A 115,343-nucleotide genomic window follows, 5' to 3' on the forward strand; every position below is an offset into this window, starting at 1 on the left:
AAAACTCAGCAGCCTCAAATATGGATATTCAATCAATCAGCTCCTTGCAGTTTGAGGATTTCGATCACCTGCATTTAACAGGCATTCCTCCCGCTTTATCTCCAAGCTGCCGGGAGTTGGTTTATGAATTGGCACAAAATGCTAAGCGATCAGGAGTACCGATATCGTTTGATCCTAATATTAGACCAGCTCTCTGGCCGGATAAACAAGAGATGGTTAAAGTGATTAATAACGTTGCAGTACTAGCAGATATTGTCTTCCCGGGAATGGAAGAGGGAAGGATTTTGACAGGCAGAGAAACGCCAGAGGGAATAGCCCAATTCTATCATGATGCTGGAGTAAAGACAGTAGTCATTAAACTCGGACCTCAAGGTGCTTTTACAAGCTCATTAGATAAGAGTTTCTATACAAAAGGCTTTAAGGTCAGCAAGGTGATTGATACGGTAGGGGCAGGCGATGGATTTGCGGTTGGGGTTACAAGTGCATTGCTGGAAAATCTGCCTTTGGAAGAAGCCATTATAAGAGGTACAGCCATCGGCGCACTTGCCGTGATGTCCCCTGGAGATAATGATGGACTGCCGGACAGGGAAAATCTGAATGCCTTTATGGAACTTAAATTAAACAGATAAACATAAAAAAAGAGCAATGGAATGCCTTGATAGGCAATCCTTGCTCTTTTTTTATGTTTATGAGCTGATCCAGCCGAAGTGCCGGGAAATTTCTGTACTGTATTGCTTTACTTTATCAACCAAGATGTCATTAACAGCATCCATTGTAACCCTTGTACTAGGGCCTGAGATGCTAAAGCTTGCGATAATGTTGCCTTCATGATTGTAAATAGGAGCGGCAATACAGCGTAAGTCTTTTTCATTTTCGATATTATCCAGTGCAAAACCTTGCAATTTCACCTTTTTAATTTCTTCTCGAAGACTTTCCTTTGAAGTAATAGTGGCAGGTGTCTTGCTGATGAATTCGATTTTGGACAGCAGTTCTTCCTGGATATCAGAATCAAGCCCTGATAACAGTACCTTGCCGACCGCTGTACAGTACATTGGCGCCCTGCTGCCGATACGGGAAAACATACGGATTGTTTGAGTGCTTTCAATCTTGTCCACATAAAGGACTTCTTCGCGATCTTTAATACATAGATGGATTGTTTCGTTTACTTCATTTGACAATTTAGAAAGAAAAGGCCTTGCTGTTTGGACGAGGGTATTGCTGTTTAAGAAGTTCCTAGCGAGAAACAGTGTCTGCAAACCTAATTTATATTTGTCCGTATCTGCATTCTTTTCCACATAGTTCATGTTTGTCAATGTTGCTAAGAGCCGGTGCACAGTGCTTTTGGAGAGTCCAACCTGTTCAGACAGCCGGGCGATTTGAAGTCCGTCTGGATATTCAGCCAGTTTGTTTAAGATGGTTAATGCTCTTTCAAGTGATTGAACGTTTGACATAGTTTTTACCTCTTCATCTAAGTCGGAATAGGACCATTTAAATCTATATTACGCCACATCCAATCTTTTGTAAATTAACGGATTAGCAGTAAAAATGACGGAAACAGGGATATATTTTAGGTTTTTCCTACTATAAAAATAGGTCTATAACCACTTTTTCGACAAATATGCACAAAAAACCCGCCTTTACAAAACCTTTACAAATGATTCAAACAGCATTAATAGTTTTCCCTTATTCTAATTCTTGTAGGACAAATCCAACATATCCTTAGGGGGAATTAAAGAAATGAAAAGTTTGAAAAAGCTAAGCCTGCTTCTGCTAGTTGCAGCACTAATGGCGTTCATTGCTGCATGCGGAGGAAATAACGACACAAGTGGATCTAACAATGATGATAATGGTTCAGAAGAAGAAGCACTGTCAGGCACTTTGACAATTTCAGGTTCATCTGCAATGCAACCATTGGTAGCAGCTGCTGCTGAAGAGTTTATGGCTGAGAATCCAGAAGTTGATATCCAAGTTAATGCTGGTGGTTCTGGTACAGGCTTATCACAAGTTTCTGAAGGTTCCGTTGATATTGGAAACTCTGACGTTTTCGCTGAAGAAAAAGAAGGAATTCCTGCTGATGAGCTAGTTGACCACAAAGTTGCTGTAGTTGGTATGACAGCTGCTGTTAACCCATCTGCTGGAGTTAAAGATATAACTAAAGAAGATTTAATTAAAGTATTTACAGGTGAAATCACTAACTGGAAAGATCTTGGCGGAGCTGATCAAAAAATCACTCTAGTAAACCGTCCTGATTCTTCTGGTACACGTGCTACTTTCAATAAATATGCATTAGACGGCGCTACACCTGCTGAAGGAGTTACAGAAGACTCTTCAAACACAGTTAAGAAAATCATCTCTGAAACAGAAGGAGCTGTAGGTTACCTTGCACTTTCTTACTTCACTGATGACACTGTAACACCACTTGCAATTGACGGTGTAGAAGCTACAGATGAAAACGTAAAATCTGGTAAATTCCCAGTTTGGGCTTACCAACATGCTTATACAAAAGGTGAACCTACTGGACTTGCTAAAGCGTTCCTTGACTACATGGCTGCTGATGAGCAAAAGCAATTGATTGAAGATCAAGGTTACATTCCTGGTGGCGACATGGACGTAGAGCGTGACGCTGAAGGAAATCAAAAATAAACGAAATAAGTAGGGGGCAATGCCAAGTTGGCGTTAGCCCCATTATGACGTAAATTAGGGGTGCTTCAAAAATTATGGAAAAGTCATCACTTCCTGTTAGGGAAAGATTAATTAAATCTAATAAAACAAGGCTTAATGGTGAGGTACGGGGTAGAGTTTTAGTAACATTATGTGCAATTATTATGATTTCTGCGACAATTGCAATCACAATTTTCCTAAGTACAAAAGGTTTACAGTCTTTCATTAAAAACGGTGTAAGTCCGATTGAGTTCTTAACCAGTACAAATTGGAATCCTACCGATCCAGAAAGCCCGATGTATGGGGCGCTGCCTTTTATCTTTGGTTCTTTCGCTGTAACAATGCTTGCGGCACTAGTTGCAGCACCACTTGGAATTGGAGGAGCTATTTTCATGACAGAAATCGCTCCGTCATGGGGGAAGAAGATACTTCAACCGGTAATTGAATTGCTAGTTGGTATTCCTTCCGTTGTTTATGGGTTCATAGGGCTTACAGTATTGGTGCCTTTTATCAGAGAGCATGTAGGCGGACTAGGTTTCAGCTTATTGTCTGGAACAATAGTTTTAGCAATCATGATCCTGCCGACAGTTACGACTATTGCAACAGATGCGATGGCAACATTGCCTAAATCATTGCGAGAAGGATCTTATGCACTTGGTGCAACAAGATGGCAAACAATCAGGAAAGTGCTTGTGCCAGCTGCACTGCCATCTCTTTTAACAGCAGTTGTTCTAGGTATGGCAAGAGCGTTTGGAGAAGCTTTAGCAGTTCAAATGGTTATTGGAAACACAAGAATTATTCCTGAAAGCATCTTAGATCCAGCCGGAACATTGACAACAATCATTACATTGAATATGGGTCATACAACATATGGAAGTATTGAAAACAATACTTTATGGTCAATGGGTCTGATTCTACTAATTATGTCATTCGCATTTATCTTGCTAATCCGTTATCTGTCATCTAGGAGGAAAATTTAATGAACAGCAGAGTTGCAGATCGTATCGCAACCAGTGTTTTTGTTGCGATAGCTATTGTTATTGTATCCGTACTTGTCGGATTGTTTTCATATATTTTGTTTAATGGCGTCAGCCACATCTCTCTTGATTTCCTGACTAATCCTTCCAGTAATGTTCGTGCAGGGGGCGGAATCAGAGATCAATTATTCAATTCATTTTATATTTTGTTTATCACAATGTTAATCACTGTTCCGCTTGGGGTTGGCGGCGGAATCTATATGGCAGAGTATGCAAAACCAGGTCGAGTAACAAATACAATTCGTACTTGTATCGAGGTGCTTGCATCACTTCCTTCTATTGTTATTGGTATGTTCGGTCTATTAATGTTTGTTAACTTAACTGGATGGGGCTATTCAATCCTTGGTGGTGCGTTGGCACTAACAGTGTTCAACCTGCCTGTTATGGTACGTGTAAGTGAAGATGCACTACGTTCTGTACCGCGTGATCAAAAAGAGGCTAGTCTTGCATTAGGAATTACACATTGGCATACAATTAAAACGATTCTGTTACCAACGGCATTTCCATCTATTCTAACAGGCGCTATTCTTGCTTCAGGAAGAGTGTTCGGAGAAGCAGCTGCTCTATTATTTACATCTGGATTATCAACACCAAGACTGGATTATGCAAACTGGAATCCATTCGTTGAAAACTCACCACTAAATATTTTCAGACCTGCAGAAACCTTAGCTGTTCATATCTGGTCTGTTAATACACAAGGGCTGATTCCAGACGTTGAGGATATCGCAAACGGTGCGTCCGCTGTATTGATTCTGTCTGTGCTGATTTTTAACCTAGGTGCTCGTATAATCGGAAGTTTAATCCATCGGAAACTTACAGCATCTAAATAACGATTAAGGATGATGAAAATGAATACAAGTACATTGCCAAGAACTGCCGTCCTTAACAGAGAACAGATTTCTGAAACGTCAGTTACAAATAAAGAGTTAATCCTTCAAGTGAAGGATTTAGACATATATTATGGAGAAAAACGTGCAGTAAATACAATTTCAATGGATATTGAAAAAAATTCAATCACAGCACTAATTGGACCTTCTGGCTGTGGTAAGTCGACATTCCTTCGCAGTATTAACAGAATGAACGACCTTATCCCTGGTGCTAAAGCAAAGGGAGAAATCCTGTACGAAGGCTTAAATATCCTTGGCGATAATATTGATGTTGTTGCCTTAAGAAAAGAGATCGGAATGGTATTCCAAAAGCCGAATCCATTCCCGAAATCAATCTATGAAAATATCGCTCATGCCTTGAAATTCTCTGGTGTTAAGAAAAAAAGTGAACTGGATGTTATTGTTGAAGAAAGTTTGACGAAAGCAGCACTTTGGGATGAAGTAAAAGACAGACTTCATAAATCTGCTTTATCATTGTCAGGCGGACAGCAGCAACGGTTATGCATCGCCCGTACAATTGCTATGAAACCATCGCTTATGCTTCTTGATGAGCCTTCTTCTGCTCTTGACCCTATTTCAAATGCGAAGGTCGAGGAGCTGATTGTAGAATTGAAGAAGGAATACTCCATTCTTATCGTTACGCATAACATGGGGCAGGCTTCGAGGATTTCGGATAAGACAGCTTTCTTCTTGAGCGGAGATTTAATTGAATTTGACGCGACAGAAAAGATCTTTACTAACCCATCTGTTAAAAAGACAGAAGAATATATTTCCGGCCGATTTGGATAAGGAGGACTATCATGTCAACTGTTGTTGCGCAAGCACCTGTATTTGAAATAAATGACTTAAACCTTTGGTATGGTGACCACCATGCATTAAAAAATATCAATTTTCCAATAAACCGTAATGAGGTTACAGCTATTATCGGTCCTTCCGGCTGCGGAAAATCAACATTCATCAAAACGTTAAACTTGATGATTAACATGGTACCGAGTGTTAAGATGTCTGGGGAAATCAACTATAAGAACAAAAATATCATCAATAAAAAAATCGACCTCGTCGATCTTCGTAAAAATGTCGGAATGGTGTTCCAAAAGGGAAATCCATTTCCGCAGTCCATTTTTGAAAATGTGGCTTATGGTCCGAAGATTCACGGTGAAAAACGAAAAAAAGCATTAGAAGAGATTGTGGAAAAATCACTTCGTGACGTTGCACTTTGGGATGAGGTAAAAGACCGTCTGCATAGTCCTGCTATGGGGCTATCTGGTGGACAGCAGCAGCGCCTTTGTATCGCAAGAGCTCTTGCGACAAAGCCGGATGTGCTGTTGATGGATGAGCCGACATCTGCACTTGACCCGATTTCAACATTGAAGATAGAAGAGCTGATGCTTGAACTGAAAGAAAAATATACAATTGTTGTTGTTACACATAATATGCAGCAGGCAGCACGTGTATCTGACAAGACGGCGTTTTTCTTAATGGGAGAGCTTGTTGAGATTGATGAAACATCTAAAATTTTCTCAAGACCAGCTGACCAAAGAACTGAAGACTATATTTCCGGACGTTTCGGATAAATTGGGGTGCGATGAATGAACACTAGGACGAATTTTGACAGCAATCTTAAAGAATTGAAGCAAAGCCTTTTAGATATGGCAGAGGAATCGGAATATGCCTTAAAGAAAGCAATGGCATCCTTGATTAACCAAGATTTGCAAAAGGCGGAAGAAGTGATAGAAGGAGATAACAAGATTGATGAGATGGAAAATAAAATCAATGATCAGGCAATCTTGTTAATCGCAAAAGAATCACCTGTAGCAACAGATTTAAGAAAGATTATTGTTGCCCTCAAAATTTCGTCTGAAGTCGAGCGGATTGCCGACATGGCTGTTAACATCGCCAAATCAACGATTCATATTGGCAAGGAGCAGCATATTAAAGACATAGTAGAAATCCCGCAAATGATGGAGAAGGCTTTAAATATGCTGAGAGAATCCTTGACAGCATTCTATACAGAGGATACGGTTATTGCCAAAGCAAGCGCAGAAAAGGATGACGAAATTGATGCTATGTACGGCAGACTCATCCAAGAATTAATGGGCTATATCCGTGAAAATCCGTCTGAAACAAAGCAGGTAACACAGCTAGCATTTGTTTGCAGATATATTGAAAGAATCGGTGACCATGTCACAAATATTGCCGAGAATGTCATCTATTTAGTGACAGGAAAAAGATACGATTTGAATAATTAATCAGCAGAGTTTTCTGCTGGTTTTTTTTATGTAATTAATGTGTAAAATTTCTGTAAATTTGTAGATAATGAGCGCTAAATCCTGCATATTGGTAAGTGGGTATATTGTCTTATTTATCATTATTTGCAGGAGGAAAGTCATGTCTGGTAAATGGAAATGGAAGCTGAAAACTAAGAAAAAAAGTAATACTGCCAAGCGGGCATGGTTTAAGAAAAAAAGTCTTGAAAAGGTGAAAAACATCTTTAAATGGAAAGACATTCAAATCCGTTCCAAGCTTTATTTACTGTTCGGTTTTAATGCCATTCTTTTCTTTGCTACAACTGTTATTGTCATTTTCCTGCTCAACATGGTTTGGGCAAAAACAGTCAATATTAAGAATCAAGGCGAAAAGGCGGCAGCAATTGAGGAGATAGGCTCACTTATCAGAGCAAAGGATATTCGGATTGCAGACTATATCACCTTCTTAAAAGAAGATGATATTAAAAGCTATCGGGAACTTCGGAATGAACTAAATGTATCGCTAGAAAGCTTAAATGAGACATTGGACAATAAGGAACAGCAGCAGCTGACAAAGAAAATAGAGGTAAATAATAAACGAATTGATGAGCTGTTCATCAGTGTTGTCGCACCTGCTGTTGTCAGGCTCGATGAACAGATATATACAGATGCGAGGATGGAAATAGCTCAGCTTCGCGAGGAAAATGCAGCAACACTTCAGGATTTAATCCAGGATGTGGAAGCAGACAGGAATAATACGATGCAGAATATGGAGCAAAGTATGACGCTGTTTGTTTGGCTGATAATCGGCGCCGCAGCTTTGTCTGCGATTTTCAGCGGCGTGTTTGTCTTCTTTGTATCCCGGTCACTTAAAAACAACTTGGCAAGGATTGTAGGAAGGGCCAAACGGGTCGCACAAGGTGACTTGGAGGAGGATGTGTCCACTTATGATGGCAAGGATGAAATAGGCCAGCTGGAGAAGGCAATCAGCGGTATGGTTGACAGCTTAAGGAAAATGGTGAATGGCATTGGAACTGCAGCTGTCTCTGTCCATAAGAACAGTGAGGAGCTTGCTCACAGTTCATCCAATGTGAAACATTCCAGTCAGCAAATTTCTGAAACGATGGCAGCACTGTCAGTCAGTGCAGAAAAACAGGGAGAAGGGACAGGCCAGCTGATCGCTGCATATAATTCTTTTAATACCCAGCTAGGAGTGGCAGCAGATAATGGAGCAATGGTGAACGAAGGCTCAGCAAAAGTACTCTCTGTGACACGGAGCGGCCATGAATCGATGAAGGAATCTATTAAACAGACGAATATTGTTTATGAAATGATCAAAAACACATATGAAGAAGTGCTGGGAATGGAAGAAAAGACAAGAAATATTCATACACTTGTTGAGTCCATTAAAGGGATTGCGGCTCAAACCAATCTATTAGCATTAAATGCGGCAATTGAGGCAGCTAGAGCTGGTGAGGCAGGCAGGGGTTTTGCGGTAGTCGCAAATGAGGTCAGAAAACTCGCCAATCAAGTGGAAGATTCGTTAGTAGAAATAAACAGTACTGTAATAGCTGTGCAAAATGTTTCTGAAGCAGTTTCTCGCTCTCTTAAGGACGGTTTCCAAGAATTAGAGGATGGAACGGCGAAAATAAGGAAAACTGGCGAAGGGCTTGAAACGATCAAATCAGAGGTAGAAGACATGGTTTGTAACATTGCTGTAATATCCAACACACTCGCAGACTTAATGGCTGGCTCAAAGGAGATAAAAGCGGGCGTGGAAGAAGCTGCAGAAGCCTCCCAAACCTTTGCTGCAGGAGCAGTTTCTTCGTCTGGATCGCTTCAGGAGCAGGATTCTGAGCTTGAACATATCTTTGCGAGGACGAATAAGATGCTGTCAGAAGCTAATAATCTATCTGCCCTTGTTAAGAATTTTAAGATGTAATCTAACTAGGCAGCTTGGTAAATAGTAGTATTTTTAATAGGAATTAAACCCATTTATAGCAGTATGTTCTAGCATGTAAGCGTTTTTTAAAGGAATTGACTTGCGAATTTAATAGAATTGTAATTTAACACCCCCTTTCATATGTTATAACTTAATGGAAAGGGGTTTTAAGATGAGTCTGATAAAAAAGATGATGGTTTTATCATTAATATGTGCTTCATTCTTTTCAACTACATTGATGGCACATGCAGAAACGAGTCAAGAAACACTTACAAATGGTAAAAGCAAACTAGAAGAGAAAGATAAATTGCTCGACGAAAAAGAGCAAGAACAGCAGCAGGCATCAAAAGAGCTTCAAGCTGTTCAAGACGAGCTGAAATCTACAGAAAGCCAATTAGAGGCAAGTAAAAATGAGATTTCAAGCATCGAAAGCAAGATAGAAGAAACGAAACAAAAGATAGAAGAGAAGAAAGAACAGATAGTTGTTTTAGAAGATAAAGTATTAGAACGTAAGGATGTTATGAAAGATAGACTCGTAACCTTACAAAACACAGATAAAACAAACATAATTATGGAAGTTATACTTAATGCTCAAGATTTATCCGATTTCTTAGATCGTGCAGCAGCTGTATCAGCTTTCTATAATGGAGATAAAGACCTTCTGGAACAGCAGCAGCAGGATCTTGAGACGATTGAAGCAGAGAAAAAGGATATTGATGCAAAAGAAGCAGAACTGCAGGAGAGTTATGAGTCTTTAGCTGAAAATCAAGCAGCTCTAGAAGAGAATCTCGAAAAAAGACAGGCAGCTGTAGAGAAGGCTAATAAGGAATACGAAAGCATCTCGAAAGAAATTGAGATTGCGGAGTCAGAAAAGGTAGCAATTCAAGCAGATTTGAAGAAAGCCGAAGAATCAATTAAGAAGCAGCAACAAGAGGCTGAGGCTCGCAAAAAAGCGATTGTACAGCAGCAAACAGCAGTTTCTGCTGAAACAACGGAGGCGCCGAAATCTTCCTCTTCATCTGTATCAAAATCAAAAGGTAAAAACAATTCAAGTTCTTCTTCAAAAGAAGAAAGCAGCAGTTCAAAGACAATCTATGTCTCTGCAACAGCGTACAGCCATGAGAGCACGAAGTCTGATTATACTGCGCTAGGGTATAACATTAAAAAGAATGCGAACATGAAGCTGATTGCGGTTGACCCGTCTGTTATTCCACTAGGCACTAAAGTATGGGTTGAAGGCTATGGAGAAGCAATTGCAGGTGACACTGGCGGTGCCATTAAAGGTCACAAAATTGATGTTCTCATGCCTAACAACAAAAAAGCGAAGGCCTGGGGCCGAAAAACAGTAAAAGTGAAAATCCTTGACTAATAAAGTTCAGGTGCAAAGCTCGCGCTTTGCACCTTTTTTGTCTTTGTATGAAATTTAGGAATATTTGAGAATTATTCTCAAAAATAACTGATTCATGCTATAATTACTTCTGGTCATGGAGCCAGAAAATAATGGAGAAAGACAGAGGGGTATATAAATGAAAAAAATCATGATGTTTATTTTGTTTAGTGTCCTATGCCTTGCAGGATGCGCAAGCAATGCAGATAAAGAAGAGCCAAAGGAAGAGAAAAAGGAACAGACACTTAAAGTGGCTTCCTTAATTCCTCCGATGACAGACATATTGGAAATAGCAAAGCCGCTGATGAAAGAGGAAGGCATTAATTTGGAGATTGTTGTTCTTAACGATAATGTTCAACCAAATAATGCCCTGCAAAACAAAGAGGTCGATGCTAACTTCTTTCAGCATGTTCCTTATATGGAGCAGTACAATCAAAACTCAAATGCAGATTTAGTAGCAGTACAGCCAATCTACCATGCAGTATATGGAGGATATTCTCCTAAGTATAAATCATTGGAAGACCTCCCGGATGGAGCTACTGTTGCAATTGCGAATGACCCGACAAATATCAGCAGATCTCTTGCGCTTATGGACAAATACGGGCTGATTAAGTTAAAAGATGGTGCAACTAGTACGACTGCAACAGAAGCAGATATCGCTGAAAACAAACATAACTTTGAAATCAAAAAAGTAGACTTACTTATGCTGGCACGTGTCTATGAAGATACAGACCTTACAATCATGACGCCTGCTTATGCAGAACCGCTAGGCTTGAAGCCGAACAAAGACGCTCTATTAACAGAAGGAGTAGAGTCTGCATTTGCCATCACGCTCGTAGCACGAGAGGATAATGCCGATTCTGAAGCAATCAAGCTTCTAGCAGAAAAAATGACTGGACCTGAAGTGAAGAAATTCTTAGAGGAAGACTATAAAGATTCAGCGTTGCCAGCATTCTAATACAAAAAAAGATCCAGCTAATTACTTAGCTGGATTTCAAATATATCTATTTCAAGGGGGAACTTGAAAAAGAGTTAGTGTCTTAACATATTCTTATTGTACCCTCTAATTATGAAGAAACTATGACAAAACTATCAACTTTTCATAACAAGTTTGTGAAGCTTTGAAGACTATAGGTTAATTAAAAAAGCAGTGTGTCTCTGTGAGGGAGAACACTGCTTTAATACTATCGTTTAATTAACGGAGCAAACTAGGGAGGATTTTCCGCTGACTGCCCTTTATATCATCTTTTGTATTCATACTTAGTCTACATACGAAAAAGCAGTGTTTCTCATAAAAGAAACACTGCTTTTTATTGCTGTAAAATTATTTCTTCAGCTTATTCCAAGTTTCATCAAGTGCTTTCATTGTTTCTTCTCTTGTACTTTCTTTGCCTACATAAGCTTGCAGGCTAGAACCAAATTCTTGGCCAGCACCGTCTGGATATTTCATGAACTGCCAAGTGTATGTTTTGCCTTCTTGAGAATACTTTTGAATCTCTGCGCCTAATGGACCGATATCATCAGCACTTGCTTCAATTGTTTTGAATGCAGGTACATATTTGAAGTCTTTTACTAACATTGTTTTAGCTGTATCAGAAGTAACAGTCCAGTTTAAGAAATCTAGAGCCGCTTCTTTATCAGCATCTGGAGCGCCATTGTGAACAACCCAGTTAGTTGGAACGTCTACCATCAATTTGTCTGATTGTGCTTCATCATCGCTAAGCGGCATTGGAATAAAGCCGACTTCCATATTAGGGCTCAATTTATCCAGCATCGGCTGAATCCAGTTTCCTTGTTGAATCATTGCTGCTTCACCTGTAGCGAATAAAGTGACCTGTGTATTATAGTCAGTTGTTAAAGGATTTTTGTTACCATTATCCAGTGTCAAGTCCAATAGATCAAAGTACTTGTTAAAATACTCATTGCCCTCAATCTTGCTCGTGCCATCATTCAAGCCTTTAATGAACGCATCTGCATCATCTTGATAGGCAAAAGGTACATTCAAGCCGTGGTTTGCAAGCACCCACCACTCGCCATAGCCGATTGAGAAAGGAGTAATGCCCGCAGATTTTAGTTTCTCTGCTGCTGCTTCTAACTCAGTGAAAGTAGTAGGAAGGTCTGTGATGCCTGCTTTTTTGAATAGCTCTTTATTATAAGCGAAGCCGTAACCTTCTAAGTTTACTGGCTGACCGTAAAGTTTCCCATCAATTGTCATTGGAACTAAGGCACTTTCATAAGCATCCTTCACCCATGGCTGATCAGATAAATCCTCGAGCTTATCCTTCCAAGTAATTGCTTCCTGGTAGCCGCCATTACCAAAAATATCTGGAGCTTTATTAGAAGCAAATTTAGCTTTCAGAGCAGCTGCTCCGTCTGCACCGCCTCCGACAGATTCGATATTAAAGGATACGTCAGGATGTTCTTTTGTATATGCATCTGTTAATGCTTTTAATTGATCAGCAATTTCAACTTTCCCGTTGAATATATCAACAACTACTTTTCCGTCCTTGCTGCCTGAGCTATCAGAAGCAGTTTCATTAGAACATGCTGTTGCAAGAAGAAGTGTTGCTGATAATACACCTGCTGCTAGTGAATATTTTTTGAATTTAAAACCCATTGGTTTCCCCTCCTGAATTTTAGGAAAAATTTTATATGGATCTCCATCCTTTAAAAAGGATGGAGGCTGATCCCGAATGTAGCTGTGCTTATTTGATAGAACCGCTTGTGATACCTTTGATAATATGTTTTTGCATCGCAAAGAAGAAAATCAATAATGGAATGATGCCGAGCATTAATGCGGCTAGTGCTAGATCCCATTGCTTTGTATATTGGCCAAAGAAGAAGAAGGTAGCCAAAGGAATTGTCCGCAATTCTGGATTCTGCAAGACAAGGGATGGAAGCAGATAATCATTCCAAATCCATAAGCTGTTAAGGATAACAATTGTTACAGTGATTGGCTTTAACAGCGGGAAGACGATGCGCCAGAATAAACCGAAACGTGAACATCCATCGATAATTGCAGCTTCTTCTAATTCCACTGGTATTCCTTTAATGAATCCGTGATATAAGAAGATAGTCATACCTGATCCAAATCCTAAGTACATGATGACAAGCCCCCAGATGCTGTTCAGCAAGTTCAGGTTGCCGGCTGTCTTAATTAATGGAATCATGATGGATTGGAACGGGATAATCATTGCAGCAACAAAGGACATAAAGATGATATTAGAAATTTTCTTTTTAGTCCTTACAAGCATATACGCAGCCATTGAACAGAACACAACTAATACAATATTGCTTGCGATGGTGATAATTAAAGAGTTGCTTAGTACCTTTAAGTAATCAAGCTTTTCAAATGCACTTACATAGTTTTGGAACTGAAGCACCTTAGGCAATGCTGATGTATTCGTCAAAATTTCAGCAAATGGCTTTAAGGAGTTGGCGATTACATAATAGAATGGTACGAGAAACACAAGTCCAATCAGTATCGCGAATATTTCCAGAATAAAGGTTTTTCCAGTATATTTGCTGCCCATTAGGATTCAACCTCCTTCTTCTTAGACAGTGTAACTTGAAGGACAGAGATTGTTGCCACAACAAGGAAGAATATTAATGCTTTTGCTTCGCCAATTCCGTAGCGGTTGTTAACAAATGCTTCTGTGTAAATGTTAAGCGCTAACATTTCTGTTGACTTAAATGGGCCACCATTTGTCAGGGACAGGTTTGCGTCAAAGATTTTGAAGGAAGACGCAGTTGTTAAGAACAGACAGATTGTTACCGCTGGCGCAACTAAAGGTAAAGTGATATGACGCAATATTTGCCATTTATTTGCTCCGTCAATCTTAGCTGCTTCAATAAGCTCTTGCGGAACATTTTGTAATGCAGCAATGTAAATAATCATAATATATCCAGCACCTTGCCAGACGCTGACAATAACAATTCCCCAGAATGCGGTATTTGCATCTCCGAGCCATGCCAGCTCAAAGAGCGGAATGCCAGTTAACTCTCCAATTGAAGCGAAGCCTCTTACAAAGATGAACTGCCAGATGAATCCTAGCAATAAGCCTCCAAGAAGATTCGGCATGAAGAAAACTGTCCGAAGAATATTTCTTGTTTTCAGCATTTGTGTAACTAAAAGTGCTAAGCCGAAGCCAATTAAATTCGTCAATACAATGGCGACAATTGTATACTTTGTCGTCAGCAGGAATGACTCTTGAAATTGCTTATCCTCTGTAAACAAGTATTTAAAATTATCCAGTCCAACCCATTTTACTTGTCCTGTAATGCCGTTCCAATCAGTAAAAGAATAATAGATTCCGGTAAAGAATGGGATTAAGACAATAATGGTAAAGGCGAGAAACACAGGACCCACAAATAGTGTGAACAGCCCTGCATTTTTCAGTCTCTTTTTCTTGGCTGTTGTAATAGGCTTTTTGGTATTTCTGTTAATAGGTGTAACAATAGTGGAATTATTATGTTCCTCTAATTTATTTTGGTTGTTCACTTTCCGCACCTCCTGTATGTATAATGTAAGTTATAAAATGATTTTATGAAACGGCTTACATTGACGACAAGGGTGGAAAATATTAAACCGCCCTTTTTAGGCGCGGTGATGATAATAGAGATATATTAAATAGGAAGAGTGTGCACAAAGCAGATAAAAGTTGCTCATACTTCCACACTTATGCTCGTACATATAGAGGGGAGGGCAGGTCAGGAGAGAACACCTTTGAACTGCTGACCAGAATAATGGGATGGGGAATCCGGAAAAAACTGATACTGCTGCTGATGATAGCGACCATTCTTCCTTTTGGAACGGGGATTATCATCACCTATTATTATACGATTGACTCTATTAAGGAAAGGTCTGTCACAACTAACTATGACTTTATTAAAAAGGGAGAAGAGGAGCTTTCTGTTTATTTAGAGGATATTGCGCAGATGTCTTCTGTATTGTACCGGTATACTCCTTTCATGAATGTGCTTGTAAATGGGATTGAGGATGACAGTTCTGTTAATGAGGAGGAGGTAAGACGACTGCTGGCGTACTTGTTTAACACAAGAACAGAAATTGAACAGATGCATCTGTACATTGATAATGGGAAAGATTCTTATACAAATTATCATAGTAAAATCAGCGGCAGGGTAAAGTATGAAAATGTTTTTGACCATCCGTACTATGCGCAATTTAAGACGAACAAGGCGGACTATTCTCTTATTGAAGCACCGCATGAAATTTACAGCTATAATAATATCTCTGAAATTCCCAATTCAGAGAAAAATAATGTCTTAAGCTTTCATAATATAATCCGCAATATACCTGCAGAGGATTTCCTCGGTTATTTGTCGATTGACATCAATCTTTCGAGGATTGAGAGCATCGCCGAGCGCCTGTACACAGCAGGAGAAGAGGATTTATATATTGTTGATGACAAGAAAAAGATTATCTATTCTTCAACCAAAGAGGAAATTGGCAATGGAATGACAGAGGCTTGGTATGAAAAGATACTTGATACGCGTGCAGAACAAAGCTATGAGTGGGAAGATGACGAGTTTTCCGGTGTAATCGTATTCCAGAAGTTCTCAGTTCAAGAGAATGACTGGTATATAGCAAAACGTATTCCGTATGCAATTTTATACCAGACTGCAAGAGAAACGGTTGTTATGAATAGTTTAATAGGAGTTATTGCTTTGGCAATCGTGCTGTTGGTCACATCACTCGTATCGGTAAAGGTGACAGCGCCGATTAAAGTGCTGATTGCCAATATGAAAAAAGTTGAAAGCGGTCAGCTGGAAGCAGACTTCGATTCTTTAGGCAATGACGAAATCGGGATGCTTGGGAAGCACTTTAAATCAATGATCGGAAAAATTAACTTGCTGATTGATAAAGAGTATAAGTTAGAAATCGAAAATAAGGCGTCACAGCTGAGGGTATTGCGGTCTCAGATAAATCCTCACTTTTTGTATAACAGCCTACAGTCGATAGGTACACTTGCATTAAAGTCGAAGGCAGCAAATGTATACTCCTTGTTGACATCCTTATCGAATATAATGCGGTACAGCATGAATATGCAGGAGGATATTGTTCCATTTTCGATGGAAATAAAGCATGTACAAGCATATTTATCGCTGCAAAAGCAGCGCTTTGATGAACAGTTTGAATTCAATATCCATGTATCACCAGGCCTTGGAAATATCCTTGTCCCGAAAATGATTTTGCAGCCAATCGTTGAAAACTGCTTTAAACATGGGTTTGCAGATCAAGTTAAGCTGGCAACAATCACTATTCAAGCTTCGTTATTGAACGATTATATTGTTTTGTCGGTCAGTGATAATGGTAAAGGAGCTAGCATGGAGGAGCTTCAGGAAATCAGGCAGAAGCTCTATAAGAAGGGGAATATAGCAGAACCTGGACAAAGGGAATCAATCGGACTTAAGAATATTTATGAACGAATCCAGATTTATTATGGAAATCAAGCTGAGATGATTATCAGCGGTAAGGAAGATCAAGGATTCATGGTAGAAATATATATTCCAAAGATAATTAATGGGGTGCAGGAACAATGAAAGTTTTGATTGTGGATGATGAAAAGCATGTCAGGGAAGGCATTCGGCTTCTTGCAAATTGGGAAGAGAACAATATTAATGAGATCTATGAGGCAAGCAATGGGGAAGATGCAATCGAGCTTATTGAACGCTACAAGCCAGAGTTGATTTTTTCTGATATGAAGATGCCGAAAATGGATGGAACGAAATTGCTGGAATGGATTAAGCAAAATCAGCCGACTAGCAAGACTGTCGTCATTACAGGCTATGATGACTATGATTACATGCGAAAAGCCATTCATTTCAACAGCTTTGATTATTTACTAAAACCTGTAGATCCAGAGATATTAAATAATACCCTGAAGAATGCCGTGGAAAGATGGAACGAAGAAGAAGTGGACAGGAAAAGGAAGGTGAATTCAGATCAGCTTATTAATAAGATGAAGCCAGCATACCGGGACAGAAAGCTGACCCATTTTTTAACAAGTAGATCTGTCAATGAAGAGGTCTTACGCGAATTCCAATTCTATTTAGCAAGTGAATACAGGGTTGCTGTTATGTGCATCACAGAAAAAACAATTGAACAGTTTAACAGAGACAGGGAGTTAGCTTACTTTTCCATCTTGAATATTATCACGGAGGCACTTAGTGAAAGAAGGAGCGGGATTGCGTTTCGCTATCTGGCTAATAAAGGTGAAATCGCGATTATCCTGTGGAATAAATCGGAGGATGTTGACCCTTTACTCACAGAAATTTATAAAAAAATTCAGCATACATTTGAAGTTTCCTGTCCGATTGCAGTTGGCGGTCCTGTCGGGGAGCTTGCGAAATTAATGGACTCTTATGAGGCGGGGAAAGAGCTGCTATATTCCATGAATGTTTTAGAAAAGCGTGCAGTTAGGGTGTACAGCGGGTCTTTGCTGCCAAAGCTAGAATGGAAAAGTTTAATGAAGCACAACTCAGCGATTAAAATGGCGATGCAGACAGGAGAAATTGGTGCTTTTCGAGAATTATTAGAGCAAGTTGCAGCAGAATATACCGAAAATGGATTTCTATCATGGAAGCAGCTTTTACATTTTGAGAAGGAATATAGAGTCGTCGGAGAACGGTGGTATAAGAACTATCAAATAGCTTTCCCGGAGGCATGGGAAAGTGCTGAAAACAGAACAGATAGCTTTTTTGAGTCAGATGGAAGCTTTCAGCTAGAAGCATATAAAACATATATAAAAAGAGAAATTGCTGTGTTTCTGAAAAAGGTGAAGCGGGCTTCTGCAACGAAAGAAAGCAGCATCATCTACGAGATTGAAAAGTATTTGCACGCGAATTTCAACAGAGATGTCAAATTACAGGAGCTTTCCGAACGCTTTTTTATCAGCAGGGAATATATCTCAAGAAAATTTAAAAAGGAATTCCAAGTAACCATTACGGATTACTTAACGAAAATCAGGATTGAAAAGGCTAAATCCCTGCTTGTAAACAGCTCGCTAAAGATATATGAGATTGCCAGTATGATAGGCTATCAGGATGACAAGTACTTCCGCAAGCTGTTTAAGAAAACAGTTGGTGTCACTCCAAATGAATATAGAGATGCACAAATCACCAATACGTTAAAGTAAATTAAAAGTAACGTCTATATTGTTTTAATCACTAATATAAGGGTAAAGGGAAGTTCAATATATTCCACCCTATTTGCTCAATGTAAGCAGTTTCAATCTGGGGGATATGCTTTAAAATATAAAGGAAACATATCAATTATTAAAAAGGCTTTTTTGTAAACCAGCAGAGTGTTTGGACTTTTTAAAATAGATGAGGTGCATATAGATGAACAAAAAATGGTGGAAAGAATGCGTAGCCTATCAAGTATATCCGCGAAGCTTCATGGACAGCAACGGCGATGGAGTGGGAGATTTAAAGGGAGTTACCTCCAAGCTTGATTACTTGAAAGAGTTAGGCATTGATGTTATTTGGCTATCCCCGATGTTTAAATCACCGAATGATGACAATGGTTATGATATCTCAGATTATCAGGATATTATGGAGGATTTCGGTACGATGGAAGACTTTGATGAGCTTCTTCACGAGGTACACGCTAGAGGGATGAAGCTTATACTTGATTTGGTTATTAATCATACGAGTGATGAGCATCCTTGGTTTATTGAATCTCGTTCATCTAAGGACAATCCAAAACGAGATTGGTATATATGGAGAGATGGCAAGGATGGGAAAGAGCCGAATAACTGGGAATCGATTTTCAGCGGCTCTGCCTGGAAATATGATGAGGAAACAGAGCAATACTTCATGCATATATTCTCGGGGAGACAGCCTGATTTAAACTGGGAAAACCCTGAGGTGCGGGAAGCTCTCTATAACATGGTTAACTGGTGGCTTGATAAGGGGATAGACGGTTACCGGGTTGATGCTATTTCTCATATTAAAAAAGCACCAGGCTTGCCGGATTTATACAATCCTGACCATTTGGAATATGTTCCGAGTTTTCCTTACATGATGAATGTACACGGAATTGATGAGTTCTTAACAGAATTTGCTGATAAAACAATCAAAAACTATGACATTATGACAGTCGGAGAAGCAAATGGTGTCGGCCTTGATGATGCGGACAAATGGGTAGGCGAAGAAAACGGTTATTTCAACATGATATTTCAGTTTGAGTTCTTAAGTTTATGGAATAAAGATGATGAAGACAAAGTCGATATTATTGCCTTAAAAAAGGTGCTGTCCAAATGGCAAAAGGGTTTAGAAGGCCGAGGCTGGAATGCTTTGTTTATCGAAAATCACGATCAGCCGCGCAGGGTGTCTTCCTGGGGAAATGATAAGCGCTATTGGAAAGAGAGCGCGAAAATGCTTGCATCTATGTATTTCTTAATGAAGGGAACACCATTTATTTATCAAGGTCAGGAAATTGGCATGACAAATGTTCAATTCCCTTCTATTGATGATTATGATGATGTTGGCATGGTTAACTTCTATAAAGTGGAATCGGAAAAGGGAGTTCCTCACGAGGATATTATGAGGGTTGTCTGGAAGCAGGGCCGTGATAATGCCCGGACGCCGATGCAATGGAATGCAGAAAATATGGCTGGCTTTACAACATCAAACCATACATGGATAGGAGTAAATCCTAATTATCTGGAAATCAATGTAGCTAATCAAGAGCAGGACCCTGATTCCATCCTTTCGTTTTATAAAGAGCTGATTAAACTGAGAAAAGGAAGCCCTCTGTTCACTTACGGAAGCTACCAGCTTTATTTGGCGAATCATCCAAGATTATTTGTATACACGAGAACTTTAGGTAAAAGAAAGGCTATCATTATTAATAACTTCAGTGATAAGCCGACCATTTTCAAGGTTCCATCAGAGCTTGTGTATCAATATTCTGAGCTGGCTTTAACTAATTATGAGGTTAAGGATAAAAAGCTCCGCAAGAAAACAGCTCTTAAACCATTTGAGACAAGAGTATACTTTATTTCATAACTTGCTTGCATAAGGAAGGCTTAGCCAAAGAGGGCTAAAGCCTTTTTTTGTTTGTATATAATATGTTTATGTGTATAGTTGGTTGTAGGATTAAACAGTTAAGAAAGGAGCGGGGAGAATGAAGGGAAAAGATTATGACAAAATACTGCGTATCAAGACAGAAGGAGAGCAGGCAGGCTTCAACAGCTCCTTCCATTACCACCGTTATGAACCGACACCATATGGGTATTTGACAGCATTTTTTGAGGAGTACAAGCTAAAAGAAGCAGATCGTATTGTTGACTTCGGATCGGGGAAAGGGAGACTGCTATTTTTGCTTCACCATTTATTCCAAACCACAGGCATTGGTATCGAGATGAATGAGCAGTTCCATACAGAGGCTATAACCAATAAATCGAGCTATTTTGCTAACAAGAAAAAGCAGGGAGAGCAAATACAGTTTCTCTTATGTAAAGCAGAGGATTACGCAATCCATCCTAATGATACTATCTTTTATTTCTTTAATCCTTTTTCTGTGCAGATCTTTCGGAAAGTCATCAATAATATTTTACTGTCTGCAGAGCAGCATGCCCGAGCTATCAGAATCATCTTATATTATCCATCAGATGAGTATATTTACTTATTAGATGAGCACCCGTCCTTTGTGAGGGAAGCTGAATTTTTCGTGCCTGCAGTGCATGAGGATTCGAGAGAGAAATTCCTTGTTTATAGCCATACGTAAAGAGAAGTACAAAGTTATCAAAATTGGAAGAAAATGCTGTAGCTACATCTCTTGTAGAACAAACCATTATCCTATATAGTCATAGATAAATAGTATAAAAGTCGTAGGATTAAAGTTTGTAATGGCAAAATAAACTACAATACTATTAATCTGTTGAATCCATCAAGAGGGAGAATTAATATGTTTACATTGCCAGATAGCAGTAAAGTAGTTTATTTAGAAGGCCATTATTCCATGCCTGTAGTAGCATTATCGATTATTATTGCGTGTATTTCAGCTTATACTGCTATATCAATTAATGAGCGTATAAGGTACAACAGCTTTTTCCATCGTTATGTATGGCTGACCCTTGCGTCCTTTACAATGGGATTCGGAATTTGGTCCATGCATTTTATCGGAATGAGTGCCTTGATGCTGCCAACCTCGATGCACTATCACCTCGGTTTGACTGTCCTATCTGTATTGCCTGCAATGCTTGCATCTTTTCTGGCATTCTATATGACAAGTTCTGGGAGTAAGTCTGTCACATCGATTGTCATCTCAGGAATTGTTATGGGTTTAGGGATTTCACTCATGCATTATATTGGCATGATGGCGATGATTATGGAGGATGTGCAATATACGTATCGGCTTAATTATTTTATTTTATCCGTTCTAATCGCGATTATTGTTTCATTTGTCTCATTATTTATTTTTGCGCGGATGAACAGATTTATGAACAACTTGGTGTTAAAGCTGATAACAGCCATCATAATGGGCCTTGCTGTTGCGAGTATGCATTATACAGGCATGTATGCAGTTAAATACTATGTTGATGCAGATGTACAGCTGAATAACAGCATGCATGAAATGAATGTTGGCTTCTTGATTCTATCCGTTGCTGCCGGGACGTTTGTTGTGCTGTTTATTTCTGGTTTATCGGCATTGCTTGATCGGTATGTTGATTATCGCCTCAATTATTTTGACTCCCTCACAAGGCTGCCAAACAGAAGACAGTTTGAGAAAATAATTCATACTCCAGGAAATATTAAAGGACTTGCTGTTCTTCATATTCATGATTTGGAGAAATGGAATAACACATACGGCTTTGAGTTCGGTGATGAAATCATCCGCTATATTGAACAGATTACTGTTAAGCTGAAGCCGAAGACAGTTGCCGTCTATCGTATTGAGGGTAACAGGCTTGGGTTTATCAGCACAAGCAAAGAGGATAATAAAAAAATGGAAGAAATGGCAAAACAAATTTGTGCTATTCTTTCATCTGCTCTTAATATCAATGACAGAATGATTATGATTAAGACTGTTTTTGCGATATCACTTGTTGAAAAAAAACGTGATGAAACGCAAGTTTATGAAAATGCCCTTGCTGTTTTGAATCATCATTCTGTTAAATATGAGCATGAAGTAATCACATATGATCCAGCCATTCATGTTCAGTCCTTCCAGACAACACTAATCGCAGATGTGGAAGAAGCGATGAGCAATGATCAGTTTTACCTCGTGTATCAGCCGAAGGTGGAAATGCATTCAAATAAGATAACAGGACATGAAGCTTTATTGCGCTGGAATCACCCGATTTACGGATTCCTGTCACCAGCTGTCTTTATTCCGATCTTAGAATCTGCTGATAAAATGTTCGATGTCACAGACTGGGTCATAGACAGAGTATGCCGCCAGATTGCGGAATGGGAGAAAAACGGAACAAGAAAGCCTGTTTCTGTTAATATCCCTGGCCCCTATGTAACATCGCCAAGGCTGATGTCCTACTTAGAGGACCGTGTTACAAAGTATGGGTTTAATCCAGAGCTTCTGGAGCTTGAAATGACGGAAACGAGCGCGGTTGAGAATATTGAGGGTGCTATTCAAGCAGTCCATGCATTCCGTAACTTCGGCTTTTCTGTGGCCCTTGATGATTTTGGGACAGGAGTTTCCTCTTTATCTTATCTCAAGAGATTGCCAGTCACTACATTGAAAATCGACAAATCATTTGTTGATGGAGTTCCAGGCTCACGAAAAGACTCTGAAATTATGAAAGCAATCATTGCTTTAGGTAATTCCCTGCATTTAAATATTGTCATTGAAGGGGTAGAAACAGAGCAGCAAGTAACGTACTTGTCCACTGTGGATGGGTGCAAGGTGCTGCAAGGGTATTATTATGCCAAGCCAATGGTGCAAAGTGAACTGGAGGATTGGTGTCACAATTTCACGACGAAAACGGCTATATAATAGGAAGTGTATATTTTTAAAGAGGAGTTTCTTTATTTGTTGCAAAACAAAAAAAGAAGCTCTTTTTTTGAGGAAAAAGAGGACTTGTTAGTTAAATCATATTCGCCTTACAGATTTCTTCTGTTTTTCGGCTTTGCAAAGAAGGAACAATAAAAAATCAGTGAGAAAATCCCGATTAATTCCGCTAGAAATAAACCATTAAGGATTGTGCTTAACATTTTGCATCCCTCCGATATGATTGCTTCTTACACCTTTACTATACCCAGAAAGCATGTAGCTACCGTTAATGTATTATTAAATTAAAGTAATGAATGTATATTATTTATGAAGCATAAGTATTTGTTTGTTTAGCGAGAAGCAGGCATGCTATAGTAACAGATGAGGAGTGTTAACAATGTACTTAACAATTGAAGAAACGGCTGAATATTTATCTGTGTCTGTGTCTTATGTGGAAAATCTAGTACTGCAAGGAAAAGTTCGGGTGCTGCATGATGAGGACGGGAATGTATTAATCTATAAAGATCAGTTTAAAACCCATTTTAAACAGCTGGAAAAGTATCAGCTGCTTATGCAGGAACTAGCGAACGAACCGATACCGGAAGATAAAGATATTAAGGATGAAGACTAGGTATTCATAAATAGAAAGAAGGCGAATGGATAATAAGACCATTCGCCTTTTCTTCATGTACTTAATCCTCTATTGGGAATACTATACTCATTGCTTGCTTCGTTTTAAGCTTCCAGCCATTCTTGAGACCATTTTTCAATTTCTTTCATTAATGGCTGCAGGGAACGGCCTTTTTCAGTCAGAGAGTATTCTATGCGCACAGGAATTTCCGGGTAAACGTCCCTGATGACAATTCCTTGTTTTTCTAATTCTTTAAGCCTTTCTGAAAGAAGCCGCCCGCTGATTCCAATAGATGATTCAATGGTGCAGAAGCGCTGAGATCCATTCAGCAGCTGATAAATAATTAAACCAGTCCAACGCTGACTTAACAGTCCCATGGCTTTTTCAAACCTTGGGCAAATGACGGATGGATTCATGATATTTCACTCCTTTTTTTTATTATACAATAGTTATTACCTTAAGTAAAAATATTATCATTTATAAATTACTTACTTTACAATCATTGTTTATTAAAATATAATTACTTACATAAAGTAAGTGAGGTTAACAAAAATGACAGGAGGAGTTCCCTTGAGTTTTCACGAGTATCCTAATTTATATGTAGAGAATGTTACGTTAAAGGTTAAAAATTTGCAGAAGATGATTACCTTTTATAAGGAGATTATCGGGTTTCAAGTACTAGAGCAAACAGACAGTAAAGCAGCTTTAACAGCAGATGGAAAGACAGCGCTTCTTTATTTAGAAGAATTGAAAGAGGCAGAAGATAAGCGACGTCGCACAACTGGCCTGTATCATTTTGCTTTGCTTCTGCCGACAAGAGAGGATCTTGGCACACAGCTGCAGCATCTGTTAGAGAGCGGTTATCCATTGCAAGGAGCTTCTGACCATAATGTAAGTGAAGCACTTTATTTAGGTGATCCAGAGGGGAATGGGATTGAAATTTACCGTGACCGTGCTGCAAACCAATGGGCATGGGAAGATGAGTTTGTAAAAATGGACACACTGCAGCTGGATGCGCAAGGTGTGCTAGATGCTGGTAGAAATAAACAGTGGCTTGGTTTGCCAAGAGACACAAAAATGGGGCATATTCATTTACATGTGGCTGAATTGGCAGAGACAGCGGATTTTTATGTGAAGGGATTAGGCTTTAATATTGTGCAAAAATATGGAACACAAGCCTTTTTCATTTCTACAGGCAAGTACCATCATCATATTGGCTTAAATACATGGAATGGTGTCGGTGCACCTGCACCGCAGGACAATAATCCAGGCTTAAAATACTTCGACTTGAAGGTTCCGAGCAAAGAAGCAAGAGATGAGATTGCAGCAAGACTTGAGGGCATGGATGCTGAAATTACAAAGACGAACGATGCTTACTATGTAAAGGACCCTTCTGGGAACACAATTCGCTTAGTTCTATGATTAATATTTAAAAATTTGTGATTAAAAAAATTGCCTAATTCCCACTTTATTATTAAAATTTTAAATAGTGATTACTACAATAGGAAAATATTAAAATTGGACGGTTTTTCCTTTGAAAATTTCCAATCATAATTTTTTAGAATAGGTGGGAATATTTTGCAAAAGAATGAAAAGCTTTATAAGTATTTTCTTGAAAATGCTGACAGATTGACAGATGATTGGTATGCAAACTTGGACAGGACTGATCCTAACGGAGTTTATGCATCTGAAGATCCAGAAATCATTAAAACATTAAAAAAGCAAAATAACGACTTTCATTACTATTTAGCAAAAGTATTTATTGAGGAAGAAGAAAAATTTCTTGAGGAGTTCCGTGAATGGGTTGTAGACATTGCCTCTGATAAGGAGCATTTAGAGACACCTATCCATTTTATTATTAGGGAGTTTATTCGGACTAGAGAGCAATACTTTCAGCTCGTCGAGGAATTTAAGCAAAAAAACGATATACCAGAAGAACGGATTACTATTTGGAATCGCAGCATTGTGCGGATTTTTGATATTGTTATCCTGCAGTTCACGGAACAATTCCATGAAAACTCGATTAAACAGCTTCGAGCACAGCAGGAAATGATAAATGAACTCAGTTCACCTGTTATATTGCTCAGTGAAAACCGTGCCTTGCTTCCGCTTGTAGGTGATATCGATACAGCACGGGCTGCTGCTATTTTGGAAAATACAATTAAACAGTGTGCTGAGAAGAGGGTAACACAGCTGTTTATAGACTTGTCTGGGGTTATTATTATCGACACAATGGTTGCTCATCAAATTTTCCAGCTGATTAACGGCTTGAGCTTGATTGGAGTTCACTCCACACTGTCTGGAATCAGACCAGAAATCGCGACAACTGCCATTCAGCTAGGATTATCCTTTAATGATATTTCGATTGCTTCCACATTAAGCAAAGCAATCGCTGAGGACAAAGAATTCTTTAACGAGTAATAGCAATTATTTTTTTCTTTATATGGTAAAAACCACACCGTATTGCCTTCTAATAAATACGGTGTGGTTTTTTATTATTTGCCAAATGAAAAGTCAACAGCCTCTTTAGAATGAAGATAGGTTGTATTAAATAAAGGAATGTTTATATCTTCGTCTTTAATTAATAGAGGTATTTCTGTACAGCCTAAGATGATTCCTTCTGCACCTTCTGCGATAAGCTTACGAATGATATCCAAATACCTCTCTTTTGACTCAGGCAAAAATTGTCCTTGGCATAGCTCGTCAAAAATGATGGAGTGAACATCCTCTCTGTCACAAGCTTCCGGGATGATTGTTTCAATTCCGAAGACCTCAAGGATATTGCTGTAGAAACCTTGCTCCATTGTGAATTTTGTTCCAAGTAAACCGACTTTTTTAAGCCCTTTGGCAGTAATGCTTCTTGCTGTTGATTCAGCGATATGAATGAGAGGAACCGAAACGGCTTCTTTCACCTCATTTGCCACTTTATGCATTGTGTTCGTACAGATAAGAATTACATCTGCACCGCCTGCTTCTAATGTTTTGGCAGCATCAGCAAGCTTCTGGGCTGCTAAGTCCCATTTTCCTTCCCGTTGCAGAATGGCTATTTCCTCCATATTAAAGGAATAAAGCAAGCATTTTGCTGAGTTTAATCCCCCTAATTCTTCCTTAACTAATGTATTGATAATATGATAATAGTCTGCTGTTGATTCCCAACTAAGCCCGCCGATCAGTCCGATAGTTTTCATTGTTTTCTCCTTCGTTGTATAGTTTTCCACAGCATAACATGCTATTCTGGTATATAGTAGGACCACAATTTATAAACTTTTATAGTGCCAGAGCATTTCGAGGTGGCTAATTTATGATATTCATTACAGTAGACAGGTCAAGCCCTATCTCTTTAACGCAGCAAATTTACGAACAAATCAGAAGTAGCATTCTTGGCAATACCTTAAAAGAAGGACAAAAGCTATTGTCAACAAGAGAGCTTTCAGCAACAATCGGCGTATCACGGAACATCGCTATGGAGGCGTATGACCGATTAATAGCGGAGGGTTTTTTAGAAGTTAAGCCAAAGGCAGGCACCTTTGTATCAAAGGGTACAGCGCTGACTACCATCAAGCATATGGAGCATGAGGGTCCTAAGGACCAAGCCTTTCCTTATGAAAAACCATATATTGATTTTCGCGGCGGGAATCCGGCGACCGATTATTTTCCACGGAAAAAGTGGGGCCAGCTCACAAAAGAAGTATGCATCGACTCTCCCCAGCATATATTCGGTTACAGTGATCCTCGCGGAGTGCCAGAGCTTCGGAATGTACTTGCTCAGTATTTGCGAAAAGCTCGGGGAGTAAAGTGTGATCCAGATCAAATTATCATTACATCAGGTGCGACCCAGGCATTGCGCCTTATTACTGAAATGATGCTGACTTCTGATGGATTTATCGCCTCAGAGGACCCGGTAGCAGATGAAATGAGGAATATTTTCTCAGTGGCAAAAGCAAAAGTATATCCAGTGCCAGTTGATGAAAATGGAATTATTCCTGAGCAATTGCCTGAAGCTGCGCCGGATTTCCTGTTTGTCATTCCTTCCCATCAATTTCCTTTAGGAGGAATATTGTCTATTCAAAGACGGTTGATGCTGATTGAGTATGCTCGAAGAACAGGCTGTTATATCGTGGAAGATGATTATGACAGTGAATTTACCTATGAAGGTGCCCCTGTTCCATCGATGCAGGGTATTGATCAGGAGCGTGTCCTGTATGTTGGTACGTTCAGCAAAATATTATCCCCAGCTTTGCGAATAGGATACGTCGTTTTGCCACATCCATTATTGAGAGAGTTTCAACAGCTGAAGTGGTTTAATGACAGGCATACATCGTCAATCGAACAATATGTGCTTGCCCGCTTTATGAAAGAGGGACATTTTGAGAGGCATATTCGCAAAATGAAAAAAATTTATCAAGAGCGCAGACAGGTGCTGGTTGATGCAATCAATAGCTGCTTTGAGGATGCCAAAATTATCGGGAAAGCAGCAGGGATGCATTTAGTGGTAGAATTTCCAGGCGTTTATTTCACTGAGGACAAAATGAACAGAATGAAGGAAGAGGGTGTTTGCATCTATCCAGTCGAGCAATACAGCATGCGTAAAGGAAGTCATGAGCATCTTGCTGTGCTAGGATACGGAGGTGTAGCACCAGAAGAAATACGAAAAGGAATCCTTATCTTGAAAAGGGTGCTTTCGTTTTAACATCATTTTTTAATGAACCTTTATCCTTTTTATGTTATAAAAAAGATAGCAGTCATTAGAAAAGAAAGTAAGGAGTTATATTTTGCGATGAAACAAAAAGGGACAAACAAAAAATTAAAAATAAGCCTATTTATACTCATGGGGATATTGCTAGTATTATTCTTTATTCCTACTCCTTATTACTTGAACCAGCCTGGTTCCATTGAATCGCTCGCGGAGAAGGTTACTGTCGAAGATGGAGATAAGACAGAGGCTGGCAGTTTGAACTTGACGACTGTCTATTCTATTAAGGCAAGTAACCCTTACATACTCCTGTATGGCTTGTTGGCTCCACATACAGAAATTAAAGAAGAAGAAGAAGTGAAGGGCGATCTTTCGGATCAGGAATATAATTCACTTCTGCTCCACATGATGGACACCTCTAAACAAAATGCGATTATTGCCAGTCTGCATGCTGCAGGGGAAAAGGTAGAATATCAATATAATGGTGTGTTTGTTGCAGGGGTGCTGGAAACATCAAAAGCAAAATCGGTTATCCATGTTGGCGATATTATCCATAAAGTAGATGGAAATGAATTCACACAAGCCACCGACTTAATTGCTTATTTAAAAGGCAAAAAAGCTGGAGATAAAGTAGAAATTGAATACACACATAACAATAAAGACAAAAAAGCAACAGTGGAAATGATTGTGCTGAATAAACAGACAGGCCAAGTGGGAATAGGGATAAGTACGGAAAATAATATGTCTATTGATCCCTCTGTTAATGTAAAGATAAACAGCGATAATATAGGCGGTCCGTCAGCAGGTCTGATGTTCTCATTAGAAATTTACAATCAATTAGAAGATGATGATTTAACAAAGGGCTATAAAGTAGCCGGTACCGGAACAATGGATGCAGAGGGTAATGTCGGTCAGATTGGCGGCATCAAGCATAAAATTGTCGCTGCACATAAAGCGGATGTAGACATATTCTTCTATCCAGAGGATAACTATAAAGATGATACGAATGAAAAGGAAATTAAAGAAGAAGTAGCAAAAGAAGGCTATGACGACATTAAAATCGTGCCAGTCAGCACATTGCAGGATGCAATAGATTATCTGGAGAAGCTCCCAGAAAAAGAATAATTCAAGAGTTAAGCGGGTGTAACAATGCCCGCTTTTTTATATGCTTTTTTAAAGGGATAAGTTGAGGGAAGCTAGTTTAAAAAGCCAAGATTAGGGAATGTTATGTACATGGATACATAGAACGGAATGTATTGCTTCAAGAGATTTTGGAGAATACAAAGGAGGTTTTATCATGAATGATTTTTTAGATGGAATATTTAGTGTATTTTATGGAGTATTTGGTTTTCCGTTGGCAATAATCTTCATTATTATTGTCGTTGCTGCAGTAATTCAAATCAGAAAGCGCCGCCGCCGAAAAAGAGAAGACTGGTACGGCCAATCACCAGTAGAGAAATTTGATGAAAATGATAAAGGGAAAAATAAGTAAGGTTGGGACATAAGTGTGTAAAACCGTGTGAAAACCGAACTATTTAATTGTTTTTTTTGATTAAATAGTTCGGTTTTTGTTTTTTTAGTTTAAATACAATAATTAAAAAATCATAGTGGAATGGAGCGGCGGACACTCGGGACACCTGCGGGAAATAGAGGAAAGGATGAGACCCCGCAGGCGAAGACGAGGAGGCTCATCTTCCTCCCCGCGGAAAGCGAGTGGCTGGAGCGCAATGAAACGAACTGATTTTAAAGCCATAATCTATTTAGTCACAAGCTTCATTTTTTAAATTTAGATGTAATTTATTATTCGTTTTTAAATAGGTTATCTTTTCTTTCATCTCAACATCTATATGCTGTTAACCGTAAAAGGAGAAAGGGTATATAGGCACTAGAGGAAGGCTCGCTTATTTTAGTAAGCTATTGTTATAGAAACAGCCCTTTTAGTAAATGTTTTGTAACATAAATGAACAATTGCCGAAATGTACGGATGGAACGTCTTTGCTACAATAAAGAGAAGTATGGACTTATAGTTATGAATGCTGTCTTATTTGCATAATATTACAGTTGAATAGATACAAAGATATCGGGACTAAATGATTATGAGGATGAGGAAAAAGGTCATCATCATTCCAAAGATTAACAGGGGGAAGTTATGACATTAGAAAAGAAGTTAATTAATAAAACCTATTATGAAAGTTTTACCGTCGATCGGGAAGAGCCGCCAATCGAAGTGCTCGGCCAATTATATATCGCAGAGCAAAGAAAAAACGTTCCGGATTTAACGTCAATCCGATATGCACAGGGAGAGCTGTACTTCCACGTACATGATTATGAATCAGCAATATTCAAGTGGGAAAATATCTCAAATGAGCTCGAACCATGGGCGAAGAAAAACTTGGCTGACGCTTATATGGAATTAGGAGAGTTATCGACAGCAGAAAGTATTTATAAAGCTGTGTTAACTGATTCTGAACTATTAAGCACAGAGATTTCGATGCAGCTTTTTGCGTTATATATCGAAAAAGGCAATCATGATATGGCGCATCACACTATTAAAAGCTTGCTTGCAACAAACCCTGACTATGCCAACATGACACTTTTGGCGAAAACTTATTTTGAAGAACATGAAGCATGGGGAGATGCAATTGAACTAGCTGTTAATGAAGGAGAAAGAACGAATTCATTAAAATGGTATGAAGCATTGATTCAATATGCAAAAATCGGCGTTATTGCAGAGTACGAGCCAAACTATTTTAGGCAAAGCATCAGAAGTGTTGCCGAGCTGGATCAAAAACTGTTTGAGCAATTAAGTGTGGCATTCTGGGAAAATTATCGAAATAGTCCTTTTTACTTGGCATGGCTGTGGGACTACAACCAGTTGTTTCAACAGCTTCAATGGGAGAAAGAAGAAGAGTGGACAGAGCTTCCTAGTATGCTTGAAGACTCTTATTTGCATTTGATTAGCTCTGTTTATCCAATTAAGGAAGTCAGAGGACTTATTCCAGATATATTGAGCAATTTATTGGTAACAGCTAATAATCAGGATAGCATAATTGCGGCATCTGCTGTGCTTGCATGGAATGATATGTTCCCTAGTACAATTGAGGCGGAGTTTATCAACAGCGCAGAGCATTTAATTAATACTGCAGAGGCTGTTGTTGACTTGGCAGATATCATGCAATTGCTTCAGTCTATTACAGATTGGGCGGAGAATAATGATATCATCATCGACAAGAAATTCTCACAAAGAGTAGTGGAACAGATTCCTGCTGAAAGCCGTCAGCTTCTAATTATCGGTTCACCTGGAAGCGGCGTAAATTCTTGCATTAATGAACTTGTTGGGGAAACATTATTGTCAGAAGGCACAAATAGCCTTATCTCCATCCATGATCATGACTATTTAGAGATGGAGGAACTGACTGAAGAAGGAATCCGCCCTATTGATACATTAAACGATTTTTATGAAGAACAGCTTTCAAAAGATAGACATGGAGAGGAAACCCGCATCTTCCATTTATATACTCCATCCCATCTTTTGCATGAGAATAATTGGGCAATAACAACACTTCCTTTCCCTCATCAGGAGAGGTATGCAGATTACGCTTTACTGGCAGACAGCCTTCTTTTTGTCATTAATGAAAGATCGCTATTTCAGTCAAGTGATTATGAGAGACTGCTTGAATGGAAGGAAAAGGCTCCTCATTTAACGGTGCAGTTCTTAATCTACGCAGATGAAGCAGAAAACGAGAAAGTGGCAGCAAAAAGACTGCAAAAGGCAACAGCAGCAATTGATCAATATTTTCCAAACAGTGCTGTTTTCCTTTACTCAAAGGAAAATGACCGCAGTGTGCAGCTAAATGATATCAGCAGTTTCTACAGAAGACATTTTGCAGAAAGAAATATAGCAGAAGAGCGGACAACAAAAAGCATTGCCATCATTCAGGATTTATTATCTAATCTATTTGATAAGCGCTTGGAGATGGAAGAAAGTCTTTATACGACACTTCGTATGTACGAAGAAATAGTCAGCAAGCTGTCTGGTGCAAATAATCAGCTGGCAGATATGGAATCAGAAAAAACTCGTATTATCGTAAATGCTTTTGAAGAAATAAAAGAAAGCACAACACAGGAAATCCTTGAGGAAATTCCGAAGATTTTACGGAATTGCAAAAACTTCATTAAGGAAGACAGCGACTTTGGTAAGATTCATGTTGAGCTTAATGACAGAATGAATAGTGAGATTGACCAATATGTTCATAACGCATTGCTGCCAAAAGTATATGGCAAGATAAATGAATGGATTAAGCTGTCACAGGAACAATTGGAGGAAAGCCAAAACTTCTTAAATGAATTATGTGAAGGCTTTAATGGATTATATGAGGAAAATCAATTGACACTCAGCTGTGATTTCTCCATATTAGATGATTGGAGAAGAGATGCACGCAGGCTGACTGGCGGCATTAAGCTTGATAAAGCTAATATTTTGCTTCGTCTTAAGCCTTCCCAAGTATTGCTTAAGAGTGCAGGGAAGCTGCTTGGCAGCATACCGCAAAACAAAAAAATGCTTTATACAAGATATCAGAAATATATTGAAACAGAGGATTTCACGGAAGTTGCTAACAATATTGCAGATGCATTCCTTCAGCAGTTTGACTTCTATGAGAAGGGATTAGCAGGGGATATTCATATCTTCTTCAGCAATCCATATGATGTGCTGCAAAAGACAATGGAAGAAAAAACTGTCGACATTCAAGAGTATCAAGACTTGCTGGAAAGACTAAAGAATAATCCGGAAATGTTCCACGATCCGCTTCGTTTATTCGAACTTCGTCTGCTTCAGTACGACTGGCTCACTAGTCCAGGAAAGCTGTCTTACAGTAAACATCTATAATAAAAAAAAACACAGCACGCATTGCGTGCTGTGTTTTTTTATTTTACAGCTTAAAGGAGCTCTTTAATGAAACAATTCGGTTAAATACAGGTTTTTCAGATGTTGTATATTTCGGATCTGCACTGAAATATCCATGTCTGAAGAATTGATATTTATCGTATGCTTGTACATCCTTCATATTTGGTTCAATGAAGCCTTGGACAATTTCAAGAGACTTCTCGTTAACATAGTCAAGGAAGGTTTCTCCTTCTGCCATTTCCTCCGCTTCTTCGTCTAAAATAAGCGGCTCATACAGGCGGAACTCAGCAGGGATGGCATTCGTCGCTTCCACCCAGTGCAATGTTCCTTTTACTTTTCTGCCTGTAAATCCAGATCCGCTTTTTGTTTCTTGATCATACGTACAGCGAAGCTCGATAACATTTCCTTCTTCATCCTTGATTACTTCCTCGCATTTAATGAAGTAAGCGTGTTTTAAGCGAACTTCGTTACCAGGGAATAGACGGAAATATTTCTTTGGAGGGTTTTCCATGAAATCTTCCTGTTCGATATAAATCTCACGAGAGAATGGAATTTGACGTGTTCCCATCTCTGGATTCTCTGGATTAATTTCTGCCTCCAGCATTTCAACTTGCCCTTCAGGATAGTTGGTAATAACTACTTTCAATGGGTTAAGTACGCCCATTGTACGAGGCGCTTTCAATTTCAAGTCTTCACGTACAAAGTGGTCCAGCATTGCTGAATCAACTGCACCAGAACCTTTTGAAATACCAAGCTCTTTACTGAATTCTTTAATCGCTTCAGGTGTTACGCCTCTTCTTCTCAAGCCGGAGATTGTCGGCATGCGAGGATCATCCCAGCCGTCTACGTATTTTTCATCCACTAAAAGCTTCAGCTTTCTTTTACTCATTACCGTATTCGTAATGTTTAAGCGGCCGAATTCAATTTGTTGCGGCCTGCTGTCCATTTCACATTCTCTAATAACCCAATCATACAGCGGACGTTGATCCTCAAACTCTGTTGTACACAATGAGTGTGTTACACCTTCAATAGCGTCCTCTAAAGGATGGGCAAAGCTGTACATAGGGTAAATGCACCACTTGTCACCTGTATTATGGTGTGAAGCATGTGAAATACGGTAGATTACTGGGTCACGTAAATTGATATTTGGAGAAGCCATATCAATTTTTGCACGCAGAACTTTTTCTCCATTGCCAAACTTACCATCTCTCATAGCTTGGAATAGCTCTAAGTTTTCTTCTACTGAGCGGTCCCTATGCGGGCTGTTTTTTCCTGGCTCTGTCAATGTTCCTCTATACTCACGAATTTGGTCTGCATTTAAATCATCTACATAAGCAAGACCTTTTTTAATCAGTAGGATGGCACGGCTGTACATCTCCTCGAAATAATCAGATGCAAAAAACAAGTTATCCCATTTGTAACCAAGCCATTCTACATCTTCCTTAATTGCATTTACATATTCAATATCTTCCTTCAAAGGGTTTGTGTCATCAAAGCGCAAGTTTGTTTTCCCTTTAAATTCATCTGCCAGTCCAAAATTAATGAAGATTGACTTGGCATGACCGATATGCAAATAGCCGTTCGGCTCTGGAGGGAAACGAGTGATGACAGTATCGTGTTTGCCTGTCTCCAAATCTTCCTTCATGATATTTTTAATAAAGTTTGAATTGTTCTCCACTATATGGCCACCTTTCTTTTATGTATAAAGATAAATGTGCTAAGTTTTACCATTTAGCACATTTTGCAGAAATGATACAGCAAAAAGATTTCTTCTTTTAATTATATCAATAATATATCCAAATTTTTATTATAAACTTCCTAGTTAAGAAACGAAAGTCCTAGAATTGTTCTTTTTAGGTGGAAAATAGAAGTTTCTGTTAAAAAAAGAACCGGATAGCAGCCATCAGGAACACACCTGCAAGCACTGTAGTAAGCAAGCTTTTCGTAAATAATGCTATCAGAAGTGTTGGAATGGAAGCAGCCAATACAGTCCATTCTACATGTAATCCACCACTGGAAGAGGATAAAAGATTTTCTACAATTAAACCTGTGAAAATACAAACTGGCAAATAGGAAAGCCATTTTTCCACAGGCTCAGGAACAGTGAAATTCCTTACGAGTATAAATGGCAAAACTCTCGGAATGATTGTTACTACCATGCAGGCAAGCAAAAGCAGGAGATATTCACTTGTCATTATTTGTCACCACCCCAACTGTTGCTGTTATAATTGTTGCTACGATGACGGCAAGACTGCTCGACATAACTGCTGACAGGAGCACCATTAACACTACCATTACTATTATCAGAAATAGATAGTGCCTTAGTTTGGAAGCCTGAACTGTTTGAAGCTGAAGAATCAGCAAGGCAATAAACATAGCAGTCAAGGCATAATCAAGTCCAAAAATCTCAGGATCAGGGAACCATTTGCCTGCATATGCGCCGACAGTACAGGAAATAATCCAAACTGTATAGGCTGTAATATTTAGACCATTCATCCACCGGTCTGTTATCGGGATATTTTTAGCAATCTTTGTAATGGCAACACCAAAGGACTCATCTGTTACAAGACTGCCAATACCGATGTTTTTCAATAAAGAATATTGTGTAAATTTAGGTGCTAGTGCAGAGCTGAGCAGTAAATGTCTTAAGTTAACAATAAACGTTGTCAGCACAATCGCACCAGTTGGACTGCCTGCAGCAATCATCGCACAGATAATAAACTGCGCCGAACCAGCATAAACAAGCAGACACATGAAAAATACAGCCGCTATGCTTAAACCGGAAGAGACACCAACCACACCCATCGCTAAGCCAATACTAATATATCCCAGCAATGTGGGAATGCAGTCCTTTACCCCATCTAAAAAGGAAAAGGAGTTTGCTTCCTTCTCTACGTAAACTTTTGAAGATTCCAGGATGATACCCTCCTACGTTGTTTAATATATTATATAAATGTATGTTATAATGTACAGTATATAAAAGCTAGAATCATAAATCAATGAAAATTTAAGGAGCGTATAATGGAATCTATTACAAATGTTATTGGGCAAAATCTTGAAAACCTGCGCAAAACAAGAGGTTATAGTCTGGATAAAGCAGCAGAGCTGACAGGTGTCAGCAAAGCAATGCTAGCCCAAATAGAAAAGGGGAAATCAAATCCGACTGTTTCAACATTATGGAAAATCGCAATGGGGCTGCAAGTTTCATTTTCTTATTTCATGACGGAAAATACAACGACTGTAAAGAAGGTGTTATTTAAGGAGATTGAGCCGTTTCGAGATGATGCAAATCAATATCGGCTGTTTTCACTGTTCCCGTTTCATCCTGAGAAGAAATTTGAAGTCTACACTGTTGAAATGGATGGAAAGACAGAGCATTTTTCGGAAAAGCATGCAGGGGAGGAGTATGTGATTGTTGGAGAGGGAAGTGTTGCTGTCGTTATTGGTGATGACAAATACTATCTTGAAAAAGGGGATGCCCTTTCCTTTACATCTAATCGAGATCATCTGTACATTAATACTGGAGAAACCTTGGCGACACTTTTCGTTCTCATTTATTATCCGGAATAAAAAAAGAACCATTCTCCAAATCGCCGGATGAATGGCTCTTTTTATGTTTTTTCGCTTTACTGGACAGCAGTTCAGCTTTTGTTTTTGTTGTTTTTGTCAAATGGTTGATGGTGCCCCAGCTTCCTCTTTTAATAGCAGGGTTGAATCCGGTTTCTCGGAGCTGTTTTTCCCGTCTTTTTTTTGCAGCAGATTTAGCCATTTTTTAAATTCCTCCAATAAATAGAATAGGTATACTCTTAAAGCTTTAGCCTTGCTTTTAGAGTATACCTATTATTATATACATTTTCTTATGAAAGATGCTAAGTTAGGTTATGACATGGATTGTTTTGCATATTTTGGATGGCGGTGCAGCATTGTTATTAAGAAAATGCCGCATATTAGCAGCAGGCTGCTTGTTGTAAAGAAAACAGCTGAAAAGCCGTAATGTGCTGCTATCAATCCGCCGAAGGTTGGTCCAATCACATTTCCAAGGAAGCGCAGGCTTGTTTCGTATCCCATCACTTCGCCCTGCATAGTAATCGGAACCTCCTGCCTTATATAGGCTATCCTTACTGGTATAAGTCCGCCAATGGATACGCCGAGAATAAAGCGGATAATCAACAGCTGCCAATATTCATGAACAAATCCGCCTGGCAAGTAGACTAATCCTGCTATAAATAACAAGATGACAAGTATCTTTAGATAGCCGTTACGATCACCAATTTCTCCCCATTTTCGAGCCATCAGCAAGTTTCCTAACCCAGCTGCTGAAAAGGCGATGCCGGAAAATAAGGCGATGCTCTCTGGACCGTGCAGCTTACTTACATATAAAGAGAGGATCGGCTGAATGCTGAAATGGGCAATCTGAATAACAGCAGATATTAGCAGTACTGTAATAAATATTGGGTTTTTTAGTATATAGGCCAGCACCTCTTTTGACGAATAGTGCTTTTTGATGCCATCCTTCACAGGAAGGATGAATTCCTTTGTGGTGAAGACCAAGATAACGGACAGAAGGATAGCAAAAGAAGTATATCGGAAGGTTGCAGAGTAACCGAAGCTGTCAGCAATTGCTCCTCCAAGCAAAGGACCGATGAGGGAGCCTGTAATACTTCCGGTCTGCAAGGTGCCGAGAACCTTTCCAGCCGTTTTTTTAGGAGTTTGTGTAGCGATAAATGCCTGTGACATCGGAATAAAACCTGTAAAGAAGCCTGTGAAAAAGCGGAGCGCGAATAACTGCCATACGGAAGTGACAAAGCTCATTAGAAAGATGGAGAGTCCGAGACCGAAACCTAACGCAATTAAGATTTTCTTTCTGCCATACTTATCCCCAATCTTTCCCCAAATAGGAGAAAATAAAAAAGCGGCAATGAAGGTGACTGAAAAACAGAGACCTGACCAATGTTGAACATATTCCTCTGAGAAATTGCCCATTGACTCAATATAAAGAGATAAAAAAGGTAACACCATTGTCATGCTGCCGCTAATAAAAAAGTTAGCGAACCACATGATTGTTAAATTTCGTTTTGAATACTGTTGATAATCGTCCAAAAATAACACTTCTTTCCGAAAACAATTTCGTTTTTCTAAATATTATCTTAACGCAATTCATACAAACAAGGAAGCCTTTAGCTTTACAAAAATATTGGAAATGTGCTAGTTCATTTTATTTTTTTAAGAATATTCAGCATTTGTATTCCTTAAAAGAACAAATGTATTTTACGAGAAGAAAACACTTGCTTCTTTAGTGCAAAAAAGCAATAATATGTTTAGTATTAATAATGGAAAATTTAAAAAATACCCTTAAGCGAGATGTTCCGCTGTTTATGGGAATGATAGCGAGGGAATTGACTAGCATAAACAATATACTTGATTCAATGGGAGATGGCGGCATGAAGGTAGTTAAGTTTGGGGGAAGCTCATTAGCTTCAGGACAGCAACTGGAAAAGGTACTGCAAATCATTAAGGCAGATAATGAGCGCAGAGTTGTTGTAGTGTCTGCCCCAGGGAAAAGAAATAATGAGGATACGAAAGTGACAGATTTGCTTATCAGCTGCGGTGAGAAGGTTTTGGCAGGCAAGGATCCAGGCGAAGAGGTAGAACAGATTATCGAAAGGTATGCAGATATTGCCAGAGAGCTTGACCTTTCCAGTGACATCATCACACAGATTAAGGGAGATTTCCTGGAGCTGTTAGCAGGTAGTACAGAAAATGCCCATTCCTTTATGGAAGCAGTAAAGGCGAGCGGGGAAGATAACAATGCTAAATTGGTTGCGAATTTCTTAACAGCAAGAGGCTTAAAAGCAGTATATGTAAATCCACAGGAAGCAGGGCTAATCGTGACAGATGAGCCAGGTAATGCCCAAGTGCTGCCAGAGTCTTATGACCGCTTATATTCGCTGCGTGACTATAATGACATTATTGTGTTTCCAGGATTTTTCGGATACAGCAAGTCTGGTGAGGTTGTCACATTCTCAAGGAGCGGCTCTGATATAACTGGTGCAATCTTGGCAAATGGCCTCAAGGCTTCTGTATATGAGAATTTCACAGATGTAGATGCAGTCTACTCCGTAAATCCAGCTATTGTGGCTCAGCCAAAGGAAATCAGTGTCCTTACATATCGGGAGATGAGGGAGCTTTCTTATGCCGGCTTTTCTGTCTTCCATGCAGAAGCTTTAATTCCTGCTTATCGTGCGGGAATTCCGGTTCATGTAAAGAATACGAATAATCCTGCCGTTCCTGGTACAAAGATTGCAGCAAAGCGGGATAATGATAATGGACCTGTAGTAGGAATTGCGAATGATAAAGGTTTTTGCTCCATCTATATCAGCAAGTATTTAATGAATAAAGAGATTGGCTTTGCTAGAAGAGTTCTCTCTATTCTTGAGGAATATGGAATCTCTTATGAACATATGCCTTCAGGTATTGATGATTTGACAATCATTTTGCGTCAAGACCAGCTGCTCCATGTGAATGAATCAGAGCTGCTTGACCGGATAAAGGAAGAACTGCATGCAGAAGAAGCTGTCATCGAGCATAATCTGTCATTAATTATGGTGGTTGGAGAAGGAATGCGCCATAATGTCGGAACAACATCGCGGGCAGCGGCAGCGCTGGCACAGGCAGGAGTTAATATAGAAATGATTAACCAAGGTTCGTCTGAAGTCAGCATGATGTTTGGCGTAAAAGAGCATTTTGCCAAGAAGGCTGTGAAAGCATTATACGAAGAGTTTTTTCAATAAAATTTAAACCTGCTGCTTTTATTAGCGGCAGGTTTTTTGTTTGCTCTTAAGTTTTGATGATTTGGAGTAGGACAAACAAATTGTGAGAAAAAAATTTAAGTTGAGATGAGTGTTAGATTTTCTGACATAAATTTAGTTTATAGTAGAAAATGAAAGCGGAAACAATGTTGTGATAGGTAGAACGGGGGGAAAATAAGTGCAAATACAATAATTAACTATTAATTCTGTTTATTATGATAATTAAAAAAACTTAGTATACTATTCCGAAAATTGAAGTTAATTTATAAGAAATAGAATACTTGCTAGGAAAAAGAAAGGAGGAATTCGCTAATATTACCAGTAATAGAGAGTGGCAACTCAACTAGAAAAGAGTGAATAAATATACTTTTTAATTTGTAATTATTAAAACCTCAAAAAACCTTTTGGAAAGATGTAATTAAAATTCTTCATTATATTAGGAGGGAACGTATGTTACAAAAATGGCATGAAGAGCTGGAAACAATGTTCGATCAGATGGTGGAGTGGAGAAGACATATGCATCAGTATCCTGAGCTGTCATTCCAGGAGGTTGAAACTCCAAAGATGATTGCAGATATCCTTGAGGGATTCGGAATAGAAGTGAGGCGCAATGTTGGGGGCAGAGGTGTAGTAGGAAAAATCTATGGAGCGAAACCAGGGAAAACGATTGCCTTGAGGGCAGACTTTGATGCATTGCCAATTCAGGATGAGAAGGAAGTGCCTTATAAGTCAAAGGTCGCTGGTGTAATGCATGCTTGCGGGCATGACGGCCATACTGCCACATTGCTTGCCGTTGCAAAGGTACTGCAGGATAACAAGGAAAACATCGCCGGTAATATAGTGCTTTTACATCAGCATGCAGAGGAGCTGTCACCAGGCGGTGCAAAGGCAATGATTGAAGATGACTGCCTTGCAGGAGTTGATGTAGTATTCGGAGCACATCTATCCAGTTTAAGTGAGTTAGGCAAGTATTATTGCAAGCCAGGTTATTCCCAGGCTGCAGCAGATGCATTTGAAATCACAGTAAGCGGAAAAGGCGGACACGGTTCATCGCCACATGAAACGGTCGATGCTATCGCTGTCGGCACAGCTCTTGTTACACAACTGCAGTTCATTGCAAGCCGCAGAGTAGATCCACTGAACCCTGTTGTACTGTCAATCGGTTCCTTCCACAGCGGCAATGCTAAAAATGTTATTGCTTCAAAGGCAACATTGACTGGAACAGTAAGAACACTCGATAAAGACTTACGTGTATTTATGGAAGAGGAAATACGCTTAATGGCAGAGAGTGTTTGTGAAAGCATGCAAGCATCTTGTGAAGTGAATTACATAAAAGGATATCCTGCCGTTTATAATCATGAAGAGGAAGTGGCTGTTTTTGAGAAGGTGATTGCAGACAGCCTAGATAAGGAAATGGTCGTTCGATCTTTGCCAATTATGGGAGCAGAGGACTTCTCCTATTATCTGCTAGAAAAACCAGGCATGTTCTTCCATACTGGTGCAAGAATAGAAGAGGCACAAAGCTATCCGCACCACCATCCAATGTTTGATTTTGATGAGAGAGCCATGATAAATGCCGGCAAAGCTTTCTTGAGTATTGTAGAGCACTATGTTGCTATTAAGTCACAAGAGGAAGTGGCGGAAACTGTTCTTTAAGATTTGTAGTCAAGCTGATAATTTAAATAGTGGATGGGAGAGATGCTGCAATGTTAAGCAAATGGTATGAAGAAATTGAAGCGATGTATAGCAAAATGGTGGAGTGGAGACGTCATTTTCATGAAAATCCCGAGCTTTCCTTTCAAGAAGTAAACACTAGCAAAATGATCGGTGATTTACTTGAGAGCTTCGGAATTGAAATAAGAAGAAATGTTGGCGGAAATGGGGTTGTTGGAAAAATTCGCGGGGCTAAACCGGGGAAAACCATTGCTTTGAGAGCTGACTTCGATGCATTGCCAATTCAAGATGAGAAGGATGTTCCCTTTAAATCGAAGGTAGACGGAATCATGCATGCATGCGGACATGATGGTCATACAGCCACATTGCTGGCAGTGGCAAAGGTGCTGAATGACAATAAGGAAAGTCTTGCAGGCAATATTGTGCTTTTACATCAGCATGCAGAAGAGCTTCCGCCAGGTGGGGCTATTGCCATGATAGAGGATGGATGTCTTGATGGAGTAGATGTTGTGTTTGGGGCACATCTTGCTTCAGGAAATGCGCTTGGAGAAGTGCTATATGGAGTCGGACCTGCTTCTGCTGCAAGTGATACCTTTGAATTGAAGATTCAGGGCAAAGGCGGACATGGAGCTTCTCCGCACCAAACAATTGATTCTATTGCAATTGGAGCGCAGATTGCTAACCAATTAAAGCATATTGTCAGCCGCCGTGTTAATCCGCAAAAACCTGCTGTTATCTCAATCGGCTCCTTCCATGCAGGTAATGCTGGGAATGTCATTGCAGACACTGCAGAAATAACTGGCACAGTCCGTACTTTTGACGAAGATGTTCGTGACCTTATTGAAAAAGAAATGGATGAACTGATTAGCGGTGTTTGCAAGGCATTTCATGCAACCTATGAATTTGATTATTCAAGAGGCTATCCTTCCACTGTGAATACACAGGAAGAAACAGATATTCTTGTAGAGTGCATTACAGCTAATTTACCAGATCAGAAGCTAGTGGAAATCGTGAAGCCAGGAATGGGCGGAGAGGATTTTGCTTATTATCTTCAACACAGACCAGGCTCATTCTTTTCTGTCGGTGCTAGAAACGAAGAAATCGGTGCTGTTTATCCTCATCACCATCCAATGTTTACATTTGATGAGAGAGCAATGCTTCATACAGCAAAAATTTTCTTGAGTCTAGTAGATTATTATCTGAATCCTGAAAAGGCTGATGCATTAGTAGAATCAACCACTATTTAACTGAAATTCAACTGGAGGGGGAAGAATGGGGAACAATATTTTAGAAGTGGATAAACTGCAAACGGCTTTTAAAACAGATAAGGGGGAAGTCATTTCTGTCGAAGAAGTGACTTTCCAGCTAGAGCCTGGTGAGACAATCGGGATTGTCGGTGAATCAGGCTGCGGTAAGAGTGTTACTTCTTTATCTATCATGAGACTTCTCGGAACACACGGCTTCATAAAAAAGGGCTCTGTAAAGCTGAATGGCAAAGATTTAACACAAATTTCAGAGGCTGATATGAGAAAGGTGCGCGGAAACGAAATTTCCATGATCTTTCAGGAGCCGATGACCTCCTTAAATCCGGTATTCACAATCGGAAACCAAATGGTTGAATTGATTCGTCTGCATATGGACTACAATGCGAAAGAGGCAAAAAGCTATGCAGTAGAAATGCTTCAAAAGGTTGGGATACCGAGAGCAGAAGTAATTATTGATGAATACCCCCATGCTCTATCAGGCGGAATGAGACAGCGGGTCATGATTGCGATGGCATTATCCTGCAAGCCAAAGCTGTTGATTGCAGATGAGCCGACAACAGCCCTTGATGTCACAATTCAAGCGCAAATACTGGAACTAATGAAAAGCTTAAAAAAGGAATCGAACACTTCCATTATGATGATCACACATGATTTGGGCGTTATTGCTGAAATGGCTGATAAGGTGATTGTTATGTATGCCGGCCAGGTGGTGGAGGAAGCGGATGTATTTACATTATTCGATGAACCGAAGCATCCATATACAAAAGGTTTAATCGATTCCATCCCTCATTTAGAATACGATTCAGATGAGAAGCTGTATTCTATCCCTGGGTCTGTACCGACATTGCAGCAAATGCCAAAGGGCTGCCGTTTTCATACAAGATGTCCTTATGCAATGGAAAAATGCATTGCAGAAAGACCTCCCCATGTAGAGGTTGATGGCAAGAGTGAGCATAAAGTAAGATGCTGGCTTTATGATGAGGCAGGCAGCAAGACAAGCACACATACTAGTGGAAGTGAGGTAAATGTATGAGTAAGATAACTTTACCTGAAAAAGACGGAATATTAGGACAATTATCCGATCCGTTGTTAGAGATTAGAAACCTCAAAAAATATTACCCAATTAAAAAAGGTGTGCTGTCGAAAACAGTCGGTCATGTAAAGGCTGTTGATGGGCTGGATTTCTCCATCTATCCTGGTGAAACCATCTCACTTGTCGGTGAATCGGGATGCGGTAAATCAACGACAGGAAGAGCAATTGTTAAGCTGGACCCTCCGACAGATGGGAGTGTGCTGTTCGAAGGAAAAGATATGGCAGATTTAAGCAAAGGGGAATTGCGAAAAATCCGCACTCAAATGCAAATAATTTTCCAGGACCCTTATTCCTCCCTTAATCCGCGCAAAAGAATCGGCGATCTTTTAGCGGAGCCGCTGTTGGCACATAAATTAGCTTCAAAGGAAGAGGTGAACAAGAAGGTAGATCAGATGCTTGAGACAGTGGGATTAACTAAGTTCCATAAGGGGAGATATCCTCATGAGTTCTCAGGTGGCCAGCGGCAAAGGATTGGTATCGCAAGGGCACTGATGCTGAATCCAAAATTGATTGTTTGTGATGAGCCTGTATCTGCACTTGATGTTTCTATCCAGGCACAGGTGCTGAATCTGCTCAAGGACTTACAGAAGGAGTTCAATTTAACTTACCTTTTCATTGCCCATGGCCTTGGTGCAGTCAAATATATCAGTGACAGAATTGCGGTTATGTACTTAGGGAAAATCGTTGAGCTCGGCAAAACCGGTGATATCTTTGCAAGGCCAAAGCATCCGTATACACAAGCGTTGTTAAGCGCCTACCCGATTCCAAATCCGCATTTGCGGGATAGAGAGCGGATTGTGGTGGAAGGAGATGTACCGAGTCCGGCTAATCCTCCAAAGGGGTGCAGATTTCATACGAGATGTCCGTTTGCGGCTAATATTTGCAGAGAGCAGGAGCCTGTTTTGAGCGGAGACAGCCATACGGTTGCCTGTCATTTTCCACTATCATAACAAAGGGAGGGAGCTCATAAATGCTACAGTACATTATCCGAAGAATATTAATTGCCATTCCAGTATTGTTTGGGGTGACGGTATTTAACTTTGTCATCATTAATATGGCACCCGGAAACCCTGTTGACATGTACCTCAATCCAGATGCAACAGAAGCGGATGCAGAAGCAAAGAAGGAGGCGCTCGGACTTAATGATCCTATCTATGTCCAATACTTCCGCTGGCTTAGCAATCTGCTTCACGGAGATTTTGGTTTTTCTTATACAACCTATGAACCAGTGCTCGATCTTATTTTAACAAGAGTGGGGCCAACGCTTCTCCTCATGGGGGCAGCACTTGTCATTGCCTATATTATTGCTATTCCGATTGGGATTCTCAGTGCGACAAGACAGTATTCTTGGATTGATTATTTAACGACAACATTTTCCTTTTTAGGTGTTTCCATCCCAAGCTTTTTTCTAGGACTCGGAGCGATTTATGTGTTTGCGTTAGTGCTAGGTGTCCTCCCTACAGGTGGAATGTTTACACTTGGAAGTGACGGAGGCTTTATGGATACACTCGTTCACCTCTTGCTGCCGGCACTCATATTAGGAACAGGGATAGCAGGCAGCACAGTCCGATACGTTCGAAGCAGCATGCTTGAGGTGCTGGGACAGGATTATTTAAGAACAGCCAGAGCAAAAGGGCTTAAGGAGTTCATTGTCACAAATAAACACGCTTTGAAAAATGCCCTTATTCCAATAATCACGATTATAGGTATGGAAATACCAGTGTTAATAGGTGGTGCAGTTGTAACAGAACAGATCTTCCAGTGGCCCGGGTTAGGACAATTGACAATCCAGTCAATCAGCTCCAGAGATTATCCGACATTAATGGCGATAAACTTCCTGGCTGCTTTTGCTGTACTGTTCTCCAATCTGCTCACAGATATTCTTTATTCTGTCGTCGATCCGCGCATCAAATATAGCTAAGGGGGGAGGAATTAGGATGAGTATACCAAATGTAAAGCTCGATACAGAGCTGCCAATCAATCAGCTGCCAGTTGCAGTCAAAGAGGAGCTTGGCAATGAAGAAAGCTATCTAAAGCTAATTACGAAACGATTTTTTAAACATAAGCTGGCTGTTGTCGGTTTAATCATTTTCAGTTTCATTGTGCTTTTAGCAATATTTGCTCCGCTGATTGCCCCGCATAATCCTTATGCTGTTGAAGGGGAATTCGCTGCGGCGCCAAGCGCTGAACATATTCTTGGGACAGATGAAGTAGGCAGAGATTTATTTAGCCGATTGATATATGCTGCCAGAGTTTCTCTTTCAGTAGGCGTCGGTGCTGTTGTTATCTATGTAGCCATCGGTACTATTTTAGGTGCGATCGCTGGATACTTTGGAAAATGGGTAGATATGGTCATTATGCGTATTACAGATGTCTTCATGTCGTTCCCTTATTTGATGGTCATTCTAGTTTTGGTAAGCATCATGGGGCCAAAGCTCATTAATGTTATTCTGGTTTTAGGCTTGCTTGGTTGGCCGTCGATTGCACGGCTTGTTAGGGGGAGCGTCCTTTCCATTAAGGAGATGGACTATGTGAAGGCAGGTGTTGCTCTAGGTTTTTCTACACCAAAAATTGTTTTTCAGCATATCTTGCCAAACTGTATTGCCCCAATTTTAGTAAATGCAACCTTCGGGATTGCTTCGGCAATTATTATGGAAGCTTCTTTAAGCTTTCTCGGCATGGGTGTTCAGCCGCCTACAGCGAGCTGGGGGAATATGCTGACAGAAGCACAATCAATAACGGTATTGGCATCACAGCCATGGCTTTGGATTCCACCGGGCATTATGATTTTGCTTTCCGTGCTTTCCATTAACTTTATGGGCGACGGACTGCGAGATGCAATGGACCCAAAAAGCCTGAAGTAAGTGATGGGAATATATATACACAGTCTAAAGATAAATGGGGGAAAACAGATGAAGAATGTATTCAGAAAAGGATTAGGCTTAATCGCGATTGCAGTCCTGCTTTTATTGTCAGCATGTTCAGGTGCAGCAAACAGCGGCACGAATGCAGGGGGCTCCAAAGACAACACGATGTATATCGGACTAGTAAATGCTCCAGTCAGCTTCAACCCTATTAATTCATCTGATATTGCTGCTTCATGGCTTGAAAAATTCATGTTTGATACGTTTTTAGAAATGACTGGGCCGCTGGAATTCACTCCTAAGCTTGCAGATTCATTTGAAACAGAAGACAATCAAACATTCACCATTAAGCTGAATGATAAAGCAGAATGGTCTGACGGAACGCCAGTAACAGCAAATGATGTTGCGTTCACGATGAATCTTGTGGCAAACCCTAAAACAGAAACAGCAATCGGCACATATTTGACAATCATTGACGGATTGACCGAAAACGGCAAGTTCCCAGATGGTGTTACAGAAATTCCTTCCTTAACAATTGTTGATGATAAAACAATCCAATTTAAGACAAAAACACCAGTAGATCCAAACATGGTTAAAGAACAGCTTGGCTCTAAATTTATGATTCTTCCAGAGCATGTTTTAAAAGATGTAGCTCCAGAAGACTTGCAGAAGGATCCTTTCATGCAAAAACCGACAGTAACAAATGGGCCGTTTAAATTCGTGAAATATGCGAAGGACCAATATGTGGAGTATGAAAAGAATGACAACTACTATTTAGGTGAAGTAGAGCTTGATAAAATGTTCGTTAAGATTATGCCTGCAGCAAACCTTGTTGCACAGCTTCAAACAGGTGAGATTAATATGAATGCTGCCGGCGGTATCGGCAAGATTGCTGTACAGGATTTCGATACAGTGAAGGGCTTTGAAAATGTAACAACAAAAACAGATAAAACATATGGCTATCAAAATATGATGTTCAACACAGAAAAAATTACTGATCAAAAAGTCCGCCAAGCAATTGCTTATGCGATTGACCGGGAGAAAATAGTTGATCAGCTGTTGAAGGGTGAAGGAGAGATCGTTGATGGACCATATACATCAATTAGCCCTTACTTGGATAAGGATTTAGCAACATACACATATGACCCAGAAAAGGCAAAACAATTGTTAGAGGAAGCTGGATGGGATTTCAACAAAACAATTGATTTTGTTGTACCGATTGGCAATAAAGTTCGTGAGCAGTCTGCTGATATCATTGCCCAAAACTTAGAGGCAATCGGCTTGAAACTCAATACAACAACTTATGATTTCCCGACAATTATGTCAAAAGCAAAAGCAGGCGAATTTGATTTGCTGCTTATGGGATTCACGAATACAATCGATCCTGATGTGACTACTGTTTATGGTAGCGGCGCTACAAGCAACTATACTAACTACAGCAACCCTGAAGTTGATAAGCTGCTTCTAGCAGGAAAACAAGAGCCTGATACAGAAAAGCGTAAAGAAATTTACAATCAGCTTCAGGCAATCTGGAGCGAGGAATTGCCAGTCTTCACCCTTTATTCCGATTTTGATTTTGGAGCAGTATCAAAAGATGTTGCTGTCGGAGAACCGAAAGTATTTGGCTTCCATAATGAGATGTATAAATGGTCACTGACAGGAGCAGAATAATAAAAAATTAATTTAAATTTAAGGCGGGGGCTGTAGAATAATTCTACAGCCTTTTTACCGTAAACTTAGCGGAGCTGCTCCTGCCTAAAAAAGTGCTGAGATAGGTATAAACTTATGTTTTCTATTTTGGGGAAAAGAGGTATGATAATAGCAATATTTAGTTTTCCTAAAGAATTTAAAAACGGTTACATTGTTTATACAAAAGGCGGGAGGAGAAACATGGCAAAAATATTTAAAAGACTTCGGACATATCAAGTCAGCATCGCTGTTGCATTAGTTCTGATGCTGACAGAACTTGCAGTAGAGCTTGTCCAGCCTCTTATTATGGCAAAGATTATCGATGATGGATTGGCACATCAAAATACGGACACTGTTATTTTTTGGGGAAGCATTCTTGTCGGTATTTCCCTGCTTGCCTTTGCAGCAGGAATTATCAACACATTTTATTCAGCCCATGTCAGCCAGAACTTCGGCTACAGCCTCCGCAAAGAGCTCTATTCAATCATTCAATACTTTACATTTGCCAACAGCAGCAAGTTTTCCAGTTCTTCCTTAATAACAAGGCTGACAAACGATATTACACAGCTGCAAAATATGATTTTTATGAGCTTGCGTTTCCTTCTCCGTTCTCCCTTATTAATAGTCGGCGGAATCATCATGTCCTTTGCTGTCAACGCCAGGCTTGCTTTAATACTTGCAGTGACTATTCCTGTTATCATCCTGATGTTTATATGGGTAATCCGCAAAGGCGGGAGGCTGTTTAAGAAAGTACAGAGTAAATTAGATTTCGTGAACAATGTAATGCTTGAAAACTTAACCGCCGTTAAGCTGATAAAGGCATATACTCGAAAGCGATTTGAGAACGATCGGTTTACTGTTGCCAGTGATGATTTAAAACAAAGCACAGAAAAAGCGTTGCGTGTAATGGAAATCACTGTTCCGCTCTTGCTGTTTATCATGAATCTCTGTATAATTGCCATCCTTTGGCTGGGATCAGGCCAAATAGCTGCTGGTGAGACACAGGTGGGGGATGTTGTTGCCATTATCAACTACTCATTAAGAATTACCTCTTCTCTATCTGTCATCACAATGCTCATTATGGTGATTTCCCGCTGTAAGGCATCAGCTGACAGGCTGCAGGAGGTTTTTGAGATGGAAGAAAAGGACAATGATAAAGCGAATCCTTCTCAGCAGCAAAAGAAAATTACCGGAAAATTAACATTCCGAGATATTGCCTTTGCTTATCCGAATACAAAAGTAAATGTACTGGAGAAAATCAGCTTCACTGTACAGCCCAATGAGGTCATTGCTGTCATGGGAATTACCGGAGCAGGAAAAACATCATTATTTCAGTTAATACCAAGACTCTTTGAACCGACTAAGGGTGCTGTTTATATGGATGACACAGATATCACTGATTATGATCTTGATTCCTTGAGAAAGCAGATTGGCTATGTGCCGCAAGTTTCCTTATTGTTTACAGGAACAATAAAGGAAAATATCATGTGGGGAAACCCTTTTGCTTCTGATGAGATGATAGTAAAGGCAGCTAAAGATGCACAAATACACGAGACAATTATGAAGCTGCCGAAGAAATATGAGACAAGAATTGGCCAAAAAGGCATTAATTTGTCTGGCGGACAAAGGCAAAGACTGTCTATTGCAAGGGCACTCGTAAGAAATCCTAAAATATTGCTTTTGGACGACAGCACAAGTGCGTTAGATTTGCAGACAGAAAAAGAGCTGCTTCAGGCAATCTCCACATATAATGCGACTGTACTTTTAATTACTCAAAAAATTTCAACAGCACGAAAGGCAAATCGGATTCTTCTGATGGAGGAAGGGAAAATTCTTGCCTATGCCCATCATGAACAGCTGTTGAAAGAAAACAAACTTTACCAGCAAATAGTTGAGTCACAGTTAGGGAAGGAGGAGGCTAGTCATGTTTAAGACCCTGACCGATGCTTTTTTGTATCCTAAGCCGGAAATAGGTAGGAAGGCTACAAAGAAAAAGGCGAAGGCAAAACCCCGAAACATGAGCAGAACCCTGTATCGTTTATGGCAGTACATGGCTGTCCAGAAAGGCCTACTCTTTGTTGTGCTGTTTCTTGTAGCCGCAAGCTGCTTGTTAGGTTTATTAGGGCCTTTTCTTGTCGGTAAATCAATCGATCAATATATTGTAAACAAAGAATTTACCGGGCTTGGCACGATGCTGCTTATACTCGGGGTCATCTACTTCTTTTATTCTGCCAGCCTATTTTTGCAGAACTATTGGATGATTGGCATATCCCAGTCAACGGTGTACAGACTTCGCACTGACCTTTTTGCACAGTTTCACCAGCTGCCGATTGCCTATTTTGATAAAAGACAGCATGGAGAGCTGATGAGCAGGGTGACAAATGATATTGAGAATGTCAGCTCCACACTCAACAGCTCTGTTATCCAAATATTTTCGAGTATTCTAACACTGATTGGAACGGTCTCCATCATGCTCTGGCTCAGTCCTCTCCTCACCGTACTGAGTTTAACGATAATACCTGTTATGTATTTTGGGATGAAATGGATAACGGCAAGAACAGGAGTGCTCTTTAAGGAACAGCAGAATAAATTAGGGAATCTAAACGGTTTTATTGAGGAATCCATTTCAGGCCAGCGAATTGTTAAAACCTTTTCCCTAGAAGACAGGATGATTAGTGACCTTGTTGATAAAAGTGAAAACTTAAAAAATGTTAGCTATTGGGCCCAAGTTTATTCTGGCTTTATTCCAAAGCTGATGAACATGCTCAATAATATCAGTTTTGCACTGATTGTCGGTGTCGGCGGACTAATCATTTTAAAAACAGGAAACATTTCTATCGGAGTTATCGTCATATTTGTTGAATACTCACGGCAGTTCACCCGCCCTCTGAATGATCTTTCCAATCAGTTCAACACATTATTATCTGCAATAGCTGGGGCGGAAAGAGTATTTGAAGTGCTTGATGAACAGAAAGAGGAGAAGGATGAAAACACAGCCTTTTCTCTTGAAGCTGTAAAGGGTGATGTTGTTTTTTCAAATGTGTCTTTTGCTTATGAAGAAGATAAAGGCATTTTGAATGGTGTTTCTTTCCATGCTAAACAAGGTGAAACGATTGCCCTTGTCGGTCCTACTGGAGCAGGAAAAACGACGGTCATTAACCTTCTGTCGCGATTTTATGATGCCACAGAAGGTACAATCAAACTCGATGGCTATGACCTTACCACTATTAAACGAGAGAGCCTACGCTCCCATATGGGCTTTGTTCTCCAGGATGCTTATTTATTTTCAGGGACAATTAGAGAAAATATTCGTTATGGAAGGCTGGATGCAACCGATAAAGAGATAGAGGAAGCAGCCATGCTTGCAAATGCCCACAGCTTTATCAATAGTCTGCCGGACGGATACGACACGGTTTTGGCAGCAGATGGGAACAGCATCAGCCAAGGACAAAAACAGCTGTTGTCAATTGCTAGAGCAATCCTTGCTGACCCTAAAATACTTATACTTGATGAGGCAACGAGCAGTATTGATACAATAACTGAATTGAAAATTCAAGAAGCGCTGCAGGTGCTGATGAAGGAGAAAACCTCCTTTGTTGTTGCTCATCGATTGAACACAATAAAGCATGCCGATTGTATACTAGTGCTTAATAATGGTGAAATCATTGAAAAAGGGTCGCATGATGAGTTATTGCTGAAAAAAGGCTTTTATTATCGACTGAACCAGAACCAGTTTCAGACAAATTCTGGCGAAAATGGAGCTGAAGGTCTTTAAAATACCAAGAAAAGGGGAATTGACTGACCGGTCATTTTTCTCTATAATAAAGACAGGTGCCTGTCACCCTTAACATTTCGAAGAGGTGAATGGTTGAAATGAAAACAATCGATCAGATTATCGAACTTTTGAAGAATATTGGAGTCAATGCAGAAAAGGTTTATAGAAAACCAAAGGAGACTTATTGATTTATGGATCGCTCTAACAACAATGAATCACTGCTTTCTCTAAACGATTGGAGCTTAGACGACCTTTCAAATGAACTGATAGAGTGGAAAAACAATTTAATCGTCTATCGCTTTGCTTTAGAGGAAGTTAATACAAAACTGAAAATATTAAATGAAGAATTTCAATTTATCCACAATCACAATCCGATTGAACATATTAAATCACGAATTAAGGATCCGCGCGGGATTATGGTAAAACTTAACCGCAAAGGTCTCGACATTACAGTTGAAAATGCGAAAGAGCATATTCACGATATAGCTGGTGTACGAATTACCTGCTCTTTCATCTCTGATATTTATGACATTTATGAAATGCTGAAAAAACAAAGTGATATAAAAATCGTAGAAGTAAAAGATTATATTGAGAACCCAAAACCAAATGGTTATAAAAGTCTCCATTTAATTGTTAAAATTCCTGTGTTTTTGAGCAATGGAATGGAAGAAGTATATGTAGAGGTACAAATAAGAACAATAGCTATGGACTTCTGGGCAAGCCTTGAGCATAAAATTTATTATAAATTTGATAAAGGCATACCAAACCATTTGCTTGCAGAACTGAAAGAAGCAGCAGATGCGGCCCATGAACTCGACGTTAAAATGAAAAAGATTAAAGATAGAGTTGATATTTACCAAACAGTTGGAGATGCTCAAACCCTCGTCTAAATTAAAAAAGAAAGTCTGCATTTCTCAGCAGACTTTCTTTTTTTCTTAAACTGCTGTTTCGATGATTGCATATCTATTTTTACGAGAATAATTTATAATAAGGAGATGCTTTTGTATTTGAACCTTTAGATGTTCTAATAAACATAATCCTTATAACAAAAAGGAACAGTAAAAAGCAGCAGCTGCAATGAAAAAGGAGAATAAAATGAGTAACCAAACCCTTTTAAATAAGATGAAACCATTTATAGAAGAAAACTGGGCTAAACAAGGTTTTCAAAAACCAACAACTATTCAAGACAAGGCTATTCCGGAGATTTTAGATGGCAAGGACATCATCGCTGAATCGCCAACAGGTACGGGAAAAACATTGGCATACTTGCTGCCGGTATTAAATAAGATTAACGCAGAATCCAAGGCTATGCAGGCAGTAATATTGGCCTCTTCTCAGGAGTTGGTTATGCAAATTCTGGCTGAGGTTCAAAAATGGGGAGAGAACAGCGGTGTGAGATCTGCTTCGTTCATTGGCGGAGCTAATGTAAAAAGGCAATTAGAAAAGCTGAAGAAAAATCCTCATCTTGCTATTTGCACACCTGGAAGGGCTTTGGAGCTTATTAAGCAAAAGAAGCTAAAAATGCATGAAGTAAGAACAATTGTCCTTGATGAGGCTGATCAGCTTCTCGTTCCAGAGCATATTGAATATGTACGCCAAATCATTAAAGCGACACAGAAAGAGGAAAGACAGGTTGTAATGTTCTCAGCAACGTTGACAGACAGAACAGAAGCGCTTGGCAAGGAACTGCTTTTAGATCCAGCAGTTATTCGAGTTAAAAAGGATACTACTATTGAAGCAGCAGATGTGCAGCATATATATTTTCAGGCAGAGCATCGAGACAAAATTAAACTGATGGAGAAAATCTCTCGTCTTGAAAATGCAAAGGTGCTTGTTTTTATTAAGGACATTGGAAATTTAGATGTGCTTCATGAAAAATTAGCCTTCAAGGAAATTAAAACGAGCAAGCTCCATAGTGATCTTAACAAGATGGACAGGCAAAAATATACAAGACTGTTCCGGTCTGGCAAAACGAGTATGCTGCTGGCAACAGATGTTGCAGCACGCGGGCTAGATATCCAAAATATAACCCATGTTGTGCATTTTGATTTTGCAAAAGATAAGACCCAATATATTCACCGTTCCGGCCGAACAGGACGATTCGGTAAAGAAGGTACAGTCATCAGCCTTGTAACAGAAAGAGAAGAACGGGAATTGAAGCAAATGCTGAAAGAATTAAAACTTCCCCTCAAACGCAAAGTATTTTATCAAGGTGAAATTACAGACGTACAATAAAATAATCAACTCAAATGCCGCTAAAAAATTAGCGGCATTTTTTTATTTTTATGCCTGCAAATTTTTACTACATAATATTGGAGAATTTTCACAAGATAAGACAAGAATAATATTTTGCAGGTGAATTAATATGGTTACATTTGTTTATTTATTGCTGATTGGCATGATGGGAAGCCTTACCCTGATTTTAGATATGTTCGTATTTCATGACAGCCTAAAGAATTGCTTTATGAACATATATAAGGCTGAAGTTGGAGCAGGAGCAATCACTATTGTCTTAACAGCAGGCTTTGGCTTTATCTGGTCTGTAGTGGTTGATTTCAGGAGGCTGAAAAAGAAGCTGCAGGGAAACAAAACCAATGCTTGAAATTATTTATGTTAAAAACTAAAGGAAGTGGAGTCCAATGCTCAAAGAGAACATTTCTTTAAGCCAATTAGCAGCATTAGTATTCAATTTTCAAATTGGCAGCTCCATTGTTTTCGGACTTGCATTAGACGCAAAAGAGGATGCATGGATTGCTCTCTTTATTGCATTTGGCTTTGGGATTTTCATCACTATGTTTTATTTATATTTAAGCTCACTGCTTCCTGGAAAAAATTTGTATGAGATGTTTGAGTACTGCTTTAAAAGACCGATAGCAATATGTATTAGCTTCGTGTACATCATTTATTTCTTGTACTATGCTTGCCGGATTATAAGAGACTTTGGGGAATTGATATCTGCGACGGTACTGCCGACCACTCCCATTGAATTCAGTACTTTTACACTGCTACTTGTGATAGGTTATGTGCTCTATTTAGGGATTGAGGTGCTGGCAAGGACATCTGAGATATTCACACCATATGCGATTATTTTTATGGTCCTATTAATTGTGTTTTTATATTCGGGGAAAAACCTGGATATGACAAATGTCAAACCTGTTTTAGGAGAAGGATTCAGCCCTTTATGGAAGGTGATTTTTCCTTATGAACTCGTACGTCCATATGGCCAGCTGCTTATTTTAACATTCATCCTTCCGAGTGTATCCAGATTAGATCAGAGCGCCAAAGTCGTAATGTCCAGCATGATTATTTCCAGCCTTTTGCTGATAGCATCATCTATGCTGATTATTCTGGCGTTAGGTCAAAATATTGCTCTTCGTTCTAATTTCCCGCTGTTGAGCGCTGCCCGTCTTATCTCTATTGGGGAATTCATTCAGCGGGTTGATGCAATCGTTGTTTTTACAATGGTGCTAGGGACATTAGTGAAAAGCTCTATTTACATATATGGAGGATTGAAGGGACTAGAGTATGTATTTTCGATTCCATTTCGCTTTTTTGCAATTCCCGTTTCATGTTTAATTTCACTATTCTCGATTTTTATTGCAAAAGGCTATTCCGATCATATTAACGAAGGACTGCTTTCCAATCCTTTCTTGCTGCATGTACCGCTGCAATTTGGGCTGCCTGCATTGTTATTAGTTATCCTGCTCTTTAAAAAATGGAGAGGGAAAAACAATGGCAAACAGATGAAGGAAAGGAATATGTAAAGTAACTTGCTGTGCAATAATCCATAAGGTGTTGAGCGTATGCTAAAGGAAAATATTTCATTAAGCCAATTAATCACATTAGTTATAAATTTCCTGCTCGGCAGCGCTATTGTAGTCGGAGTAGGGTTAGAGGCGAAGCGGGATGCATGGATGGTCGTAATTGCAGGCTTTTTTATCGGAATCCTCATCATGTCTGCTTATTATTTTTTACTGTCTTTGCAGCCTGGAAAAAACCTCTTTGAAATAATGGAAATTTGCTTTTCCAGACCTGTAGCAGTCGTTATGTCTCTCGTATACATTTGCTACTTTCTGTATATAGCATGCCGGGTAATTAGAGATTTTGGAGAGCTGATTTCAGCAGCGATTCTTCCGTTAACGCCCATTGAAGTTACAGTAGTTCTGCCTGTCCTTGTCATAGGTTATATCCTCTATATGGGGATTGAAGTGTTGGGACGAACCTCTGAAATCTTTACACCATATACATTTGCCTTCATGCTCTTGTTGTTTATTTTCTTGTATGGGAGCGGAAATATTGAGCTGGACAATCTTCAGCCAGTTGCTTCAACCGGTTTTATGCCAATCCTGAAAGCAATCATTCCCTCTATCTCTGTTTTTCCCTTTGGGGAGCTGATTGCATTCACAGTGGTCCTTGCAGATGTGACGAACTTCAAGTACAGCAGGAAAGTAAGCCTTATGGGTGTTACCATTGCTAGTTTCCTGCTGCTTCTGTCTGTGTTTTTAATCGTCACATCTTTAGGGGAAAACATCGCTCTTCGTTCCAATTTTCCTCTGCTTAGTGCAGCGAGGCTTGTGAGTATTGGTGAATTTATTGAACGGATTGATGCATTAGTCGTCTTCATTATCATGCTCGGAATTTTAATTAAGAGCTCTGTCTTTATTTATGGCGGTCTCAAAGGATTAGAGTATGTATTCAATAAGCCATACCGGTTTTTTTCTATCCCAGTTGCCTGCATCGTCTCGATCTTCGCTGTTTTTATTAGTAATGACTTTGCAGACCATATAAAAGAGGGTCTTTATGTGGATATATTTATCTTACATCTGCCATTGGAATATGGGTTCCCAATTTTAGTGCTGGCCACATTACTGTTTAAAAAGTGGAGGAAAGACCGAGGCTCAGGCAAGGAGGCAAAAGCATGAAGAAGTTCTTGAAAAAACTGCTTTCCATCAACAGCAAAAAACAAATACCTTCTAATACGAAACCGACAAAAGCGGAAGAAATTGAAATGAAAGAAATCAGCTTTGAAACCGTGAAGGACGAGATTAAAAGGATTTTTGGCAATACAGCAGATTTAAAGGCAGATGATGTATTAGTAGGTAAGTCAGAAGCGATTATTTTTTATTTAGACACGGTCATCAATACCGACTTTCTCAAGGATATGCTTGGACAAACTTTGGAAAGTCCTGTTGAACAGGATATTAAGATTACGAGTGAAGAAGAATTGCGAGCATTTGGGAAAAAAGCTTTTGGTGTGTCAGGCTATAAACTTATTAATACAATCAGTGAAATGACAGAGACAATTCTTGAGGGAAGAATTGCTGTTGTTATAAAAGGGATACCGGCTGCACTCACTATCAGCTTCATCAACAGTGAAGGAAGAACCGTTTCGGAGCCGACTACACAAACAGTTGTAAGAGGTCCAAAGGATGCATTTGTTGAGGACATATCAACCAACATTAATTTAATCCGGAAAAGGATAAAAAACCATAATCTCCAGTTTGAGAAATTCAAGGTAGGAAATGAAACGAGAACGAGTGTGTATGTCGGCTCCATAAAAGGGGTTGTGAATGAAAAGATATTAGAAGAGGTGCGGAAACGAATAAAAGATATTAATATTTCCGCTGTTTTTGAATCTGCGAACATAGAAGAGCTCATTCAGGATAAATCTGCGACTGTCTTTCCTCTGGCTTTGAATACAGAGCGGCCGGATTCAGTCTGCTCAGCGCTTTTGGATGGAAAAATCGCCATCATAACCGACGGGACACCGTTTATTTTGCTGGTGCCTGCCGTACTGACAGATTTCTTTATTTCATCTGAGGATAATTACCAGAATTATTTCATGTCCAGCTTTATCAGGATGATCCGTTACCTGTCGTTTATGATTGGTTTGCTGATGCCTTCTGCCTATGTAGGAGTATTAACCTTCCACCCAGAGCTTTTGCCGACAACTTTGCTGTTAAGCGTAATTGCCCAGCGGGAGGGTGTGCCGTTCCCGGCAGTTATTGAAGTATTTATTATGGAGATAACCTTTGAAATTCTCCGTGAGGCCGGTGTCCGCATGCCAAGGGCAGTAGGTCAGACAGTATCCATCGTTGGAGCATTGGTAATCGGGCAAGCTGCAGCAGAAGCTGGAATCATTTCTAATATCATGGTAATTATTGTAGCGATCACAGCGATTGCTAACTTTGTCTTTCCGAATTACAGCTTTGCGAATGCCTCCCGGTTGATACGGTTCGTGCTTATTATTGTTGCATCGATACTCGGATTGTATGGAGTATTACTTGTGCTGATATTTATGGTTGCCCACCTTAGCTCGCTCCGTTCCTTTGGTGTGCCGTACTTGGCGCCAGTTGCACCGTTTATTGTCGAGGATCAAAAGGATATATTTATTCGCACGCCAATCTGGTTTCAAAATAAGCGGCCTGCCTATTTAAGTCCTAGCAGCACAGATAAGCAAAAGCCGCAAGGTTCACCATCTCCTCCTAAACAGACGAAAGGAGGAAGCGGGGATTGAAGCTTTATGGAAAACTGCTTATCTCCATTATGATTGTTTTCCTTTTGAGTGGCTGCTGGGATCGGAAGGAACTGTCAGAAATTAAACTCGTTTCAGGGATGGCGGTTGATAGAGGAGATGACGGCAAATATAAAGTGACGGTAGAGGCATTAAATGCAGCAGAATTGAATTCACGGACGAGCGGAGGCAATGCTCCTGCATTAGTAGAAACGATTGAAGGAGAGACCTTATCGGAAATCAGTCATCAATTCAGCCAGTATTATGCTCAATACCTTGTTTTTTCTCATATGAAGCTCCTCGTTATTGGAGAAGATGTAGCAAGGACTGGGATGATTGATTTTATTGATTATTTAGAAAGAAACAGGGAGCTTCGTGATGACTTCAAAATTCTAATTGCAAAGGACACGAAAGCGTCTGATGTGTTAAAGGTGACAAATCTCTACCGGAAATCCTCTTCTCTGAAGTTGTCGACACAGCTTGAAAACATGTTCCAAGACTGGGGCGGAGATCCGGATATGAGAATAAATGACTTTATCAATGACATCACTTTAGAAGGGAAGGAAGCAATTTTAAATGCAGTAGTTGTACAAGGAGACAAGAAAGTTGGAGCAACTGTTGAAAATATGAATAATGTTACACCAGAAGCAATCGTACTAGTTGATTCCCTTGCGATTTTTGACAAAAAGAAGCTAGTCGGCTTTTTGCCAATAGAGGACACTCGAGTGTATTTATGGATAACAAATAAATTTCAAAATACAACCTTGACAGTACAATGCGGGGATGATGAATATAGTGCTGTAAGAATTATCCACTCAACAACAGATGTCCAGACGAAAATGGATGGAGTAATACCTGAATTCAACATCAATATTAAAGCAGAAGGCTATATTGAAGGCACACAATGCTTTAAAGCATTGGATAAAATAGAGACCTTTCAAAAGTATGAAGACCTTGTCAGTAAAGATGCATCAGAAAAAATTAAAACCACAGTCGAAAAAATGCAAAATGAATATGGGCTGGATATATTTGGATTCGGAGAAATGATGAGAAGGCAGCATAATGACCAGTTTGCAAAGATAAAGGACGACTGGAACAAATACTTTTCAGAGGCCAAAGTAAATGTGGACTTTGAGTTCATCTTAAGAAGGACAGGAATCAGGTCAGACAGTTTCCTTGACGAAGTAGAGAAATAACGAAAAATAATAATGATTCCCAAAATTTAATATAATTGCTTGAAATATGAAATAGATATGATATTCTGTATGTACAAACGAAAATTAAATGAGAAATCATCACTAGGGGATCCCTTGATAAGGGCTGAGAATAAAGTAGCTACTTTTAAACCCTCATAACCTGAACAGGTTCGTACCTGCGTAGGAAAGTGGAAGATTGTTTTGTTATGTACTTTTACTGTTCATACAATCAAAAGCCACTTTCCTACGGGATAAAGTGGCTTTTTTTATTGGAAAAAGGGAGGATTGGAGGGATGGCTACCAATTAAAGTTGAGTAATTTCATAGGTAAAGGTGGTTATTGATGAAATGAAGCTTATTGCCATAACAAATGATGCTTATTCAGTAGAGGAAACATGCACTAAAATACTGGAGATTCATGATTATGTTGATTTTATTCATATAAGAGAAAAGTCTAAATCGATGCTGGAGATATATTGTCTTTGTAAACAGCTTTTGGCAGGAGGGGCAGATAAACGAAAAATAGTTATCAATGGAAGGGAAGAAATCCTGCTTTTAGCCAATATGCTTCATGTTCATCTTCCCGAAAAGGGGTTTCTGATTGAAAGGACGCGCCGAAGGACAGCATGCCAGCTCGCCGGGAAATCAGTACATAGCCTTAAGGCAGCACTAGAAGCAGAAAAGGAAGGGGCAGATTATATTATTTACGGACATTGCTATGAAACGGACAGTAAAAAGGGGATGCCTCCTAATGGAATAAAGACATTGCAAGAAATCAAGCAGGCAGTCAAGCTTCCTGTATATGCAATCGGCGGGATAAGTGAGGACAAAGTGGCTGGGCTGTATGAATGCGGTGCTGATGGGATTTGCGTTATGTCAGGGATTTTTGCTGCAGGAAGTCCAAAGCTCGCCGCAAAAAAGTATCAAGAAAGGTGCAAAGAGTATGCAAACACGAAAATTTGAAGCTGCTGTTATTGGCGGCGGCATTATCGGCAGTGCAATTGCTTATCATCTATCCAGTGAAAACATTCAGACTGCCGTATTCGAGGCAAATGAGATTGGCGGGAAAACAACAAGCGCTGCAGCAGGAATGCTGGGTGCCCATTCTGAATGGGAGGAATTTAAAGAACTGTATCCATTTGTCGCAGACAGCCACAATTTGTATAACCAGTTGTCGCTGCAGTTAAAAGAGACTTGCGGGATTGATATTGAATTGAAAAAGGGAGGGATTCTTAATCTAGTCTATTCAGAGGAGGAAAAGAAAAAATTTAATTCTGTTCTTCACTTACCTTCTGTTTCATGGCTGTCTGCAGAGGAAGTTTGGGAAATAGAGAAGCATGTTAGCCAAGACATCTTCGGTGCTGTATATATGAAAGACGATGTCCATGTCACGCCGATATCTGCTTGTAACGGATTCAGCAAAGGTGCCTATCAGCTAGGTGCACAAATCTTTGAACATACGATTGTGCTTGAAGTGGAGCGATTTGGCAGTGAGTATCTTATAAAAACTACGAAAGGTGATTTCTATGCGGAAAAAGTAATCATTGCCTCTGGAGTATGGACAAATAAGTTTTTTGCTAAATTTGGACTTGGAAATGCCTTAGTTCCTGTTAAAGGCGAGTGCCTCTCTGTTATCAATGACCGATTGCCTTTGAGCAAAACTTTATTTCATGAAAAGAGCTATATTGTGCCAAGAAATAATAATCAGCTAGTAATAGGTGCAACACAGAAATGGAATGATTGGAATGAGTTGCCGAGCTTTGGCGGCATACAGGAAATCATGGAGAAGGCACGGAAAATGATGCCAGAGCTTGCATTAATGCGCCCAAGCAGGTTTTGGGCAGGGTTAAGGCCGCAATCCTTCGACAAAAGACCTTTTATCGGTGAGCATCCTGAAACCACAGGGTTATACTTTGCTGCTGGCCACCAGAGAAACGGCATCTTAATGGCACCAGCAACAGGGATGATGATAACAGATTTAATAATGGGAAGAAAGGTGAATGAGCTTTGGCTGAAGGCATTCAGAATCGACAGAGCAGAGCATTCCCAAATGGAGAGGGTGTAAGAAATGAATATACAGCTAAATGGGAAAAGCATAGATGTTCCTGATGATATAGGAACATTGCAAGATTTACTAGTTTGGTATGGTTTGCAGGATCGAATGGTTATAGCTGAATTAAACAGAGAAATTATTAAGAAAGAAACCTATCAATCTACAGCACTTACAGAGAAGGATATTTTAGAGCTTATTCATTTTGTCGGAGGAGGATGAAATAAATGATGAAAATAGGTAACCGTACATTTCAGTCAAGATTATTGCTAGGAACAGGTAAATATCCATCATATGATATCCAAAAGGAAGCAGTAGCAGTATCCGGTGCAGAAATATTAACATTTGCACTCAGAAGAATGAATGTGTTTGAAGAATCTCAGCCTAACTTCCTGGAGAAATTGGATTTGACGAAATATGCCTTGTTGCCGAATACGGCTGGAGCAAAAAATGCAGAAGAAGCAGTACGAATTGCGAAGCTTGCAAAAGCTTCAGGTCTTTGTGACATGGTGAAAGTAGAAATAATCGGCTGCAGCAAAACACTGCTGCCAGATCCTGTTGAAACATTGAAGGCTTCAGAGAAGCTGCTTGAATTAGGATTTACTGTTTTGCCTTACACTTCTGATGATGTGGTGCTCGCTAAGCGCCTTGAGGAATTGGGAGTCCATGCTGTCATGCCAGGTGCGGCACCAATCGGCTCAGGCAGAGGGATAATTAATCCGCTAAATATCAGTCTGATTATCGAGCAATCAAAAATCCCTGTAATTGTCGATGCTGGCGTTGGTTCTCCAAAGGATGCAGCATTTGCCATGGAGCTAGGGGCAGACGGAGTGCTACTTAATACGGCAGTTTCCAATGCAGAAGATCCTGTGAAGATGGCAAGAGCCATGAGCCTGGCGATTGAGGCAGGAAGACTAGGCTTTGAAGCGGGGAGAATGGCGATGAAGAAATATGGAGAAGCGAGCAGCCCGGCAAGCGGACTGGTGACCTCATGATTGGCAAATATAAAAAGCAAGAGCTGTTTATTGGGGAATCGAGTCAAAAGAGATTGCAGGAAAGTCATGCCGTTATTTTAGGTGTGGGGGCACTCGGTTCATCGACAGCAGAGATGCTGACAAGAGCAGGCGTTAAAAAGCTGACAATCATCGATAGAGATTATGTGGAATGGAGCAATTTACAAAGACAACAGCTTTACACAGAGGAAGATGCAGCATTAAAGCTGCCAAAGGCAATTGCTGCAAAACGGAGACTAGAACAGGTAAACAGTGATGTGCAGATTGATTGCCGGGTTGAGGACATAACAGGCAAGAATATAGAAGAAATGATTAAGGGAGCTTCCATTATTATCGATGGAATGGATAATTTTGAAACAAGACTTATCATTAATGATGCTGCTGTAAAAATGAATATACCATATATATTCGGTGCCTGTGTCGGCAGCTATGGGCTGACATACCCTGTCATTCCTGGTGAGTCACCGTGCTTGCACTGTATTATCGAGCAGCTCCCAGCACAAACAGAAACATGTGACAGTGCTGGAATTATCAGTCCTATTGTCCAGCTTGTCGCAGCTTTTCAGGCTGCATACGCGCTGAGGGTTCTCTCAGGCAAGGCAGTCGAACCGATACTCGTATCCTATGATATTTGGAGTATGCAAAAGGCAGAGATTCATGCCGATAAACTGAAAGACCCTCATTGTCCCGCATGTAGCCAAAGGTTATTCTCCTATTTGGACACAGGTAATCAAACGAAAACAGATATATTATGCGGCAGGGATGCCATTCAAATCCGGCCGGGAGTTTCACAAAGCTTTGATTTGGATGCCCTTGCTAAAAGCATTCAGCATGTTGTTGAACATATGATTGTTAATCCCTATTTACTCGCTTGTGAGTTTGAAAAGCACAGGGTTGTCCTATTTAAAGACGGACGTGCCATTATCCATGGCACTGATGAGCGCTCAAGGGCAAGAGCCATTTACAGCAGACTCGTTGGATGATTAATGCCAGCCTAAAGACCTTTTGAAGAGAAGGTCTTTTTTTATGCCGCCAGAAAGCTGAGCATCCACTAAGCCTCAAGTCTTAGAGAGAAATCAAGCGGAAGCACGTTATGAAAAAACGTGCTGAAAGCTATGATAGGAGTATGAAATGAAAGGAGAGATTGATGAAATGAAAAAAGTAGGTTTAGTTCTTATCGGGGCGACAGCGGCAATTATCCTTCTGTCACAGTTAGGCCCTCTAGTTGGGCTGATTATAAGCGGAGCATTGCTGTACCTTGTGTTCAAGCAATTTTTAAAGGCAGGGCATACAGGAGCGAAGATAGGATGGGGAGCATTAGGCATCATATTACTCTGTATCACTGCAAGTAATCTCCCTGCAATACTTGGTTTAGCTGCAGCGTACATCCTGTTTTTAGTAATTAAAAAGTGGAAAAAGCCGAGTGTCACAGAAAAAATCAATACCTCTGATGATCCGTTCCAGAATTTTGAGAAGCAATGGTCTGAACTTAACAAAAACTAAACAGAAAAGAGGAAAATAATTATGGCAAAACTATTAGAAAGAATCAAAAATGCAGTAATGGCAGATATCAATGAAGTGCTGGATAAAAAAGAGAACAAGAACCCTCTTGCTCTGCTCAATCAATATTTAAAAGAATGTGAAAAAGAGACAGAAAAGGTAAAAGGGCTTGTAAAGCGCCAATATGTATTGAAAGAAGCGTTCACAAAGGAGCTTAAAGAGGCTGAGGAGCTAGCAGCAAAACGTAAAAATCAAGCAGAAATCGCATCAAAAGCAGGGGAAGAAGAGCTGTTTGCCTTTGCTCAAACAGAGCAGCATCATTATGAAGAAAGAATTGTCCGCTTGATGGAATCACTGAAAATCACAGACCAGCAGACAAGTGAGCTTGAGGCAAAATACGCCTTGATGAAGCATAAGCTAAAGGATATGAATATCCGCCGCCTTGAACTGATGGGCAAGGAAAACATGACAAGAGCTTCCTATACAATTGATAAAGTTACAAATGAACAAGGAAAAGAAGGTCAACCAACAAGATTCGATGAACTGGAAACATATATTGAAGGCTTAGATAAGAAGATTACGAACAATTATTACCAGCATACAATTGATGAAAAAATCGCAATCCTAGAAAAAAAGCTAGAGGAAAAGAAAGATGAAACTTTCACATCTTGAAAAAAATGATATTCTTAAAAGGCGTAGGTTTTTTATACGCCTTTCCGAGTATAGATAAGACGGGAATGAAATTATATCTATAGCCGGAAGGGCGTAGCCACCATGAAGGGAAAGGAAGGAGGAGCTTTCATTGTTTGAAAGAATTAAGAAGGATTTTGCTGGCTGGTTTGTAGTTGTTGCCGGGTTCCTGCTTCTATTGGAAATTTTCGTTTTGCATCCAGGATTAATCTTTTCCTTTCTGATTTCCATCGGTCTGATGTATTACGGAAAACGGGGATTAAAGGGGAAAACAGGAAAGTTGATGTTTTGGGCTGGATTGCTCGTGCTGCTGATTAGTGTGCTCAATATGTTTACAGTGAAGTTCCTGTTATTCAGTCTCCTCTTTTATTGGTTTGTGCAGTTTATCCAGAACAAAAACAATAAAGAGGTAATCAAACCAATTATTAAGGAAAAGAAAGAAGGGGACGGAGAGGATATAATCATTAAAAAGGAGCCGATGTTTCGCAACAGGCTGTTCCATCGGAATGAAACTCCTGATCATGTTTATGAGTGGAAGGATATCAATATTCAAACAGGTGCAAGTGATACGATTATTGATTTGAGCTATACGGTACTGCCGCAAGGGGAAACAGTCATCTCCATCCGGAATCTTGTCGGCAATGTCAAAATATATATACCATATGATTTGGAGGTCAGCATCAACCACTCCGTCCTGTTAGGCTCTGCCTCTATCTTCGATGAAGTAAATGAAGGGAATGCCTTCAATCTGAATGTAATCAGAAGCAGCGCTGCCTATGACCAAGCGGAAACAAGAGTGAAGATCATCACCTCTTTTTTAGTCGGAAATTTAGAGGTGAAAAGAATATGAGCATCATACAACGGCAAATTATATGGGGAATAAGCATTGCATTAATTTTGCTGATTTTCACTTCTGCTGTCTTTTTGCTCGTGTTTCCGCCGGACAGCTGGAGTGATATTTGGGATAAACAGGTTCTTGATATTCCTTTTGTCTTGTTCGTCGTTAGTGCAGATGTGGCGATTGGGCTCTTTTTTGGAGTGTTGAGCGGTTACTCATGGAGAAAGCAGTTTAATGCTCTTGATGGTATGATTCACAGCGGGGAAAAGAATAAGGAGCTGGACCGGGAAAGCTCAGGCTTTTATGAAGAAATACATTCTTTAGGGACCAAAATAACAAGTGTGCAAAACAAGCTGAAGGAGCAAATTAAACTATCGCAGAAGCTTGTCACAGAGCAGGCTGAGAATCAGCATACAAGAGTTCAAGCTGTCATTGCTGATGAACGGAACCGCCTTGCCAGAGAGCTTCATGATTCTGTGAGCCAGCAGCTTTTCGCTGCCTCCATGCTCTTATCTGCTATCAACGAAAGAAGACAGCCTGATGGTGATCCTGTTGAAACAAAGCAGCTAAAGCTTGTTGAAGAGACCATTCACCAGTCGCAGCTGGAAATGCGGGCACTGCTGCTGCATTTAAGACCTGCGGCATTAAAGGATAAAACCTTAAAAGAGGGCATAATGGAGTTATTATCAGAGCTTTTGCAAAAAGTGGAAATGCAAATTACGTGGAAGCTCGAGGAATTTATATTGGATAAAGGTATAGAAGACCATTTATTCCGAATTCTGCAGGAATCTGTCTCAAATACACTCAGGCATGCTAAAGCAAGCAAGCTTGATGTGCAGCTGCTACATAGAGAAGAGTACGTCATCTTAAGGGTTATGGATGACGGCATCGGATTTGATGTGGAAGAGAGCAAAACAGGTTCTTATGGTCTGCAAAATATGCATGAGCGGGCAGCTGAAATCGGCGGCCAGCTGAAAATAATCAGCTTGCAGCAGCAAGGGACACGGCTTGAGGTGAAAGTGCCGATGATTTTAGATGAGGAGGAGAAAGGATGATAAGAGTTCTGTTTGTCGACGATCACGAGATGGTCCGGATAGGCGTTTCCTCTTACTTATCAGCACAAGCGGACATTAAGGTTGTCGGTGAAGCTGACAATGGAAGAACGGCCATAGATATGGCTTTAGAATTACGCCCTGACATCATCTTAATGGATTTAGTCATGAAGGAAATGGACGGGATTGAAGCAACAAAACACATTATCGAAGCGTGGCCGGAGGCGAAGATCATTATAGTTACAAGCTTTTTGGATGATGAGAAGGTATATCCAGCATTGCAGGCAGGAGCGACCAGCTATATGCTGAAAACATCGAAGGCAAGTGAAATAGCAGATGCCGTCCGCTCCACCTTCAAAGGACAAATTGTCCTCGAGCCGGAAGTCACTGATAAGATGATGATGAAGATGCGGGAGAAGCCGCAAAGCTTACTTCATGACGAACTAACAGCAAGAGAGATGGAAATACTGCTGCTCATGGCCGAAGGAAAAAGCAACCAGGAAATAGCAGATGCATTGTTCATTGCTATCAAAACAGTTAAGACCCATGTGAGCAATATTTTAAGCAAGCTTCAAGTACAGGATAGAACACAAGCCGTCATTTATGCCTTTAAGTACAGGCTAGTTGAATAAAAAATCCGCGAGGGAAACCTTGCGGATTTTTTGTTTTTATTCGGATAAAAGGTGTTAAAGTCGGTGTTTAGGTCCTTTAAACAAACGTTTGATTAATAATAAACTTTAAAACTTGTAAATATATTTTTATAACTTGTCTCATATGATGAAAGAAAAGCAAATAAAAATAATCCATTTTTATTGTAAGGAGAGGTCCATGAGTTCATTTTATAAAGGTACGTTCCTACTGATTGTTACGGCGTTTTTTGGCGAATGCATTGAATTTTTAATCAATATGGTAATGGCAAGAGAACTGGGGGAACAAGGACTGGGGCTTTTTATGACTATCCTGCCGACGATTTTTCTTATTGTTCTGCTTGCAAGCTTTGAGCTGCCAGTCTCTATCTCTAAATTTATTGCAGAGAAAGACTCAGTCTATCATCACAGCATGCTTCAGCAGGTGATAAAATGGACAATCATCTTTACGATTGTACTGACTGTTATTGCTGGTTTTGTTATCCCATTTATTCCTATTTTCAAAGACTATCATCCAATATTAAGATGGCTTGTGCTTTTGCTGCTGCCGATAATCTCCTTTACTTCGATTGCAAGAGGATTTTTTATGGGGAAACAGCAGATGGGGAAGATTGCTGCATCTAATTTCTTGCGTAAAATTGTTCAGCTGGGAATGCTCGTCTTCTTGTTCCAATGCTTTTCTTTTGATTTGGAGACCTCTGTCCTAATCGCTTTTTGTACGATTGTAGGCAGTGACTTAGTTGTGTTTTTATATTTGCTTCATATGTTCTTTGTCCAATATCAGCGCATTAGAAAAGGAAACAATGAGAACATGGGCGGCAAGGCTATTTGGAAGGACCTATTAAGTGTATCTATTCCAACAACAGGTCTGCGGATTTTTCATGCATTGTCCCATGCTGTCCAGCCGTTTCTAATAAAAGGGGCATTAGTGTCATCTGGAATTACCGCTGCCAATGCAACAGAGCAGTTTGGGATGCTTGCAGGAATTGCGTTAACTATCGGTTTCTTTCCGGCATTCATTGCTCATTCCTTTATGACCATGCTGATTCCGACCGTTTCAAAGGCTTATGCAGACAGAGACTACTTGCATTTGCAGAATTTGCTTAAACAGGTGATGCTGATAACTCTTGGGTACGGATCCGTTGCTGTAAGCATCTTCTACTTCTATGCAGAACCGCTGACAATGAAATTCTTTCACTCATCACAAGCAGCTTCGATTGTACAGTTACTGTGGCCGTATTTCTTCCTCCATTATTTTACGATTCCAATGCAGGCATTCCTGATTGGGTTAGGCCTTTTAAAGGATGCCGTTTTCCACTCTATATGGGCTACAGTGTTTTCGTATACCGCCATCTATTATCTTGGCTCGTTAAGCCATTTGCAGATGGGAGGAATAGCAATCGGCATGAATTTAGGTGCAGTTATATTAGCCCTGCTCCATTATTTGACCATTTGCAAAAAAATCGGCTTTTCGATTTGGCTTTCACCAGGTAAACAAGTACATCAATAAAAATTTCTTTTAAAAAAATTTTTTTGAAAAAAGTGTAGGGGTTGAAGGATGCCGTTTCGTTTATTGTATAGGAAAGCGTCCTAGGGGAAGGAGGACAATGATGAAACCCCTAAACAATAAATATTCAGGTGATTGTAAAGAAACCTGTTATGAAGAAATAATTAAAGAACATGGAAATGCTATATATGCCTATATTTTTTCATTGGTCAAACATAAAGAACTAGCTGAAGACATTTACCAGGAAGTACTCATATCCTCTTATCTGTCGTTTTCTTCCTTCGAAGATTACAGCAAAGCAAAAAGCTGGCTGTACAAAATAGCAATAAATAAATGCCGTGATTATTGGAGAAAAGAAAAGACATCGAAGAAGTTCTGGGAGGAGACCGTATATACATACGTAAGGGATACTTCTGTTTCCCAGCCGCCAGAGGATACAATTATGAATAAATGTGCACATGAGGAAATGATTGATACATTAGAAGAGCTGCCGCCAATGTATAAGGAGCCACTTCTATTATTCTATTATCATAACAATACACTGCTTGAAATTAGCGACAAAACAAAAACGCCCCTTTCAACTGTGAAAACACGAATGAAAAGGGCAAAAGAACAGCTTCGTCCTAAAGTAAATAAACTGGTTTCCATTTAGTATGGAAACCTTTTTTTATCTTCAATCTTCCCGCTGCTTGTTATAATAGTTAACCGAATACATGGCACCTTCACTGACCATATTGTTATCCCCAATATCTTGCGGATCAGGATTGCCGGTTTTTACCATAAGTGGCTCGTCCTGTTTGGAGTTAAACTTCTGAGTGACTCGCTGCATCATTTCTTTCCCTTTTGAGGTAAAAAGAAGGTAACTCCCAACTCCTGCACCAACAACAGCTAATGTACGCATCGTTTTCATTATTCATCCCTCCGATAAGTTTGTCCAAAATTTTTACTAGTCTTTATTTACCCAAGAGTAGCTGAAGGGAAACCTGCCTATACATTTAAGTTTTTTTTCCACCAAATGAGGGAAAGATAAGAAAAAACGTGATCGGAGTGATCTTTTTGAAAAAGTATCACATGAGCAACTGGGTATGGTATGCACTTGAAAAGATGGAAGAGATCGATCAAATAGAGGCAGAACTGAATTTACAGATGGAAGACTGGGGAAAAATCATTAATGAGAAAAAAGGTAACTATTTAGAGATGGACACCTCAATAATTGGCAAGGAATCATTGAGCGGGTCCCTTATCTATAATCGAAAGATCGAGGAACGAGGCGATTATGAGCTGTTTTACTTCTTTATATGCGGCAATACGCTTATAACATTGGACTATCATGATAACAGCCTCCATCTAAAAGACAGGACTACTATTATTCGTGCGGCAAAAAACGCAGAGTCCTCTGTTGATGGCTTTATGGTGATACTTGGCAATATTATGACAGACATTTTGTATCATATTGATGCATATGAGGAAAAGCTTGATGAGCTAATTTGGGATGTAAAAGAAAAAAACAGTACAAATACATTAGATAAGATTTATCAGTCTCGCCATGAAATACTTATTTGGAAAAACGTAATGATGCCGTTTTTAGAGCTGAAGTTTGCGATAGAGGAAGCATTTGGTGATGCTGTGAATAATGGCAGAGATTATAAGCGTGTTTCTAAAAGAATTCAAAGAGGCCTTACTTTAGTAGATGAATATGAAAAGGAATTAAATAATCTCGTCCACTTTGAAGAGGTTGTTTCCCAGCACCGCGGAAATGAAATTATGAAGACATTAACGGTTTTTACTGCCCTTTGCACGCCAATCATGGCACTTGGAGCATTATGGGGTATGAACTTTAAATACATGCCTGAGCTTGATTGGAAATACGGCTATGCTATTTCCCTGGCCTTAATCGTCCTGACTACTGTCATTATTTATGCTTATTTGAAAACACGGGGCTGGATGGGCGATCTTTTAAGAGCCAAAAAGAAAAATTCTTTTTTTCAGTAGCATGAAGGCACAATAGACGGCAAATAGTAAATTACATATAATAATATTAGTAAGTTATTATCCGCGAAAGCTACTCTAAGGAGGATATATGGAAGGTTCTAAATATTGCAGTGAGTCGCTCGTTATAAAAACGAGCATTGTTTTTCCTACAGATACGAACACATACGGTACTTTGTTCGGAGGGAAACTGATGGCATACATCGATGATACGGCTGCTATTGCTGCCATGAGACATGCAAGAAAACATATTGTAACAGCCTCGACAGATTCAGTCGATTTTCTTCATCCAATTCAAGAAGGAAATTCAGTTTGCTTAGAAGCATTTGTCACTTATACAGGAACATCCTCTATGGAAGTGTTTGTAAAGGTGACAGCAGAAGACTTGCTGTCAGGGGAAAAGAATCTCTGTGCTCTCAGCTTTTTAACTATGGTCGCTATAGATGAACATGGCAAACCGACAGCGGTGCCGCAGGTTGTCCCGCAAACAGAAGAAGAAATCAGTCTGTTTGAATCAGGTAAAGTGCGTGCCCAGATGAGAAGAAACAGGAAAGCAGAAACACAGGAGCTTGCTCGGAAATATAAGTCAAAATGACGTTAATCTGCCACTCGAAAGGCATGACCTGACAGGTAATGCTGTCGAAATTGGCAAATTATTTTCCAGGAAATGATGATATTTCTGGAATGATGTCTTTTTTGCCTTTCATTGTCTTATCTAGGCGAAATGTGAAATGGCATCCTCATTTAGAGGATGCCATTTTTTTTATTGAAATTATTTGCATAATTTTCTCGAGGTTTACTAAAACAAGGCTGCATAAAATCAGCATTACCCCAATAAGCATGACTGGATGAACAACTTCCTTATAGAAGAGGCGGCCGATAGTTAAGGCGATTAGCGGCGACACGTACAGCCATGTCGAAGGTAGAAACGCATTCGTTTTTGCTACAAGATAATAATAGATTGTATGGGCAATCATGGACCCTGCTACAGTTAAATAAACAATAGATAAAAAACCCGGCATTGTTATAGCAGGTGCTGTTTCTCCAGTGAATAAGGATAAAAGCAGCAACAGCAGCCCTCCGTATATCATTTGTACAGCATTTAAAGCCATTGGGCTTTCTTCTTTGAAGGTTTCAACGGTCTTTCCAGAATAGATGGAGCCTGCTGCATAGCCAATTTGACCAATAAGGATGATTCCACACCCGATAATCCAATGGATGTCCCAAGCAATCGACAATCCTGGCAGAAAGAGACATACTACCCCGAGAAATCCTAATAGGACACCACAGATACTTGCTTTAGTAATTTTAACCCGCAAAAGGGCAGTCTGAATTAGGATAATCATGATTGGTGCTGAAGCAGACAAGACGGCTGCAATTCCTGAGGAAATAAATTGTTCGGCCCAATATAGACAGGCAAAGGTAATGAAAGTTAAAGATAATCCTGTAAGCATAAGCTCTTTGCGCCAAAGGAGCTTCCATGTCGTCTTTTTTCGGGCAAGCAATAATACGTAAAGAACGGCACCTGCTGCCATAAAGCGTATTCCAGCCGACAGGAATGGTGGAAAGCCTTCGTCGACACCTACCTTGATAGCTAAGAATGTTGTTCCGAAAATAAAACACATTAGACTGTATAAAAAAATGGTCATCATAATCCCTCCTGCCCTAATTGTAAGCCAGACAGGACAGACCAGATGAATTCATGTAGAACAGATTTAAGGAAATGGTACAATAATAATAAGTAGGAGGGGTTGGAAATGGTTATAAAATCGGAACATACTGCACTATACAAGCAAGTTTATGAATATATGCTGACCCGTATTCAAACAGGAGAGTGGGAAAAAGACAGACGGCTTCCCTCGGTAAGAAGTCTTGCAGAGCTGTTGGGGGTTCACCGCTTGACCATCTTAAAAGCGTATCAGCTTTTAAAGGAGGAAGGTCATGTTTATGCAAAGGACAAAACAGGCTATTATTGTAAAAATAGTAATCTTTTAAGCGGGCCAGGAGAACAGCCTGCCATCTACTCTTATATACAGAACAGCATCTTGTCAGATATTCATCGTGAGCAAACCTTTTTTAAATTTTCTGCTGCTGTCATTGACCCGACTTTATTGCCAAACAGATACCTATCTCAGCATGCAAAGGAGATATTCGATAAATATCCTCATTTGCTAGGCACATATGCACCCGTAAAGGGAGATGAAGAACTGATTGCAGGTTTGTCAGCTTATTTTCAAAAGTATGACCGATTGTACATACATGAGGATTCAATTATTATCACATCCGGAGCACAGCAGGGCATTGATATTATTGCCAAGGTATTCGTTCAGGCACATGATCATGTGCTGATTGAAAGCCCAACATACAGTGGAGCAGCAGATATATTTGTAAACAGAGGCGCAAAACTAATTCCTGTTCCGATAACCTCAGCAGGTTTTTGTCTTGAGGAAGTAGAATTACTTATGAAGAAGCACAAGCCAAAGCTTTTCTATACAAATCCAACTTTTCATAATCCGACAGGCTATACGGTTCCGACTGAGCAAAGAAAGCAGTTGGCAGAGCTTGCCGAAAAATATCAATGTATTATTTTAGAAGATGATTCTTTCCATGAAATCTATTTCCACGAACCGCCGCCGCCGCCGATTTTCTCTTATGATACAGGAGGATATGTCATCTATTTACGAAGCTTTTGCAAATACATGGCTCCAGGATTAAGAATATGTGCGATGGTTGCCCATCCGAGTTTAACGAAATGGCTCATTAAAGGAAAGGCGCTCGCAGATAACGGAACACCATTGCTTAACCAAAAGGCCTTTTTATTTTATCTTACTTCGGATAGAGTCCGTACACATATGGAAAAACTGAGGATAGCTTTGCAGATAAGAAAGGAGACAATGGAAGAGGAACTAAAGGGTTATTTCAAATGGGACAGTCCAGGCGGAGGTCTTAATTTATGGGTTCGCCTTCATGATGCCATTGATAAAACCGCGTTGAAAGACAAGGCGCTTGAAAGTTCTGTTTCCTATGTACCAGGTTATATTTGTGATCCTCTTGAAAGAGATATTCCATATATAAGGCTCAGCTACTCCTACTTAAATGAGCAGGAAATCAAGAATGGAATGGAGCTTCTAACGAATATTTATGATTCCTTGACTAACGGAATGGATGATAAACCGAACAGGAGGTTATAATGGCAGAACTGGCTTATTATGTTGTGACAAGAAGAATTGAGTTCAACATGCAGGTTATAGATGAAGTAGAAAAATGCTTGATTCTATCGAGTGACAAAATCAAGACTGAAAATGCAGCCTTTTATTTAGAATCTGTTTATGACATATCTGTTAAAAAAACAAATAACCTCTATCAAATTCTTTATTTGCATACAAATAAAGGTGTTTTCTCTTTTATTGTTAAAGAAGATCCAGCTGACTTCATCCGTCAAGTGAAGGGGAAATTAAGAAAATAAAAAATGCTGCCGAAAAGCAGGCAGCATTTTTATTAGTCCTTGCTTGAGAGAATCCCAAAAATTCGCAAGATGTTGATGAATAGGTTAACAAAATCCAAATACAGATTCAATGCCATTAATGGAACTTGCTCTGCAGTTACGCCATAATGCTTCATTCTGTTAAAGTCGTACAGCACATATCCACTGAATACAAGCACGCCGATAAAGGAATAAGCAAGCATTGCTGTTGAGCTGATTGGCCAGATTATGTTGAAAATTCCAATGACGATTAATGCCAGCAAGGCTGCCATCAGCATGCCGCCAAGGAAGGACAGGTCACGTTTTGTCGTTGTTGCATAAACAGCCAGTCCAGCAAATACAATCGTTGTTGTTCCTAATGCCATAATGACAACATTCGCGCCTATTGTAGAAACATAATGGGACACGATTGGATATGTTGTAATACCTGAAATAAAGGTAAAGGCATAAAGGAAGGAGTATGACATAGACTTTCCTCTTCTCAAGAAGAAAGCGATAAAGAGCAATACGAGCTCCAATATAGCCAATGGTAAAAACAGAGAAGCTGGAACGAAATTCCCTGCTAAAGTACCGATAGTAGCAATTCCTAATGATAAGGCAAATGTCCTTAACACGGCAGGTAAATGATCCGTTTTCATACTATGTGTGTACATAAAGTCACTCCGTTGATATTATTTTAATATTTTTACGTTTAATAGAGGAGAAGGTTTCAAAAAAAAGCATTAATTTTCTTCTTCTCTGACGCGATTCTTCTTTAAAAGATCGCGGATTTCCATCAACAGCTCTTCCTTCGCATCAATGGAAGGGGCTTTTTCTTCAGCCATTTCTTCTTTCTTCTTTTTAAACTTGGAAAGCAGCTTAATAACCATAAAGATGGAGAAAGCCACAATAAAGAAATCTAGAATTGTCTGGATGAATTGTCCGTAAAGCACAGTTGCTTTACCGTATGTTATTTTAAGATTTGTTAAGTTAACACCGCCGAGGAGGACCCCGACAATAGGCATAATAATGTCATTTACGAGAGAGCTGACAATCTTGCTGAATGCTCCGCCGATGATAACACCGATTGCTAAGTCAATCACATTGCCTTTGACCGCAAAGGCTTTAAATTCTTTCCACATTGTTAAACTCCTAACTTTATTTTCGTTTTTAAATCTAGTAACGGATGCTGAATGAGCGGAAGTGCTCAGGCTCTTGCTCCGTAATATCGAATTGATGGACAGCCGCAAAGCGGTTTCCCTTTTTTATGTCGTCTATAAAAGAGGCTAGTGTCTCCTTTGGTCCTGAGATAACTGCTTCAACAGAACCGTTGTCTTTGTTTCTGACCCAGCCGTTTACATTATATTCGATTGCTTTCATTTGTACAAAATAGCGAAAGCCGACTCCTTGAACCTTTCCAGTGATGGCAAGATGATATTGAATCATAATAATTATTCCTTCCATTATTGTTTTTAGGAATGCTAACTATAGGATAACATAAAAGTGAGCTCGGCCAAATCGAGACTTGGCATATGTTGAAATTGCCAATTCAAAAGGTTTGCAAAGATGGAAAAACCTAGATTTGTAGAAAGGAAGCCATTTTGTTAATATTAATAAGTACGTCTAATAAAGCAAATTAAATAAAGCAAATTACGTGTTTTTAAAATCAGGAGAAAATAATGAAACCATATATATACATTAGCATGCTTATACTGTGTGCTGTTTTAATTGTCGTTGGGACAATCCAATATAGTATTAACAAGAATAAAGAGAGTGAAGCTTCTGCTAAAGCAAGTGAAACTAAAAAAATCAATTGGATTATAGAAAATGCCATTTCGTCTATAACAATCAAAGAAGATAATGAAGTATATGAAGCATACTTGATCGGCGATGAAACAGAGAAATATACGCTAGAAGAAGACAATTTTCTTGGTGACAAGGATGATACCATTGTCGAGGGGGCTTTTTCGCTGTATTTAACAGCAGAGTCAGAAGATGATACAAAAGAATATAAACAAGTGATTAAGCTCAGAAATCCGCTTATCTTTAACACAAAAAATAAAAATATCAGTACTTATACTGTAAATAAACATAGTATTATTGCAATCTATCAGACGAAGTCTAAGGATAATACAGTTGCCTCTTTGTATGCAGTTGACGATGGGGAGCTTACATCCCTTACTACAACTGAAATTCCAGTGTTAAAACGGAAAATAAAGAGCATCCAGCAAAATTACTTGCAAACAGCAGAAAAAAAGCAGGATAACGTATATGAAGTGACTTCATGGACATTAGATTCAGGCCGTCTTCAGCTCAAAGAGGCAGACAAGACGTCCATTGACAATGAAAAGGCTATAGAGAGATGGGTGGAGGAAGAAGACTATTATTTGCCGTTCAAAAATCTCACTATATCCAAAGATATTTTGACTATAGCAGAACAGGGGATGCTGATGGGAAGCCAGTATCCGATTGGTACAAGTATTAGCGAAATAACAAAATCAAATGATGAATATATAAAAACAGAGCAAAATGATGGATTAATGATGGTCGAATATCCAGAAGTTACCTACTATTATGATGGGAAGACAAAGCAGGTAAACTCTATCGCCATTCCCGGCATGCGTTTAAAGGCCGACATGTCTGCAGTCAATAAGGCATTAGGCAAGCCGGAAGCCATCGCGGCAAACAAAGAAAATAACGGTTATATTGCCACATATTCGGCTAACCATTATGAAATGAAGTTTATTCTTGACAGCAATCAGCATGTCCAGTCGATTCAGCTTGTGAAAAAACAGGACAGCAAATGAAAAAGAACCTAGCAGGTAGCTCCTGCTAGGTTCTTAATGTTGAGTTGGTTATATTAGAAAGCCCAATCTCCGTTACGGAAGACAGCTTCTGTTTTACCGTCAGCTGTAATACCGTCAATATCCATTTTGTCAGAACCAATCATGAAGTCTACATGCGTGATGCTCTCATTTAGGCCTGCAGAAGCTAATTCTTCGCTGGACATTGTTTTTCCGCCTTTAATACAGAATGCATAGGCGCTGCCGATTGCCAAATGGTTTGATGCGTTCTCATCAAACAATGTATTGTAATAAAGGATATTAGACTCTGAAATAGGGGAACGATGGGGCACAAGCGCCACTTCACCTAAATAGTGGGAGCCTTCATCTGTTTCCACAAGCTGTCGTAAAATTTCCTCCCCTTGTTCTGCCTTCACATCCACAATTCTGCCGTCCTTGAACGTAACCGAAAAGCGGTCGATGATATTTCCGCCGTAGCTTAGCGGCTTGGTGCTTGAAACAGTACCGTTTACACCTGTTTTGAATGGAACTGTGAACACTTCTTCTGTCGGCATATTTGCCATGAACTCGAAGCCTTTTTCATTAACACTTCCAGCTCCGCACCATAGATGGTTTTCGGGAAGCTCAATTGTTAAGTCTGTTCCAGGTGCTGTATAGTGCAGCTTTTTGTATGACTTGCTGTTTAAGTAATCTACTTTTTCATGAAGATTTTTATCGTGCTGCTTCCATGCCTCGATTGGTTCGTCTTGGTCCACTCTTGATGCTTTGAAGATAGCATCCCACAGCAGGTCAACACGCTTTTCTTCCGGCTCATTGGCAAAAACAGTGCTAGCCCATGCGGCAGAAGGAACACCGATTACTGTCCAGCTGACCTTATCTGATTGCACATATTTGCGGAAAGTGCTTAATGCCTTTCCAGAAGCCTTTTGGAAGTTGGCAATTTTTTCAGTTGAAATGCCTTTAAGCAAATCAGGGCTAGAAGAGAGGACTGACATGAATGCAGCTCCGTCTTTGGCAAGCTCTTCTGTTTCTTTCGCTCTCCATTCTGGATATTCTAAAAATGCTTCACTTGGTGCAAGCTCGTACTTCGTTCTTGTAACGATGTCGTCCGTCCAATTTACAACGACATTTTTAGCGCCTGCTTCATATGCTTTTCTGACAACAAGACGAACAAATTCAGCTGCATCGATTGTTGTATTTACGACTAAAGTCTGTTCCGGCTGAATATTGACGCCAACTTTCACTGCAAGTTCTGCATATTTTTCTAAATTTTGTTGAAATGTACTCATGACCCATTCTCCTTTATTAAGAGCTAGTATGTAATGATTGCCTATTTTGGAATTTTAGAAAAGCCGTTCCACTTTATCAGTATAATGTATGACATAGGAAATCCTTTCATCCATTGTAGCTTGTTTATACATATAAATAAACTGATTTGTCTAATAGTTGCAGATTTATTTGTTGATGAAAGCTATGTTCCGATAATGCTTTTGCACAAACTCACTCTTATAATCGCAACAGAAGGCGTCACCTCCAGGTTTTTGCTATAATATAAAGACTATTACGATTCGGAGGAAATCATGAACCCATCTTTAAAAGCTGTTATTTTTGATTTTGACGGAGTTATTGCTGATACTGTGCATCTTTATTATGAGGCAACAAAAAGAGTTGCTGATGAGCTGGAGGTGTCCTATACAATGGAAGATAATCTTCGTTTTCAGGGGATACCAAGAAAAATATTAATGGACGAGCTTGCCAATAGATGTGCAAGAGAAGTGACAGAGGAGGAGAAACTGTTGCTTGGCAATAAAAAAGGGGAATACTACCGAGAACTGATTACCGGCTTTACGAAGGACGATATGCTTCCAGGCATGTATGAATTTTTGTTTAGTCTGAAGGAATCGGGCATCAAGATGGGGATTGCCTCCTCAAGCTCCAATGCTCCATTTCTTTTAGAGAAATTCGGTATCAAGGATTGGTTTGGGTGTATCGTTGATCCTCATAAGCTGAAAAAAGGCAAGCCAGACCCAGAAATATTCCTTACAGCAGCAGATTGCCTTGGTATTCCCTATGACTGCTGTGCTGCAGTGGAAGATGGTGAGGCAGGATTGCAGGGCATTATGGCGACACCAATGTTCTCTGTGAGCATCGGAAGATCAGTTGAATTAAAGCAGGCGGAGTGGAATGTGCCAAGCACGGATCATTTGACCCTTGATGAACTGCTGCGCAGGTTTGCAAACAGATAAAAAAAATCCAGCAAGCATAGACTTTGCTGGATTTTTCTATTTATTGTCTTCCTCGGCCCACTTCTTTAAAGCAGCTTCAGCTCGGTTCTTCAGTGACAAAATATCTTCCTCTACTTTAAGGATATTTTGCTTTTTTTGTTCAATCAGCTTCAGTTGCTCTAATGTTGTTTCTAAAATTTTCTCTAGCTTTTCTCTTTGCAGATTCGTTCCCTTTACTTGGCGGTAATCTAGTTTTTGCAGCTCTAAAGCATCACTTAAGGCAATGAAATCCTGGAGCTCCTGAAGAGAAAAACCGAGAACATCCTTAGCATTCGTTATTTTTTTTAACAGTGACACATGTTCTTCTGTATATAAACGGTATCCGCCATCGCTTCTTTGTGGAGAAGGAATTAATCCTATCTGCTCATAATAACGAATGGTCCGCTTCGTTAATCCGCTCATTTTTGCTACATCATCAATTTTTAGCAGTTCCATAGCTCTTGCTCCTTTTAGATAATGCTCCCATTCAGGCAGCAGTATTGCGTTAAATCTTACTAATAACTTTGGCATATTAAAAAGAAAAGAGCAAGTGATTCACTGACAAACATTAACGTTGACGTAAACGTTAATTAGGTCTATACTTTTATTTGGATTATTAAATGTATTAAATTATAAAAAGAAGGTTGATATGAATGAGCAGGGAGACTGTTACGTCATTAGAAACACCAAACAAGCAGCCGCTTGTTATATGGGTCATCTTTTTTGCAACCATCATTTCCTTTATGGGACTTGGGCTGGTTGATCCAATCCTGCCAGCGATTGCTGTGCAATTGGATGCGACACCAAGCCAGGTATCTTTATTGTTTTCCAGCTATAACTTGATTACAGGAATTGCTATGCTGATTACAGGAGTGGTTTCAAGCAGAATTGGTATAAAGTGGACGTTGTTGACAGGAATTTTGTTTACAATTGTCTTTGCTGGATTAGCTGGATCGTCTAACGGTATTTGGCAGATTGTCGGTTTCCGCGGTGGATGGGGACTTGGGAATGCTTTATTTATCGCAACAGCGTTGTCCGCTATCGTAGGCCTGTCAACTGGTGGAACGGCAAAAGCGATAATTTTATATGAGGCAGCCATTGGACTGGGGATCTCAGTAGGACCTCTTCTAGGAGGAGAATTGGGTTCCATTTCGTGGAGAGGCCCATTTTTCGGTGTAAGCATATTAATGATTATTGCGTTTTTGGCATTATTGCTGAAAATGCCTAAATTAGAAAAGCCGAAGGTAAAAAGCTCTGTATTAGATCCGATCAAGGCACTTAAATACCCAGGCTTATTTCGGTTAGGCCTGACTGCCTTTTTATACAATATTGGATTCTTTACATTGATGGCGTACTCACCATTCGTAATGGAATTAGATGAACATGGTTTAGGATATGTCTTCTTAGGGTGGGGATTATGTCTCGCAATTACATCAGTCTTGATTGCGCCAAGGCTGCAGGAAAAATTCGGTACAATTAAATCCATGACTGCTATGCTGCTGTTATTTGCGCTGACTTTACTTACGATGGGTATTTGGACAGACAGCAAGGAAGTGGTTATCTTATCTGTTATTGTGGCAGGTCTTTTCTTAGGCACAAATAATACACTGATTACTACAGCCGTTATGGAGGTTGCTCCTGTTGAAAGAGCTACAGCCTCAGCTGCTTACAGCTTTGTCCGCTTTTTTGGTGGTGCGGTTGGTCCATGGCTTGCAAATAAATTGGCAGAGGTTTATTCACCTCATGTGCCGTTTATAGTTGGAGCAGTGTTTGTATTGCTTGCGATGGTAACTGTTGCAACAGGCAGAAAACATCTTCATCACGTGGACCGGATTTCTCATTAAAAAAAGTAGACCATAGGGTCTACTTTTTTTATTTATCTTCATCCTTATTCATAGCGGCCTTTAATAAATCACCAAGGCTGTTACCGAAGCTTTCATCCTTCGTATACTTTTGCACAAGTTTGCGTTCTTCCTTTTTGCTGACGGATTTTTTACGGTCAGCAGCCTTTTCAACTACATTACATGAGCGGCATTGGAAGTATGTTCCTGCTACTCCGTTATGAATTTCCATTTTCTTATGGCATTGCGGGCAACGCTTGTTGGAAAGCTTAGGGTCCTTCCGTTTGCTGAAATTGCAATCCATGCTTGAGCAGACAAGAAGTTTGCCGTTTTTCGTGTTTTTCTCTTTCAAGAAAGATCCGCACTCAGGACATTTTGATCCAGTCAGATTTTGGATTTTATAGGCTTTATTGCTATTTTTGATTTCCAAAATAAACTGCTTTGTCTGTTGCTTGATTTCCTCCATGAATTTATCTGGATTTGCTTTGCCTTTTGCAATATCTTCTAATTTTTTCTCCCATTGTGCTGTCAGCTCAGGCGACGTCAAGTCATCATTGACAAGTTCAAGGAGTTGTTTACCTTTTTGAGTTGAATATAAGCGGCCGTTTTGTCGTTCTACAACCTCTGTGGCGACAAGACGCTCAATAATTTCTGCTCTTGTTGCTGGTGTACCAAGTCCGAATTTCTCCATTTTCCCGAGGATATCAGCCTCACTGTAGCGAAGCGGCGGCTCTGTCCACTTTTGTTCGCTTTTTATAGAATGAACACGGACCTCCTCACCTTGCTTCACGGAGCTTAGCAGAGGATTGTTTGCAATTTTTGCACCTGTTAATACTTTAAAGCCTGGTTCGATAACATTCGTATCGTGGATGACAAATTGATGTTCGCCAATTGTCAGTGTTGTCGCAATAACCTCATATCTATGCTTCGGATAGAACAGGCATAAGAATCTTTTCACAATTAAATCGTAAATTTTCTTTTCGTCTCCATCAAGCTTGTGTAGGAATACTGGCTGTTCTGTCGGAATGATGGCATGGTGATCAGAGACCTTGTCATTATTAAATATATTAGGAGCTTCCACTTTGCCTTTTTTAACAAGCAGCTTTTGAGTTTCTTCTTTATAAGCGGCTGACACGCTTTGCAGTCTGTCAAACATCGTATCCTTCATATCTGTCGTTAAGTAGCGGGAATCTGTCCTTGGGTATGTCACTAATTTATGCTGCTCATACAGCTTTTGAAGGACATTTAATGTCTTTTTCGCTGAGAAGCCGAAAATCTTATTCGCATCGCGCTGTAGTTCTGTTAAGTCATACGGTAGCGGATGGTGTTCTGTTTTCTCTTTGCGTGTCATGGAGACAACTTTTGCTTGTTTATCTTTTGTACTGTTAATAATGGCTTCCATTTGTTCTTTTGAGAAAACTCGCTTTTCGCCATTCTTTTCATAGTGAGCAGTTGATTCACCGATTCTTGCACTAATTGTCCAATATTCCTTTGGAACGAATGCTTGAATTTGTTTCTCTCTTTCAATAACTAGAGACAGAGTAGGTGTCTGCACTCTTCCTGCAGAAAGCGGGTCATTAAACTTTGTTGTTAAAGCTCGGGATACGTTTAAGCCAATCAGCCAATCAGCTTGTGCTCGGCAAACAGCGGAAGCATAAAGCCGGTCGAACTCTTTGCTTGGCTTTAAGCTGCGGAAACCGTCAAGGATAGCTTTGTCAGTCTGAGAAGAAATCCAGAGACGCTTCATCGGTTTTTGGAAGCGGATTTTATCCAATATCCATCTCGCAACTAATTCTCCTTCACGCCCAGCATCTGTTGCAATGATGCACTCTTTAATGTCTTTTCTTTTAGCAAGCTGTTCAATCGCCTTATATTGGTGGCTAGTTTGCTTCATAACTTTAAGATCCATCTTTATAGGAATAATTGGCAAGTCGTCTAAATTCCAAGTTTTATATTTAGGGTCATAATGCTCTGGCATCTTTAATTCAATTAAATGGCCTAATGCCCATGTCACAATATATTTGTCTGATTCTATATAGCTTTTCGCTGTCTTTTGGCATCCGAGAACTCTGGCAATCTCTCTGGCCACACTCGGTTTTTCACAAAGTACAAGTGATTTCATATTTGCTCCTTCCAGCACCTGTTTTTCTAATAAACAAGCTAAGTTAGCTTGCAATTTTTAGGTCTTATCAACAATAGTATACCATTTGTTGTAATGGAAGTGATAAAAGGGAGGTTGGTTATGAGGGAAGGGCAGCCGGCAAGGAGCCGGCTTGCCAAGCAGTCAGTCTTCTTCTATACGATTTTTAAATGCTTCTTGTGTGACGATAAATTCCTCGTCTTCAGGTGCATCCTCTGCATGTGTATGTTTTCTTACACCCTCTGGAAGCGGACCAGGATGATGTTTTTTCTTATGTTCGAAATCTTTTCCTCTTGCCATCATTACACCCCTTTCTTTTCTTTTATATTGTCCTGAAAAATAAGAATTCCTATTCTTGTACGAAACAATTTTTAAATGGATATTATCGAGCATTTTAAGATAGGTTGTAAGTTATAATAAAAATAAAGGAAAGGATGAGCAAATCATGGATTTCTCTACAATCGTTTCGGAAGACAAGATAAAAAGAGCGTATCAAGAAGGTGAATTTAATAATTTGCCGGGATTTGGTAAACCGCTGCCTAAAGACAGCTTGGCAGCAGTGCCAGAGGAACTGCGCATGGCTTACCGGATTTTGAAAAACAGCGGCTTTTCTCTGGAAGAAAATGAACTAAAGCAAGAGCTGCTTACAATAGAGAATCTCTTGAAGGCATGTGCTGATAAAGATGAAGCGGCCGAATTGCAGACGAAATATAACCAGAAGCAGATACAATTCCATAAAATGATGAAAAAACGGACAGGGAACAGCCATTCAAAACTTTTTGGCAGCTACCAGCAAAAGGTAGAAGATAGGCTGACCCGCTAAGTTCATACTCTGATGATGCTGAAATAGGCATCTTTTTTTTGTGTTTTTACAGTGTTCAAAAAAAGTTCACAAAAATCATATAAATAAAAATCACTTTTTTTCTAAAAATTTGCTGGGAAATGTCGAAGAAAAGGAAGAGAAAGTAATCAAACTGTAATGAAACAAAAAAGCAATAGTAATAAAAGATAGAAGAAATAAACTGTAAGATAGGTGGTTTTTATGGATAAAACATCATTAATTGGTATCATACTAGCAATCGTTGCAGTAGGGGTCGGAATGGTCTTCAAAGGGGTAAGTCCTTCCGTGCTTGCCAACCCAGCAGCCCTTCTGATTATCGTATTAGGGACTATAGCGGCAGTTGTCATCGCCTTCCCTACTAGTGAAATTAAAAAGGTTCCTAAATTATTTGGCATCATCTTTAAGGAACAAAAGGTTCCAGATACGAAGGAATTAATCCGCATGTTTTCTGAGTGGGCACAATTAGCTCGTAAAGAAGGTCTTTTGGCATTAGAATCAAAAACTGACGAAGTAGAAGACCCATTTTTGAAAAATGGCTTGTCTATGTCAGTAGACGGACAAAGTGCTGAGTATATTCGTGATGTTCTATCAGAAGAAATTGAAGCAATGGAAGAGCGCCATCAAGCTTCCGCATTAATCTTTACACAAGCAGGAACATATGCACCGACACTTGGAGTGCTTGGGGCCGTTATTGGTCTTATTGCTGCACTAGGTTATATGGATGATTCAGAAGGATTGGGACATGCGATTTCTGCTGCGTTCGTTGCAACAATGCTTGGTATCTTTACAGGGTACGTATTATGGCATCCATTTGCCAATAAGTTGAAAAGAAAATCAAAAATTGAAGCGAAACAAAAATATTTAATGATTGAAGGTATCCTTTCTATCCTAGAAGGGGAAGCACCACGTGTTATCGAACAAAAACTAGCATCTTATTTGCCGATTTCTGAAAGGAAAAAATTCCTAGAAGAACTGGAAGGCAGCGTGAGCGCTAATGAGTAAAAAAAGAAAGAAAAAGGAGCATCATGAGGAGCATGTAGACGAATCATGGCTTGTTCCATACGCAGATTTGCTGACACTACTGCTGGCATTGTTTATCGTTCTTTATGCAATGAGCTCTGTTGATCAGAAAAAGTTTGCTGCATTGGCAGAAGTTTTTAATCAAGAATTTCAAGCAGGTACTGGTATCTTTGAATATCCAAGTCCTACTCCTGTAGAAGTAGAAGAGAAGTCTGACTTAGATGAGAACAATAAAACCGAAGGTGACGCTGCAGAAGAAAAAACCTCTGCTAATAAAGAAGTGTCAGAAGAAGAGTTAACCGAAGCTCAGCAAAAGCAGGATCAAGAAGAATTGCAAGGTATTCAAGATAAAGTTAATAGTTATATAGAAAAGAACAATTTGGAGGACAAGCTGGAAACCTCGTTAACAGATGAAGGCCTGCTTGTTTCCATCAGAGATAATGTTCTGTTTGCCTCTGGTAGCGCCAATATCCGCGGAAAAGACGAACATCTAGTTTCCGAGATTTCTAAACTATTAGTTATGGACCCGCCGAGAAGCATCATAGTCAGCGGACATACAGACGATGTGCCAATCAAAAATTCTGAATTTGATTCAAACTGGGATTTAAGTGTTTCAAGAGCAATCAATTTCATGAAGCTGTTAATGGATAATAACAAGCTGAACCCAAGTTCCTTTAGTGCAAAAGGCTATGGAGAATTCAAGCCAATTGCCAGCAATAAAACAGAAGAAGGAAGAGAAAAGAACAGACGTGTTGAAATCTTAATACAGCCGAGAACCGTTTCAGAAGACTAGAGATAGTCTTCTTTTTTTTGTGAAAAAACAGTGAATTGGAAAAATTAGAAATTAAGACTTGTTCTCTAATTAACAAAAGTTTATAATATAAACAAAAGTTTAAAAAGCTGATACATACTGTTCGGGGGTGAAAATATGAATGAAAAAGAGATTACCATTTTGCAGCTTATCCAAGAGAACCCTTTTCTAACACAAAATGAACTAGCAGAAAAAACAGGGTTATCCAGATCAGCGGTTGCCGGGTATATTTCTGCTTTAACACGTGAAGGAAAACTTCTTGGGCGTGCTTATGTTTTGCCGCAGAAAAAAGAAGTTATTTGCATTGGTGGAGCTAATATTGACAGGAAGATTCAAGTGGAGGAAAGAATTAAGTTTGGAACCTCCAACCCTGCCAGCACCAGTCAGTCCTGTGGCGGGGTTGCCCGGAATATTGCGGAGAATCTTGGCCGGCTTGGAATGGACAGCTCCTTATTGACTATGGTTGGAGCAGATCATGGTGGGGATTGGATCATCGATTATACGAAGCTCTATGCTGATATGAAGCCGACTATTATCTCAGAAGAGTATGCAACAGGCACTTACACTGCTCTTCTTGATGTAGAAGGGGAGATGACTGTCGCTTTAGCTGATATGTCGATATACGACAGTATGACACAAGACGTTATTGAAAAACGCTGGGGGCATATTGCGTCATCTGAATTGATTATATTAGACACTAATTTCCCTGCAGACGTGCTAGAGCAAATCATTGTCAGATGCAGGAAGGAAAATCTCCAGCTTTGTGTTACTCCAGTTTCTTCTCCTAAAGTGAAGAAGCTGCCAAGTGACTTAAGAGGGGTGACATGGCTGATTGCCAATAAGGACGAGGCAGAGGCATTGTCAGAAATGAAAATCTATGAAGAAGGAGACTTCTTTAAAGCAGCTGAAATCATCATGAAAAAGGGTGTTGAACGGGTTGTAATTACCCGTGGTGACAAGGGCTTAATATTCTTTACGAAGCTTGGAGAAGCCGGTGTTATTTTGCCGCCTCCTGTTGAGGTTGCAGATGTAACAGGTGCAGGAGATTCTTTAGTTGCCGGAATCATGTACTCGTATTTAAAAGGATTAAATACGGAAAACTCCTGTAAAATTGGGGTTGCCTGCTCATTAATGACACTGCAATCACATGAAACAGTCAACCCGTTATTAAATCAGAAGAAATTGCAAGACACGTTCAAAAAATACTTTGATTAAAGGAGATATTATAAATGAAAACAGAATGGCTAGAGTATTCAGTAGAGGTATTAGAAGCAAAGAAGAACAATAAAGCGATTGTAGCCCTTGAGTCGACAATCATTTCACATGGTATGCCTTATCCGCAAAATGTGGAGACAGCGAAAGAAGTAGAGGATATCATCCGCAAAAATGGAGCAGTTCCAGCAACGATTGCCATTATTGACGGAAAGATTAAAATCGGGCTTTCAGATGATGAAATTGAATTTTTGGCGAAAAGCGATGATATTGAGAAAGCAAGCAGAAGAGATTTGCCATATTTGATTGCCAATAAGAAAAATGGTGCAACTACTGTTGCTGCGACAATGATCTGTGCTGAGCTTGCCGGGATTGAAGTGTTCGTTACAGGAGGCATCGGGGGAGTCCACCGTGAGGCAGAACAGACAATGGACATATCTGCTGATTTGCAGGAATTGGCTCAAACAAGTGTGGCAGTTGTGTGTGCAGGAGCAAAGTCAATCCTTGATATCGGCTTGACACTTGAGTATTTAGAAACATTTGGTGTGCCGGTTGTTGGATATGGCACTGAGATATTGCCGGCATTCTATACAAGAACAAGCCCATTTAATGTAAACTTCCGTATTGATGAGCCAGGTTTGGCGGCTGACATGATTCGTACGAAATGGGAGCTTGGCTTAAAAGGCGGTGTGGTAATTGCTAATCCGATACCAGAAGAGGATGCAATGGAAGAATCCTATATAACGAACATCATTGAAACTGCATTGAATGAAGCAAAAACAAACGGCATCAGCGGGAAAAATGTTACACCATTCTTGCTTAGCAAAGTAAAGGAACTGACAGAAGGATCAAGTCTGACAGCTAATATCGCATTAGTGAAAAATAATGCTGAGGTCGGCTCTAAGATTGCTGTTGAACTAAATAAATAATAAATGACTGGCAAAAGGCTATATGGTACTTTCTTTAACAGGGAAGCTTCCATATGCCTTTTTTTTTAGGAAACGATTCCAAAAGCCTTGTCATTAATCTGCAGATGTCTTCTTGAATTTAATGAATTCTAAGTAGCATGAGAATTCTTCCTTTGTAATTCCTTCTTTTATAGCATCTTCTACTAAATTAATCCATTCTGAATCTAAGTATTCCGCCCCGTTAGAATTTGTTTCGAGGAGTTCTTCCACATGAGTATCAAGCGTGGTAGCAAGCTTTGAAAGGACCTGTAAAGAGGGATTCTTTTGGATGCCTCGCTCAATATAACTCAAATAAGACTTCGAAACACCTGCACGGTCAGATAGCTCGTTAATGGAATAGCCTTTTTCTAACCGCAGTCTTTTTAGTGCAGCACCAACCATATAGAATAATCTCCTTATGTATTATTAAACACATTTTCATTATAACGAACGAATTGTTCAATAAAAAATACAAAAAAGCTAGCATTCACGAGAAAATTCGAGAAAAAGAACGATAACCGTTCTCTAAAGAGAAAAAATAGCGGATTTTAGAATTTTCCAAAATGAGATAATTGAACTATACTAAACTCATCGGTTCGATAAAAAGAACGAAAAATCATTTAAAAAGAACTAATTTTGTTCATTCATAAAGCATATATTTGAAACTAATAGGTTAGCAGGTGGATTATGTATAGAAAAAACTGCGATAAGTGCAACAGACCATCTTACAGCAGCGCAGAAAGAGGGGAATGGTTCTGTCCGGTGTGCAACAATGACCTGACAAAATACCCATTTTTTGATGCAATGACCTTTGAAAAAATTCATATTAATTACTCTTTTAAAAAAGTATTGTCGTCCTATAGAAACCAATATATTAAAAAAGAAACCAGAGGATTCATGGGGGAGTTCGACAAAATATAACAATTCCCCACAAAATTAACGTTATATTGTAATAAGAAAAGGTATTGTTGTAGAAAAAAGTAGAAAAATATTTGGTAAAATGTATAAATTTCTTACAAAATTTTGCACATATGAAAAAAGAAAAGATATATAATTAAATGCATAAAAGATTGAAGGGCAAACCAATTCGAAAGATTGGGACGCAAAGTCACGGGTCTAATGTTTCTGAACAATGACAGCCGGACTGCCAAAGTACAAAGAAAAGTATTTTTGGGAGAGGGGCATAATTAAGTGATTGAAGAAAAATTAATGGTAGAAGAACTAGACACAGAATGGATTCAGTTAATGAAGGAAGCTAAAAGTATCGGGCTGGACATACAAGATGTGCGCAATTTCATCCATAACGATTAAGAGATTGCTTAATTAATATAGTATCCTAATGAGAACTCTGTACACCCTAAAGACAATATGAATGCATTCATTTAACTGCGCTTATAATTATTATAATATTCAGAATATTTAAGGGGCAAGAAAGTTATTTCTGCTCCCTTTAGGTGCATGTGTAAAATAAAAAAGACACAAAATATTTGTGTCTTTAAGTAATCTTATTTAAGCGAACTGTGAAAAGTTCTATTTTTTTTGTTCAATTCTCCATTTATTATACTCAAGGAATTCGCGAAACTCAGATTTGGAAACGCCTGAGTCCATTGCCTCTTTAACAATTTTCAGCCATTCTGAATCAAGATCATCTTTATTTTGCTGTTCATTAATTAGATGATCTACAGGAACATTAAAAACAGTAGCTATTTTTTCTAAAAACTGTATGGATGGATTTGACTGGAGATTCCGCTCCAAGGAACTTAAATAAGATTTTGCAACACCTGCTTGTTCAGCAAGTTCTGACAAGGACATTCTTTTTTCTAAGCGAAGTTTTTTTACACGATCACCGATCATACAGTCTCACACACCTTATCACTATATGTAATAATATCATAACAAATATAATCCAAAAGTTCCATATAAAGAACGAATTGTTCGATGGTTTTGTTAATATTACCAAAAAAAATTCATAAAATATACAATTATTCCTTATTTGCTGGTAATTTTAATGCTTCCACTTTTAATAAGAGCAGTGTTTATAAAGTGTCATCGTATCCAATACCCTGTTCTGTTAGCATTTAAACCTTTTTTTATTATTATTTTATTTTTTTCGTATTTAGACAAGCTCGTATAAAAAAGGTAGAATAAAGGCGAAGATAGAGGAAGATTTGAGCGATGGTGATAAGGATGAATAAATACCTAATTATATTTGAAGAAATAGAAACAGCAATTAGAAACGGCAGTTATGCCCCAAACAGCATATTACCTTCTGAGAATGAACTGGCTGAACGCTATAACACTTCACGCGAAACAATTCGCAAGGCGTTGAACATTCTTGCTCAGAAGGGATATATTCAGAAATTGCGCGGCAAAGGGTCGCTTGTCCTGGATATGCAGAAACTGCAATTCCCAATATCCGGTCTTGTAAGCTTTAAAGAACTAGCAGAGAAAATGGGCTCCAGTTCGGTGACACATATTGAAAGCTTTGAGAGAAAGAACCCGTCACCTGTTCTTCAAAAGGAAATGAACTTGAAGAAGGATGAATCCATTTGGGAAGTTTTACGTATAAGGGAAATTAATAAAGAAAAGATTATCCTGGATAAAGACTATATTATTGAAAAATTTGTACCAGGTCTGACAAAGGAAATATGCAGACGCTCTATTTTTGACTATATTGAAAAGGATTTAAAATTGAAAATCGGCTTTGCGAGAAAGGAATTCACGGTGGAAACACCTACTGAGGAGGATTATCGCCTTCTTGATTTAGAGGGGTTTCAGGCCATTGTGGTCGTTAGTAACTATATTTATTTTGAAAACGCTGCCCTTTTTCAATATACAGAATCCAGACACAGGCCAGATAAGTTTCGATTTGTAGATTTTGCAAGAAGAAATGAATAAAATTTATTAAAGGATGTTTTATCTTGTCCAATAAGGGAACTTTATCTCTGAAATCAAAAATAGAAGGAGATGTTCCCTATATGAGTAAAATTGCAACATTAATAACTAATATGTTCGAGGATTCAGAGTATACGGAGCCGGCAACATCCTTCAAGGAAGCTGGCCATGATGTAGTAACAATTGAACTCGAGGCCGGCAAAACGGTGACAGGCAAACAGAACAACGCTGAGGTTAAGATTGATAAAGGAATTGATGAGGTCTCTGCAGGTGATTTTGATGCTTTATTTATTCCTGGAGGATTTTCTCCTGACCAGCTGCGCGGTGATGATCGTGTTGTTGCGTTTACAAAAGAATTTATGGACAGCAAAAAGCCAGTATTCGCAATCTGCCATGGTCCGCAGCTGTTAATCACAGCAAAGACATTAGAGGGCAGAAATGCTACCGGGTATAAATCTATCAAAGTCGATATGGAATATGCTGGTGCAACATATAAGGATGAAGAAGTTGTTGTATGCGGCGGACAGCTTGTAACAAGCAGAACGCCAGAAGATATTCCTGCTTTCACAAGAGAATCATTAAAGCTGCTCGAAAAATAAAGGTTTTTAAAAAAAGTGCCTGTTAGTTTACTAGCAGGCATTTTTTTTCGTTTTTGCTTATAATCTTGATAAAGATATGCAATAAAGAAAATAATAACATGCAACTAAAAAAGGAGAATATAATTCATGATTGTACTGAAGTCGATGAGAGAAATCGAAAAGATGAAAGCGGCTGGCCGAATTTTAGCTGCCTGTCATAAAGAGATTGCAAAAATGATAAAGCCTGGGATTACTACAATGGAGATAGAAAAGTTTGTTGAGGGTTTCTTAAAGGAAAGAGGTGCTACGCCTGAGCAAAAGGGCTATCGTGATTACCCTTATGCCATTTGTGCAAGCATTAATGATGAGGTTTGTCACGGATTTCCTAGAGAGGAGGAGCTAAAGTCTGGTGATATTATCACAGTTGATATGGTTGTGAATTTACATGGAGGCTTGGCTGATTCTGCGTGGACATATAAGGTTGGAACAGTATCTGATGAAACGGAAAAGCTGCTGGAAGTTACAAAAAAGGCTTTGTATATTGGAATTGAGCAAGCGAAGATTGGCAACAGGATTGGTGATATTGGCGCTAGCATTCAACAATATGCAGAAGAAGAGGGATACTCTGTTGTAAGAGATTTCATCGGCCATGGTATTGGTGCTGTTATTCACGAAAAACCTGAGGTGCCTCATTTTGGCGAGAAAGGTAAAGGACCGCGAATTAAAGAAGGCATGGTTTTCACCATAGAGCCAATGATTAATATCGGAGCATATCCTGTCAAAATGGACGCAAATGGCTGGACTGCCCGGACAAAAGATGGTACATACTCCGCACAATATGAACATACAATAGCCATAACGAAGGACGGGCCGATTATCCTGACAGACCAGGAAGAAGGTATATAAAAAAGAGAAGGATAGCCTTCTCTTTTATTTTTTGCGGAGATTTCCCAATTCTTCTGCTAATGCTTGCATTTCATTCGGGCTGAAGGAATCTCTTTTCATGATATGATCATAAATTTCCTTCAGTTCTGTATACATTTCTTCATCGAAATGTGTTGGTTTAATCGCTCCAAGGTTCAGTACTTTCAGTTTTTCTTTTATTTGTTCAATCATGTATTCCACATTTTCAGTCGATTTAACATCTAAATTCAAAAGATATCTCTCCTTTATGCAGGCCTTGATTCATGTTTAATCTATGTCCCACTTTTTTTTCTATCTTTTCATGTGTAAAGAGAAATGTCAATTTAATTTTGCCTTTTCAATTGGAAGTAAATTACGATAAGCTAAAAACAAAACATCTAAATGAAATGATGTATGTTCTAAATAAGTTGGAGGGAAAATAGGATGGAAGTTCGTGTGTTATTTATTTGCTTAGGAAATATTTGCAGATCACCAATGGCAGAGGCAGTATTTCGGGATCTTGTAAAAAAAGAAAATTTGCAGGACAGCATTACATGCGATTCAGCAGGAACTGGTGGATGGCATATAGGTAATCCGCCGCATAGAGGTACAAGGGAGATTCTAAAAAAGAATCTAATAAGTGATGCAGGAATACTAGCAAGGCAGCTTCATACAGCTGATTTGGAAAGCTTTGATTATTTAATAGCGATGGATAACAGCAATCGTGAAAATATCAGGCTTCTAAATGAGCAGCTCGAGGAAAATAAAGTTCATTTGTTGATGGATTTTGCCGAAATTCGGGTATATGATGAAGTGCCTGACCCTTATTATACAGGCAATTTCGATGAGGTATTCCAGATGGTAACGGTGGGCTGTCAAGGCTTGCTTCAGGATATTAGAAGTAAATACCATTTGTGATTGCCGCTAACTCTTAAAAGGAAGGAAGATGCATAATGGCACAGCTTAGCTTAGTAAAAGGACTTTTATTGGGCGGTTTGATAGGAGCTTCGTTGAGTATGCTTGATAAACGGACAAGGAAGGCTTCCATGTACAATATGAAGCGCTTAACGACTTCAATCACTGACTTTGACACGATGTCTTCGAGCATTACAGAAACTTCTGAGAAGGTGAAGCAAACAGCAGAGAAGGTCTCCAATGATGTGGCTTTCATTTTGGATAAGGTAGAAGAATTGAAAGAAGTTACACCGACAATTGCAAGCATTGTGAAAGAAACGAAGGAAGCATTTACTACTGATGGTACTCAGGAAGAGTACAAGCCACAAGGTTTGACTTCCAGCACGCAGTATTTGCCGCAGTATACACACTAAACAGCTTATATGCCTAGTGAGGGGATAAATGCTGATAAAAGGTTTGTCCTTGCATGAAGTAGGGGAAAAGAACATTATTAGCTAAACCGATATATAGGCAGGTGGAGTTTTATGGGAGAGGCAATGGGCTTTGTTAAGCAGCTGGCAGTAAAAATAAAAAATGATGATGTATTTGATTTAGCGGCACAGCTCGCATATTACTTTTTGCTGTCGATCTTTCCGCTGATCATTTTCATGATGACGTTATTGCCGTATTTACCTATCACAAAGGATGATTTATTAAACTTAATTTCAACCTTTGCTCCAGGGGAAAGTATGGATATTATTGAAACAAACCTGGAGCAGGTTCTGAACAGAAATGGGACATTGCTGTCCTTTGGTATCATCGCAACAATCTGGTCTGCTTCAAATGGTTTAAATGCTATTATCAAGGCATTTAATAAAGCTTATGAAGTAGAAGAAACACGTTCCTTTATCGTTGCAAGAGCGATGTCTGTTGTACTGACATTAGGTATGATTGCTGTAGTGGTTATTGCACTGCTGCTGCCAGTATTCGGCGAACAGATAGGAGTGTTTTTATTTTCTCAGTTTAGTTTATCGGATGAGTTTTTAAGTGTTTGGCGAGCACTGCGATTTTTAGTGACTCCAGTAATTTTATTCATTGTATTTTTAGCATTATATTGGGTTGCACCAAATAAGAAAATCACTTGTGTGAGTGCTGTTCCAGGCGCTATTTTTGCATCAGTGGGCTGGGTTGCAGTTTCATTAGGCTTTTCTTTTTATGTAGGCAACTTCGGTAATTATTCGGCAACATATGGCGGGATTGGCGCCATCATTGTATTGATGATCTGGTTTTATTTGACAGGCATCATTATTATTATCGGCGGTATCGTTAATGCCATTTTCACAAGCCGTAAAAAGAAGCCTTGCTAAACTTGGCATACTTTACAGTGCTAACCGGTTTTTACCTATCATAAAAGCTGTTCGTCATCACACACTAAGCTTGGGGAAACTATTACTGAAGAGGTGATAACGAATGGGCAAAAAGACTAAACAAAACAGTAAAAGTAAGCCGAAGCATAAAACATCTGGTTCTTCAAATGGACAAAATGGTTATCACTAAATAAGTAAAGGCAGCCAATTGGCTGCCTTTTTTTAGCCTCTTAAAAGACGGAGGCTGTTTAATATAACAAGAATGGTGCTGCCTTCATGGCCAATCACCCCAAATGGAAGGTCTACTGCTTGAAGAAGATTTGATATTACAAGCAGCATAATTACAGATATCGAAAATATAATGTTCTGCTTAATGATAGCATTCATTCGTTTTGACAATTTTATCGCTTCAGCAATCTTTGGCAAGTCATTTTTCATTAAGACAATGTCAGCTGTTTCAAGGGCAACATCTGTGCCGCCACCCATGGCGATACCAACATTTGCTGTCGCTAATGCCGGGGCATCATTGATGCCGTCACCGACCATCGCCACAATCGGATAACGCTCCTTAAGGTTTTTTATATGACTAACCTTTTGTTCAGGAAGGCATTCTGCAATATATTCCTGAACATGGCTTTCTTTGGCGATTGTATTCGCTGTTCTTTCATTGTCACCTGTAAGCATGATAGTATGAATTTGATAGTCCTTTAATAATTGAATGGCAGCTTTAGCCTCTGTGCGGACAATATCCTTTAAGGCGATGCAAGCGATAATCTCATCTCCAGCTTTGACGAACACAACGGTTTTCCCACTCTCTGACAACTGATTAAAAAGAGTAGGGTTAAAGCTTAGAGCACTGTCTTGACCAACAAATTCTGCCTTCCCGATTTTCCATTCTTTATCGTCTAGTTGTGCAGTTACACCAAAGCCAGACAGATTTTGAACACTATCAAGCGTAAGGAGCGGCTTATTGATGGTTGAGGCAGCTTTTTCGACAATTGCTTTTGCAAGCGGATGAGTAGAGTGATTTTCAATACTTGCAGCATACAAAAGAATTTCTTCCTCGGAATATCCTTGTTTAACGTGGATATCTGTTACTGTAGGCATTCCTTTTGTAAGTGTTCCAGTTTTATCAAAGGCAATAGCCTGCACTGCACCTAAAGTTTCTAAATGAATGCCGCCTTTAAATAATATTCCGTTTCGTGCTCCGTTAGATATAGCGGATAAAGTAGCTGGCATGATGCTTGCAACAAGGGCGCAAGGGGATGCGACCACAAGAAGAATCATTGCTCTGTAAAATGTTTCATTCCAGCTCCAGCCTAGTACGAAATGAGGCAGGAACATCATAATAACAACAATGCTCAAAACGACCTTAACATAAGTGCCCTCAAACTTTTCAATAAATGCTTGCGAAGGAGACTTTTCACTCTGCGCTGACTGAACTAGAGCGATAATCTTTTGAAAGAGTGTCTCATGTGCATTTTTCGTAATTTCTACTGTGATAGAGCCGCTTATATTCACTGTTCCCGCAAAAACCTCATCAGAGCTGTCTTTTGTAACAGGCAGTGATTCCCCCGTAATTGCCGCTTCATCAATAGAAGTTGTTCCAGATAATATTCTTCCATCAGCCGGCACTCTTTCACCTGGTTTAATCAATATTCTGTCATGGATGGAGAGTTCAGCGACAGGAATTAATTCTGTTGTACCGTCAGTATTTAATTTCCAGGCTTTTTCAGGCTGTAGATCCATCAATGCAGATATTTCTTTATGACTTTTATTCATCGTGTATGTTTCCAGTGCTCCGCTAACTGCAAAAATAAAGATAAGAATGGCACCCTCTGTCCAATAGCCAATTATCGCAGAACCAACTGCAGCAAAAACCATCAGCATTTCCACATTTAATTCCTTATTGGCAATGGTTTCTTCAATGCCTTCTTTTGCTTTAGCAAAACCGCCGATAATAAAGGCGAGCACATAGGAGATAACAGATAATGTTTGTTCCTCCTGATGGGCCATAAACCACCCAGTTAAAATGAGTAGACCGCTTATACCTGCCGCAATTAGTTCAAGATGCGGCATAATCTTTTCGGAAAATAGGGAAGGTGATTCAGAACCCTTATGTGCAAGTGGTTTCGTTTCCGTCAACATATTTATTCCTCCTTTAGTTTTATCATCTGTACATGAGAAAGATAATCAGCTTCATTACCCTTAAAAAACACGAAAGCTGCCACCTGTATAGGTGACAGCAAAATTTATGCAGGCTCTCATATAGAAAAATAGAGGTTCCTGCTGTTCGTTACTATTTAGTTATTCCTATCCTAACATAAAACGGAAGCACTTGGTATACTTTTGCCTTAATTTGGGACTGAATTTACTTCTTTCTGGATTTTCTGACTGCCAGAAATAAAGATGATTAAGCCTAGGATTAATAGCATTATGCTTATGACGATGAAATAGCTAAGATGATTCACATATTCTATAAATAGTCCGCCTAGATAAGGGCCTGTCAGACTGCCGATGCTGAATGCCATCCCGCACAAAAGATTTCCTGTCGGCAATAAACTCGACGGAACTAAATCAGTCATATAGCTGACACCCAAAGAGAAGGTAGAGCCTACTGCCATACCTGCGGCAAACAGACAGATAGCGAGACCAATAAAGGTATGTTCCACCATGCTTGCTGTCAGGAAGCAGGCAAAGCCGACAAAAAGGATTGTAACTAAAGTTCTTCTTCTGCCAAAACTATCACTTAAAATACCAAGGGGAAACTGAAACACAATCGCTCCTATCGCAAAGCAGGTTAATAAAATAGAGATTTCAGAAACCTCATAATTTAGTCTGAGTCCGTAAACAGGAAAACTTGAATTTAGGCTTGATTCCAGAAAACCATATGCAAGCGGTGGAAGAAAAGCAGCCCAGGCATATTTTAAAGCAGCAGAAAAACGGGAAATCGTCTCTTTGAAGTTATTAGCTTCAGCTGTCTGCTCAGGGAAATCGTTCTTTAAGAACAAAGTGAAAATCCACGCTGTGAAACAAAGAGCAGATGAAAGCATAAAAGGAAATGCTTCATTTACTTTCACTAATGGTGTCATTAGTGGTCCTACGGCGAATCCAATTCCAAAGAAAACTCCATATAAGGAAATATTCCTGCCTCTGTTCTTTTCAGAGGATACAGTAGTGATCCATGTTTGTGTAGCGAAATGGAGAGAGTGGTCGCCAATGCCGATAAATAGACGCAGTAAAAACCAAAACCAGAATGTTTTCCATAGTGGAAACAAAGCCAAGGAAATAATGACGAGCAATCCGCCGAAAACGATAGCTGGTTTGTATCCGTATTTGCGAAGCGGGTATTCCATAAATGGTGAGATGAGCAGGATGCCGATATATAAGCCTATCGCATTTAATCCATTCATGCTGGAGGACAGGCCGTCATTTTCAAAGATGACAGCAATCAGCGGAAGCAGCATTCCTTGACTAAAGCCAGAGATGGAGACAATGCTGATTAAAATCGCAAATTTATTTTTAGTCATTATGTAAAATACTCCTTATGGTGGTAGAAAAAATTTAGTATCCCTAAATGATGGTAACTTAAAAAGGGAAGTATTGGCAACAAGAAAATTATCCCTATAATGAAGAAAAAGCTGCCGCAGAATTTGCGGCAGCTTTCTTATCTTATTACAGCTCTAAAACCTCTGCTTTAGAACTAGAATCAGCGAAATAGCGGATTTTTTGCGGCTTCAAGTGGAGCAGCACATAATTTGGATCATCTGGACCGCCCAGCCATTTGCTAAGCTTGTCACTCCAATATTTTTCTTTTTTCTCTTTAGAATCTTCAATTGTAGCTGTTGCCTCAATTTCACAGTAGGCACCAGAAAATCCAGCATCCTGAACACCAAGCAGTATATGGACATTAGGGTTTTGGCCGAGATCATCGACTTTATGTGTTTCCTTATTCGTTGCTGTATAAAGAGTCAATTCATCGTGAAAGAACAGCATAAACCGGCTGTACGGCTTATCGTCTTGTATGGTTGCCAATGTGCCTATTTTGTGATTATCGAGCAGTTCCAGTATTTTTGATTGTAATGCGTCATTCATTATAAAAAAACTCCTTTCCATTCTTAGTTAGTATGGGTGGTTTGTCTATATTTTATATACCCTATTATCTATTGAAAAAAGCTGATTTTGTTGGTATATTATGGAATGGTTTAGATAAAGCTGAAATATATTGGTCTGTAATGCGGATTATAAAGGAGTATTACAGCCTAAAAGAGGAGAAGTTTTTAAAAAATGTTTAGGAAATTTATAAACAGGGGAATGTTAATTGTTAAAAATAAAAGGAGTGGGGAAAATGGTGAATAAAATCTTTACCGTGGCAGTCCTCATCGGCGTTCCAATATCTATTATTGGTTCTTTGCTGCACTGGCCGAGTATTGTAATGTTTATCGTGTACTGTCTAACAATCATTGCCCTCTCTAGCTTTATGGGAAGAGCAACTGAAAGTTTAGCAATTGTCGCTGGACCGAGAATCGGCGGGCTGTTGAATGCCACGTTTGGAAACGCAGTCGAACTGATTATTGCAATTTTTGCTTTGAGAGAAGGACTGACAGAGGTTGTTTTAGCTTCCTTAACAGGATCCGTTCTTGGAAACCTGCTTCTTGTTGCAGGGCTGTCATTCTTTATTGGGGGCCTTAAGTACAAGGTCCAAACATATAATGTGTTTGATGCAAGACATAATTCTGGCTTGCTGATGTTTGCTGTTATCGTAGCCTTTGTTATTCCAGAGGTCTTCTCCGTATCAATGGATGACTCAGAAACCTTAACGTTAAGTGTGGGAATTTCCATTATCCTTATTTTGTTATATTTAGCAGCACTATTCTTTAAGCTTGTTACACACAGGGGAGTATACCAATCTGAGAACAAAGAAGGTACAGAAAGCAGCCATCATGAGGAGCCTGAGTGGACCGTGAAGCGCAGTGTCCTAATACTTGCACTTGCCACATTAGCGGTAGCCTATATCTCTGAAAATCTTGTACATACATTTGAGATTGTAGCTGAATCATTCGGATGGTCAGAGCTGTTTATCGGGATTATTATTGTCGCGATTGTCGGAAACGCGGCAGAGCATGCTTCGGCAGTGCTTATGGCGTATAAAAATAAGATGGACATCTCTGTTGAAATCGCAATCGGTTCAACCTTACAGGTTGCGATGTTTGTGGCACCGGTGCTTGTACTGCTGTCCCTTTTATTCCCGACAAACTTGTCCCTTGTTTTTAGCCTTCCAGAATTAGTATCCATGGCATCAGCTGTACTGCTCATGATTATTATATCGAATGACGGAGAAACAAACTGGTTTGAAGGAGCAACATTGCTTGCTGCCTACTTGATTATGGGAGTAGGATTCTACTTGTTGTAAGTTTTTTCGCCTAAATAAACAGAAAACCGTCCAGCTTTCTTTACAGCTGGACGGTTTTTTTTTAGAAGGCATTCTCCTTTAAGTTTAAATGAAAAGATAAGTATATAATTGTGTGCTTATGTGTTCTGGGACAAAATCAAGTCGCTTCCATTAAGACCACCACCAATTCTTTTTAAGTAGACAATACTGTACATACTAAACTGATGCTTTGCCAAAAATGGTCTATCCTCCTTTTGTGATAAGCGATTTGATTAGCTGCCCTCCTTTTGTTTGATAAGCCTAGTATAATATAAATTTAGATAAATGTAAATATTCTGATAATTTATTTTTTACATTTTTGTACAAGTTTGCTGTGACGTGCGCATAAGTATAAAAGACGAGCATTAAAACGGGAGGGGAGTTAGGAGAATGGCGATGGTTTACCGCAGTCTTTTTTATGGTATCGGACTATTGATTTTGTCATTCGGCGCGACATTGACAATCAAGGCAAACTTAGGGGCAGGGCCATGGGATGCTTTAAATGTAGGCTTGTCAGCACTGTTAGGTTTGACAATTGGCAGCTGGATAGTTATTATCGGCATCTTGCTGATATTTGTCAATGCACTTCTATTGATGAGAAAACCTGAGCTGCTGTCATTATTCACTGTGTTCATTTTAGGTTTTTTCGTAGATTTTTGGATGGCGCATCTTACGAATGTCTTTAATTATTTTCTTTTCCTTAATCAGCTGCTTCTGCTTATTGCTGGACTCGCTATTATCGGCTTAGGGATTGCTACCTATTTGCAGGCAAGCTTTCCGCTGAATCCGATTGATGAGTTCATGGTCAGCCTGCAAGAGCGATTTGGACTTAATATCATGGCTTCCAAGCTGATCGGCGAGGTTTTGGCATTAGTATTTGCTTTTTTAGTCAACGGACCAATTGGGGTCGGAACAGTGATTATTGCTCTTGGAATCGGACCTGCCATTCAAGTGTTTCATCCGCTTTGCTGTGGAATAATGGACAAATTAGCGCTTAAATAAAGATATGCAAAAAATTGTTTTTGACAGGAAGCATAATCTAGGCGAACTCCGAAAAAAATAACAGTAAATATTACTGTTATGTTTGAAAGGAGTTCTTTAATTTGTTGAAACGAATTGGTATTATTCTACTAGCTTTTCTTATGATGCTGCCTAATATTGCGCCAGCATTTGCAGAAAAACCGAAAGACAAGCAAGATATGCCAAAATCAAAACTGGTTGCCATTCCGAATTCAGCTATGAACATCACAAAGGAAAACACATATCCGAATCCTTCGCAGGACTTGCCGAAGCTGCAGCCGAGTGAGCTGACACAGACGCTTATTGATTCTTCAAGGGTGAAAATTGAAAATCCTGACTTAATTCGCATGCTGAATGAGACAACGGTCAACAGCACACCATTTGCGATAGGATATAAGGCGATAGTCTATTTGGGTCAATGGCCATTAAATTATGAATCAACAGAAACAGCCCCTAACTGGGAGTATCAAAAGATAAACACAAACTTTTATGACAACAGAGGCGGAAAAGCGCCATATCAAATACACTATGTGCAAGAGTCTCAGAAAATCATCAGAGGCGGCCTGACTGCAAAAATTCCGAATGCAGAGGAAGTCAAAAAAATGATGATGCTCAAAGCAATGCAGAACTCCGGGCTGCCGCTTGCTTTTGAAACAGTGATAGGAACTGGCACGAAAAAAGACCAGATTTATAATATTCCTGCCAAAAGATTAGGCTATTTATATGGATACGCACCTGCTGTGAATGAAAAAGGAAAGGTCACATATGGAGAAGTGTATTTAATGCTGAAGGGCGGAAAGAAATCAATTGTCGTTAAAAATGTAACGTCCCAAGGTATTGGTGCATGGATTCCAGTTCAAGATCATGTTTCCTTCGGATTTGTGGCCAGCGAAAAGCCGAAATAAAAAAAGTGAGCAGCATTAGTTCAGACTAATTAGCTGCTCACTTTTTAACGTTGAATTAATGCTGCTTTTTTCGAGAAATCAATATCTCGGTAATAGCTGTTTTTAACAAGCACATTTGGACCTAAACATTGCACACTTGGGCAGTGGCAGTTAAGGGAAGAGGCTAAATCTGTTGCCAGCCATTTTTGGAATATATCTTCCAGGTTATCTGTTTGAATATTACCTAATGGTGGTGTATCCCCAAAGTCTGTAACGATAACATCTCCTGAGAAGATATTAACATTCAGACGGGAACGGCCGTCAGGATCGTTGCGGACAGTAACATTTTTACTTGCATACAGGCGTTTCAGCAGCTCTTTATCTTCTTTTGTACTGCTGCATGGATAAAATGGCAGTGTTCCAAACAGCATCCAGACATTTTCATCTCTTATGTCTAGCAAGTGATGGATGCTTTGACGCATTTCCTCCAGTGTTAATGTTTCCATCGTTGAAGCGAAATCAGATGGATACATTGGATGTATTTCATGGCGTTGGCATTTCATCTCATCAACAATTTGACGGTGAATATGCTCTAAGTAAGGAAGTGTCTGTTTATTCAGCATCGTTTCTGCAGAAACGACCACACCTGCTTCCACTAATGCCCTGCTGTTAGTAATGATATTTTTGAAAAGTTTGCCTCTTTGTTCGTAAGACGGCTTTCTTGCCATCATCGCAAAGCCTCGTTCAGCAAACTCCTCTTCCGTACCCCAGTTATGAGATATATGCAAAACATCTAAATATGGAATGATTGGTTCATATCTGTCAAGACCTAGTGTCAGATTGGAGTTAATCTGTGTCTTTACACCTCTGCTATGGGCATATTTGAACAGCGGAACAACATAGTTTTCGACAGATCTGCGGCTCATCATCGGCTCACCGCCTGTGATGCTCATAGAGCGGAGATGAGGAATCTCATCAAGTCTCTTTAAAAGCAGATCAATCGGCAATGCATTCGGGTCTTTCGGCTGAAGGGTGTAGCCGACAGCACAATGCTCACAGCGCATATTACATAATGTTGTTGTCGTAAATTCTATATTGGAGAGTGTCAGCCCTCCATGCTGAGTTATATCCATATAAGCTTCCCAAGGATCATTCTTAGGGTTTACAATCGGATTTTTTTGAGAAATCATGATATTGCTCCTTTAAAAAAATTGCGAAATAAAGCGCCCGCTTGTTTAAGTATTCATTAGACGGGAAAAGACAAGTAATGATAATAAAAAGGGAGATGATCTTATGTCTAATGAAAACAAGGGAAACAGTAAACTATTGGCTGGAATCGTCATTGGAAGTGTCATTGGGACAACATTATCCCTCATGGACCGTACAACAAGGACAAATGCTAAGGTGAAAGTGCAGCAGTGGAAGGAATCAACCAACCAGCTTGTGCATGAGCTGAGAGAAAACCCTAGTCAGGTAAAGCAAGATACTAGTGAAAAACTGCATTATTTAAGTGATACAATGCGAGAGGTTATGAATGACAGCCAAACAATGTTTCAGCATATTCAAAACACAATCAATGCAAGGACACAAGATTTAAAAGAAATAGCAGGCGATTTCAAGCAGCTTTACTTTCAATCGAAACGCCAATATCAGTCTATCCAACATAAATTGCAACAGACAAAAGAACAGATTGGCATGAACGGAAACTCATCCAGTGACAATCAGCTGTTGCCAGTAGTCGCACAGGACCACTCCCTGATGGAAAGGGAAAAGGCTACCCTATAATTATGTGAGCAGACGCACGTATAGTATAGTTTAACATAAAAAAAGTCACCTATAATGCCTATAGGTGACTTTTTTTAGAAAGGAAAGAGAAGCACAGGTGTAAAATCAGCGGAATTGAGCAAACATATAGAATAGAGGAAAAAGATTGCCGGAAGCTAATATTTTCGGTACGATGGATATGAGAGTGAAAGGAGAGATTTTTGTTGGGCAGTTCGATTACAGACAAAAATGAACAAGTTGATTTTTTAAAAACGAGATTAAATATGTTTCTTGATGTATTGGATGCGATTGATCCAGAAGAAGCGGAGCTTGAGGATATTGACCGCTTGATTGAAATGATTGACGATATTGAATCGAAATGCAATGAATTTAAACATAGAGACATTTAATTAGCGAAGAGCTCCAGTTGGGGCTTTTTTTGTTAGTATTTATGTAAACGATTTCAGTACACTGTTCACAAACTCCGATGTAAGAGTATAATTTAAGAGAAAGATCGTTAAAAGGGTTGAGGGGGAGAAAATTAGTGAATATCAAGAATTTAAAAACAAGCATTTATCAGTTGATTGAAGAAACATCCACAAATCTTCCAAAAGATGTCCGCCGCGCTATTAAAAAGGCAGCGCTAAGGGAAAACGCAGGAACAAGATCGGCAATGAGCCTTGATACAATTCAAGCCAATATAGGCATGGCAGATATGGAAGTATCGCCCATTTGCCAGGATACCGGTCTGCCTACCTTTAAAATTAAGACACCAGTCGGTACAAATCAGCTTGAAATAAAAGCTGTAATCTATGAGTGCATGGAATTGGCGACACAAAGGGGGAAGCTTCGCCCGAATTCTGTTGATTCACTGACAGGAGATAACAGCGGCAACAACCTAGGAGCAGGAACGCCTGTTATTAAGTTTGAACAATGGGAAAAAGACTACATAGACATTGGCCTTATTCTTAAAGGTGGAGGCTGTGAAAACAAGAATATCCAGTACAGCCTGCCTTGTGAGCTTGATGGTCTTGGCCGAGCTGGCAGAGACTTGGACGGTATCCGTAAATGCATCCTCCATTCTGTTTACCAGGCCCAAGGGCAAGGCTGCAGTGCAGGCTTTATCGGTGTCGGCATCGGCGGCGACCGCTCAAGCGGCTATGATCTGGCTAAGGAGCAGCTTTTCCGTTCCGTAGATGATATCAATGAAAACGCAGAGCTTGCAGCCTTAGAAGAGTATATTTTGGAAAATGCTAATAAGCTTGGAATCGGTACGATGGGGTTTGGCGGTGAAACAACCTTGCTTGGCTGCAAGATTGGTGTGATGAACCGTATTCCAGCAAGTTTCTTTGTCTCTGTCGCTTATAACTGCTGGGCATTCCGCCGCTTAGGAATTAAGATTGACGCCATATCAGGCAGTATACTTGCGTGGAAATATGATGATGGAGAGAAAATAAACTTTGCAGGCAAACAAGAAGCTGATTCACAAGAAGAGGATAAAGTTATTAAGCTGACAGCACCAATACCAGAAGCAAAAATCCGTTCCTTAAAGGTCGGCGATGTAGTTGAAATCAGCGGAATGATGTATACAGGCAGAGATGCAATCCATAAATATTTGAGCACAAACGATTCACCAATTGATTTAAATGGACAAATTATCTATCATTGCGGTCCGGTTATGCTTAAAAGTGAAGATGATGTATGGCATGTAAAGGCAGCAGGACCAACAACGAGTATTCGTGAAGAGCCGTATCAAGGCGATATTATGAAAAAATTCGGCATCCGCGCTGTTATGGGTAAAGGCGGAATGGGTCCCAAAACCTTAAAAGCATTAGGCGAGCATGGCGGTGTTTATTTAAATGCAATCGGCGGAGCTGCTCAATATTACGCTGACTGCATTAAGTCTGTTCAAGGTGTTGATCTGATGCAATTCGGCATACCGGAAGCAATGTGGCATCTTCAAGTCGAGAATTTCCGTGCCGTTGTAACAATGGATTCACACGGCAATTCCTTGCACGAGGATATAGAGAAGTCATCATTGGAAAAACTTTCTCAGTTCAAGGAAGCTGTCTATAGTTGATTGTTTAATTTACCAATCATACTCCCTCTGTCACAACAAATAATAAGCTTAGATAGCTTATAAAGGAGGGAGAAAGGTGAAGCAGTTTAAACTAATATGTGCTTTTTTTGCATTATTTATGCTAGTACAGCATCCTGTGCTGGCGAACGTTTCCAACCAGCCTCAGCATTGGGGCTTCAAAAAATCAAGCAATGAGCAGCCAGCAGAAGCAGGGCAGCCGCTTGATCAACTTCTCCAGAAATATGGAGCATTTTATAAGGACAGCCCCGATGAGAAGGTATTGTACTTAACTTTTGATAATGGCTATGAAAATGGCTATACAGGGAAAATCCTTGATGTGCTGAAAAAAGAAAAGGTACCAGCAACCTTCTTCGTAACAGGACATTACTTACAAAGCGCCACAGATTTGGTGAAACGAATGGCTGATGAAGGGCATATTATCGGGAATCACTCGTACCATCATCCTGATTTCACACAAGTATCTGATTCTAGACTAAAAGAGGAACTGGATAAGGTGGCGAAAGAAACAGAAGAGATTACAGGCAAAAAAGGGATGAAATACTTACGGCCTCCCCGCGGTGTATTTAGTGAACGTACTTTGAAGCTTGCTAAAGATCTCGGCTATACACAAGTGTTCTGGTCTTTAGCGTTTGTTGACTGGAAAACCGATCAGCAAAGGGGCTGGCAATACAGCTACGACAATATGATGAAGCAGGCGCATCCTGGCTGCATAATGCTTTTGCATACTGTATCAAAAGATAATGCAGATGCGTTAGAAGCTGCGATTAAAGACTTAAAGAAAAGAGGCTATACTTTTAAAAGCCTTGATGACTTTATGGAAAAGCAGCAAAAAGCTAAAGAGAAAAGTCCGAATTAAATCGGGCTTTTTTCTTTTTTTGTAAAGATTAGTTAATGCATAGAACTTCCACATATATCCATGCTATAATGAGTGGAAAACAGAACAGGTGATTCTATTGCATATTCTTCCAGTTGCAGGACCATATAATTTTGATCTTGTGTTAAGCCGATTAGCGTTAGATCCGTTGCAGCAAATAGATTTTCAGGAGAGGTCTGTTAAAGTTCCGCTTGTTATTGGTCAAAAGCAAATGGTTACAACTGTAGTAGCGATTGGCACAACAGAGAAGCCAGCATTCCAAATAGAAGGCTATACGGACGAATTTGAAGAGAGTGTTATTCGAGAGCTGACGCGGATTTTTCAATGGGAAAGCTCTCTTATCGAGGTGCATGAACATTTCCAGCACACACAATTACACGAGCTGTTTAACAGCCATTTCGGAACACCGCTTGTCCTTGATTTCCATCCATATAACTGTCTTGTGAAGTGCATTATCCATCAGCAGCTTAATTTAAAGTTTGCCCATATATTGACAGAAAGATTTGTGAAAACATATGGATTTGAAAAAGACGGAGCATGGTTTTACCCGGAACCAGAACGTGTTGCCAGCCTTACAGTGGCAAACTTAAGAGAGCTGCAATTCAGTACAAGAAAAGCTGAATACATCATTGATATTTCGAAGGAGATTGCTTTAGGAAGAATGAATATAGAGAGTCTGCATGATAAAACAGAGGAAGAAATTATGAAAGAACTGATAGTGTACAGAGGAATTGGGCAATGGACAATTCAAAATGTGCTTCTGTTTGGGCTAGGAAGGAAAAATCTGTTCCCGATTGCAGATATCGGCATCCAAAATGCCTTAAAAAAGCTGCTTGGCTTAAAGGCCAAGCCGACAAAAGAGCAAATGGAGGCAATGATTCCGGCTTGGGAGCCATATTTAAGCTATGCTTCTTTATATTTATGGCGAAGTATTGAATGATTTCATGAAACCAACGGATAAGCCTTTACGTCTATAAAATTAGACAAACATGATTATGCTAACACATGTATTGTGCAATTCGGGAATATATTATATAAAGGAAGAGAAAAAAATCTTGTGAAAAATGGAGACATTTATGAACTATGGAGGAAAAGCGCTTTTTAATGGCGTAAAGTTTCATTCAAAAAATGTTAGTGTTAAATCAATCCGAAAAGATGGCAAGATTACGACAACCCACCAAATAAAGGGGAGGGAAGAAGAGGATATAGATGACTTTGATATCGATAAATATTTAAAAAGAGTGCCGATAGTCAGAGGTATGTGGTTTTTCATCACATCATTCCTTGATACATGGAAGTCGTTTTTGTCTATATTAGCTTTTGGGTTTACGTTTCTTTTTGTCATGTCCAAAGGAAGCTGGTCAATCGGAGGTTTAAGTGCAGCAGAGATCGAAACAGCAGTTATACTACTTATAATTTTATACTTACTGATCTACAAGCTCACACCGCTCGGAAAGTACCATGCTGCCGAACATATGGCAGCCAACTGTTTTAATAGAAGAGAAGACCTTACATTAAAAAATGTGCAAAGCCAGTCCCGCATCAGCGAAGACTGCCATTTGAATCTTGTCATTTTTATTGCGCTCTTCAGTGTAACGGTTTGGCTTATTCCCTATTCTAATCAAATCGACGGTATTGTTGTGCTTTTCGTTGTACTGGCACTTGCATATGAGCTGTACATCATCCGAAACAAGCATGTGAAGAAGCTGTTGAGACCGATTTATTTTATCGGATATGGTCTGCAGTACCTTCTTTTCACAACGAAACCTGCCGCAGAACATCTTGAAACAGCTATTCAGTCACTAAAGAAAATGGCTGCACTCCAAGAAAGCATGGACAAAGAGGAAGCCGCTAAGAAGGGAACTGAAATAGTGTTTCATCCAGCTAAATAAAAATGAAAACAGCTCAAATGAGCTGTTTTTTTATTGAAGATGCTTGCCTTCATATTCATTGTTGCTGTTATCATACGTATTAATAAAGATTGCTTCTTTATGTCTATATATAAATTCATAGTTTAAACCCTTTTCATCTTTAAATACGACAGTGACGTAATAATGACCTGATTTTTCATCATACCACGGTTCTATTTTTTTGATGTTTTCCTCAAGTTCTCCGTTAGCCTCTAAATATTGCAACACAGCTGTTTCAGACTTTTTTTCCATCCAGGAAAATCCGTATAATTCTCCATATAGGTAGACAGAAAATCCGATTATTACAAGCGAAACTAAAAAAACAAATAAATTTTTAGCCAATATTACAACACCTCCATTTTAGTGTAATTTTACTCTTTTGTTGTTAGATTGTCTATTTAATGGTAAAAAAATCTAAAGAAAAAGGTGTTTTCTTGATAATTCATTCGTATAAGTTGCTTGTTTTATTCGTAAATATGTACGAACAATTATAATTGATATATTGACACGTACGTATATGTGTAATACGATAATCAAAGTTATGAAAGTGTTTACATAATAGAGCTAAAGCAAGAGGGGATAAGCTTTCGTAGCAATAATAGAGAAACCGTATTGGCTTAAATGGACAAGTATAAATGCTACTCAACAAAGCTGACACGGCAGGGAGGAATTCACAATGAAAAGGAATGGATCTCGAAGGTTTTTGATGTTTTTCTTGGCAGTTGTTCTCGTAATTCCGCAGTTTTTTCTTTTAAGCACAAATTCAGCAGTAGTTAAGGCTGCCACAGAGCCGGTCTTTAAAAGGGCTTCTGTTCATGACCCTTCTGTTATTGAGGCAGACGGGGAGTTTTATGTTTTCGGTTCTCATCTTGCCTCTGCAAAAACGAAGGATTTTATGCAATGGGAGCAAGTCTCCTCCACTGTGTCTGCAGAAAATCCTCTGTTTGAGAATGTTTTAGAAGAGCTGAAGGAAACATTTGATTGGGCAGAGTCCGATACACTCTGGGCGGCAGATGTTATCCAGCTTGAGGATGGAAAATATTATATGTACTATAATGCCTGTAAAGGTGATTCTCCCCGTTCAGCACTTGGTGTTGCCGTTTCTGATAGTGTAGATGGACCATACAAGGATCTTGGCATTATCTTGAAATCAGGCATGTGGGATGAGGAAAGCGAGGACGGCACGATTTATGATGCGACAAAGCATCCGAATGCTGTTGATCCTGATGTGTTTTTCGATAAAAACGGCAAGCTTTGGATGGTGTATGGCTCCTATTCCGGCGGGATTTTCATCCTTGAAATGGACCCGGTAACAGGCAAGCAGCTTCCAGGCCAAGGCTATGGGAAAAAGCTTCTTGGCGGCAATCACAGCAGAATTGAAGGCGCCTATATTCAATACAGCAAGGAAACAGATTATTACTATATGTACTTGTCGTTTGGAGGATTGGATTCGACTGGCGGCTACAACATGAGGGTCGTCCGTTCAAAAACTCCAGATGGTCCGTATTATGACGCGGCAGGCAATGATATGACGAATGTAAAGGCAGATCCGACATTGCCATTATTCGACGACAAATCAATTGAACCGTATGGCGTTAAGCTGATGGGCAGCTACCTGTTCAAAAGAGAGATTGGGGAAAGCGGAACAGGAATTGGCACAGGCTATGTCTCACCAGGACATAACTCTGTTTATTACGATGAAAGCACAGATGAACAATATTTAATTTTCCATACCCGTTTTCCTGAAAGAGGAGAGCAGCATGAACTTCGTGTTCACAAAATGTATATGAACGACGAGGCTTGGCCTGTTGTGTCTCCATATGAATATGCTGGTGAAAGCCTGCAGGATGTAGCTGCAGCGGATATATCCGGCGACTATAAGTTTATTAACCATGGCAAAGATATTTCAGCAGACATTAAACAGTCTGTTTTAATAAGTTTGAACAATGATGGAAGCATTACCGGTCAGGTTTCAGGTACGTGGAAGGAACAAGGTTCTAATAAAGCAGAGCTGACGATTGACGGTAAGGTATACAATGGCGTGTTTGTCAGCCAGTGGGACCCAACTTCGAAATCGAATGTAATGACATTTACAGCTACATCAGATGAAGGTGTATCTGTCTGGGGCAGCAAAGCGGAAAGTAAATCAGATGAAGAAATAGTCGAGGCAGTGAAAGCTGGTCTTGATTTAGGTGATACAACAGCGGTTATCAGCAACTTGAAGCTTGTAACAGAAGGGCTGCGCGGTGCGGTTATTAGCTGGAGCTCCTCCAATGAAGAGGTTGTCACAAGTGAAGGAAAAGTCACAAGACCGACTAATGGAGAGGCTGTTAAAGTGACATTGACGGCAACAATCACAAAAGGGGAAGCTACGGCTAGTAAAGCCTTTGAGATTACGGTCTTGCCAGAGGAACAAGGCAAACTTGCTGCACACTATGCGTTTGAAGGCGATTTAAAGGACAGCACAGGCACGCAAGCAGATGGACAGCCAACAGGAAATCTCATTTCTAACACAGGTGGTACAATTTCTTACACAGAAGGTAAAACTGGCCAAGGTGCAATTTTTGACGGTGCATCAGGCGTACTATTGCCAAAGGGACTGATTTCCAGCAATAAATACAGCGTATCCTTCTGGCTGAACCCTGAGCAGCTTACTAATTATACGTCTGCGTTTTTTGGAGCCAAAACAGATGCAAACTGGATTAGCTTTGTACCGAAAGGCAATGATGCTGTCAGCAATAACAGCATGATCTGGTCGAATAGCGACGGTTGGTATGATGCAGATGCAGGCACACAAATTCCCGTCAATGAATGGTCTCATATTGCCTTTACTGTTGATAACGGACAAATCAATATTTATATCAATGGCGAAAAAGCATTTAGCGGCACAGAATTCTTTAATGTTTTCACAGACAAAAATGCCCTGTTCGCTCTAGGTGTGAATTATTGGGACACCCCATTCAAAGGGCTGATGGATGAAGTGCTTGTGTATGATTCTGTTGCTTTGACAGAAGATGCGGTTAAGGACTATTACACTACTGGAACAATTCCAGTAGTTGCGGAACCAGAAACACCAGCTCCAGATGATGAAGAAGAAATAGACAAGCCGGATGAGAACGGCACGCCAAGTCCAGAAGATGGAACAGATAAACCGGACGATAACGGCAGTCAAGAAAGTGGCGGCAATGACACGAATGATAACGAAGAAGGAAGCAGTAATACGACGGAAGATGGTAAGAAGGACAGTGTGAAAGGGGAAGGACATGGACTGCCTAATACGGCAACAAATTCCTTCAATTATTTACTGGCAGGTATTGCCATGATTGTGATTGGTGCATGTGCGTTTCTTTTTAAAAAGAAAAGGGCTAGAATAGAATAAGAAAAAAATCCCTCAAAGAATTCATTTTGAGGGATTTTTATTTGCAGGATAACTAGATTATCGAATAAAGAAGTATTAGTATAAAGGTTGCAGATTAGACTGATTATAATGAATAAAAAATAGAACCTAATTACAGGAGCAAAAGAATGAATGATATTAAACAAACAATCACGGTAAAAATAAAGCTAGGACAAACCTTCCCACTGACAATTAAGCGGCTCGGAATTAACGGAGAAGGTGTCGGTTATTTTAAACGGCAGGTCGTTTTTGTCCCAGGCGCCCTTCCAGGGGAAGAGGTTGTTGTTGAGACAACAAAAGTTATGCCGAAGTTCTCAGAGGCAAAGGTCAAAAAAATCCGCAAAGCATCACCATTCCGTGTACAGGCACCTTGTCCTTTTTATGAACAATGCGGCGGCTGCCAGCTTCAGCATTTGGCTTATGATCAGCAGCTTCGCGAAAAACGCGATATTGTTATTCAATCACTTGAAAGACATACTAAGCTGAAAATTGAAAATCTCGAAATCCGTCCGACAATCGGTATGGAAGACCCATGGAATTACCGTAACAAAAGCCAATTCCAAATCGGCCAGCAAAAAAACGGCAAAGTGATCGCAGGGCTTTACGGTATTGATTCCCATCGCCTTGTGCCAATCCAAAACTGTATGGTTCAGCACCCGCTCACTAACAAAGTGTCAGAAGAAGTCCGCAACATCTTAGAAGAGCTACAGGTGCCAATCTATAATGAACGGACCCAAAAAGGCATCGTCCGTACCATTGTAACAAGAGCAGGCTTCCAATCAGGAGAAGTACAGGTCGTCTTAATCACGACCCAAAAAGAAGTGCCGCGCAAAAAGCAAATTATGGCGGAAATTCAAAAACGTCTGCCTGAAGTGAAGTCACTCGTGCAAAACATTAATGGCAACAAAACATCCTTAATATTTGGCGAGAAAACGATTCATCTAAGAGGAGAGGAAGTTATCCAGGAAACACTCGGTGACTTGAACTTTGAGCTGTCAGCCCGCGCCTTCTTCCAGCTGAATCCAGTGCAAACAGTCAAGCTGTACGACGAAGTTAAAAAAGCAGCCAGACTGACAGGCAAAGAGAAGATTGCTGACGCCTATTGCGGAGTCGGAACAATCGGCTTATGGCTTGCAGACGGTGCCAGCGAAGTCCGCGGCATGGATACAATCGAAGCAGCCGTTCTCGATGCCCAAAAAAATGCCGATAGACACGGCATCAAAAACGCCACATACGTAACCGGCACAGCTGAGCACTGGCTTCCAAAATGGGTCGAAGAAGGCTGGCGCCCAGACGTAGTAGTAGTCGATCCGCCAAGAACCGGCTGTGACCGTAAGCTGCTTGACGCCATCAAAAAGGTCAAGCCGAAAAAGTTTATTTACGTATCCTGCAACCCATCAACATTGGCGAAGGATATTGATTATTTAAGCAAGGATTATAAGGTAGAGTATTTGCAGCCTGTGGACATGTTCCCGCACACAGCGCACGTTGAATGTGTGGCACAGCTCGTATTAAAATAACAATCACATAAAGCAAATCAGACCCTGCTTTCGTAAAATAATTTGCGATTGTAGGGTTTATTTTAAGTATTGTTTCACTAACAAAATGCCTAATTAACCATGTATTTAATTAAACAGAGTAATAATACAGACTTTTTCACTTTTGTGTGAAAAAGTCTGTATTAAATTATTTTAGTATTCCTCCTATACTGAAATCAGTGATAGAAAGTGCTTTCAAAACACAAATGTGGAGGAGGAATTACTAATGAGTGATACATGGTTAAATTTAAAAGGAAAAGTTGCGATCGTAACAGGCGGTGCCTCTGGTATTGGTTTGGAAATTACGAAGGGACTTTTAAATAATGGAGTTAAAGTTGTAGTTGCAGATTTAAATGGAGAAGAAGGAGCTAGAGAAGATGGTTCTTATTTTCTAAAATGTGATGTGACAAATAAAGAAAGTGTTGATAACACTGTTTCTAAAACAGTTGAAATGTTTGGCACTGTAGATATCTTAGTAAATAATGCTGGTGTTAACTTGCCAAGATTGTTAGTGGATGATAAAGGGGAAAGACCGGAATATGAATTGAGCGAGGGTGATTTTGACTTTATGGTAGCAGTAAATCAAAAAGGTCCTTATCTTTTTGCTCAAGCTGCTGCTAAGGAAATGTTAAAGGAAAAGAAAGGTGTCATTATTAACGTTTCGTCTGAAGCTGGTCAAGAAGGTTCTGCTGGGCAAAGCTGTTACTCTGCTACAAAAGGTGCCGTTATTTCTTTCACTCGTGCATGGGCAAAGGAACTTGGAAAGTTTAATATCCGAGTTGTTGGTATTGCTCCCGGTATCATTGAAACAACAGGTTTAAGAACAGATGCTTATAATGAAGCGTTAGCATACACTCGCGGCGTTACTGTAGATGGATTATCCACAGATTACAGCAAATCCATTCCTCTTG

The 115,343-nt window shown here is 39.6% G+C and carries 111 protein-coding genes and 2 riboswitches (2 of these 113 cut by a window edge); of the genes, 83 read left to right on the forward strand and 28 right to left on the reverse strand.

What is annotated here, in order from left to right; all coding sequences use genetic code 11:
* A protein-coding gene (locus LXM54_RS15920) for a sugar kinase (protein ID WP_396953829.1) crosses the window boundary here: on the forward strand, nt 1-629 show its 3' portion. Its footprint begins 319 nt before the window's first position; 629 of the gene's 948 nt are visible here — the last part of the coding sequence; its start codon lies off the left edge, out of view; its stop codon occupies nt 627-629.
* 57 nt (nt 630-686) lie between these two features.
* Here the strand turns inward: LXM54_RS15920 and LXM54_RS15925 are convergent, their stop codons facing one another.
* Nucleotides 687-1,451 (reverse strand): IclR family transcriptional regulator, encoded by a 765-nt coding sequence (locus tag LXM54_RS15925; RefSeq protein WP_233316245.1) that lies wholly within the window; start codon nt 1,449-1,451, stop codon nt 687-689.
* 286 nt (nt 1,452-1,737) lie between these two features.
* Between LXM54_RS15925 and LXM54_RS15930 the strand changes: the two genes are divergently transcribed.
* From LXM54_RS15930 to LXM54_RS15970, 9 genes are all read left to right on the forward strand, one after another.
* Nucleotides 1,738-2,643: a phosphate ABC transporter substrate-binding protein gene (locus LXM54_RS15930; RefSeq protein ID WP_233316246.1), complete on the forward strand. Its 906-nt coding sequence runs from the start codon at nt 1,738-1,740 to the stop codon at nt 2,641-2,643.
* A gap of 74 nt (nt 2,644-2,717) precedes the next feature.
* The gene (gene pstC / locus LXM54_RS15935; RefSeq protein ID WP_233316247.1) at nt 2,718-3,641 is read left to right on the forward strand and encodes a phosphate ABC transporter permease subunit PstC; all 924 of its coding nucleotides are present in this window, start codon (nt 2,718-2,720) and stop codon (nt 3,639-3,641) included.
* Nucleotides 3,641-4,528: a phosphate ABC transporter permease PstA gene (pstA, locus tag LXM54_RS15940; RefSeq protein ID WP_233316248.1), complete on the forward strand. Its 888-nt coding sequence runs from the start codon at nt 3,641-3,643 to the stop codon at nt 4,526-4,528. The genes pstC and pstA overlap by 1 nt, the downstream gene beginning before the upstream one ends.
* 18 nt (nt 4,529-4,546) lie before the next feature.
* Nucleotides 4,547-5,374, forward strand: a complete 828-nt coding sequence (gene pstB / locus LXM54_RS15945) for a phosphate ABC transporter ATP-binding protein PstB (protein ID WP_233316249.1) — start codon at nt 4,547-4,549, stop codon at nt 5,372-5,374.
* Nucleotides 5,375-5,385: 11 nt separating this feature from the next.
* The gene (pstB, locus tag LXM54_RS15950) at nt 5,386-6,159 is read left to right on the forward strand and encodes a phosphate ABC transporter ATP-binding protein PstB (RefSeq protein WP_233316250.1); all 774 of its coding nucleotides are present in this window, start codon (nt 5,386-5,388) and stop codon (nt 6,157-6,159) included.
* A gap of 15 nt (nt 6,160-6,174) precedes the next feature.
* A complete protein-coding gene (gene phoU, locus LXM54_RS15955) occupies nt 6,175-6,834 on the forward strand; it encodes a phosphate signaling complex protein PhoU (protein WP_233316251.1) in 660 nt (219 codons plus the stop codon).
* A 778-nt stretch (nt 6,835-7,612) separates the two neighbouring features.
* Nucleotides 7,613-8,773, forward strand: a complete 1,161-nt coding sequence (locus LXM54_RS28545; RefSeq protein ID WP_442780502.1) for a methyl-accepting chemotaxis protein — start codon at nt 7,613-7,615, stop codon at nt 8,771-8,773.
* 172 nt (nt 8,774-8,945) lie between these two features.
* Nucleotides 8,946-10,142 carry a 3D domain-containing protein gene (locus LXM54_RS15965; RefSeq protein WP_233316253.1) on the forward strand — a complete coding sequence of 399 codons (1,197 nt, stop codon included), beginning with the start codon at nt 8,946-8,948 and terminating at the stop codon, nt 10,140-10,142.
* Nucleotides 10,143-10,299: 157 nt separating this feature from the next.
* Nucleotides 10,300-11,118 carry a MetQ/NlpA family ABC transporter substrate-binding protein gene (locus tag LXM54_RS15970; protein WP_233316254.1) on the forward strand — a complete coding sequence of 273 codons (819 nt, stop codon included), beginning with the start codon at nt 10,300-10,302 and terminating at the stop codon, nt 11,116-11,118.
* 366 nt (nt 11,119-11,484) lie between these two features.
* Here LXM54_RS15970 and LXM54_RS15975 read toward each other — a convergent pair whose 3' ends face one another.
* The 3 genes from LXM54_RS15975 to LXM54_RS15985 form a co-directional block, all read right to left on the reverse strand.
* Nucleotides 11,485-12,777: an ABC transporter substrate-binding protein gene (locus LXM54_RS15975; protein WP_233316255.1), complete on the reverse strand. Its 1,293-nt coding sequence runs from the start codon at nt 12,775-12,777 to the stop codon at nt 11,485-11,487.
* An 88-nt stretch (nt 12,778-12,865) separates the two neighbouring features.
* Nucleotides 12,866-13,693, reverse strand: coding sequence for a carbohydrate ABC transporter permease (locus LXM54_RS15980; protein WP_233316256.1), 828 nt, complete (start codon nt 13,691-13,693; stop codon nt 12,866-12,868).
* Nucleotides 13,693-14,661 carry a carbohydrate ABC transporter permease gene (locus tag LXM54_RS15985; protein ID WP_233316257.1) on the reverse strand — a complete coding sequence of 323 codons (969 nt, stop codon included), beginning with the start codon at nt 14,659-14,661 and terminating at the stop codon, nt 13,693-13,695. The genes LXM54_RS15980 and LXM54_RS15985 overlap by 1 nt, the downstream gene beginning before the upstream one ends.
* Before the next feature lie 245 nt (nt 14,662-14,906).
* Here LXM54_RS15985 and LXM54_RS15990 point away from each other — a divergent pair, with 245 nt between their 5' ends.
* From LXM54_RS15990 to LXM54_RS16015, 6 genes are all read left to right on the forward strand, one after another.
* A complete protein-coding gene (locus tag LXM54_RS15990; RefSeq protein WP_233316258.1) occupies nt 14,907-16,724 on the forward strand; it encodes a cache domain-containing sensor histidine kinase in 1,818 nt (605 codons plus the stop codon).
* A complete protein-coding gene (locus LXM54_RS15995) occupies nt 16,721-18,319 on the forward strand; it encodes a response regulator (protein WP_233316259.1) in 1,599 nt (532 codons plus the stop codon). Before LXM54_RS15990 ends, LXM54_RS15995 begins: the two co-directional genes overlap by 4 nt.
* Before the next feature lie 205 nt (nt 18,320-18,524).
* Complete coding sequence (locus LXM54_RS16000) at nt 18,525-20,195, forward strand: glycoside hydrolase family 13 protein (protein WP_233316260.1); 1,671 nt, start codon at nt 18,525-18,527, stop codon at nt 20,193-20,195.
* A 118-nt stretch (nt 20,196-20,313) separates the two neighbouring features.
* On the forward strand, nt 20,314-20,916 hold the full coding sequence (locus LXM54_RS16005) for an SAM-dependent methyltransferase (protein WP_233316261.1): 603 nt from the start codon (nt 20,314-20,316) through the stop codon (nt 20,914-20,916).
* 180 nt (nt 20,917-21,096) lie between these two features.
* On the forward strand, nt 21,097-23,142 hold the full coding sequence (locus tag LXM54_RS16010) for a bifunctional diguanylate cyclase/phosphodiesterase (protein WP_233316262.1): 2,046 nt from the start codon (nt 21,097-21,099) through the stop codon (nt 23,140-23,142).
* A 394-nt stretch (nt 23,143-23,536) separates the two neighbouring features.
* Nucleotides 23,537-23,770 carry an excisionase family DNA-binding protein gene (locus LXM54_RS16015; protein ID WP_233316263.1) on the forward strand — a complete coding sequence of 78 codons (234 nt, stop codon included), beginning with the start codon at nt 23,537-23,539 and terminating at the stop codon, nt 23,768-23,770.
* Nucleotides 23,771-23,874: 104 nt separating this feature from the next.
* Here the strand turns inward: LXM54_RS16015 and LXM54_RS16020 are convergent, their stop codons facing one another.
* Complete coding sequence (locus tag LXM54_RS16020) at nt 23,875-24,186, reverse strand: winged helix-turn-helix transcriptional regulator (RefSeq protein WP_233316264.1); 312 nt, start codon at nt 24,184-24,186, stop codon at nt 23,875-23,877.
* A 154-nt stretch (nt 24,187-24,340) separates the two neighbouring features.
* On the opposite strand from LXM54_RS16020, the gene LXM54_RS16025 reads away from it, so the two are divergent.
* Nucleotides 24,341-25,192 carry a VOC family protein gene (locus LXM54_RS16025; protein WP_233316265.1) on the forward strand — a complete coding sequence of 284 codons (852 nt, stop codon included), beginning with the start codon at nt 24,341-24,343 and terminating at the stop codon, nt 25,190-25,192.
* A gap of 156 nt (nt 25,193-25,348) precedes the next feature.
* Nucleotides 25,349-26,191 (forward strand): STAS domain-containing protein, encoded by an 843-nt coding sequence (locus LXM54_RS16030; protein ID WP_233316266.1) that lies wholly within the window; start codon nt 25,349-25,351, stop codon nt 26,189-26,191.
* Nucleotides 26,192-26,265: 74 nt separating this feature from the next.
* Here LXM54_RS16030 and LXM54_RS16035 read toward each other — a convergent pair whose 3' ends face one another.
* Complete coding sequence (locus LXM54_RS16035) at nt 26,266-26,958, reverse strand: aspartate/glutamate racemase family protein (protein WP_233316267.1); 693 nt, start codon at nt 26,956-26,958, stop codon at nt 26,266-26,268.
* Between the two features lie 113 nt (nt 26,959-27,071).
* Here LXM54_RS16035 and pdxR point away from each other — a divergent pair, with 113 nt between their 5' ends.
* From pdxR to LXM54_RS16055, 4 genes are all read left to right on the forward strand, one after another.
* A complete protein-coding gene (pdxR, locus tag LXM54_RS16040) occupies nt 27,072-28,460 on the forward strand; it encodes a MocR-like pyridoxine biosynthesis transcription factor PdxR (protein WP_233316268.1) in 1,389 nt (462 codons plus the stop codon).
* A gap of 87 nt (nt 28,461-28,547) precedes the next feature.
* Entirely contained in the window at nt 28,548-29,588 is a 1,041-nt protein-coding gene (locus LXM54_RS16045; RefSeq protein WP_233316269.1) for a SepM family pheromone-processing serine protease, read from the forward strand.
* A gap of 172 nt (nt 29,589-29,760) precedes the next feature.
* Complete coding sequence (locus tag LXM54_RS16050) at nt 29,761-29,955, forward strand: Loki-CTERM sorting domain-containing protein (RefSeq protein WP_233316270.1); 195 nt, start codon at nt 29,761-29,763, stop codon at nt 29,953-29,955.
* 657 nt (nt 29,956-30,612) lie between these two features.
* On the forward strand, nt 30,613-33,351 hold the full coding sequence (locus LXM54_RS16055) for a tetratricopeptide repeat protein (RefSeq protein WP_233316271.1): 2,739 nt from the start codon (nt 30,613-30,615) through the stop codon (nt 33,349-33,351).
* 43 nt (nt 33,352-33,394) lie between these two features.
* On the opposite strand, the gene LXM54_RS16060 is transcribed toward LXM54_RS16055, so the two are convergent.
* The 3 genes from LXM54_RS16060 to LXM54_RS16070 all read right to left on the reverse strand — a co-directional run bounded on the left by LXM54_RS16060 (nt 33,395) and on the right by LXM54_RS16070 (nt 36,285).
* Entirely contained in the window at nt 33,395-35,047 is a 1,653-nt protein-coding gene (locus LXM54_RS16060) for a glutamine--tRNA ligase/YqeY domain fusion protein (protein WP_233316272.1), read from the reverse strand.
* Nucleotides 35,048-35,246: 199 nt separating this feature from the next.
* Nucleotides 35,247-35,564, reverse strand: coding sequence for an AzlD domain-containing protein (locus tag LXM54_RS16065; protein WP_233316273.1), 318 nt, complete (start codon nt 35,562-35,564; stop codon nt 35,247-35,249).
* On the reverse strand, nt 35,554-36,285 hold the full coding sequence (locus LXM54_RS16070; protein WP_233316403.1) for an AzlC family ABC transporter permease: 732 nt from the start codon (nt 36,283-36,285) through the stop codon (nt 35,554-35,556). Before LXM54_RS16070 ends, LXM54_RS16065 begins: the two co-directional genes overlap by 11 nt.
* A 105-nt stretch (nt 36,286-36,390) precedes the next feature.
* Here LXM54_RS16070 and LXM54_RS16075 point away from each other — a divergent pair, with 105 nt between their 5' ends.
* The gene (locus LXM54_RS16075) at nt 36,391-36,939 is read left to right on the forward strand and encodes a helix-turn-helix domain-containing protein (protein ID WP_233316274.1); all 549 of its coding nucleotides are present in this window, start codon (nt 36,391-36,393) and stop codon (nt 36,937-36,939) included.
* Here the strand turns inward: LXM54_RS16075 and LXM54_RS16080 are convergent.
* Complete coding sequence (locus LXM54_RS16080) at nt 36,920-37,138, reverse strand: hypothetical protein (RefSeq protein WP_233316275.1); 219 nt, start codon at nt 37,136-37,138, stop codon at nt 36,920-36,922. The genes LXM54_RS16075 and LXM54_RS16080 overlap by 20 nt on opposite strands.
* A gap of 110 nt (nt 37,139-37,248) precedes the next feature.
* Complete coding sequence (locus tag LXM54_RS16085) at nt 37,249-38,427, reverse strand: MFS transporter (protein ID WP_233316404.1); 1,179 nt, start codon at nt 38,425-38,427, stop codon at nt 37,249-37,251.
* Between the two features lie 383 nt (nt 38,428-38,810).
* Between LXM54_RS16085 and LXM54_RS16090 the strand changes: the two genes are divergently transcribed.
* The 29 genes from LXM54_RS16090 (at nt 38,811) to LXM54_RS16230 (ending at nt 70,196) form a co-directional block, all read left to right on the forward strand.
* Nucleotides 38,811-40,160: an aspartate kinase gene (locus tag LXM54_RS16090; protein ID WP_233316405.1), complete on the forward strand. Its 1,350-nt coding sequence runs from the start codon at nt 38,811-38,813 to the stop codon at nt 40,158-40,160.
* Between the two features lie 468 nt (nt 40,161-40,628).
* Nucleotides 40,629-41,834, forward strand: a complete 1,206-nt coding sequence (locus LXM54_RS16095) for an amidohydrolase (RefSeq protein WP_233316276.1) — start codon at nt 40,629-40,631, stop codon at nt 41,832-41,834.
* 50 nt (nt 41,835-41,884) lie between these two features.
* The gene (locus tag LXM54_RS16100; RefSeq protein ID WP_233316277.1) at nt 41,885-43,099 is read left to right on the forward strand and encodes a M20 family metallopeptidase; all 1,215 of its coding nucleotides are present in this window, start codon (nt 41,885-41,887) and stop codon (nt 43,097-43,099) included.
* A 25-nt stretch (nt 43,100-43,124) separates the two neighbouring features.
* A complete protein-coding gene (locus tag LXM54_RS16105) occupies nt 43,125-44,150 on the forward strand; it encodes an ABC transporter ATP-binding protein (RefSeq protein ID WP_233316278.1) in 1,026 nt (341 codons plus the stop codon).
* Nucleotides 44,147-45,160: an ABC transporter ATP-binding protein gene (locus tag LXM54_RS16110; RefSeq protein ID WP_233316279.1), complete on the forward strand. Its 1,014-nt coding sequence runs from the start codon at nt 44,147-44,149 to the stop codon at nt 45,158-45,160. The genes LXM54_RS16105 and LXM54_RS16110 overlap by 4 nt, the downstream gene beginning before the upstream one ends.
* Before the next feature lie 20 nt (nt 45,161-45,180).
* A complete protein-coding gene (locus LXM54_RS16115) occupies nt 45,181-46,131 on the forward strand; it encodes an ABC transporter permease (RefSeq protein ID WP_233316280.1) in 951 nt (316 codons plus the stop codon).
* Between the two features lie 16 nt (nt 46,132-46,147).
* Complete coding sequence (gene opp4C, locus LXM54_RS16120) at nt 46,148-47,074, forward strand: oligopeptide ABC transporter permease (protein ID WP_233316281.1); 927 nt, start codon at nt 46,148-46,150, stop codon at nt 47,072-47,074.
* A 48-nt stretch (nt 47,075-47,122) separates the two neighbouring features.
* Complete coding sequence (locus LXM54_RS16125; protein WP_233316282.1) at nt 47,123-48,745, forward strand: ABC transporter substrate-binding protein; 1,623 nt, start codon at nt 47,123-47,125, stop codon at nt 48,743-48,745.
* A 219-nt stretch (nt 48,746-48,964) separates the two neighbouring features.
* Nucleotides 48,965-50,695 (forward strand): ABC transporter ATP-binding protein, encoded by a 1,731-nt coding sequence (locus LXM54_RS16130; RefSeq protein ID WP_233316283.1) that lies wholly within the window; start codon nt 48,965-48,967, stop codon nt 50,693-50,695.
* Nucleotides 50,688-52,538, forward strand: a complete 1,851-nt coding sequence (locus LXM54_RS16135; protein WP_233316284.1) for an ABC transporter ATP-binding protein — start codon at nt 50,688-50,690, stop codon at nt 52,536-52,538. The genes LXM54_RS16130 and LXM54_RS16135 overlap by 8 nt, the downstream gene beginning before the upstream one ends.
* Nucleotides 52,539-52,729: 191 nt before the next feature.
* Nucleotides 52,730-53,428 (forward strand): GTP pyrophosphokinase, encoded by a 699-nt coding sequence (locus LXM54_RS16140; protein WP_233316285.1) that lies wholly within the window; start codon nt 52,730-52,732, stop codon nt 53,426-53,428.
* Nucleotides 53,429-53,633: 205 nt separating this feature from the next.
* Nucleotides 53,634-54,773 carry a DEAD/DEAH box helicase gene (locus LXM54_RS16145; protein WP_233316286.1) on the forward strand — a complete coding sequence of 380 codons (1,140 nt, stop codon included), beginning with the start codon at nt 53,634-53,636 and terminating at the stop codon, nt 54,771-54,773.
* Between the two features lie 130 nt (nt 54,774-54,903).
* Complete coding sequence (locus LXM54_RS16150) at nt 54,904-55,140, forward strand: hypothetical protein (RefSeq protein ID WP_233316287.1); 237 nt, start codon at nt 54,904-54,906, stop codon at nt 55,138-55,140.
* A 37-nt stretch (nt 55,141-55,177) separates the two neighbouring features.
* Entirely contained in the window at nt 55,178-56,302 is a 1,125-nt protein-coding gene (locus LXM54_RS16155; protein WP_233316288.1) for a GerAB/ArcD/ProY family transporter, read from the forward strand.
* Between the two features lie 39 nt (nt 56,303-56,341).
* Complete coding sequence (locus LXM54_RS16160) at nt 56,342-57,460, forward strand: GerAB/ArcD/ProY family transporter (protein ID WP_233316289.1); 1,119 nt, start codon at nt 56,342-56,344, stop codon at nt 57,458-57,460.
* Entirely contained in the window at nt 57,457-59,055 is a 1,599-nt protein-coding gene (locus LXM54_RS16165) for a spore germination protein (RefSeq protein ID WP_233316290.1), read from the forward strand. Before LXM54_RS16160 ends, LXM54_RS16165 begins: the two co-directional genes overlap by 4 nt.
* Nucleotides 59,052-60,248 carry a Ger(x)C family spore germination protein gene (locus tag LXM54_RS16170; RefSeq protein ID WP_233316291.1) on the forward strand — a complete coding sequence of 399 codons (1,197 nt, stop codon included), beginning with the start codon at nt 59,052-59,054 and terminating at the stop codon, nt 60,246-60,248. Before LXM54_RS16165 ends, LXM54_RS16170 begins: the two co-directional genes overlap by 4 nt.
* 94 nt (nt 60,249-60,342) lie before the next feature.
* Nucleotides 60,343-60,452: riboswitch (TPP riboswitch) on the forward strand.
* Between the two features lie 143 nt (nt 60,453-60,595).
* The gene (locus LXM54_RS16175; protein ID WP_233316292.1) at nt 60,596-61,210 is read left to right on the forward strand and encodes a thiamine phosphate synthase; all 615 of its coding nucleotides are present in this window, start codon (nt 60,596-60,598) and stop codon (nt 61,208-61,210) included.
* On the forward strand, nt 61,191-62,312 hold the full coding sequence (gene thiO / locus LXM54_RS16180) for a glycine oxidase ThiO (protein ID WP_233316293.1): 1,122 nt from the start codon (nt 61,191-61,193) through the stop codon (nt 62,310-62,312). Before LXM54_RS16175 ends, thiO begins: the two co-directional genes overlap by 20 nt.
* A 3-nt stretch (nt 62,313-62,315) precedes the next feature.
* Complete coding sequence (thiS, locus tag LXM54_RS16185; protein ID WP_233316294.1) at nt 62,316-62,519, forward strand: sulfur carrier protein ThiS; 204 nt, start codon at nt 62,316-62,318, stop codon at nt 62,517-62,519.
* Nucleotides 62,520-62,524: 5 nt separating this feature from the next.
* Nucleotides 62,525-63,292 carry a thiazole synthase gene (locus LXM54_RS16190; RefSeq protein ID WP_233316295.1) on the forward strand — a complete coding sequence of 256 codons (768 nt, stop codon included), beginning with the start codon at nt 62,525-62,527 and terminating at the stop codon, nt 63,290-63,292.
* Entirely contained in the window at nt 63,289-64,293 is a 1,005-nt protein-coding gene (locus tag LXM54_RS16195) for a ThiF family adenylyltransferase (RefSeq protein WP_233316296.1), read from the forward strand. Before LXM54_RS16190 ends, LXM54_RS16195 begins: the two co-directional genes overlap by 4 nt.
* A gap of 148 nt (nt 64,294-64,441) precedes the next feature.
* On the forward strand, nt 64,442-64,813 hold the full coding sequence (locus tag LXM54_RS16200; protein WP_311315973.1) for a lmo0954 family membrane protein: 372 nt from the start codon (nt 64,442-64,444) through the stop codon (nt 64,811-64,813).
* A gap of 21 nt (nt 64,814-64,834) precedes the next feature.
* Nucleotides 64,835-65,482 (forward strand): PspA/IM30 family protein, encoded by a 648-nt coding sequence (locus LXM54_RS16205; RefSeq protein WP_233316297.1) that lies wholly within the window; start codon nt 64,835-64,837, stop codon nt 65,480-65,482.
* A 130-nt stretch (nt 65,483-65,612) separates the two neighbouring features.
* Nucleotides 65,613-66,350: a cell wall-active antibiotics response protein LiaF gene (gene liaF, locus LXM54_RS16210; protein WP_233316298.1), complete on the forward strand. Its 738-nt coding sequence runs from the start codon at nt 65,613-65,615 to the stop codon at nt 66,348-66,350.
* A complete protein-coding gene (locus tag LXM54_RS16215) occupies nt 66,347-67,393 on the forward strand; it encodes a sensor histidine kinase (RefSeq protein WP_233316299.1) in 1,047 nt (348 codons plus the stop codon). The genes liaF and LXM54_RS16215 overlap by 4 nt, the downstream gene beginning before the upstream one ends.
* Entirely contained in the window at nt 67,390-68,022 is a 633-nt protein-coding gene (locus LXM54_RS16220; protein WP_233316300.1) for a response regulator, read from the forward strand. Before LXM54_RS16215 ends, LXM54_RS16220 begins: the two co-directional genes overlap by 4 nt.
* Before the next feature lie 196 nt (nt 68,023-68,218).
* Entirely contained in the window at nt 68,219-69,547 is a 1,329-nt protein-coding gene (locus LXM54_RS16225) for a polysaccharide biosynthesis protein (protein WP_233316301.1), read from the forward strand.
* Nucleotides 69,548-69,644: 97 nt separating this feature from the next.
* Nucleotides 69,645-70,196 carry an RNA polymerase sigma factor gene (locus LXM54_RS16230; protein ID WP_233316302.1) on the forward strand — a complete coding sequence of 184 codons (552 nt, stop codon included), beginning with the start codon at nt 69,645-69,647 and terminating at the stop codon, nt 70,194-70,196.
* Between the two features lie 21 nt (nt 70,197-70,217).
* Here LXM54_RS16230 and LXM54_RS16235 read toward each other — a convergent pair whose 3' ends face one another.
* Complete coding sequence (locus tag LXM54_RS16235) at nt 70,218-70,454, reverse strand: hypothetical protein (protein WP_233316303.1); 237 nt, start codon at nt 70,452-70,454, stop codon at nt 70,218-70,220.
* Nucleotides 70,455-70,600: 146 nt separating this feature from the next.
* Here LXM54_RS16235 and LXM54_RS16240 point away from each other — a divergent pair, with 146 nt between their 5' ends.
* Complete coding sequence (locus LXM54_RS16240; RefSeq protein ID WP_245399831.1) at nt 70,601-71,536, forward strand: magnesium transporter CorA family protein; 936 nt, start codon at nt 70,601-70,603, stop codon at nt 71,534-71,536.
* Between the two features lie 88 nt (nt 71,537-71,624).
* The gene (locus LXM54_RS16245; RefSeq protein WP_233316304.1) at nt 71,625-72,128 is read left to right on the forward strand and encodes an acyl-CoA thioesterase; all 504 of its coding nucleotides are present in this window, start codon (nt 71,625-71,627) and stop codon (nt 72,126-72,128) included.
* A gap of 145 nt (nt 72,129-72,273) precedes the next feature.
* On the opposite strand, the gene LXM54_RS16250 is transcribed toward LXM54_RS16245, so the two are convergent.
* Nucleotides 72,274-73,185, reverse strand: a complete 912-nt coding sequence (locus LXM54_RS16250; protein WP_325169582.1) for a DMT family transporter — start codon at nt 73,183-73,185, stop codon at nt 72,274-72,276.
* 105 nt (nt 73,186-73,290) lie between these two features.
* Here LXM54_RS16250 and LXM54_RS16255 point away from each other — a divergent pair, with 105 nt between their 5' ends.
* Nucleotides 73,291-74,724 carry an aminotransferase-like domain-containing protein gene (locus tag LXM54_RS16255; RefSeq protein ID WP_233316305.1) on the forward strand — a complete coding sequence of 478 codons (1,434 nt, stop codon included), beginning with the start codon at nt 73,291-73,293 and terminating at the stop codon, nt 74,722-74,724.
* On the forward strand, nt 74,724-74,999 hold the full coding sequence (locus tag LXM54_RS16260; RefSeq protein WP_192486536.1) for a hypothetical protein: 276 nt from the start codon (nt 74,724-74,726) through the stop codon (nt 74,997-74,999). Before LXM54_RS16255 ends, LXM54_RS16260 begins: the two co-directional genes overlap by 1 nt.
* 32 nt (nt 75,000-75,031) lie before the next feature.
* Here the strand turns inward: LXM54_RS16260 and LXM54_RS16265 are convergent, their stop codons facing one another.
* The 3 genes from LXM54_RS16265 to LXM54_RS16275 all read right to left on the reverse strand — a co-directional run bounded on the left by LXM54_RS16265 (nt 75,032) and on the right by LXM54_RS16275 (nt 76,442).
* Nucleotides 75,032-75,670 carry a Bax inhibitor-1/YccA family protein gene (locus tag LXM54_RS16265; protein WP_192486535.1) on the reverse strand — a complete coding sequence of 213 codons (639 nt, stop codon included), beginning with the start codon at nt 75,668-75,670 and terminating at the stop codon, nt 75,032-75,034.
* 69 nt (nt 75,671-75,739) lie between these two features.
* Nucleotides 75,740-76,138: a large conductance mechanosensitive channel protein MscL gene (mscL, locus tag LXM54_RS16270; RefSeq protein ID WP_233316306.1), complete on the reverse strand. Its 399-nt coding sequence runs from the start codon at nt 76,136-76,138 to the stop codon at nt 75,740-75,742.
* Between the two features lie 34 nt (nt 76,139-76,172).
* Nucleotides 76,173-76,442 (reverse strand): acylphosphatase, encoded by a 270-nt coding sequence (locus LXM54_RS16275; RefSeq protein ID WP_233316307.1) that lies wholly within the window; start codon nt 76,440-76,442, stop codon nt 76,173-76,175.
* Nucleotides 76,443-76,675: 233 nt separating this feature from the next.
* On the opposite strand from LXM54_RS16275, the gene LXM54_RS16280 reads away from it, so the two are divergent.
* Entirely contained in the window at nt 76,676-77,803 is a 1,128-nt protein-coding gene (locus LXM54_RS16280; protein WP_233316308.1) for a DUF4309 domain-containing protein, read from the forward strand.
* A gap of 53 nt (nt 77,804-77,856) precedes the next feature.
* Here LXM54_RS16280 and LXM54_RS16285 read toward each other — a convergent pair whose 3' ends face one another.
* Nucleotides 77,857-79,089: an aminopeptidase gene (locus tag LXM54_RS16285; protein WP_233316309.1), complete on the reverse strand. Its 1,233-nt coding sequence runs from the start codon at nt 79,087-79,089 to the stop codon at nt 77,857-77,859.
* 291 nt (nt 79,090-79,380) lie between these two features.
* Here LXM54_RS16285 and pgmB point away from each other — a divergent pair, with 291 nt between their 5' ends.
* A complete protein-coding gene (pgmB, locus tag LXM54_RS16290; RefSeq protein ID WP_192486531.1) occupies nt 79,381-80,046 on the forward strand; it encodes a beta-phosphoglucomutase in 666 nt (221 codons plus the stop codon).
* A gap of 36 nt (nt 80,047-80,082) precedes the next feature.
* Here pgmB and LXM54_RS16295 read toward each other — a convergent pair whose 3' ends face one another.
* The gene (locus LXM54_RS16295; RefSeq protein ID WP_192486530.1) at nt 80,083-80,520 is read right to left on the reverse strand and encodes a MerR family transcriptional regulator; all 438 of its coding nucleotides are present in this window, start codon (nt 80,518-80,520) and stop codon (nt 80,083-80,085) included.
* A 197-nt stretch (nt 80,521-80,717) separates the two neighbouring features.
* On the opposite strand from LXM54_RS16295, the gene LXM54_RS16300 reads away from it, so the two are divergent.
* Nucleotides 80,718-81,908, forward strand: coding sequence for an MFS transporter (locus LXM54_RS16300; RefSeq protein ID WP_192486529.1), 1,191 nt, complete (start codon nt 80,718-80,720; stop codon nt 81,906-81,908).
* Between the two features lie 28 nt (nt 81,909-81,936).
* Here LXM54_RS16300 and LXM54_RS16305 read toward each other — a convergent pair whose 3' ends face one another.
* Both LXM54_RS16305 and LXM54_RS16310 read right to left on the reverse strand, forming a co-directional pair.
* Nucleotides 81,937-84,027, reverse strand: coding sequence for a DNA topoisomerase III (locus LXM54_RS16305; protein ID WP_233316310.1), 2,091 nt, complete (start codon nt 84,025-84,027; stop codon nt 81,937-81,939).
* Between the two features lie 162 nt (nt 84,028-84,189).
* Nucleotides 84,190-84,348, reverse strand: coding sequence for a hypothetical protein (locus LXM54_RS16310; RefSeq protein WP_233316311.1), 159 nt, complete (start codon nt 84,346-84,348; stop codon nt 84,190-84,192).
* A gap of 142 nt (nt 84,349-84,490) precedes the next feature.
* On the opposite strand from LXM54_RS16310, the gene LXM54_RS16315 reads away from it, so the two are divergent.
* The 5 genes from LXM54_RS16315 (at nt 84,491) to LXM54_RS16335 (ending at nt 88,858) form a co-directional block, all read left to right on the forward strand.
* On the forward strand, nt 84,491-84,868 hold the full coding sequence (locus LXM54_RS16315; protein ID WP_192486527.1) for a J-domain-containing protein: 378 nt from the start codon (nt 84,491-84,493) through the stop codon (nt 84,866-84,868).
* Nucleotides 84,869-85,087: 219 nt separating this feature from the next.
* Nucleotides 85,088-85,888 carry a flagellar motor stator protein MotA gene (gene motA, locus LXM54_RS16320; protein WP_192486526.1) on the forward strand — a complete coding sequence of 267 codons (801 nt, stop codon included), beginning with the start codon at nt 85,088-85,090 and terminating at the stop codon, nt 85,886-85,888.
* Nucleotides 85,881-86,699, forward strand: a complete 819-nt coding sequence (gene motB, locus LXM54_RS16325) for a flagellar motor protein MotB (protein ID WP_192486525.1) — start codon at nt 85,881-85,883, stop codon at nt 86,697-86,699. The genes motA and motB overlap by 8 nt, the downstream gene beginning before the upstream one ends.
* 135 nt (nt 86,700-86,834) lie before the next feature.
* Nucleotides 86,835-87,932, forward strand: coding sequence for a carbohydrate kinase (locus LXM54_RS16330; RefSeq protein WP_192486524.1), 1,098 nt, complete (start codon nt 86,835-86,837; stop codon nt 87,930-87,932).
* 14 nt (nt 87,933-87,946) lie between these two features.
* On the forward strand, nt 87,947-88,858 hold the full coding sequence (locus LXM54_RS16335; protein WP_192486523.1) for a pseudouridine-5'-phosphate glycosidase: 912 nt from the start codon (nt 87,947-87,949) through the stop codon (nt 88,856-88,858).
* A gap of 93 nt (nt 88,859-88,951) precedes the next feature.
* On the opposite strand, the gene LXM54_RS16340 is transcribed toward LXM54_RS16335, so the two are convergent.
* Complete coding sequence (locus tag LXM54_RS16340; RefSeq protein ID WP_233316312.1) at nt 88,952-89,278, reverse strand: helix-turn-helix domain-containing protein; 327 nt, start codon at nt 89,276-89,278, stop codon at nt 88,952-88,954.
* A gap of 664 nt (nt 89,279-89,942) precedes the next feature.
* Nucleotides 89,943-90,028, forward strand: a riboswitch (cyclic di-GMP riboswitch).
* Between the two features lie 39 nt (nt 90,029-90,067).
* Here LXM54_RS16340 and LXM54_RS16345 point away from each other — a divergent pair.
* On the forward strand, nt 90,068-90,187 hold the full coding sequence (locus LXM54_RS16345; protein ID WP_311315909.1) for an anti-repressor SinI family protein: 120 nt from the start codon (nt 90,068-90,070) through the stop codon (nt 90,185-90,187).
* Nucleotides 90,188-90,406: 219 nt separating this feature from the next.
* Here LXM54_RS16345 and LXM54_RS16350 read toward each other — a convergent pair whose 3' ends face one another.
* Nucleotides 90,407-90,730: a helix-turn-helix domain-containing protein gene (locus tag LXM54_RS16350; protein ID WP_233316313.1), complete on the reverse strand. Its 324-nt coding sequence runs from the start codon at nt 90,728-90,730 to the stop codon at nt 90,407-90,409.
* Between the two features lie 333 nt (nt 90,731-91,063).
* On the opposite strand from LXM54_RS16350, the gene treR reads away from it, so the two are divergent.
* The 3 genes from treR (at nt 91,064) to map (ending at nt 93,255) form a co-directional block, all read left to right on the forward strand.
* Complete coding sequence (gene treR / locus LXM54_RS16355; protein ID WP_233316314.1) at nt 91,064-91,774, forward strand: trehalose operon repressor; 711 nt, start codon at nt 91,064-91,066, stop codon at nt 91,772-91,774.
* An 80-nt stretch (nt 91,775-91,854) separates the two neighbouring features.
* The gene (locus LXM54_RS16360; protein ID WP_233316315.1) at nt 91,855-92,370 is read left to right on the forward strand and encodes a type 1 glutamine amidotransferase domain-containing protein; all 516 of its coding nucleotides are present in this window, start codon (nt 91,855-91,857) and stop codon (nt 92,368-92,370) included.
* Between the two features lie 126 nt (nt 92,371-92,496).
* A complete protein-coding gene (gene map, locus LXM54_RS16365) occupies nt 92,497-93,255 on the forward strand; it encodes a type I methionyl aminopeptidase (RefSeq protein WP_233316316.1) in 759 nt (252 codons plus the stop codon).
* 24 nt (nt 93,256-93,279) lie between these two features.
* On the opposite strand, the gene LXM54_RS16370 is transcribed toward map, so the two are convergent.
* On the reverse strand, nt 93,280-93,504 hold the full coding sequence (locus tag LXM54_RS16370) for a DUF1128 domain-containing protein (RefSeq protein WP_233316317.1): 225 nt from the start codon (nt 93,502-93,504) through the stop codon (nt 93,280-93,282).
* 192 nt (nt 93,505-93,696) lie between these two features.
* Here LXM54_RS16370 and LXM54_RS16375 point away from each other — a divergent pair, with 192 nt between their 5' ends.
* The 3 genes from LXM54_RS16375 (at nt 93,697) to LXM54_RS16385 (ending at nt 95,513) form a co-directional block, all read left to right on the forward strand.
* Nucleotides 93,697-94,170 (forward strand): low molecular weight protein-tyrosine-phosphatase, encoded by a 474-nt coding sequence (locus tag LXM54_RS16375; protein WP_233316318.1) that lies wholly within the window; start codon nt 93,697-93,699, stop codon nt 94,168-94,170.
* A gap of 35 nt (nt 94,171-94,205) precedes the next feature.
* Nucleotides 94,206-94,580, forward strand: a complete 375-nt coding sequence (locus LXM54_RS16380) for a YtxH domain-containing protein (protein WP_233316319.1) — start codon at nt 94,206-94,208, stop codon at nt 94,578-94,580.
* A 111-nt stretch (nt 94,581-94,691) separates the two neighbouring features.
* A complete protein-coding gene (locus tag LXM54_RS16385; protein ID WP_233316320.1) occupies nt 94,692-95,513 on the forward strand; it encodes a YihY/virulence factor BrkB family protein in 822 nt (273 codons plus the stop codon).
* A 222-nt stretch (nt 95,514-95,735) separates the two neighbouring features.
* On the opposite strand, the gene LXM54_RS16390 is transcribed toward LXM54_RS16385, so the two are convergent.
* The 3 genes from LXM54_RS16390 to LXM54_RS16400 all read right to left on the reverse strand — a co-directional run bounded on the left by LXM54_RS16390 (nt 95,736) and on the right by LXM54_RS16400 (nt 99,608).
* Complete coding sequence (locus tag LXM54_RS16390; RefSeq protein ID WP_285854787.1) at nt 95,736-97,661, reverse strand: heavy metal translocating P-type ATPase; 1,926 nt, start codon at nt 97,659-97,661, stop codon at nt 95,736-95,738.
* Between the two features lie 206 nt (nt 97,662-97,867).
* Nucleotides 97,868-99,043: an MFS transporter gene (locus tag LXM54_RS16395; protein WP_233316321.1), complete on the reverse strand. Its 1,176-nt coding sequence runs from the start codon at nt 99,041-99,043 to the stop codon at nt 97,868-97,870.
* Between the two features lie 145 nt (nt 99,044-99,188).
* On the reverse strand, nt 99,189-99,608 hold the full coding sequence (locus LXM54_RS16400) for a pyridoxamine 5'-phosphate oxidase family protein (protein ID WP_197974718.1): 420 nt from the start codon (nt 99,606-99,608) through the stop codon (nt 99,189-99,191).
* A gap of 256 nt (nt 99,609-99,864) precedes the next feature.
* Here LXM54_RS16400 and cax point away from each other — a divergent pair, with 256 nt between their 5' ends.
* The 3 genes from cax (at nt 99,865) to LXM54_RS16415 (ending at nt 102,869) form a co-directional block, all read left to right on the forward strand.
* Nucleotides 99,865-100,926 carry a calcium/proton exchanger gene (gene cax / locus LXM54_RS16405; protein ID WP_233316411.1) on the forward strand — a complete coding sequence of 354 codons (1,062 nt, stop codon included), beginning with the start codon at nt 99,865-99,867 and terminating at the stop codon, nt 100,924-100,926.
* A gap of 408 nt (nt 100,927-101,334) precedes the next feature.
* Nucleotides 101,335-101,946 carry a YczE/YyaS/YitT family protein gene (locus tag LXM54_RS16410; protein WP_192486427.1) on the forward strand — a complete coding sequence of 204 codons (612 nt, stop codon included), beginning with the start codon at nt 101,335-101,337 and terminating at the stop codon, nt 101,944-101,946.
* A gap of 197 nt (nt 101,947-102,143) precedes the next feature.
* Nucleotides 102,144-102,869: a YfkD famly protein gene (locus LXM54_RS16415; protein ID WP_396953811.1), complete on the forward strand. Its 726-nt coding sequence runs from the start codon at nt 102,144-102,146 to the stop codon at nt 102,867-102,869.
* A 44-nt stretch (nt 102,870-102,913) separates the two neighbouring features.
* On the opposite strand, the gene yfkAB is transcribed toward LXM54_RS16415, so the two are convergent.
* Complete coding sequence (yfkAB, locus tag LXM54_RS16420) at nt 102,914-104,038, reverse strand: radical SAM/CxCxxxxC motif protein YfkAB (protein ID WP_233316322.1); 1,125 nt, start codon at nt 104,036-104,038, stop codon at nt 102,914-102,916.
* Nucleotides 104,039-104,141: 103 nt separating this feature from the next.
* Between yfkAB and LXM54_RS16425 the strand changes: the two genes are divergently transcribed.
* From LXM54_RS16425 to LXM54_RS16450, 6 genes are all read left to right on the forward strand, one after another.
* Nucleotides 104,142-104,633 (forward strand): YtxH domain-containing protein, encoded by a 492-nt coding sequence (locus tag LXM54_RS16425; protein WP_192486425.1) that lies wholly within the window; start codon nt 104,142-104,144, stop codon nt 104,631-104,633.
* Nucleotides 104,634-104,836: 203 nt separating this feature from the next.
* Nucleotides 104,837-105,022 (forward strand): SE1561 family protein, encoded by a 186-nt coding sequence (locus LXM54_RS16430; RefSeq protein WP_192486424.1) that lies wholly within the window; start codon nt 104,837-104,839, stop codon nt 105,020-105,022.
* A gap of 134 nt (nt 105,023-105,156) precedes the next feature.
* Nucleotides 105,157-106,692, forward strand: coding sequence for a fumarate hydratase (locus LXM54_RS16435; protein WP_325169583.1), 1,536 nt, complete (start codon nt 105,157-105,159; stop codon nt 106,690-106,692).
* Nucleotides 106,693-106,810: 118 nt separating this feature from the next.
* Nucleotides 106,811-107,569 carry a delta-lactam-biosynthetic de-N-acetylase gene (pdaA, locus tag LXM54_RS16440; RefSeq protein ID WP_192486429.1) on the forward strand — a complete coding sequence of 253 codons (759 nt, stop codon included), beginning with the start codon at nt 106,811-106,813 and terminating at the stop codon, nt 107,567-107,569.
* Between the two features lie 97 nt (nt 107,570-107,666).
* Nucleotides 107,667-108,527, forward strand: a complete 861-nt coding sequence (locus tag LXM54_RS16445) for a DNA-3-methyladenine glycosylase family protein (RefSeq protein ID WP_233316323.1) — start codon at nt 107,667-107,669, stop codon at nt 108,525-108,527.
* A 136-nt stretch (nt 108,528-108,663) separates the two neighbouring features.
* Nucleotides 108,664-109,479 carry a DUF1385 domain-containing protein gene (locus tag LXM54_RS16450; protein WP_233316324.1) on the forward strand — a complete coding sequence of 272 codons (816 nt, stop codon included), beginning with the start codon at nt 108,664-108,666 and terminating at the stop codon, nt 109,477-109,479.
* A 30-nt stretch (nt 109,480-109,509) separates the two neighbouring features.
* Here the strand turns inward: LXM54_RS16450 and LXM54_RS16455 are convergent, their stop codons facing one another.
* The gene (locus LXM54_RS16455; RefSeq protein WP_233316325.1) at nt 109,510-109,839 is read right to left on the reverse strand and encodes a DUF3139 domain-containing protein; all 330 of its coding nucleotides are present in this window, start codon (nt 109,837-109,839) and stop codon (nt 109,510-109,512) included.
* A gap of 334 nt (nt 109,840-110,173) precedes the next feature.
* Between LXM54_RS16455 and LXM54_RS28305 the strand changes: the two genes are divergently transcribed.
* The 3 genes from LXM54_RS28305 to LXM54_RS16475 form a co-directional block, all read left to right on the forward strand.
* Complete coding sequence (locus LXM54_RS28305; RefSeq protein WP_325169584.1) at nt 110,174-112,876, forward strand: lipocalin-like domain-containing protein; 2,703 nt, start codon at nt 110,174-110,176, stop codon at nt 112,874-112,876.
* A gap of 146 nt (nt 112,877-113,022) precedes the next feature.
* Entirely contained in the window at nt 113,023-114,414 is a 1,392-nt protein-coding gene (gene rlmD, locus LXM54_RS16470) for a 23S rRNA (uracil(1939)-C(5))-methyltransferase RlmD (protein ID WP_233316326.1), read from the forward strand.
* A 244-nt stretch (nt 114,415-114,658) separates the two neighbouring features.
* Nucleotides 114,659-115,343, forward strand: partial view of an SDR family oxidoreductase gene (locus tag LXM54_RS16475; protein ID WP_233316327.1) — the 5' portion only. Its footprint extends 116 nt past the window's final position; the window shows 685 of its 801 coding nt (coding positions 1-685); the start codon lies at nt 114,659-114,661; the stop codon falls past the right edge of the window.

It is taken from the genome of Bacillus sp. Au-Bac7, from assembly GCF_021341655.1.
Lineage (GTDB): Bacteria > Bacillota > Bacilli > Bacillales > Cytobacillaceae > Niallia.

Bases quoted from the DNA above. Each gene is read 5' to 3' on its own strand.
- LXM54_RS15925 (WP_233316245.1), bottom strand. From the start codon at position 1,451: ATGTCAAACGTTCAATCACTTGAAAGAGCATTAACCATCTTAAACAAA.
- LXM54_RS15930 (WP_233316246.1), top strand. From the start codon at position 1,738: ATGAAAAGTTTGAAAAAGCTAAGCCTGCTTCTGCTAGTTGCAGCACTA.
- pstC (WP_233316247.1), top strand. From the start codon at position 2,718: ATGGAAAAGTCATCACTTCCTGTTAGGGAAAGATTAATTAAATCTAAT.
- pstA (WP_233316248.1), top strand. From the start codon at position 3,641: ATGAACAGCAGAGTTGCAGATCGTATCGCAACCAGTGTTTTTGTTGCG.
- pstB (WP_233316249.1), top strand. From the start codon at position 4,547: ATGAATACAAGTACATTGCCAAGAACTGCCGTCCTTAACAGAGAACAG.
- pstB (WP_233316250.1), top strand. From the start codon at position 5,386: ATGTCAACTGTTGTTGCGCAAGCACCTGTATTTGAAATAAATGACTTA.
- phoU (WP_233316251.1), top strand. From the start codon at position 6,175: ATGAACACTAGGACGAATTTTGACAGCAATCTTAAAGAATTGAAGCAA.
- LXM54_RS28545 (WP_442780502.1), top strand. From the start codon at position 7,613: ATGACGCTGTTTGTTTGGCTGATAATCGGCGCCGCAGCTTTGTCTGCG.
- LXM54_RS15965 (WP_233316253.1), top strand. From the start codon at position 8,946: ATGAGTCTGATAAAAAAGATGATGGTTTTATCATTAATATGTGCTTCA.
- LXM54_RS15970 (WP_233316254.1), top strand. From the start codon at position 10,300: ATGAAAAAAATCATGATGTTTATTTTGTTTAGTGTCCTATGCCTTGCA.
- LXM54_RS15975 (WP_233316255.1), bottom strand. From the start codon at position 12,777: ATGGGTTTTAAATTCAAAAAATATTCACTAGCAGCAGGTGTATTATCA.
- LXM54_RS15980 (WP_233316256.1), bottom strand. From the start codon at position 13,693: ATGGGCAGCAAATATACTGGAAAAACCTTTATTCTGGAAATATTCGCG.
- LXM54_RS15990 (WP_233316258.1), top strand. From the start codon at position 14,907: ATGGGATGGGGAATCCGGAAAAAACTGATACTGCTGCTGATGATAGCG.
- LXM54_RS15995 (WP_233316259.1), top strand. From the start codon at position 16,721: ATGAAAGTTTTGATTGTGGATGATGAAAAGCATGTCAGGGAAGGCATT.
- LXM54_RS16000 (WP_233316260.1), top strand. From the start codon at position 18,525: ATGAACAAAAAATGGTGGAAAGAATGCGTAGCCTATCAAGTATATCCG.
- LXM54_RS16005 (WP_233316261.1), top strand. From the start codon at position 20,314: ATGAAGGGAAAAGATTATGACAAAATACTGCGTATCAAGACAGAAGGA.
- LXM54_RS16010 (WP_233316262.1), top strand. From the start codon at position 21,097: ATGTTTACATTGCCAGATAGCAGTAAAGTAGTTTATTTAGAAGGCCAT.
- LXM54_RS16015 (WP_233316263.1), top strand. From the start codon at position 23,537: ATGTACTTAACAATTGAAGAAACGGCTGAATATTTATCTGTGTCTGTG.
- LXM54_RS16020 (WP_233316264.1), bottom strand. From the start codon at position 24,186: ATGAATCCATCCGTCATTTGCCCAAGGTTTGAAAAAGCCATGGGACTG.
- LXM54_RS16035 (WP_233316267.1), bottom strand. From the start codon at position 26,958: ATGAAAACTATCGGACTGATCGGCGGGCTTAGTTGGGAATCAACAGCA.
- pdxR (WP_233316268.1), top strand. From the start codon at position 27,072: ATGATATTCATTACAGTAGACAGGTCAAGCCCTATCTCTTTAACGCAG.
- LXM54_RS16045 (WP_233316269.1), top strand. From the start codon at position 28,548: ATGAAACAAAAAGGGACAAACAAAAAATTAAAAATAAGCCTATTTATA.
- LXM54_RS16050 (WP_233316270.1), top strand. From the start codon at position 29,761: ATGAATGATTTTTTAGATGGAATATTTAGTGTATTTTATGGAGTATTT.
- LXM54_RS16055 (WP_233316271.1), top strand. From the start codon at position 30,613: ATGACATTAGAAAAGAAGTTAATTAATAAAACCTATTATGAAAGTTTT.
- LXM54_RS16065 (WP_233316273.1), bottom strand. From the start codon at position 35,564: ATGACAAGTGAATATCTCCTGCTTTTGCTTGCCTGCATGGTAGTAACA.
- LXM54_RS16075 (WP_233316274.1), top strand. From the start codon at position 36,391: ATGGAATCTATTACAAATGTTATTGGGCAAAATCTTGAAAACCTGCGC.
- LXM54_RS16080 (WP_233316275.1), bottom strand. From the start codon at position 37,138: ATGGCTAAATCTGCTGCAAAAAAAAGACGGGAAAAACAGCTCCGAGAA.
- LXM54_RS16085 (WP_233316404.1), bottom strand. From the start codon at position 38,427: ATGTGGTTCGCTAACTTTTTTATTAGCGGCAGCATGACAATGGTGTTA.
- LXM54_RS16090 (WP_233316405.1), top strand. From the start codon at position 38,811: ATGAAGGTAGTTAAGTTTGGGGGAAGCTCATTAGCTTCAGGACAGCAA.
- LXM54_RS16095 (WP_233316276.1), top strand. From the start codon at position 40,629: ATGTTACAAAAATGGCATGAAGAGCTGGAAACAATGTTCGATCAGATG.
- LXM54_RS16100 (WP_233316277.1), top strand. From the start codon at position 41,885: ATGTTAAGCAAATGGTATGAAGAAATTGAAGCGATGTATAGCAAAATG.
- LXM54_RS16105 (WP_233316278.1), top strand. From the start codon at position 43,125: ATGGGGAACAATATTTTAGAAGTGGATAAACTGCAAACGGCTTTTAAA.
- LXM54_RS16110 (WP_233316279.1), top strand. From the start codon at position 44,147: ATGAGTAAGATAACTTTACCTGAAAAAGACGGAATATTAGGACAATTA.
- LXM54_RS16115 (WP_233316280.1), top strand. From the start codon at position 45,181: ATGCTACAGTACATTATCCGAAGAATATTAATTGCCATTCCAGTATTG.
- opp4C (WP_233316281.1), top strand. From the start codon at position 46,148: ATGAGTATACCAAATGTAAAGCTCGATACAGAGCTGCCAATCAATCAG.
- LXM54_RS16125 (WP_233316282.1), top strand. From the start codon at position 47,123: ATGAAGAATGTATTCAGAAAAGGATTAGGCTTAATCGCGATTGCAGTC.
- LXM54_RS16130 (WP_233316283.1), top strand. From the start codon at position 48,965: ATGGCAAAAATATTTAAAAGACTTCGGACATATCAAGTCAGCATCGCT.
- LXM54_RS16135 (WP_233316284.1), top strand. From the start codon at position 50,688: ATGTTTAAGACCCTGACCGATGCTTTTTTGTATCCTAAGCCGGAAATA.
- LXM54_RS16140 (WP_233316285.1), top strand. From the start codon at position 52,730: ATGGATCGCTCTAACAACAATGAATCACTGCTTTCTCTAAACGATTGG.
- LXM54_RS16145 (WP_233316286.1), top strand. From the start codon at position 53,634: ATGAGTAACCAAACCCTTTTAAATAAGATGAAACCATTTATAGAAGAA.
- LXM54_RS16150 (WP_233316287.1), top strand. From the start codon at position 54,904: ATGGTTACATTTGTTTATTTATTGCTGATTGGCATGATGGGAAGCCTT.
- LXM54_RS16155 (WP_233316288.1), top strand. From the start codon at position 55,178: ATGCTCAAAGAGAACATTTCTTTAAGCCAATTAGCAGCATTAGTATTC.
- LXM54_RS16160 (WP_233316289.1), top strand. From the start codon at position 56,342: ATGCTAAAGGAAAATATTTCATTAAGCCAATTAATCACATTAGTTATA.
- LXM54_RS16165 (WP_233316290.1), top strand. From the start codon at position 57,457: ATGAAGAAGTTCTTGAAAAAACTGCTTTCCATCAACAGCAAAAAACAA.
- LXM54_RS16175 (WP_233316292.1), top strand. From the start codon at position 60,596: ATGAAGCTTATTGCCATAACAAATGATGCTTATTCAGTAGAGGAAACA.
- thiO (WP_233316293.1), top strand. From the start codon at position 61,191: ATGCAAACACGAAAATTTGAAGCTGCTGTTATTGGCGGCGGCATTATC.
- thiS (WP_233316294.1), top strand. From the start codon at position 62,316: ATGAATATACAGCTAAATGGGAAAAGCATAGATGTTCCTGATGATATA.
- LXM54_RS16190 (WP_233316295.1), top strand. From the start codon at position 62,525: ATGATGAAAATAGGTAACCGTACATTTCAGTCAAGATTATTGCTAGGA.
- LXM54_RS16195 (WP_233316296.1), top strand. From the start codon at position 63,289: ATGATTGGCAAATATAAAAAGCAAGAGCTGTTTATTGGGGAATCGAGT.
- LXM54_RS16200 (WP_311315973.1), top strand. From the start codon at position 64,442: ATGAAAGGAGAGATTGATGAAATGAAAAAAGTAGGTTTAGTTCTTATC.
- LXM54_RS16205 (WP_233316297.1), top strand. From the start codon at position 64,835: ATGGCAAAACTATTAGAAAGAATCAAAAATGCAGTAATGGCAGATATC.
- LXM54_RS16215 (WP_233316299.1), top strand. From the start codon at position 66,347: ATGAGCATCATACAACGGCAAATTATATGGGGAATAAGCATTGCATTA.
- LXM54_RS16220 (WP_233316300.1), top strand. From the start codon at position 67,390: ATGATAAGAGTTCTGTTTGTCGACGATCACGAGATGGTCCGGATAGGC.
- LXM54_RS16225 (WP_233316301.1), top strand. From the start codon at position 68,219: ATGAGTTCATTTTATAAAGGTACGTTCCTACTGATTGTTACGGCGTTT.
- LXM54_RS16230 (WP_233316302.1), top strand. From the start codon at position 69,645: ATGATGAAACCCCTAAACAATAAATATTCAGGTGATTGTAAAGAAACC.
- LXM54_RS16235 (WP_233316303.1), bottom strand. From the start codon at position 70,454: ATGAAAACGATGCGTACATTAGCTGTTGTTGGTGCAGGAGTTGGGAGT.
- LXM54_RS16245 (WP_233316304.1), top strand. From the start codon at position 71,625: ATGGAAGGTTCTAAATATTGCAGTGAGTCGCTCGTTATAAAAACGAGC.
- LXM54_RS16250 (WP_325169582.1), bottom strand. From the start codon at position 73,185: ATGATGACCATTTTTTTATACAGTCTAATGTGTTTTATTTTCGGAACA.
- LXM54_RS16255 (WP_233316305.1), top strand. From the start codon at position 73,291: ATGGTTATAAAATCGGAACATACTGCACTATACAAGCAAGTTTATGAA.
- LXM54_RS16260 (WP_192486536.1), top strand. From the start codon at position 74,724: ATGGCAGAACTGGCTTATTATGTTGTGACAAGAAGAATTGAGTTCAAC.
- LXM54_RS16265 (WP_192486535.1), bottom strand. From the start codon at position 75,670: ATGTACACACATAGTATGAAAACGGATCATTTACCTGCCGTGTTAAGG.
- mscL (WP_233316306.1), bottom strand. From the start codon at position 76,138: ATGTGGAAAGAATTTAAAGCCTTTGCGGTCAAAGGCAATGTGATTGAC.
- LXM54_RS16275 (WP_233316307.1), bottom strand. From the start codon at position 76,442: ATGATTCAATATCATCTTGCCATCACTGGAAAGGTTCAAGGAGTCGGC.
- LXM54_RS16280 (WP_233316308.1), top strand. From the start codon at position 76,676: ATGAAACCATATATATACATTAGCATGCTTATACTGTGTGCTGTTTTA.
- LXM54_RS16285 (WP_233316309.1), bottom strand. From the start codon at position 79,089: ATGAGTACATTTCAACAAAATTTAGAAAAATATGCAGAACTTGCAGTG.
- pgmB (WP_192486531.1), top strand. From the start codon at position 79,381: ATGAACCCATCTTTAAAAGCTGTTATTTTTGATTTTGACGGAGTTATT.
- LXM54_RS16295 (WP_192486530.1), bottom strand. From the start codon at position 80,520: ATGGAACTGCTAAAAATTGATGATGTAGCAAAAATGAGCGGATTAACG.
- LXM54_RS16300 (WP_192486529.1), top strand. From the start codon at position 80,718: ATGAGCAGGGAGACTGTTACGTCATTAGAAACACCAAACAAGCAGCCG.
- LXM54_RS16305 (WP_233316310.1), bottom strand. From the start codon at position 84,027: ATGAAATCACTTGTACTTTGTGAAAAACCGAGTGTGGCCAGAGAGATT.
- LXM54_RS16310 (WP_233316311.1), bottom strand. From the start codon at position 84,348: ATGATGGCAAGAGGAAAAGATTTCGAACATAAGAAAAAACATCATCCT.
- LXM54_RS16315 (WP_192486527.1), top strand. From the start codon at position 84,491: ATGGATTTCTCTACAATCGTTTCGGAAGACAAGATAAAAAGAGCGTAT.
- motA (WP_192486526.1), top strand. From the start codon at position 85,088: ATGGATAAAACATCATTAATTGGTATCATACTAGCAATCGTTGCAGTA.
- motB (WP_192486525.1), top strand. From the start codon at position 85,881: ATGAGTAAAAAAAGAAAGAAAAAGGAGCATCATGAGGAGCATGTAGAC.
- LXM54_RS16330 (WP_192486524.1), top strand. From the start codon at position 86,835: ATGAATGAAAAAGAGATTACCATTTTGCAGCTTATCCAAGAGAACCCT.
- LXM54_RS16335 (WP_192486523.1), top strand. From the start codon at position 87,947: ATGAAAACAGAATGGCTAGAGTATTCAGTAGAGGTATTAGAAGCAAAG.
- LXM54_RS16340 (WP_233316312.1), bottom strand. From the start codon at position 89,278: ATGGTTGGTGCTGCACTAAAAAGACTGCGGTTAGAAAAAGGCTATTCC.
- LXM54_RS16350 (WP_233316313.1), bottom strand. From the start codon at position 90,730: ATGATCGGTGATCGTGTAAAAAAACTTCGCTTAGAAAAAAGAATGTCC.
- treR (WP_233316314.1), top strand. From the start codon at position 91,064: ATGAATAAATACCTAATTATATTTGAAGAAATAGAAACAGCAATTAGA.
- LXM54_RS16360 (WP_233316315.1), top strand. From the start codon at position 91,855: ATGAGTAAAATTGCAACATTAATAACTAATATGTTCGAGGATTCAGAG.
- map (WP_233316316.1), top strand. From the start codon at position 92,497: ATGATTGTACTGAAGTCGATGAGAGAAATCGAAAAGATGAAAGCGGCT.
- LXM54_RS16375 (WP_233316318.1), top strand. From the start codon at position 93,697: ATGGAAGTTCGTGTGTTATTTATTTGCTTAGGAAATATTTGCAGATCA.
- LXM54_RS16380 (WP_233316319.1), top strand. From the start codon at position 94,206: ATGGCACAGCTTAGCTTAGTAAAAGGACTTTTATTGGGCGGTTTGATA.
- LXM54_RS16385 (WP_233316320.1), top strand. From the start codon at position 94,692: ATGGGAGAGGCAATGGGCTTTGTTAAGCAGCTGGCAGTAAAAATAAAA.
- LXM54_RS16390 (WP_285854787.1), bottom strand. From the start codon at position 97,661: ATGTTGACGGAAACGAAACCACTTGCACATAAGGGTTCTGAATCACCT.
- LXM54_RS16395 (WP_233316321.1), bottom strand. From the start codon at position 99,043: ATGACTAAAAATAAATTTGCGATTTTAATCAGCATTGTCTCCATCTCT.
- LXM54_RS16400 (WP_197974718.1), bottom strand. From the start codon at position 99,608: ATGAATGACGCATTACAATCAAAAATACTGGAACTGCTCGATAATCAC.
- LXM54_RS16410 (WP_192486427.1), top strand. From the start codon at position 101,335: ATGGCGATGGTTTACCGCAGTCTTTTTTATGGTATCGGACTATTGATT.
- LXM54_RS16415 (WP_396953811.1), top strand. From the start codon at position 102,144: ATGCCAAAATCAAAACTGGTTGCCATTCCGAATTCAGCTATGAACATC.
- yfkAB (WP_233316322.1), bottom strand. From the start codon at position 104,038: ATGATTTCTCAAAAAAATCCGATTGTAAACCCTAAGAATGATCCTTGG.
- LXM54_RS16425 (WP_192486425.1), top strand. From the start codon at position 104,142: ATGTCTAATGAAAACAAGGGAAACAGTAAACTATTGGCTGGAATCGTC.
- pdaA (WP_192486429.1), top strand. From the start codon at position 106,811: ATGCTAGTACAGCATCCTGTGCTGGCGAACGTTTCCAACCAGCCTCAG.
- LXM54_RS16450 (WP_233316324.1), top strand. From the start codon at position 108,664: ATGAACTATGGAGGAAAAGCGCTTTTTAATGGCGTAAAGTTTCATTCA.
- LXM54_RS28305 (WP_325169584.1), top strand. From the start codon at position 110,174: ATGAAAAGGAATGGATCTCGAAGGTTTTTGATGTTTTTCTTGGCAGTT.
- rlmD (WP_233316326.1), top strand. From the start codon at position 113,023: ATGAATGATATTAAACAAACAATCACGGTAAAAATAAAGCTAGGACAA.